Source organism: Pseudoalteromonas sp. NC201 (assembly GCF_002850255.1).
Taxonomy (GTDB): domain Bacteria; phylum Pseudomonadota; class Gammaproteobacteria; order Enterobacterales; family Alteromonadaceae; genus Pseudoalteromonas.
Map to the genome: position 1 here is coordinate 977,571 of NZ_CP022522.1, position 115,343 is coordinate 1,092,913.

96 protein-coding genes, 15 tRNA genes and 2 pseudogenes (2 of these 113 cut by a window edge) are annotated in these 115,343 nt (G+C 43.6%); 49 read left to right on the forward strand and 64 right to left on the reverse strand.

The genetic code is table 11. The features are described 5' to 3' along the window. Both PNC201_RS03895 and PNC201_RS03900 read left to right on the forward strand, forming a co-directional pair. Positions 1-118: the 3' end of a GNAT family N-acetyltransferase gene (locus PNC201_RS03895; protein ID WP_102056234.1), read on the forward strand. It extends 308 nt beyond the left edge of the window; the window shows 118 of its 426 coding nt (coding positions 309-426); its start codon lies beyond the left edge, outside the window; its stop codon occupies positions 116-118. A gap of 133 nt (positions 119-251) precedes the next feature. Then, on the forward strand, positions 252-4,592 hold the full coding sequence (locus PNC201_RS03900; RefSeq protein WP_102057842.1) for an EAL domain-containing protein: 4,341 nt from the start codon (positions 252-254) through the stop codon (positions 4,590-4,592). 15 nt (positions 4,593-4,607) lie between these two features. Here the strand turns inward: PNC201_RS03900 and PNC201_RS03905 are convergent, their stop codons facing one another. Then, entirely contained in the window at positions 4,608-5,555 is a 948-nt protein-coding gene (locus PNC201_RS03905) for an ion transporter (RefSeq protein WP_102056235.1), read from the reverse strand. Between the two features lie 32 nt (positions 5,556-5,587). Then, a complete protein-coding gene (locus PNC201_RS03910) occupies positions 5,588-8,257 on the reverse strand; it encodes a bifunctional acetate--CoA ligase family protein/GNAT family N-acetyltransferase (protein ID WP_102056236.1) in 2,670 nt (889 codons plus the stop codon). A 145-nt stretch (positions 8,258-8,402) separates the two neighbouring features. On the opposite strand from PNC201_RS03910, the gene PNC201_RS03915 reads away from it, so the two are divergent. Beyond that, complete coding sequence (locus PNC201_RS03915) at positions 8,403-9,113, forward strand: SIMPL domain-containing protein (protein ID WP_010607381.1); 711 nt, start codon at positions 8,403-8,405, stop codon at positions 9,111-9,113. Between the two features lie 500 nt (positions 9,114-9,613). Here the strand turns inward: PNC201_RS03915 and PNC201_RS03920 are convergent, their stop codons facing one another. Next, positions 9,614-11,524, reverse strand: a complete 1,911-nt coding sequence (locus PNC201_RS03920) for an aminotransferase class V-fold PLP-dependent enzyme (protein WP_010607380.1) — start codon at positions 11,522-11,524, stop codon at positions 9,614-9,616. Between the two features lie 313 nt (positions 11,525-11,837). Here PNC201_RS03920 and PNC201_RS03925 point away from each other — a divergent pair, with 313 nt between their 5' ends. Next, entirely contained in the window at positions 11,838-12,833 is a 996-nt protein-coding gene (locus PNC201_RS03925) for a YncE family protein (RefSeq protein ID WP_102056237.1), read from the forward strand. A gap of 149 nt (positions 12,834-12,982) precedes the next feature. Here PNC201_RS03925 and PNC201_RS03930 read toward each other — a convergent pair. Further along, positions 12,983-13,246, reverse strand: a pseudogene (locus PNC201_RS03930) (endonuclease III); the annotation flags it as partial. Between the two features lie 133 nt (positions 13,247-13,379). Between PNC201_RS03930 and PNC201_RS03935 the strand changes: the two are divergent. Continuing rightward, positions 13,380-15,590 (forward strand): hypothetical protein, encoded by a 2,211-nt coding sequence (locus tag PNC201_RS03935; protein WP_102056238.1) that lies wholly within the window; start codon positions 13,380-13,382, stop codon positions 15,588-15,590. Positions 15,591-15,629: 39 nt separating this feature from the next. On the opposite strand, the gene nth is transcribed toward PNC201_RS03935, so the two are convergent. From nth to PNC201_RS03995, 12 genes are all read right to left on the reverse strand, one after another. Further along, positions 15,630-16,262 (reverse strand): endonuclease III, encoded by a 633-nt coding sequence (gene nth, locus PNC201_RS03940; protein ID WP_102056239.1) that lies wholly within the window; start codon positions 16,260-16,262, stop codon positions 15,630-15,632. A gap of 96 nt (positions 16,263-16,358) precedes the next feature. Beyond that, a complete protein-coding gene (locus tag PNC201_RS03945) occupies positions 16,359-17,057 on the reverse strand; it encodes an electron transport complex subunit E (RefSeq protein ID WP_010370368.1) in 699 nt (232 codons plus the stop codon). Then, positions 17,054-17,689: an electron transport complex subunit RsxG gene (rsxG, locus tag PNC201_RS03950; protein ID WP_102056240.1), complete on the reverse strand. Its 636-nt coding sequence runs from the start codon at positions 17,687-17,689 to the stop codon at positions 17,054-17,056. Before rsxG ends, PNC201_RS03945 begins: the two co-directional genes overlap by 4 nt. After that, positions 17,686-18,747 carry an electron transport complex subunit RsxD gene (gene rsxD / locus PNC201_RS03955; RefSeq protein WP_102056241.1) on the reverse strand — a complete coding sequence of 354 codons (1,062 nt, stop codon included), beginning with the start codon at positions 18,745-18,747 and terminating at the stop codon, positions 17,686-17,688. The genes rsxG and rsxD overlap by 4 nt, the downstream gene beginning before the upstream one ends. Further along, positions 18,744-21,581, reverse strand: a complete 2,838-nt coding sequence (gene rsxC / locus PNC201_RS03960) for an electron transport complex subunit RsxC (protein WP_102056242.1) — start codon at positions 21,579-21,581, stop codon at positions 18,744-18,746. The genes rsxD and rsxC overlap by 4 nt, the downstream gene beginning before the upstream one ends. Positions 21,582-21,590: 9 nt before the next feature. After that, positions 21,591-22,145, reverse strand: coding sequence for an electron transport complex subunit RsxB (gene rsxB / locus PNC201_RS03965; RefSeq protein WP_010370380.1), 555 nt, complete (start codon positions 22,143-22,145; stop codon positions 21,591-21,593). Between the two features lie 2 nt (positions 22,146-22,147). Further along, on the reverse strand, positions 22,148-22,729 hold the full coding sequence (gene rsxA, locus PNC201_RS03970; protein WP_010370383.1) for an electron transport complex subunit RsxA: 582 nt from the start codon (positions 22,727-22,729) through the stop codon (positions 22,148-22,150). Positions 22,730-23,327: 598 nt separating this feature from the next. Beyond that, positions 23,328-25,271, reverse strand: coding sequence for an EAL domain-containing protein (locus tag PNC201_RS03975; protein ID WP_102056243.1), 1,944 nt, complete (start codon positions 25,269-25,271; stop codon positions 23,328-23,330). A gap of 187 nt (positions 25,272-25,458) precedes the next feature. Further along, positions 25,459-25,535 (reverse strand) — tRNA-Asn (locus PNC201_RS03980). Positions 25,536-25,582: 47 nt separating this feature from the next. Continuing rightward, positions 25,583-25,659, reverse strand: a tRNA-Asn gene (locus PNC201_RS03985). A gap of 34 nt (positions 25,660-25,693) precedes the next feature. Continuing rightward, positions 25,694-25,770 (reverse strand) — tRNA-Asn (locus PNC201_RS03990). Between the two features lie 19 nt (positions 25,771-25,789). Beyond that, a tRNA-Asn gene (locus PNC201_RS03995) sits at positions 25,790-25,866 on the reverse strand. Positions 25,867-27,127: 1,261 nt separating this feature from the next. On the opposite strand from PNC201_RS03995, the gene PNC201_RS04000 reads away from it, so the two are divergent. After that, the gene (locus PNC201_RS04000; RefSeq protein WP_102056244.1) at positions 27,128-28,504 is read left to right on the forward strand and encodes an MATE family efflux transporter; all 1,377 of its coding nucleotides are present in this window, start codon (positions 27,128-27,130) and stop codon (positions 28,502-28,504) included. Beyond that, on the forward strand, positions 28,504-30,507 hold the full coding sequence (gene uvrB / locus PNC201_RS04005) for an excinuclease ABC subunit UvrB (protein WP_102056245.1): 2,004 nt from the start codon (positions 28,504-28,506) through the stop codon (positions 30,505-30,507). The genes PNC201_RS04000 and uvrB overlap by 1 nt, the downstream gene beginning before the upstream one ends. A gap of 68 nt (positions 30,508-30,575) precedes the next feature. Here uvrB and PNC201_RS04010 read toward each other — a convergent pair whose 3' ends face one another. Both PNC201_RS04010 and PNC201_RS04015 read right to left on the reverse strand, forming a co-directional pair. Then, entirely contained in the window at positions 30,576-31,169 is a 594-nt protein-coding gene (locus PNC201_RS04010; protein WP_010607368.1) for a porin family protein, read from the reverse strand. A 137-nt stretch (positions 31,170-31,306) separates the two neighbouring features. Beyond that, on the reverse strand, positions 31,307-31,678 hold the full coding sequence (locus tag PNC201_RS04015) for a hypothetical protein (RefSeq protein ID WP_102056246.1): 372 nt from the start codon (positions 31,676-31,678) through the stop codon (positions 31,307-31,309). Positions 31,679-31,939: 261 nt separating this feature from the next. On the opposite strand from PNC201_RS04015, the gene PNC201_RS04020 reads away from it, so the two are divergent. Together PNC201_RS04020 and PNC201_RS04025 are read left to right on the forward strand one after the other, a co-directional pair. After that, positions 31,940-32,446, forward strand: coding sequence for a winged helix-turn-helix domain-containing protein (locus PNC201_RS04020; RefSeq protein ID WP_102056247.1), 507 nt, complete (start codon positions 31,940-31,942; stop codon positions 32,444-32,446). A gap of 32 nt (positions 32,447-32,478) precedes the next feature. Beyond that, positions 32,479-33,204 carry an SIR2 family NAD-dependent protein deacylase gene (locus PNC201_RS04025; protein ID WP_029215916.1) on the forward strand — a complete coding sequence of 242 codons (726 nt, stop codon included), beginning with the start codon at positions 32,479-32,481 and terminating at the stop codon, positions 33,202-33,204. 18 nt (positions 33,205-33,222) lie between these two features. On the opposite strand, the gene PNC201_RS04030 is transcribed toward PNC201_RS04025, so the two are convergent. After that, positions 33,223-33,882 (reverse strand): hypothetical protein, encoded by a 660-nt coding sequence (locus PNC201_RS04030; RefSeq protein ID WP_010607364.1) that lies wholly within the window; start codon positions 33,880-33,882, stop codon positions 33,223-33,225. A gap of 101 nt (positions 33,883-33,983) precedes the next feature. On the opposite strand from PNC201_RS04030, the gene PNC201_RS04035 reads away from it, so the two are divergent. After that, a complete protein-coding gene (locus tag PNC201_RS04035; protein ID WP_102056248.1) occupies positions 33,984-36,140 on the forward strand; it encodes a tetratricopeptide repeat protein in 2,157 nt (718 codons plus the stop codon). Between the two features lie 675 nt (positions 36,141-36,815). On the opposite strand, the gene lnt is transcribed toward PNC201_RS04035, so the two are convergent. The 5 genes from lnt to miaB are packed head-to-tail and all read right to left on the reverse strand — an operon-like array spanning position 36,816 to position 42,256. Then, positions 36,816-38,393: an apolipoprotein N-acyltransferase gene (gene lnt, locus PNC201_RS04040; RefSeq protein ID WP_102056249.1), complete on the reverse strand. Its 1,578-nt coding sequence runs from the start codon at positions 38,391-38,393 to the stop codon at positions 36,816-36,818. After that, on the reverse strand, positions 38,371-39,249 hold the full coding sequence (corC, locus tag PNC201_RS04045) for a CNNM family magnesium/cobalt transport protein CorC (RefSeq protein ID WP_010607361.1): 879 nt from the start codon (positions 39,247-39,249) through the stop codon (positions 38,371-38,373). Before corC ends, lnt begins: the two co-directional genes overlap by 23 nt. Before the next feature lie 22 nt (positions 39,250-39,271). After that, entirely contained in the window at positions 39,272-39,730 is a 459-nt protein-coding gene (ybeY, locus tag PNC201_RS04050; protein ID WP_102056250.1) for an rRNA maturation RNase YbeY, read from the reverse strand. A gap of 3 nt (positions 39,731-39,733) precedes the next feature. Beyond that, positions 39,734-40,768 (reverse strand): PhoH family protein, encoded by a 1,035-nt coding sequence (locus tag PNC201_RS04055; RefSeq protein WP_102056251.1) that lies wholly within the window; start codon positions 40,766-40,768, stop codon positions 39,734-39,736. Positions 40,769-40,822: 54 nt separating this feature from the next. Next, complete coding sequence (miaB, locus tag PNC201_RS04060) at positions 40,823-42,256, reverse strand: tRNA (N6-isopentenyl adenosine(37)-C2)-methylthiotransferase MiaB (protein ID WP_010607359.1); 1,434 nt, start codon at positions 42,254-42,256, stop codon at positions 40,823-40,825. A 230-nt stretch (positions 42,257-42,486) separates the two neighbouring features. Between miaB and PNC201_RS04065 the strand changes: the two genes are divergently transcribed. Then, a complete protein-coding gene (locus PNC201_RS04065) occupies positions 42,487-43,653 on the forward strand; it encodes an FAD-dependent oxidoreductase (RefSeq protein ID WP_102056252.1) in 1,167 nt (388 codons plus the stop codon). Between the two features lie 117 nt (positions 43,654-43,770). Here PNC201_RS04065 and PNC201_RS04070 read toward each other — a convergent pair whose 3' ends face one another. The 18 genes from PNC201_RS04070 to lolB all read right to left on the reverse strand — a co-directional run bounded on the left by PNC201_RS04070 (position 43,771) and on the right by lolB (position 51,233). Next, the gene (locus PNC201_RS04070; RefSeq protein WP_102056253.1) at positions 43,771-44,325 is read right to left on the reverse strand and encodes a hypothetical protein; all 555 of its coding nucleotides are present in this window, start codon (positions 44,323-44,325) and stop codon (positions 43,771-43,773) included. A gap of 86 nt (positions 44,326-44,411) precedes the next feature. Continuing rightward, positions 44,412-44,496 (reverse strand) — tRNA-Leu (locus tag PNC201_RS04075). Between the two features lie 41 nt (positions 44,497-44,537). Beyond that, a tRNA-Gln gene (locus PNC201_RS04080) sits at positions 44,538-44,612 on the reverse strand. A 131-nt stretch (positions 44,613-44,743) separates the two neighbouring features. Continuing rightward, a tRNA-Leu gene (locus PNC201_RS04085) sits at positions 44,744-44,828 on the reverse strand. 9 nt (positions 44,829-44,837) lie between these two features. Beyond that, a tRNA-Met gene (locus tag PNC201_RS04090) sits at positions 44,838-44,914 on the reverse strand. 2 nt (positions 44,915-44,916) lie between these two features. Next, positions 44,917-44,991 (reverse strand) — tRNA-Gln (locus tag PNC201_RS04095). A gap of 36 nt (positions 44,992-45,027) precedes the next feature. Then, positions 45,028-45,112: transfer RNA gene (locus tag PNC201_RS04100), tRNA-Leu, on the reverse strand. A 79-nt stretch (positions 45,113-45,191) separates the two neighbouring features. Further along, positions 45,192-45,266: transfer RNA gene (locus PNC201_RS04105), tRNA-Gln, on the reverse strand. Positions 45,267-45,305: 39 nt separating this feature from the next. Further along, positions 45,306-45,390 (reverse strand) — tRNA-Leu (locus tag PNC201_RS04110). Between the two features lie 28 nt (positions 45,391-45,418). Beyond that, positions 45,419-45,493 (reverse strand) — tRNA-Gln (locus tag PNC201_RS04115). Positions 45,494-45,529: 36 nt separating this feature from the next. Then, positions 45,530-45,614 (reverse strand) — tRNA-Leu (locus PNC201_RS04120). A gap of 200 nt (positions 45,615-45,814) precedes the next feature. Further along, positions 45,815-45,891: transfer RNA gene (locus PNC201_RS04125), tRNA-Met, on the reverse strand. A 310-nt stretch (positions 45,892-46,201) separates the two neighbouring features. Further along, a complete protein-coding gene (gene ychF / locus PNC201_RS04130; protein ID WP_102056254.1) occupies positions 46,202-47,293 on the reverse strand; it encodes a redox-regulated ATPase YchF in 1,092 nt (363 codons plus the stop codon). A 96-nt stretch (positions 47,294-47,389) separates the two neighbouring features. Next, positions 47,390-47,974, reverse strand: a complete 585-nt coding sequence (gene pth / locus PNC201_RS04135; protein ID WP_010607356.1) for an aminoacyl-tRNA hydrolase — start codon at positions 47,972-47,974, stop codon at positions 47,390-47,392. A 19-nt stretch (positions 47,975-47,993) separates the two neighbouring features. Beyond that, complete coding sequence (locus tag PNC201_RS04140; protein ID WP_102056255.1) at positions 47,994-48,602, reverse strand: 50S ribosomal protein L25/general stress protein Ctc; 609 nt, start codon at positions 48,600-48,602, stop codon at positions 47,994-47,996. A gap of 161 nt (positions 48,603-48,763) precedes the next feature. Continuing rightward, on the reverse strand, positions 48,764-49,711 hold the full coding sequence (locus PNC201_RS04145) for a ribose-phosphate pyrophosphokinase (RefSeq protein WP_010370444.1): 948 nt from the start codon (positions 49,709-49,711) through the stop codon (positions 48,764-48,766). A gap of 92 nt (positions 49,712-49,803) precedes the next feature. Further along, positions 49,804-50,652: a 4-(cytidine 5'-diphospho)-2-C-methyl-D-erythritol kinase gene (gene ispE / locus PNC201_RS04150; protein ID WP_102056256.1), complete on the reverse strand. Its 849-nt coding sequence runs from the start codon at positions 50,650-50,652 to the stop codon at positions 49,804-49,806. Next, on the reverse strand, positions 50,649-51,233 hold the full coding sequence (lolB, locus tag PNC201_RS04155; protein ID WP_158299104.1) for a lipoprotein insertase outer membrane protein LolB: 585 nt from the start codon (positions 51,231-51,233) through the stop codon (positions 50,649-50,651). Before lolB ends, ispE begins: the two co-directional genes overlap by 4 nt. Positions 51,234-51,316: 83 nt before the next feature. Between lolB and hemA the strand changes: the two genes are divergently transcribed. From hemA to rlmM, 12 genes are all read left to right on the forward strand, one after another. Next, complete coding sequence (gene hemA, locus PNC201_RS04160; protein ID WP_010370453.1) at positions 51,317-52,573, forward strand: glutamyl-tRNA reductase; 1,257 nt, start codon at positions 51,317-51,319, stop codon at positions 52,571-52,573. Positions 52,574-52,580: 7 nt separating this feature from the next. Beyond that, positions 52,581-53,669: a peptide chain release factor 1 gene (gene prfA / locus PNC201_RS04165; RefSeq protein ID WP_010607352.1), complete on the forward strand. Its 1,089-nt coding sequence runs from the start codon at positions 52,581-52,583 to the stop codon at positions 53,667-53,669. After that, a complete protein-coding gene (gene prmC, locus PNC201_RS04170) occupies positions 53,669-54,511 on the forward strand; it encodes a peptide chain release factor N(5)-glutamine methyltransferase (RefSeq protein WP_102056257.1) in 843 nt (280 codons plus the stop codon). Before prfA ends, prmC begins: the two co-directional genes overlap by 1 nt. 47 nt (positions 54,512-54,558) lie before the next feature. After that, positions 54,559-56,100: a response regulator gene (locus PNC201_RS04175; RefSeq protein WP_102056258.1), complete on the forward strand. Its 1,542-nt coding sequence runs from the start codon at positions 54,559-54,561 to the stop codon at positions 56,098-56,100. Between the two features lie 8 nt (positions 56,101-56,108). Continuing rightward, a complete protein-coding gene (locus PNC201_RS04180; RefSeq protein ID WP_029215915.1) occupies positions 56,109-56,483 on the forward strand; it encodes a SirB2 family protein in 375 nt (124 codons plus the stop codon). Positions 56,484-56,632: 149 nt separating this feature from the next. Further along, on the forward strand, positions 56,633-57,499 hold the full coding sequence (locus PNC201_RS04185) for a tetratricopeptide repeat protein (protein WP_017217935.1): 867 nt from the start codon (positions 56,633-56,635) through the stop codon (positions 57,497-57,499). A gap of 35 nt (positions 57,500-57,534) precedes the next feature. Continuing rightward, positions 57,535-58,785 (forward strand): DUF819 family protein, encoded by a 1,251-nt coding sequence (locus tag PNC201_RS04190; RefSeq protein ID WP_102056259.1) that lies wholly within the window; start codon positions 57,535-57,537, stop codon positions 58,783-58,785. Positions 58,786-58,795: 10 nt separating this feature from the next. Beyond that, the gene (gene kdsA, locus PNC201_RS04195) at positions 58,796-59,650 is read left to right on the forward strand and encodes a 3-deoxy-8-phosphooctulonate synthase (RefSeq protein WP_010370475.1); all 855 of its coding nucleotides are present in this window, start codon (positions 58,796-58,798) and stop codon (positions 59,648-59,650) included. 85 nt (positions 59,651-59,735) lie between these two features. Beyond that, positions 59,736-60,641, forward strand: a complete 906-nt coding sequence (locus tag PNC201_RS04200; RefSeq protein ID WP_088531408.1) for a transcriptional regulator GcvA — start codon at positions 59,736-59,738, stop codon at positions 60,639-60,641. Further along, the gene (locus PNC201_RS04205; protein WP_045989837.1) at positions 60,638-61,276 is read left to right on the forward strand and encodes an alpha/beta family hydrolase; all 639 of its coding nucleotides are present in this window, start codon (positions 60,638-60,640) and stop codon (positions 61,274-61,276) included. Before PNC201_RS04200 ends, PNC201_RS04205 begins: the two co-directional genes overlap by 4 nt. Further along, a complete protein-coding gene (locus tag PNC201_RS04210; protein WP_102056260.1) occupies positions 61,269-61,637 on the forward strand; it encodes a DUF423 domain-containing protein in 369 nt (122 codons plus the stop codon). The genes PNC201_RS04205 and PNC201_RS04210 overlap by 8 nt, the downstream gene beginning before the upstream one ends. A 13-nt stretch (positions 61,638-61,650) precedes the next feature. Further along, positions 61,651-62,736, forward strand: a complete 1,086-nt coding sequence (rlmM, locus tag PNC201_RS04215; RefSeq protein ID WP_102056261.1) for a 23S rRNA (cytidine(2498)-2'-O)-methyltransferase RlmM — start codon at positions 61,651-61,653, stop codon at positions 62,734-62,736. 445 nt (positions 62,737-63,181) lie between these two features. On the opposite strand, the gene pilB is transcribed toward rlmM, so the two are convergent. From pilB to nadC, 7 genes are all read right to left on the reverse strand, one after another. After that, the gene (gene pilB, locus PNC201_RS04220) at positions 63,182-64,858 is read right to left on the reverse strand and encodes a type IV-A pilus assembly ATPase PilB (protein WP_010607343.1); all 1,677 of its coding nucleotides are present in this window, start codon (positions 64,856-64,858) and stop codon (positions 63,182-63,184) included. A gap of 109 nt (positions 64,859-64,967) precedes the next feature. Beyond that, positions 64,968-65,597 carry a dephospho-CoA kinase gene (gene coaE, locus PNC201_RS04225; protein ID WP_102056262.1) on the reverse strand — a complete coding sequence of 210 codons (630 nt, stop codon included), beginning with the start codon at positions 65,595-65,597 and terminating at the stop codon, positions 64,968-64,970. A 9-nt stretch (positions 65,598-65,606) separates the two neighbouring features. After that, complete coding sequence (locus tag PNC201_RS04230; protein ID WP_102056263.1) at positions 65,607-66,485, reverse strand: prepilin peptidase; 879 nt, start codon at positions 66,483-66,485, stop codon at positions 65,607-65,609. 133 nt (positions 66,486-66,618) lie between these two features. Continuing rightward, positions 66,619-67,851, reverse strand: a complete 1,233-nt coding sequence (locus PNC201_RS04235; protein ID WP_102056264.1) for a type II secretion system F family protein — start codon at positions 67,849-67,851, stop codon at positions 66,619-66,621. Between the two features lie 3 nt (positions 67,852-67,854). Further along, the gene (locus PNC201_RS04240) at positions 67,855-68,328 is read right to left on the reverse strand and encodes a prepilin-type N-terminal cleavage/methylation domain-containing protein (RefSeq protein WP_102056265.1); all 474 of its coding nucleotides are present in this window, start codon (positions 68,326-68,328) and stop codon (positions 67,855-67,857) included. Then, the gene (locus tag PNC201_RS04245) at positions 68,315-68,734 is read right to left on the reverse strand and encodes a pilin (RefSeq protein WP_102056266.1); all 420 of its coding nucleotides are present in this window, start codon (positions 68,732-68,734) and stop codon (positions 68,315-68,317) included. The genes PNC201_RS04240 and PNC201_RS04245 overlap by 14 nt, the downstream gene beginning before the upstream one ends. Positions 68,735-69,393: 659 nt before the next feature. Next, the gene (gene nadC / locus PNC201_RS04250) at positions 69,394-70,236 is read right to left on the reverse strand and encodes a carboxylating nicotinate-nucleotide diphosphorylase (protein WP_102057843.1); all 843 of its coding nucleotides are present in this window, start codon (positions 70,234-70,236) and stop codon (positions 69,394-69,396) included. 705 nt (positions 70,237-70,941) lie between these two features. On the opposite strand from nadC, the gene ampD reads away from it, so the two are divergent. Further along, on the forward strand, positions 70,942-71,484 hold the full coding sequence (ampD, locus tag PNC201_RS04255) for a 1,6-anhydro-N-acetylmuramyl-L-alanine amidase AmpD (RefSeq protein WP_102056267.1): 543 nt from the start codon (positions 70,942-70,944) through the stop codon (positions 71,482-71,484). A 6-nt stretch (positions 71,485-71,490) separates the two neighbouring features. Further along, positions 71,491-72,342, forward strand: a complete 852-nt coding sequence (gene ampE / locus PNC201_RS04260) for a beta-lactamase regulator AmpE (RefSeq protein WP_095727228.1) — start codon at positions 71,491-71,493, stop codon at positions 72,340-72,342. Positions 72,343-72,414: 72 nt separating this feature from the next. On the opposite strand, the gene PNC201_RS04265 is transcribed toward ampE, so the two are convergent. After that, positions 72,415-74,916 carry a PilZ domain-containing protein gene (locus tag PNC201_RS04265; protein WP_102056268.1) on the reverse strand — a complete coding sequence of 834 codons (2,502 nt, stop codon included), beginning with the start codon at positions 74,914-74,916 and terminating at the stop codon, positions 72,415-72,417. Between the two features lie 128 nt (positions 74,917-75,044). Between PNC201_RS04265 and radA the strand changes: the two genes are divergently transcribed. The 6 genes from radA to PNC201_RS04295 all read left to right on the forward strand — a co-directional run bounded on the left by radA (position 75,045) and on the right by PNC201_RS04295 (position 81,792). Next, positions 75,045-76,415: a DNA repair protein RadA gene (gene radA / locus PNC201_RS04270; protein ID WP_010370516.1), complete on the forward strand. Its 1,371-nt coding sequence runs from the start codon at positions 75,045-75,047 to the stop codon at positions 76,413-76,415. A 15-nt stretch (positions 76,416-76,430) separates the two neighbouring features. Continuing rightward, positions 76,431-77,354 carry a DUF945 family protein gene (locus tag PNC201_RS04275; protein WP_102056269.1) on the forward strand — a complete coding sequence of 308 codons (924 nt, stop codon included), beginning with the start codon at positions 76,431-76,433 and terminating at the stop codon, positions 77,352-77,354. Between the two features lie 196 nt (positions 77,355-77,550). After that, the gene (locus tag PNC201_RS04280) at positions 77,551-78,114 is read left to right on the forward strand and encodes a UPF0149 family protein (RefSeq protein WP_026000986.1); all 564 of its coding nucleotides are present in this window, start codon (positions 77,551-77,553) and stop codon (positions 78,112-78,114) included. Positions 78,115-78,116: 2 nt separating this feature from the next. Then, positions 78,117-79,427, forward strand: a complete 1,311-nt coding sequence (gene pepP / locus PNC201_RS04285; protein WP_102056270.1) for a Xaa-Pro aminopeptidase — start codon at positions 78,117-78,119, stop codon at positions 79,425-79,427. A gap of 12 nt (positions 79,428-79,439) precedes the next feature. Further along, the gene (gene ubiH / locus PNC201_RS04290) at positions 79,440-80,612 is read left to right on the forward strand and encodes a 2-octaprenyl-6-methoxyphenyl hydroxylase (RefSeq protein WP_039491971.1); all 1,173 of its coding nucleotides are present in this window, start codon (positions 79,440-79,442) and stop codon (positions 80,610-80,612) included. A gap of 10 nt (positions 80,613-80,622) precedes the next feature. After that, positions 80,623-81,792: an FAD-dependent monooxygenase gene (locus PNC201_RS04295; protein ID WP_102056271.1), complete on the forward strand. Its 1,170-nt coding sequence runs from the start codon at positions 80,623-80,625 to the stop codon at positions 81,790-81,792. A 307-nt stretch (positions 81,793-82,099) separates the two neighbouring features. Here PNC201_RS04295 and PNC201_RS04300 read toward each other — a convergent pair whose 3' ends face one another. After that, positions 82,100-82,945: a LysR family transcriptional regulator gene (locus tag PNC201_RS04300; RefSeq protein ID WP_010370532.1), complete on the reverse strand. Its 846-nt coding sequence runs from the start codon at positions 82,943-82,945 to the stop codon at positions 82,100-82,102. A 129-nt stretch (positions 82,946-83,074) separates the two neighbouring features. Between PNC201_RS04300 and PNC201_RS04305 the strand changes: the two genes are divergently transcribed. The 10 genes from PNC201_RS04305 to PNC201_RS04350 all read left to right on the forward strand — a co-directional run bounded on the left by PNC201_RS04305 (position 83,075) and on the right by PNC201_RS04350 (position 97,390). Further along, positions 83,075-83,650 carry a hypothetical protein gene (locus PNC201_RS04305; RefSeq protein WP_102056272.1) on the forward strand — a complete coding sequence of 192 codons (576 nt, stop codon included), beginning with the start codon at positions 83,075-83,077 and terminating at the stop codon, positions 83,648-83,650. Positions 83,651-83,735: 85 nt separating this feature from the next. Then, positions 83,736-84,818 (forward strand): glycine cleavage system aminomethyltransferase GcvT, encoded by a 1,083-nt coding sequence (gene gcvT / locus PNC201_RS04310; RefSeq protein ID WP_102056273.1) that lies wholly within the window; start codon positions 83,736-83,738, stop codon positions 84,816-84,818. 76 nt (positions 84,819-84,894) lie between these two features. Next, positions 84,895-85,284 (forward strand): glycine cleavage system protein GcvH, encoded by a 390-nt coding sequence (gcvH, locus tag PNC201_RS04315; RefSeq protein ID WP_095727220.1) that lies wholly within the window; start codon positions 84,895-84,897, stop codon positions 85,282-85,284. A gap of 182 nt (positions 85,285-85,466) precedes the next feature. Further along, positions 85,467-88,367, forward strand: a complete 2,901-nt coding sequence (gene gcvP / locus PNC201_RS04320; RefSeq protein WP_102056274.1) for an aminomethyl-transferring glycine dehydrogenase — start codon at positions 85,467-85,469, stop codon at positions 88,365-88,367. Positions 88,368-88,966: 599 nt separating this feature from the next. Then, on the forward strand, positions 88,967-89,698 hold the full coding sequence (locus tag PNC201_RS04325; RefSeq protein ID WP_102056275.1) for a hypothetical protein: 732 nt from the start codon (positions 88,967-88,969) through the stop codon (positions 89,696-89,698). Continuing rightward, entirely contained in the window at positions 89,698-92,667 is a 2,970-nt protein-coding gene (locus PNC201_RS04330; protein WP_102056276.1) for a hypothetical protein, read from the forward strand. Before PNC201_RS04325 ends, PNC201_RS04330 begins: the two co-directional genes overlap by 1 nt. Continuing rightward, the gene (rdrB, locus tag PNC201_RS04335; RefSeq protein ID WP_102056277.1) at positions 92,654-95,194 is read left to right on the forward strand and encodes an antiviral RADAR system adenosine deaminase RdrB; all 2,541 of its coding nucleotides are present in this window, start codon (positions 92,654-92,656) and stop codon (positions 95,192-95,194) included. Before PNC201_RS04330 ends, rdrB begins: the two co-directional genes overlap by 14 nt. A 233-nt stretch (positions 95,195-95,427) precedes the next feature. Continuing rightward, on the forward strand, positions 95,428-95,700 hold the full coding sequence (locus PNC201_RS04340) for a hypothetical protein (protein ID WP_102056278.1): 273 nt from the start codon (positions 95,428-95,430) through the stop codon (positions 95,698-95,700). Next, a complete protein-coding gene (locus PNC201_RS04345; protein WP_102056279.1) occupies positions 95,700-96,680 on the forward strand; it encodes a 5'-nucleotidase in 981 nt (326 codons plus the stop codon). Before PNC201_RS04340 ends, PNC201_RS04345 begins: the two co-directional genes overlap by 1 nt. After that, entirely contained in the window at positions 96,680-97,390 is a 711-nt protein-coding gene (locus PNC201_RS04350) for an amino acid adenylation (protein ID WP_199539683.1), read from the forward strand. The genes PNC201_RS04345 and PNC201_RS04350 overlap by 1 nt, the downstream gene beginning before the upstream one ends. Positions 97,391-97,986: 596 nt before the next feature. On the opposite strand, the gene PNC201_RS04355 is transcribed toward PNC201_RS04350, so the two are convergent. Then, a complete protein-coding gene (locus PNC201_RS04355) occupies positions 97,987-98,301 on the reverse strand; it encodes a hypothetical protein (protein WP_010607301.1) in 315 nt (104 codons plus the stop codon). Positions 98,302-98,710: 409 nt separating this feature from the next. On the opposite strand from PNC201_RS04355, the gene PNC201_RS04360 reads away from it, so the two are divergent. Together PNC201_RS04360 and PNC201_RS04365 are read left to right on the forward strand one after the other, a co-directional pair. Further along, positions 98,711-99,148, forward strand: a complete 438-nt coding sequence (locus tag PNC201_RS04360) for an acyl-CoA thioesterase (protein ID WP_102056280.1) — start codon at positions 98,711-98,713, stop codon at positions 99,146-99,148. A gap of 122 nt (positions 99,149-99,270) precedes the next feature. Then, positions 99,271-100,276: pseudogene (locus tag PNC201_RS04365) on the forward strand (fatty acid desaturase). A gap of 22 nt (positions 100,277-100,298) precedes the next feature. On the opposite strand, the gene PNC201_RS04370 reads toward PNC201_RS04365, so the two are convergent. The 6 genes from PNC201_RS04370 to PNC201_RS04400 all read right to left on the reverse strand — a co-directional run bounded on the left by PNC201_RS04370 (position 100,299) and on the right by PNC201_RS04400 (position 105,196). Beyond that, on the reverse strand, positions 100,299-100,619 hold the full coding sequence (locus PNC201_RS04370) for a hypothetical protein (protein WP_158299105.1): 321 nt from the start codon (positions 100,617-100,619) through the stop codon (positions 100,299-100,301). 105 nt (positions 100,620-100,724) lie between these two features. Next, positions 100,725-101,060 carry a DUF3703 domain-containing protein gene (locus tag PNC201_RS04375; protein ID WP_102056282.1) on the reverse strand — a complete coding sequence of 112 codons (336 nt, stop codon included), beginning with the start codon at positions 101,058-101,060 and terminating at the stop codon, positions 100,725-100,727. Between the two features lie 580 nt (positions 101,061-101,640). After that, positions 101,641-103,074: a serine hydrolase domain-containing protein gene (locus tag PNC201_RS04385; RefSeq protein ID WP_102056283.1), complete on the reverse strand. Its 1,434-nt coding sequence runs from the start codon at positions 103,072-103,074 to the stop codon at positions 101,641-101,643. A gap of 146 nt (positions 103,075-103,220) precedes the next feature. Next, complete coding sequence (locus PNC201_RS04390) at positions 103,221-103,724, reverse strand: RNA methyltransferase (protein WP_102056284.1); 504 nt, start codon at positions 103,722-103,724, stop codon at positions 103,221-103,223. Positions 103,725-103,870: 146 nt separating this feature from the next. Beyond that, entirely contained in the window at positions 103,871-104,185 is a 315-nt protein-coding gene (locus tag PNC201_RS04395) for a DUF6172 family protein (protein WP_010370561.1), read from the reverse strand. A gap of 237 nt (positions 104,186-104,422) precedes the next feature. Then, positions 104,423-105,196 (reverse strand): hypothetical protein, encoded by a 774-nt coding sequence (locus PNC201_RS04400; protein WP_102056285.1) that lies wholly within the window; start codon positions 105,194-105,196, stop codon positions 104,423-104,425. A 63-nt stretch (positions 105,197-105,259) separates the two neighbouring features. Here PNC201_RS04400 and PNC201_RS23230 point away from each other — a divergent pair, with 63 nt between their 5' ends. Next, positions 105,260-105,421: a hypothetical protein gene (locus PNC201_RS23230; RefSeq protein ID WP_158299106.1), complete on the forward strand. Its 162-nt coding sequence runs from the start codon at positions 105,260-105,262 to the stop codon at positions 105,419-105,421. 62 nt (positions 105,422-105,483) lie between these two features. Here the strand turns inward: PNC201_RS23230 and PNC201_RS04405 are convergent, their stop codons facing one another. Both PNC201_RS04405 and PNC201_RS04410 read right to left on the reverse strand, forming a co-directional pair. Further along, positions 105,484-105,792, reverse strand: coding sequence for a hypothetical protein (locus PNC201_RS04405; RefSeq protein ID WP_102056286.1), 309 nt, complete (start codon positions 105,790-105,792; stop codon positions 105,484-105,486). Positions 105,793-105,920: 128 nt separating this feature from the next. Next, positions 105,921-107,393, reverse strand: coding sequence for an alpha/beta hydrolase (locus PNC201_RS04410; RefSeq protein WP_102056287.1), 1,473 nt, complete (start codon positions 107,391-107,393; stop codon positions 105,921-105,923). Between the two features lie 146 nt (positions 107,394-107,539). Here PNC201_RS04410 and PNC201_RS04415 point away from each other — a divergent pair, with 146 nt between their 5' ends. Then, entirely contained in the window at positions 107,540-109,063 is a 1,524-nt protein-coding gene (locus PNC201_RS04415; protein ID WP_102056288.1) for a LytR/AlgR family response regulator transcription factor, read from the forward strand. A 14-nt stretch (positions 109,064-109,077) separates the two neighbouring features. On the opposite strand, the gene PNC201_RS04420 is transcribed toward PNC201_RS04415, so the two are convergent. Together PNC201_RS04420 and PNC201_RS04425 are read right to left on the reverse strand one after the other, a co-directional pair. Next, on the reverse strand, positions 109,078-109,509 hold the full coding sequence (locus tag PNC201_RS04420) for a hypothetical protein (RefSeq protein ID WP_102056289.1): 432 nt from the start codon (positions 109,507-109,509) through the stop codon (positions 109,078-109,080). A gap of 105 nt (positions 109,510-109,614) precedes the next feature. Continuing rightward, a complete protein-coding gene (locus PNC201_RS04425) occupies positions 109,615-110,520 on the reverse strand; it encodes a LysR family transcriptional regulator (RefSeq protein WP_102056290.1) in 906 nt (301 codons plus the stop codon). Positions 110,521-110,678: 158 nt separating this feature from the next. On the opposite strand from PNC201_RS04425, the gene PNC201_RS04430 reads away from it, so the two are divergent. From PNC201_RS04430 to PNC201_RS04440, 3 genes are read left to right on the forward strand one after another with little or no spacing between them, the layout of a single operon-like run. Next, positions 110,679-111,371, forward strand: a complete 693-nt coding sequence (locus PNC201_RS04430; RefSeq protein WP_102056291.1) for a type 1 glutamine amidotransferase domain-containing protein — start codon at positions 110,679-110,681, stop codon at positions 111,369-111,371. A gap of 24 nt (positions 111,372-111,395) precedes the next feature. After that, positions 111,396-112,457: an NADP-dependent oxidoreductase gene (locus PNC201_RS04435; protein ID WP_102056292.1), complete on the forward strand. Its 1,062-nt coding sequence runs from the start codon at positions 111,396-111,398 to the stop codon at positions 112,455-112,457. Positions 112,458-112,480: 23 nt separating this feature from the next. Next, complete coding sequence (locus tag PNC201_RS04440) at positions 112,481-113,089, forward strand: glutathione S-transferase family protein (protein WP_102056293.1); 609 nt, start codon at positions 112,481-112,483, stop codon at positions 113,087-113,089. A gap of 68 nt (positions 113,090-113,157) precedes the next feature. Here PNC201_RS04440 and PNC201_RS04445 read toward each other — a convergent pair whose 3' ends face one another. Further along, entirely contained in the window at positions 113,158-114,342 is a 1,185-nt protein-coding gene (locus PNC201_RS04445; RefSeq protein WP_102056294.1) for an acyltransferase family protein, read from the reverse strand. Positions 114,343-114,542: 200 nt separating this feature from the next. On the opposite strand from PNC201_RS04445, the gene PNC201_RS04450 reads away from it, so the two are divergent. Beyond that, positions 114,543-115,208 (forward strand): hypothetical protein, encoded by a 666-nt coding sequence (locus PNC201_RS04450; protein ID WP_199539684.1) that lies wholly within the window; start codon positions 114,543-114,545, stop codon positions 115,206-115,208. Positions 115,209-115,275: 67 nt separating this feature from the next. Here the strand turns inward: PNC201_RS04450 and PNC201_RS04455 are convergent, their stop codons facing one another. Next, positions 115,276-115,343, reverse strand: partial view of a prolyl oligopeptidase family serine peptidase gene (locus tag PNC201_RS04455; protein ID WP_233525244.1) — the end only. The gene runs 1,972 nt beyond the window's last position; 68 of the gene's 2,040 nt are visible here — the last part of the coding sequence; its start codon lies off the right edge, out of view — the gene reads right to left on this strand; it ends in the stop codon at positions 115,276-115,278.

Here is a 115,343-nt window from a genome sequence, read left to right on the forward strand (position 1 = left end):
TTTTTATACCGCACTTGGGTTTCAAAATAACTCATGCCAATTACCGTCTGAACTCGCTTCTCGCTTATCTAGTTATCTTGGACAAAACCGTCAACTCGTGGCAATGTATTACGTCTAATTAACAATCTCGGCCTTTTATGTTTCGCCTGTGTTTTATATTTTGCATTTGCCTATTTACTGCATTGGTAAATGCCGCGCAAATTTCACGACTTTCACCTGCTGAAGGGTTATCACAAAGTTACGTCAATACACTGCTTATCGACGAGCAAGGGTATCTATGGCTTTCCACTGAAGGTGGGCTTAACCGTTACGATGGCTATCAGGTATTGGATGTAAATGGACCCGATGGCGTACTTGATAAAGTGCAGGTAAATTATATCTATCAGGACAACCTTGGTGGGATTTGGATCACGACGGGTATTGCAGGGTTACTGCGATACGATCCGATGAAAGATGAGTATAGAAAATATATAGAACCACCGTCTACAGAGGACGAGTTTTATTCTAATTTGGTTAATATTGTTTTGACCAAAGATGATGATCATATGTGGGTTGTGCGTACCAATGATGTTGCGACCCTCAATATCCACTCAGGTAAGCTCAAGAGTGAGGTGACTTTACCGTTAGATGAAGAAAGTGGTTTTATACGCGCTGTTTATCAACATCAAGACATCTTGTTTATCGCCACTTCAGAGCGCTTGTTTGCATATCATTTAACAACGAAAAAATTAAGAACCCTCGATCACCTTGCTCCCATTGAACATCCTTATCAAACAAATACTAAATCACTATTTATTTTAGACCAGGATACCTTGCTCGTGGGTGCGGTTCAGGGGATGTATGAGCTAGATATTTCTCAACTACTAAAAGATTTTGACGCAGAGGTACAGTTTAAAACGCTGCTTCCCGAACTAAACATATGGAAAATGCTCAGGCATGATGAACATACCTTGCTGCTTGGTACTGACAAAGGTCTTGTTTATTACACGATTGAAGATGGTAATGCGGTTCGAGATAGCCGTTTGTCTTCAAGCGTATTTTTGCCGTCAAATACCAGTATTATCGATATTGTTAAAGACAACTATGGTGGCCTTTGGGTCGCCACAAAAGAAGACGGTGCATTTTACTTACCAGACAGTACGCTGGCGTTTGATAATGTTAGTGATCTTACCGTTGAAGGTGAAGGTTTTTCTCACAGTAATGTCTGGGCGATGCATGAATCTAATCAATTTTTGTGGCTGGCAACGAATGACGGCCTAACACGATACAATCCAAAAACCAGAGAGACTAAACAGTTTCTAAAGGGTTACTTGGGTGACGAAATTCTCTCAGAGTTTATTATCTGGAAGATTGCGGAGTATAAAAATAAGCTTTGGCTGACGACGGTAAAAGGACTGTTTGTCTTTGACCCTATTACTCACGAAGTAACAAGGCCCAAGGCTAACAATCCAGAAGATAAAGAGATATTGACATCCTTTGTGAAAGGTGGGGAGTTGTTATCTGATGGTAAGTTTTATTTCGTCAATAGTGACGTTGGGATGTTCGTTTACGATATTAATACAGCAGAGCTGACACACCTGACGAAGTCATTTGAAAATGTCGATCCGTTTCTTACTTATGGCTTCTACCCACCACTTCCAAACGAACCGCTTAAACCCCTTTACTACTATGCTGGCGTATTGCTGCAATATGATCCGCAGTTGGAAACGCTAACTGAGATCTATAAAGCGCCGAAAGCAAATAAGCATTTAGCGGTCGATATCACTACCTACACCATAGATAAAAATAATATCTTGTGGTTGTCGCTATCATCCTTTGGTTTGATTGGTCTGACGTTAGATGGTTACGAGCCAATTTATAACATCGATTTAAAAGCCCACAAAATAGATACTTTGATGTATGAAATGCGCCAAGACAAGGAAGGTATGATTTGGATGTCATCTCACAAAGGTATTTGGCGTCTAGACCCAGATAATTTGCATTTACAACAATTCACGACCGAAGATGGCATACTTTCTAATGAGTTTAACGGTGGCGCGTCGGTGATGTTGGAAGACGGTCGCATAGCCTATGGTATGTTGAAAGGGTTTGTGGTGTTTTCTCCCGATGACAACAGACCTAAAAAGCCATTACTTGATCATGTCAATATCACCAGCGTGGATTTAATTTCTCGCCCAAATCAAAAAGCCGGATTAAAGCAATTTGATCACATCGAGCTTGAGCATGATGACATTGGACTCGAAGTGTCATTCTCTGCAATGGCATTTAGTTATCAGGATCGGATTATTTATGAGTATCAAATATCTGGTGGTCAGAAGATCCTGAGTCGTAATCAAAATCGCGTGGTATTTCCTAAACTTAATCCCGGTGAATATGCGTTAAAAGTTTGGGCTAAAGATCCGTTAACGGGAGATTATACACCGCCTGCAAAATTAACCATTAATGTAAATTACCCCGCGTGGCGCTCACCTGTTGCGATTGCCGGATATGTTTTTCTTACGCTCTTACTACTGTCTCTTTGGAGCTATCGAAAGTATCGCGTTGAGCAACTTATTCTTGCCGCTCATAAGGAAACACAAGACCGCGAAGCTAGGTTGAAAATGGCGCTAGAGGGAAGTAACTCCGGCGTATGGGAGTGGCATGCGGGTAGTACCTTAATCTATCAGCCTCGATTAGTTACGGAGCTCGATTACGAGCTTGAGAGTGTTGGCTTGGATGATTATCTGCAAAAGATACATCCCTCGGATAGAGCCATGTTTCGCTTACAGTGGCTTGAGTTCGTCACAACGAACAAAGGCTTTATCGACTGTACTTATCGATTAAAAGACAGCAAAGGTCAGTGGCGTTGGTATAAGGACTTTGGCAAGGTACTTGAGTGGGATGAAGGTAATCCAACTCAGGTGGCAGGCACCTATACCAACTTAACGCGTGAGCGTTTATTTGAAGAGCGAGCCGCATTATTTGGGGCGGCGTTTGAGCAGACCCGTGACTGGGTAATGATCTTAGACAAAAGACTGCGTATTCAGGCTTGTAATCGGGCGATGCAAAATGCCTTTAACCTTGACTCTATCCCATCATCAAGCACTGCGGTGAAGCTTGGGATGTCGAGACAAAAACGTATGATGTATCTACGCCAGACGTTGGCGCTGGCTGTGCATCAGCATTTAAGCTCTGAGGAAGTGGTGAGTTTGCCCAATGGTGATGAAAGAGACGTACTTATAAAAATTAGTGCCGTGGCGAATAGCGATGGTGAACTATACAGTTATGTGGTGGTGCTTACCGATATTAGCCAGCAAAAGCGCACAGAAAAAGAGCTATACCAGCTTGCTAACTATGATTTACAAACTAAGTTACCAAATAAAGCGTTATTGATGGATAGAGTGCAGCACGCAATCGTGCATTCGCAACATACACATTTCGCACTTTTGGTCATAAAGTTTAACCGTTTGCAGAACCTATACGATATCTATGGTGCAGACTTTGTTGCTGAGTTGCTTCCTCTGCTTGCAACAAAGCTACGCTGCTGCTTCCGTGAGTTAGATAGCTTAGCGACGGGACATGATAAGTCGTTTTATGTGTTGATGGAGCACCTCGACAACCCTGAACAGGTTCATCAGTATGTTGAGTGTTTGGTTCACTCATTTAGTACTCCAATTGAAGCCGCAGGGCATACCGTACTTATGCAACCTGCCATTGGTATTGCAATGTATCCCGACGATGCGTCAGACGCTTTTGAGTTAAACCAAGCAGCAAAGGCTGCGCTTGAGCATGTTAATGTACAGCAAATTTCCAGTTATCAGTTTTTTCGCGAAGAAATGAATGGCAAGGTTAGGCGTTCACGAGAAGTCGAGCAAGCACTTATGAGGGCCTTAAAAAATGGTGAATTTAGTAATCATTATCAGCCTATTGTCGATGTAGAAAGCGATACTCTGCTTGGCTTTGAAGCGCTATTACGCTGGCCTGAAAATAGCGAGTTTTGTGCGCAGGAGTATGCGCTTGCTGCTGAACATGCCGGTGTCGTTACCGAGCTTACCTTACAAACACTTTCTCGGGCATTAGTTGAATTGAGACACTGGCAAACCATGAAGCAAGACCTATATATATCCATTAATCTCTCGGCCATTGATTTTGAATCCTCAAGCTTAGTCGAGGATATTCAACAAGCACTGTGCCGCAGTAAAGTGTCGGGTCATTCTGTGGCCTTTGAGATAACAGAAACAGCTCTGCTTTCTAACGTTGAGAGCGCGGTGAAAGTGATGAAAGAAATAAAAGCACTGGGCTGTCGTATCTATATGGATGACTTTGGGACGGGGTATGCCTCTTTGACCTATCTGCAACAATTGCCTATTGATGTCATCAAGATAGATAAAAGCTTTGTACAGCAAATTGCTGAGGATCCTGAAAGCTATTTAATTATTCGCTCATGTGTAAATTTAGCGCATGGATTGGGATTAAAATGTGTCGCAGAAGGGGTGGAAAACGATCTACAGTATCAACGCATCAAAGCAGAGCAAGTTGATTATTATCAAGGTTACCGTTTCAGCTCGGCGATTAGTGGCGAACAAGTCGCGCAGCTACTCTCTGAAATATAGCTGTAGTCTCTTTGGCTACAGCTTTTTACCACAGTGACGACAGTACATATGATGGACGCGTTGACTACTCATTAGTTTAATTGCTTGGTTTGCTTCCAATTGACTTAAGCCAAGCTCTATACGAAGGGCTTCTAAATGGGCTTGTTCACTTTTGTCGACATCACCATCGACTAACGCATGCAATACCGCTTCATTGAATGCATCTCGACGTTTGCGCATTTGGTCCGCAAAGCTTGAGGCCAAGAGGCCGGTGGGGATCGCGACCATGCCCATACTGAGTAAAGTGATAAGGCCACCAAAAAATTGTCCAAGCGGGGTGATAGGCACAACATCGCCATAACCCACGGTGGTTAGAGTAGCCATCGCCCACCACATCGCTTTAGGAATGGAGCCAAATTTATCCGGTTGCACATCGTGTTCAATAAGATAAATTCCGCAAGAGGCCATGATTAGCACAACGCTCATGATAAAAAAGGCGGCAAGTAATGAACTCGATTCTTCTTTAAATGCTGCGAGTAGCAACTGCATGGCCCGAGAGTAGCGCGTCAGCTTAAAGATCCTGAGTAATCGAATAACACGTAAAAAACGCAGATCAAAGGTGATAAAGGCCATTAATATGGTTGGCAAAATAGCGATGAGATCAATCACCGCCAGCGGTGATATCAGATACTTTAGGCGCTTTTTCCAATTTGGTATATCCAAATGGCGGTAATCAAGCTTATCGACACAGCACCAAAATCTCAGTAAGTATTCAATGGCGAAGATGGTCACACTGACTAACTCTAAGGTGAGAAAGTAGTGATGGTACACAGTTGCTAAGTCGCGCTCAGATTCCAACACGATGGCAACGACATTGGTTAAAATCAGCGTGATGAGGAAGATATCAACTGCCCGCCCGAGTCGGCGGTATTGCCCTGTAGCCTCGAGCACCGCAGCCGTTTTTTCTCTGATGTGAAGTTGCATCAAGTTGCCAGCATCCCTTATCTTTTTTGTGTTTAGTTTAAGTGTAACACCATCTGAATGGTGCCTTCCTCAAAATCTCGAGATACGGTGAATCCGAGCTTTTTGGCAAGACCTATCATACCGCTATTTTCTGGCAGAGTGATCCCTTCTATACTTTGTACGTTTTGTTTACGACAGTGTTTTATAGCAGCTTCCATGAGTATTCGTCCAAGCCCAAGTCCTTGGCAGTCTGAGCGTACCACTACGGCAAATTCAGCCACTTGGTTATCTGGGTCCATCAATACGCGTGATACCCCAAGCGTTTGGTAGCTAGATTTATTCGGCACAGTGACGATAAACGCCATTTCTCGGTCGTAGTCAATTTGCGTCATTTTGGCGAGTTGCTCATGATTAAATTGCGGCAGCTCGCCAAAAAAGCGGCGGTATCTATCTTCTTTACTTAAAGACTGGTCAAATTCTTGGTGCGCTCTTTCATCCTCAGGACGAATAGGTCTCAAGGTTGCAGGGCGGCCATCTTTTAATGTCACGGTTTTTACCAACTCTCGGGGGTAAGGTCGGATGGCCAAGCGTTTACGGCCTGATACTGGCTCGTATCGTCTTAGCGTAATACTGGCGTCGAGCACTTGGAACTGACCCGAACAGGCCAAAATAGGGTTGAGTTCCATATCAATAATATCGGGTTGGTCGACTACCATTTGAGAGACACGAGTGAGTAGGGCGCACAGACGGTATTTATCGACCTTTTCAGGCAGTGCTCGCTCCTTGATAAAGCCTTTGTCATGGGCGGCTGCAATCAGGTACTTTGCAAGGTTCATATTCAGTGGTGGCAATGCCACCGCAGCTTGAGAGAAATTAAGCCCGGTGCCCGCTTCACCTAGTAAAATAACAGGGCCGACACCGGGCTCGGTTTTTACTGCTATCCGTAATTCTTGTCCACCAGCGCGTTTTGCCATGCGTTGCAAAGAGAAGCCTTCTATTTCAGCTTCGGGTGCCGCCTCACGGATCCGTAGTAACATCGAAAATGCGGTTTGTTCTACTTCTTCTGCATCGTTGAGGTTGAGTACAACCCCACCCACTTCCGATTTAGAAGGAATATCATGGCTTATCAGTTTAAGTGCAACGGGAAAGCCAAGCTGCTGAGCTTGCTCTTTCGCTTCTGAGGGGGTGAGTGCGATTTGTGTCTCTATACATTCTATATCGTAATTAGCCAGCACTTGAGAAGCCAAATGGGTCGCGAGTTTATTGGCACCTGAATTTAAAAAGTCATTGATTAAACGTTTGCTTTGCAGGTGTTGCAGCTGGCCTTCATCACTGTAGGATTCTGGTGTCTGTGTGAGATGTTTTTGGTTTCGGCGGTAGCTCACCAAGTGCATAAAGGCACCAACTGCACCTTCGGGTGTACGATAAGTTGGGATCTTAGCATTTGCGCATACAAGCCTTGCAGCATATGCCGCTTCTTCACCCATAAAGTTTGTCATCACATAAGGGCGTGCCATTTTTGGAATTTTGGCTAGGGTCTGTGCAATGATCTCGGCATAAGCGGTACTTGGCGCAAGCGCTGAAGGAGTATGAATTATCAATAAGTTTTTGACTTCGTCAGCTTTTAACAGAACTTCTAGTGCTTGTTGGTAACGTTTTGGCGAGGAATCACCAAAAATATCTATAGGGTTACAAGCATGATCCGTTTGTGGGATCAGGGCGCTGAGCGCTTGCTTGGTCTGCTCGCTTAGTACCGCCAGTTTGCCTGAGTTCTGTAGTAAGGTATCGACCGCCATAATGCCAGGGCCGCCACCATTGGTTAAAATGGTCAGCTGTTCTACTTGCAGCAATTTGGGGTGTAAAGCAAGGGTTTGAGTGGCAGCAAATAGCTCCCTAAGATCGTTTACCCTCAGCATACCTGCACGTTGGAACATGGCATCATAAACTGCGTCATCGGAGGTATTGCCGCCGGTGTGATTCAGCGCAGCGATTGCGCCAGCCTTGGTTTTACCGGTTTTTATGGCGATGACGGGCTTACTAAATGCAGCGGCTCGAGCTGCGGAAATAAAGCGCCTAACATCGTCGATATTATCAATATAAAGCAAAATAGCTTGGGTTTTTGGATCCCGTCCGAGGAAATCGAGTAGTTCGTCGAAATCGATATCAAGGCAATCCCCAACGGAAACAAAGTAAGAAAAGCCGATTTTTTTATGTTGTGCCCAGTCCAGTATGGTTGAACATACCGCCGCCGATTGTGAAATAAAAGCAAGCTTACCGGGTGCTGCAACCGTATGAGAAAAACTAGCATTAATACCCAAGTGAGGAATGAGTAAACCGAGGCAATTAGGACCAAGCAAGGTGACTTTGGCTATTTTGGCGGCTTCTTTTAATAGTTGTTTATGCTGATTATCGAGACCCGCCGCGATGATGATTGCATGCTGACAACCAATTTCGCCAAGCTCATTGATGATTTGCACTAGGGTTTGTTTGTTGGTACAAATAACAGCGAGATCAGGGACTTTGGGTAACTGTCTAATAGTATTGTAAGCAAGCACTCCATGCACTGCGGTATGTTTTGGGCTGACGGGCATAATGGGCCCTTTAAAGCCGCCTTGCAGCAAGTTACGCATTACAATAAAGCCGGCGCGATCTGGATTGTTAGAAGCACCAATCACCGCAATAGATTGGGGGTTAAAAAATTGGCTAATACGCTTTACGCTCATACTGTTTCCTAGTTCAGCCGCAGCTCATAAGCACCACTCTACCATTTTGCTCGCAGTTTTCGAGTGCAATTAAGGTAGACTTTGATCTATCCCTATAATAATTGTACGAAAACCATGACTGAGGCGTAACGTTGAGGACAAAGATATGTCTACTATGAGTAAATATTTAGCTCCTGCGGCTTTGCTATCACTGGCGGTGATAGTGAGTGGCTGGATGGTAAAATCGACCATTCTAGAAGTAAAAGGAATGGAGCGAACGGTAAGTGTAAAGGGGTTATCGGAAAAGGAAGTAACGGCAGATACGGTGATTTGGCCTGTATTTTATCGTGATGCAGATAACGATCTGGAAGCGTTGGTTGAGCGCACTGAAAAGAAAAACGCAGCTATCCGCGCGTTCTTAACCTTACATGGCTTTGATGCTTCCGAGCTTTCGATATCAGCGCCTTCTATTACAGATAAATACGCCCAAGAGTACGGACAAAATAATCAGGGATTTCGGTATGTGGCAAAAGCTGGTGTGACAGTGTACTCCAATAATCCAGATAAGGTATCGCAAGCGCTAGGGCAGTTAAGTGAGCTGGCCAAACAAGGTATTGCCATCACCAAAGATGATTATCAAAATCGAGTTGAATATTTGTTTACTGGCCTTAATGATATTAAGCCTGAAATGGTGCAAGAAGCCACACAAAAAGCACGAGAAGTGGCGGTCAAATTTGCTAAAGATTCCGACTCTGTACTTGGCAAAATAAAATCAGCAAGACAAGGGCAATTTAGCATTCGCGATAGAGACAGTAATACACCGCAGATCAAAATTGTACGTGTGGTCACGAGCGTAGAATACTATTTATCGGATTAGTATTAGCGCTAACTGCATTGAATTCACTCCAGATGCCAGCTATTGGTGCGTAAATTTGCCTTGCCTACAGGAAGCAGTGTTACCACTAAAACTCTCTGGCTGGACAAGGGGGAAATTAAGGTGAACTTTAAAAACAATAAGTTAGCTTATTCCTTATCCAAGACTCAGGTTGATTACTTTGTATCATCAGTGGAATATCTTAAGCTGAGCCAGAGATAGTGCTTTTCTATCAGCGTGTATTGATTAGATGGGTAGAGCTAGTCAATATAGGCTAAAGGGTAATAATACAGACTTGATGGTAACGATTTGATTTTTAAATTTTTATGTGTTCTCAGGTGGATCATATTTCTTAGTAGTAATTAGCCTGATAAACAAATTGTTTCTCAGTTAAGGCTATACTCAGTGAGCTAACAGCTCTTTATAATCTTTTATGTAATGCTGGTGCAGCAATGTCTAATGACATCGCTGCTCAGTGAGTCAACTAACGATAGTGGCTCGCTTTATTTTTCCTCTTGCTCCTTAAGCACGTAGATCTCACCATCGAAACTACCTTGAATGGTCAATCCTTGGCCTGCCAGTTCCTTGAGATATTCAATATGCTCTTGGGTAATATGTTGACCCGGCACCAAAAGCGGAATACCCGGAGGATACGGGGTGACTAAACCTGCACAAATACGGTTGTTGCTCTTGCTAATAGGCACAGATTCACGTTCACCGTAGAAGGCATCACTAGGAATACAAGCAAGGTCAATAGCGGGTAAATTCTCAGGTAAGCGTGAGCGTCGCGTTGACTTCGATAGTTTTACCTTGCCGCCATCGAGCTTCTTTAAGGCATTGTATAAACGAATGATCTTTGAGCGTGTACCACCCAAGGTTAGTAAGACTAAGATGGTACTGTGGGTGTATTTCTCAATCTCCAGCCCAATTTCGTCTAGCAGAAACTTATGAATATCCTTTAATGAGTATGGCAGTTCACTAATATCGATGAGGATTTTAAGCGGATCATGACCCATATTATCGCCACTAAAATGTGGGAATATGTTCATAAAATCTTGCTTATCAAGCACTTTTATATGTTTGAGCGAGGCCATCTGCTGTTTGAACTCTGCAACATGGTTCAGCAGCGCATTGAGTAATTTATAGCCTTCCATCTCTAACTGCTTTTGGCACACATCCAAAGACGCAATCAGTTGGTATTTTGGCGAGGTGCTGGCGTAGATACTGTAAATCTCACGGAAGAAATCAGCATCAAAATCAGGGTCGTTAATATGGATATAAGACGCCTGCGAAAATGCTGATACGACTTTATGCGCCGAATGGGTGACATAATCGGCACCTGCATGAATGGCGGAGTAATGGCGCAAGCTAGGGTGAAATAGCGAGTAAGCAAACCAAGCTTCATCAATAAAGACTTTGATGCCATGCTGATGGGCAAATTCTACGACTTGTTTTAGGTCGCTCAGCAAACCATCATAGGTACAGCCTGTGAGTACCAGTAGTTTTGCATCGGTATTCTGTTCAATCGCCTGCTTGATGTCAGCCAGTGAAGGCGGTGCGAATATGCCATATTTGGGATTTAAAATGCTCGATAAATAGATAGGGAAACTGGCCGATTGCAAAATGCCATAGTGCACAGACTTATGACAGTTGCGGTCGATGATCACCTTATCGCCCTTGCGAAGTAGGGTTTGCAAAATGATTTTATTCGAGGTGGACGAGCCATTGGTCACGAAGTAAGTGCGTTTAACCTCAAACGTTGCTGCAGCGGACTCCTGAGCGCGGCCAATGGTATTGGTACTGTCTGACAGTGAACCTAACGAATCAACCGATACCGACAAGTCTCCGACAAATACATTACGGCCATAAAACTGATAAAAATCTTTGATATAAGGAGAGTTTCTAAAGCTTGAACCGCCGCTGTGACCTGGAGTATGCCAAGAGTCGTTCGCTTCGCCGACATAACTGCGATACGCCGTCCAAAATGGCGTCTCGGCTCTGTCATCAAAGTCGTTGATCATATACCCTAAAATGGCTTCAGGATCTGAGATAACTTCATCTTTAAAGAAGAAAGACTCGATTTCCTCGGATTCGTTGACTATCTCAAGCCCTTTAGTGTCATCACCAATAACATAAACCGGTAATTCTAGACGAATACTTTTTAATTGCTCGATAAAGCGACTATAGGTTTGTTCGCCACTTTTCTGTTGCACATCCCAACTCAGCACGACAGCTTGAATATCACCATCTTCAGTGACATGCTCCAAGGCTTTTGAAAGTTCGAGACATTCAATAATATCGATTTGAACATCCTCTCGCTCAAAATTAGGGATCGTTTTTGACAGATTGCTTGAGAGCGCTTGCAATACAGCTGGCTCTTGTTCTATTAACAAGATACGAAGGACAGGTAGCATAATGATATTGGCATTAAAATTTAAAGACTTTCATTAGCATAAAGAAAGCGTAGTGATTTGTGAAATCAATACTTTGAAAATGTTCTAGAAATTGTAAAACGGATGTAGGCGAGGAAGTTGTTGCGAGTGATGGAAAGTGTGCTATTCAACATAGGAAACAGGAAGGTTTCGAGTATCAGGCGTGTCTGAGTTAAATTTGGGATAGGGTGTTTTTGAAGGCTGTATTACGATTGCTTTTCAATGATAAATACAGTAGTGATAAAAACAACAGGCCCTAGTAATCATTCAGGCTAACAGATCAATAGGAGTCAAAATGAGATTGGTTAATTATGTTGTGTATGTGTTCTTATTTGGGTGTTTAATTAGCTTCCCTTCATGGGCTGATACAAATAACTTGTCGGGAACATTGGTTGTTGTAAATAAAAAGGGGGACTCGGTTGATTTCATCGATCTTAGCAGCCGAAAAATTAAGCTGACGCTCGCAACCGGCAGAGGACCACATGAATTAGCAATGAGTGCCGACGGGCATACGGCTGTTGTCACTAATTATGCACGTGGCAATAGTCTAAGTGTTTTTGACGTTCGGCAAGCAAAAAAAGTAAAAACCATTGATTTGTCTCGTTATCCAAGGCCACATGGCGTGTTGTTTTTAAAAGACCAAAAACGCGTTGCAGTATCGTCTGAAGGCTCCGACAGTGTGGTAATCGTTGATATAGAGTCGGGGAAAATTGATAAAGTAATAGCAACAGAGCAAAGAGGCTCTCATATGGTGGCGCTGCCGGCGTCTAGCGAGCGTGTTTACACCACAAATATGCGCGCAGATTCAGTGTCTGAATTAGATGTAAAGTCAGGTGCCTTACTTCGCAAAATTTCAATGCCAAAAGTACCAGAGGCTATCACCATAAATAAAAGTGGCTCAGAGCTCTGGGTTGGTAGCAACGATGATGGCTTAGTTACCGTGTTTGATGTAGCAAATGAGCGTATAATTAAACAATGGAAAGGCTATAGCTTTCCATACCGTGTGTTACTTACCCGCGATGAGCAGTTTGCTGTGATCCCAGACTATAGGAATCACACCCTTGATGTGATCGATGCAATGCACAAAGAAAAGCTGCGTCAAATAAAGTTTGAGCCAGGAACAGGACCAAAAGGCGTGATCCTCCATCCAGACGATCGCACTTTATTTTTATCCGCTTACCAAAAAAATAAGGTCCTTGTTATAGATATTGTATCTGGCAAAACCTTATTTGAACTCCCTACTGGTAACGGACCAGATGGAATAGGGTATTCAGCAGTGGTATTGCCTTAGGCTAACCATCACGTCGATACGAATGTGGCTTGAAGTAGGAGCTGCTTTACGCAGCGATCTGTGCTTTCATATCGCTTGAACAATTTTACGAAACAACAAATTCACGGTAACCACCGCAAGTAAAAGTTGTTCTTATGTTAAAATAAAGATTAGCTATCAGTCTTCTCTTTAAACTCACACAAGTCTTCAATAATACAGCTGCCGCATTTAGGTTTACGCGCGGTGCACACATAGCGGCCATGGAGAATAAGCCAGTGGTGGACATCTACCTTAAACTCTTTTGGTACAACCTTTTCCAGCTTTTGCTCGACTGCCACTACATCTTTACCCATAGCAAATTTGGTGCGGTTGGAGACGCGGAATATATGGGTGTCTACAGCAATAGTCGGCCTGCCGAAGTATAAGGAAAGTAGATAACTAAGTTCGTAATCACCTGCTTTAACTGTATGAATATTGTCAATTTTTTAATAAAAATATACACTAAGCCGCCTTGAAGATATCAACCGGATTTGCACACTATTTACTTACTGTAATGGACTCTTAGATATGAAACTTTTCAAATATATTATATTAATCACCACATTCCTTTTAGTAGCTTGTGGAGGTAGCTCGTCTTCGGATGAACCTAAACTTACAACTAAAATAGAAAAAATTAGCTTAAACTCTGAACTGATCAGAGGCCAAAGTACCAGCGCAATAATAGAGTGTGTTGATTGTTTGAAAGATAAAGCCATTTATCGCTGGGAAATTGATAATGTTGTAGTGAGTCAATCTAGTTCATTTACTCCTGATTTTGAGCATTTGGATAAGGCGGTTGTGATCACGGTTCAAGTACCAAGTATTGATCAGGTGATGAGTGATGAAGTCTCCTATCAGGCTGAGGTTATTTCACGTAAAACTAAAATAGAAAAAATCAGCTTAAACTCTGAACTGATAAGGGGCCAAAGTACCAGCGCAATAATTGAGTGTGTTGATTGTTTGAAAGATAAAGCCATTTATCGCTGGGAAGTTGATAATGTTATTGTGAGTCAATCGAGTTCATTAACTCCTGATTTTGAGCATTTGGATAAGACGGTTGTGATCACGGTTCAAGTACCAAGTATTGATCAGGTGATGAGTGATGAAATTTCCTATCAGGCTGAGATTATTTCACGCAAAACCAAAGTCGAATCGCTAGAACTTACAGGGAAGCATACTCCAAACACGACAACCCTTGCGGATTTTACCTGTGATAATTGCCTGTCAGAAACAATATCAATGCAATGGTTTATAGGCGAGAAGTTAGTTGCAACTGGAGCGTCGTTTACACCAGACTTAAATAACTTTGATAAGCCAATCACTATAAAAGCAAAGGTGACTAGTATTGATAACATTGTTAGTGAAACGACTTCATTTGACTTTATCAAGCCGACTCCAATCAGTGGAAATATATACCTATCAGATAAATACATTTTGATGTCTAACGGCGAGCTAATTTTTGATAGTAGCCATGGAATACAGCCGGAAGATGGCAAGAGTGACTTCGTTAATGCTTATTATGGAAAACATGTATGGGGGACGGTTTTAGCTCAAGATACTAAAGGGAAATTTTTTAAATATGGTGACGGCAGAGAATTTTATTCTCATGAAAAAGAAAGTAGCTTTGAAGATATAAAAGAAAAAATAAATAACGTGAAAAGTTACTGGCTAGATTTCTACGGTGAGCACGTTTTAACAAGTGATGGAAAAGTTATTACTTGGGATAACACTCTCGATGATTCAGGTAATTTTGAATACAGTAAAGCCCAATTATCCCAAACAGAGCTTAACGATGTAAAACAAGTTTTGCATTCACTTTATGACTGTAGCAGCTCTGCAAATACTTCAGCAGTGCTTTACAACTCTGGACTTCTTGTTATCGACGGATTTTGGTGGGATAAAAAAGGCTCGCACCAACATAGTTATAAGCGAGTAGAAAAAACGGGTGTAAGTAAGATTCAAGCTGTTAGCTATGCTGGCGGTGGTGGGTACGATGCTGTCGCAATATTTGATGAACAAGATAATGTAGAAATTTGGACATGTAGTAATGAGCCGTTTTTATCTACACTAGAAAATGGAGAATATGCTACAGGTTTTGGAGATTTACAAAATGTAGCCCGTATTATCAGTCCGTTAGGTTCAAAAGCTATTCTTGCGATAAAAAAAGATGGTAGCTTTTCAATCAGAGGTTCTGGTTTAACCTACCATGTTTCGAGTCTAAACACTGAGATTAAGGTAAAAGACTTACTTAAAATTAGTTGGATGTATGTTCTGTTGGATGTTGAAGGTAATATTCATTATTTAGATAGCTATTGGAGCGAATACTTACCTGAACAGTTCCCAGAGTTTTCTTTTGATAACATAGCGTATAGTGTTCCTTCTGATCATTCTAATGGCGTAGTTGTTAAAGAGGACGGTTCGGCTTTACTTATTACACAAAATAATCCACAGACATTACCTTCTGTTAAAGATGTAAACCTCGTAGACAATTTTATGCTAATTACGGATAAAGAAGATAAGCTCATTACCTATTATGAACGTGATAGCGAAAGAGAGTTAGATGCGGATTACTTTTCAAATGGCATTAATCAAATAGAGGGCGTTTCAGAGGTTATAAATTTAGGAAATGGTTATATTATAAAAACAAAGTTAGGTGAGTTTATTTTAGTTCAAACGGGGGGGAGGTCTCTTAGTCACTTTCATGAGAAAATTAATCGGCCAATTGAAGCGGTAGATTAATTATTTTTTTAAAAATTAACGTCCCATAAAAAGAGAAGGCTAATCAGTCTTCTCTTTAAACTCACACAAGTCTTCAATAATACAGCTGCCGCATTTGGGCTTTCTTGCTGTACACACATAGCGGCCATGGAGAATAAGCCAGTGGTGGACGTCCACTTTAAACTCTGTTGGTACAACCTTTTCCAGCTTTTGCTCGACAGCCACTACATCTTTACCCATGGCAAACTTAGTGCGGTTAGAAACGCGGAAAATATGCGTGTCTACAGCAATGGTCGGCCAGCCAAAAGCGCAGTTTAAAACTACGTTTGCGGTTTTACGACCAACGCCTGGTAGCGCTTCTAGTGCTTCACGGTTTTCAGGAACTTCGGAGCCGTGTTTGTCAACGAGGATCTGACACATTTTATAGACGTTATTGGCTTTTGAATTAAATAAACCAATGGTTTTGATATAGTCTCTTAAGCCCTCAAGGCCAAGCTCCAGAATTTTCTCAGGTGTGTTGGCAACAGGGAAGAGTTTGCGTGTCGCTTTGTTTACCCCAACATCAGTGGCTTGTGCTGAGAGGGTAACGGCAACTAAAAGCTCGAATGGTGACGAGTATTCTAGCTCAGTTTCAGGGTGCGGATTTTCGTCCCTGAGTCGCGTGAGTATTTCTATACGTTTTTGTTTATTCATAAGATTTACTTGCTAAATTCAATGACGGTAGCATGCAGTTGTTTTCATTAAGCAGCGATAGTGACGGTATCGCTGCAAATTGGCATTATTACCGCATTAGTTTAAGTTAGTGACCCGTGCTCTTGGGCCTTTTACTTCTTCGGCTGTTGGCGCTGCTTTGGCTTTGAGTTGGGCGTCGATAATGTTTTTAGCAGCAATCAAAAAGCCAAGCCCTAAAAAGGCGCCAGGTGGCAGGATTGCAACTAAAAATTGATGATCGAATGAGAAGATCTCAATACGCAATACACTTGCCCAGTTGCCAAGGAGTAGCTCGGCACCATCAAATAGTGTTCCTTGACCAATGAGTTCGCGCATTGCACCCAGTACAAATAGCACCAGTGCAAAACCTAGTCCCATCATTAAACCATCCCAAACCGATAACAGCGGACTATTCTTCGAAGCGAATGCCTCGGCACGACCAATAATGGCGCAGTTGGTCACGATCAACGGAATAAATATACCAAGGGATTGATACAGACCAAAGGTATAAGCGTTCATGAGCAGTTGAATAACCGTAACAAAGGCAGCGATGATCATCACAAACACGGGAATACGAATGTCTTTTGGCACCCAGTTTCTCACCACCGATACGGTAAAGTTAGAACCAACCAGTACCAGTAGTGTGGCGATACCAAGCCCTAACGCATTGGTTACCGTTGAAGTCACCGCAAGGAGCGGACATAGCCCTAAAAGCTGTACCAGTGCAGGGTTATTTTGCCATGTACCTTCTTGAAAGAGCGATTTTAACTGACTCATTGTGACACCTCGCAAGTATTAGGCGCGTTAAATAGCGCATCAAAATGAGTTTTGGCAAACCATGCGGCCTGATTTACCGAGGTTACCACGGCACGTGGGGTAATGGTTGCGCCAGTAAATGAATCAAATTGACCGCCGTCTTTTTTCACATTCATTTTAGGATCTGCTTCACCTTCAACTTGAACACCGTTGAAAGTCGTTACCCAAGCCGATTTTGCCAGCTCGACCTTATCACCAAGGCCTGGGGTTTCTTCATGGCGCGTTACACGCACACCTGAGATCAGACCTTGTCTATCGATAGCGGTTAAGACATCAATATTGCCACTGTAGCCTTTGGGGGTGATGTGTCTCACTAAAAGAGCTGAGGGTTCGCCATTGAGTCTGGCTCTGTAAATTGTGTGCGGGCCACCAGGGCCGAGTTCTAAGGCGTTGCTGGTGGTGCAATCCAAATACAAAGTATTGTCGTACTTATCTGCTGCAATAACCTGAGAAAGTAGTTGCATCAGGTGCTGCTGCTCTTGGCTGGCAATTTTATCTTTAGTGAGGTCATTAATCAGTGCGACCGCTCCTGTTGTTGCCAGTGCAAATGCCGCGAGGATGATGCCATTTTTCTGCATCGATTGAATTATCATGATTTAGCTCCATGACCATAAGTACGAGGCTGAGTGTAATGATCGATAAGTGGTACTGCCATATTCATGATCACAACTGCAAATGCAACGGCGTCTGGGTAGCCACCAAATTGACGAATAACATAGACAGTAAAGCCGATTGCCGCGCCGTAAATCAGACGACCTAAGTTAGTGGTGGAGGCCGACACCGGATCGGTGGCAATAAAGAAGGCACCAAGCATAGCGCCACCACTTAACAAGTGGAATAGGGTGCCGGGCTCTGATTCAGGGGCAATGATATAGCCAATCGCACTAGCAAGGCCAAGACTGGCAATAAAGGCTACAGGAATATGCCAGTTGATCACTTTGGCTTTTAGCAGATAAAGACCACCTAGCAAAAAGGCCAGGTTAACATATTGCCAACCAAGTCCCGCAAGTGCTCCAAAACCCTGCTTACTCATCGCCTCATTCACGGTTAAGCCTTGCGAGACTGCGGTTTTTACCGAGTCTAATGGCGTGGCACCAGTCGCACCGTCAATCACCCCTGCACGCCATACGTCAAGTGAGACACCTTGGCTGGTGGACTCGGTAAAGATCATCGCGAGTTGGTCGACAAAGCTTAGCGACTCTAGCGTGAGCGCTTGAATAGGTGACCATGAAGTCATTTGTACAGGGAAGGAGATCAGCAATAATACATAGGCCGCCATGGCCGGGTTGAAAAGGTTAAAGCCTAGGCCACCGTATAGCTGTTTTACAATTGCGATGGCAAAAAATGCGCCAATGACAGTTATCCACCAAGGGGCTAGCGGCGGAATACTGATGGCCAGCAGCACAGCAGTGAGCCAAGCACTACCGTCGCTGAGGCTGGGCCATATCGCTCGACCTCTTAGCTTTAGCACTAGCGCTTCAGCAAGGCTTGCGGTAATAAGGGCCAAAGCCAACTGGATCAATACACCAAAACCAAAATAGTAGGTTTGGACTAAGATCCCGGGAATACAGGCTGCCATGACGGTCATCATGATTTTGTTGACCGACTTATGGCTATGATTGTGCGGGGATGAGGCCATGGTTAGTTTCATGACGGTTCATTTCCTTCTTGTTCTTTCGCTTGCTTCTTCGCTTTTGCTCTTGCAATTGCGGCTTTAACGGCGGCTTTTTTACGTGCTTCAGGGCTAAGTGCTTGTTGCTGCTCAGATGTGCCCTCAGCATCTTGCTCTGTACCGCTGGAGTCTGTTTCTGATCCCGCCGTTGGCTCATTTGCTTCTTTGTCTTGCTCACTCACGCTTTCGCCAGCTTCTTGTGCCTCTTTAGCGGCTTTTTTGGCCTTAGCTCTGGCAATTGCGGCGGCCACGGCGGCTTTGCGTGGATCTTCCTCGGCGCTTGCCGTTGGAGCGGCTTCTGCTTGTTCGCTCACGCTTGCGCCAGCTTCTTCCGCCTCTTTAGCGGCTTTTTTGGCCTTAGCTCTGGCAATTGCGGCAGCAACGGCGGCTTTACGTGGATCTTCCTCGGCGCTTTGTGTTGGAGCGGCTTCTGCTTGCTCGACTGTGCTCTCGCCAGCTTCTTGTGCCTCTTTAGCAGCTTTCTTGGCCTTAGCTCTGGCAATTGCGGCGGCAACGGCGGCTTTGCGTGGATCTTCCTCGGGGCTTTCCGTTGGAGCGGCTTCTGCTTGTTCGCTCACGCTTGCGCCAGCTTCTTCAGCCTCTTTAGCTGCTTTCTTGGCCTTAGCTCTGGCAATTGCGGCAGCAACGGCGGCTTTACGTGGATCTTCGTCAGCGTTATCGGTTTGAGCGCTTTGAGCAGCGTCTGCTTGCTCGCTTATGTTCTCGCCAGCTTCTTGTACCTCTTTAGCAGCTTTCTTGGCTTTAGCCCTGGCGATTGCGGCAGCAACGGCGGCTTTACGTGGATCTTCCTCGGCGCTTTCTGTTGGGGCGGCTTCTGCTTGTTCGCTCACGCTTGCGCCAGCTTCTTCCGCCTCTTTAGCAGCTTTCTTGGCCTTAGCTCTGGCAATTGCGGCAGCAACGGCAGCCTTTTTATCGCTTGGCGCTGCATTGGCTTCAGGTTCAGCTGTGTCTTCTGCGGCTGCTTTTTTGGCTTTAGCCCGGGCGATTGCAGCAGCTACGGCTGCCTTTTTATCATCTGCTGCGGCTGGCTCAGATTCAGGCGCAGTTTGGGCCGCGGCTTTTTTCGCCTTAGCGCGAGCAATGGCGGCGGCTACTGCATCTTTTTTATCTGTGCTTTCAGGCTGGTCAGTTTTTTCTTCTTTATATTTACGCGCCTGCGCTTTGCGTTTTGCACGCTCTTCAGCAATGGCGCTGTTATCCGGCTCTAACTCGCCGTTCTCACCTCGTTTGGCTTTGGCGCGTGCAATCGCAGCTTGGACCGCGGATTTATCTGACTGCTTATCTTTAACGCGTGAGAGTGCTTCTTGCACTTTTTCTTTATCTGCGGCTTTTGGTGCAGCGCCCGCCGAACGGCGTTTATGTTTATTTTGGCGTTCTTCTTGTTCGCGCTCTAAGCGCTCTTTTCTTGCCTCAAAACGCTCTTTAGCACGCTCTGCTTTGACTTGTTCGAGCTTTTGTTCGCGAATATCGGCTTTGGCTACACGATAGTATTGCACCAAGGGAATTTCGCTCGGGCAAACATAAGAGCACGCACCACATTCGATACAGTCAAAGAGGTTGTATTCCTCTAACTTTTGGTACTCTTTGCCTTTAGCAAACCATTGTAACTGCTGTGGTAATAAGCTTTGAGGGCAGGCATCTGCACAGGCACTACAGCGAATACATGCCTTTTCATCACCCGGGATCGCAAGTTCTTGGTTGTCTGGCGCGAGTATACAGTTGGTGGTTTTGACCACAGGGATCCTAACCGATGGTAAAGTAAAGCCCATCATTGGACCACCCATGACGACGCGCTGCGCCTCTACTGGCGAAAAGCCTTGTGAGTCTAGCAGGTGCTTTATTTCAGTGCCGAGTAAAGCCCACACGTTGCTTGGCTGAGTAATGGTATTACCAGTTACGGTAACTACGCGCTCAATAAGTGGTTTACCCTCAAAAATGGCTTGCCAAATTGCGAACAGTGTTCCAACGTTCTGCACCAGTACGCCGATATCCGCTGGTATTCCAGCACTTGGTACTTCTTTGGAAGTTAATAGCTTGACCAGTTGCTTTTCACCACCAGAAGGGTATTTGGTTGGCACACTACGGACTAAGATATTCTGATTATGCTGAGCCGCCACGGTGATAGCTGCAATAGCCTCAGGTTTATTATCTTCTATGCCAAACAGCACTTTTTGTGGCTTCAATATACCTTGTAGCACTTCGACGCCTGCGATGATTTCTTTGGCGTGCTCACGCATCAAACGATCATCGGCTGTAATATATGGTTCGCACTCAATGCCATTGACGACTAAAAACTCAATGGGCTTTGGGCTGTCTGCTTTAACATAGGTTGGGAATCCCGCACCGCCCATACCGGCAATACCAGCTTGGTGGATAATATCGATAAGCTGTTTGTTATCAAGCGTGCTAATGTCGCTAATAGGATTCAGTGGTGTCCACTTATCTTCACCGTCTGGGTGCAAAATAATACTGAGCTCAGGTAGCGCGGATGGATGCGCCGACGGCATCGGTTTTATCGCTTCAATGGTGCCAGATGTGGGGGCGTGAATGGGCAGCGACCAGTTCGTGCCTGGAGCCGTCAATGCTTGACCCTTAAGGACGTGATCGCCAGAGTTAACTAACAGGCTACCATTGGCACCAATGTGCTGCTTTAGTGGCAGGATTAGTTTATCAGGCAAAGGTAAACGAGCAATCGGTTGCTGGTTGGATAATGTCTTTTGCTCTGGTGGATGGATGCCACCTGGGAACTGCCACAGTTTTCCGCTTTCTATTTGTTCAAGTAATGTTTCCACTTAAACCTCTTAATCAATCTGTGTCACAGGAATGGCGTCTAGCTGCCACTTCCACGTTTGCTTGGTCTGTGCAACCGGGATCATATCAATACAATCGACCGGGCAGGGCTCGACACACAGATCGCAGCCTGTGCACTCGTCGATGAGCACGGTGTGCATTTGTCTGGTTGCACCAACGATAGCATCCACGGGGCAAGCTTGAATGCATTTGGTACAGCCAATACATTCGTCTTCACGAATGTAAGCCACTTTCTTGACCGGCTCTGCGTCTTCTCCGCCAGCCAGTGGCTTTGCTTCTACGCCCATTAAGTCCGCCAGTTTTTTCACTGTAGCTTCACCGCCGGGAGGGCATTTATTTACGTCATCGCCATTCGCAATCGCTTCAGCGTAAGGTCGACAGCCGGGATAGCCACACTGGCCGCATTGAGTTTGTGGCAGAATAGCGTCTATTTGTTCAACAATTGGGTTGCTTTCAACTCGGTATTTCACTGCTGCATAGCCAAGCACAATACCAAAAATAAGCGCCAGCGCACCCAGTGCAAGTAATGCGTAAAGTAATGTCATATCTAAAACTTAACCAATCCAGAAAAGCCCATAAACGCAAGCGACATAAGTCCTGCGGTGATCATCGCTATCGATGCGCCTTTAAAGGGTGTCGGCACGTCAGCGACAGCCAAACGCTCACGCAAAGCGGCGAATAGCACCAAAACCATAGAAAAGCCAACCGCGGCGCCAAAACCATAGACTGCAGACTCTAAAAAGGTGTGGTCTTTTTTGATATTAAGTAGTGCGACGCCTAGTACAGCGCAGTTGGTGGTGATCAAAGGTAAGAAAATTCCCAGTAATCGATACAAGGTTGGACTGGTTTTACGTACCACCATCTCTGTAAATTGCACAACCACAGCGATAACCAAAATAAAGCTCATCGTTCTTAAAAAAGTGAGATCGAGCGGCAATAAAATATACTGATTGACCAAATAGCTGGTGACTGAGGCTAGCGTAAGAACAAAGGTGGTCGCTAACGACATTCCCACTGCGGTATCCAATTTTCCAGATACCCCCATAAATGGACATAAGCCCAAAAATTGGACTAAAACGAAGTTATTCACCAGCACGGTGCCAATGAGCAACAAAATGTATTCGGTCATTCCTGCCTCTATAACTTATTCACTTTATGCGGGTTTTCCCGTCAAATCGAGGTGATAGTTAACTGTATTAAAGAACTTACTAGGTGCAAGTTTTGACTGGATTTAATTCTGCTAAAAATACTTTTTAGTAGAATTAAACCGATAGCACCGTTCCGCTTTGAATTTTTTAAGTGAAAACATGTGCTTTGCTATCATTTAAGCTAGCGTCTCACATTTTATGAGGCTGTAGCTTGTCATGTAATGCTGACAGTTTTCATTCAGTTATTAGCAAGTAATCCTAATTCAGAGTTTGCTTATCAGGCTAAATATATGATTTTTTAGCAATAAAATCATGGTGATAGAGTGATTTTATTGCTAGATATTGGATTACCGCTAGCGCCGAAATAATCTTCAAGCTTATCTTTGTGAACTTCTTAAGATCCCATGGACAAACTTGAATGATAATTCCTGCCAATAGTAACACAGATTGTAACAGGTGTGGCAAATGATAGTGTGCGAAAGTCAGCGTAATGGCAGCGGGAAAGTGAGGGGTAAAGAAGCTGCCCTTAGAGCTTTTTGCGAGCTTGGATAATAGGTGAATTATCCAAGCTCTGGTTACTTAGATTTCTTTCGGCTTTTCGATGTAATAGCCTTGTACACCGTCCAAACAAAGCGTTTCGACTATATGTTTCTCTTCTTGGCTCTCGATACCTTCGGCAAATACGTTGACACCGATACGGTGCGCAAGGTCAACCATTAAACGCATAAAGTATTGATTATTCTTGTCTTCTTCAAGACCACGAGTATAGCTCGCATCCATTTTGATATAGTCAGGTTTTAAGTCTCTAAAAAACTTAAACGACGTTAAACCCACACCAAAACGCTCAACGGTGATACGAGCGCCGGCACGATGCACCATGTCAATAAAGCGCTTACTGGCTTTAATATTTTGCTGTAAGCCAAACTCGCTAACTTCAAATACCAGTTTAGAGGCGAGATTGGTTTCTTTTAACAAACGACGCTCTAACCAGATCACAAATTGATCGTTATGAGCGCTCGATGCGGTGACATTGATCCCAAAATACTTTTCATTAAAGTTACGCGTTTTGATAAGTTCTAGCGAGGTGTCGATGATCAGCTGATCAATCTCGATGGCCATTTCCAGCTTTTCCGCCATGGCAAGGAAAGAAGCCGTTGGTAGCATCTGTCCTTCTTCAGTTTTGAAGCGAGACTGGATCTCAGCATAGGCCTTAGAATTTTTACCAATTGGCATGATATTTTGCATCATCAAGCTAACACGTTTGCTGTTGATCACATCGCGGATCACGCGACGCCAGTTTTGGTTGCCAAATCCAGCACTAACGTTATTCACTAGGTCAGATTCACGCTGAATATGCCAAGCATTGGCTTGCTTGCTTTGTGCCATACTCATGGCATTATCAACAACCGAGAGTAGCTCTCCAAGTGGTTTACCGTTCTCGTAAGGTACAATCCCAGTGTTTGCAACCGATGATAGTTCTTGGTTTTGCTGGAACTGAGTAAAACGCGCTTGCAGTGTTTCACCAAACTCTTCCGCTTCTTTACTTGGCACATTGGGTAAGATCACTGCAAAATCGGAACTATTTAAACGGAACACCTGGCTGCCGGCATAAGTACCGGTGACGTGTTTGATGATATCCGATACCGACTTAATGTATTCATCACCTTTTTGATAACCACGAGTTTGGTTAATGACCTGCAATTCAGAACAGCGGATCATCGCCAACGAGCCAAATGCCTTTTTAGCTGATGACTCGATATACTGCTCGTAATGTTCAACGAACATATTGCGGTTGCCAAGATCGGTGACTACATCTTTATACGCTTCTTGCTTGATAGTGTGAGCGGCATTTTTAATGTCTTCTTGCTTTGACTTTAAAAAGCTAGCTAATCGTTTAAAAGAGGGGACTAAATCATGCCCGAGTTCCGCCACTTTGCCATCATTAAAATCAAACTCAATATTGTCGGTAACTTGGTTTTGTGTGATGTATGAATCTACCGCACTGGCCACGGTCATACTGACGTTGCGATTGAGCTTCTTATAGACGCCTTGCATAAAGAAAACAGGAATAAAGGCAACTAACGCTGAAATAACGATAAGTAGCAGTAGGGCTTGTTGTAGTAATTGCGCCTGACTTTGTGCATTGATCAAGAATTCAATTTTGATGTCTTTGGTATCGTTAACAGCAAATTGGGGGCGAATAGCATTGATATTTGATTCTATGAGTTCGGCGATAAAGGGGAGGTTGCTTGGTGTGTTGACTTGCAAAACAGTTTGGCCGTCAAAGTCTCGTACGATAAAAGTTGAGAAAACATCCCCGCTATTTAAGGCCTGACGGATATGTTCAGGAGTAACTTCAGTGAGTTTCTTATCCTTTATATACTCTGTCACCATGGTATGGGCACTTTGTTGTGCTTTGTTGATTGCAGAGTCAAAACTTGTTGCGAAAAAAAAGCTACCAATCAAGGAGAATAATAGCCAAGAGGTGACTTGGAGTACGATAAGTTTTTTAAAACCAGCCATAGTACGCTTCTTAAAGAGAGTTATTCCATAGTATCGGGTGCATTGCCAATTTCTTTATCAAATTCATCGGTTTGATTTTTGTCTGGTCGATAAATTGCAGAGAAGGTTGTTATTCGGGCAAATGCAGTGAGAATATTGCTTGTAGAGTAGTGTAAATGCTGGAAAAAGTCTAATGCTTTCGTGGAATTGGCTCCCCCTCCCCGACTCGAACGGGGGACCTGCGGATTAACAGTCCGTCGCTCTAACCAACTGAGCTAAGGGGGAACAATTTGGAACTTTAGGAATGCTCTTTTGAGCACTATCTTATTGATTGGCTCCCCCTCCCCGACTCGAACGGGGGACCTGCGGATTAACAGTCCGTCGCTCTAACCAACTGAGCTAAGGGGGAACTACAATAAAATGTTGACTTTCCGGTGAAGGAGTGGCTCCCCCTCCCCGACTCGAACGGGGGACCTGCGGATTAACAGTCCGTCGCTCTAACCAACTGAGCTAAGGGGGAATAGTCAAGTGTGAGAATTTGGCTCCCCCTCCCCGACTCGAACGGGGGACCTGCGGATTAACAGTCCGTCGCTCTAACCAACTGAGCTAAGGGGGAAGCGTATCTCTCAACGGGGCGAAATATTAATGACGACATTGCAAGGTGTCAACCACTAAAATCACAGAAACGTAAAAAACTCTACTAAGCGATGAATTAATGCGCTATTTGTTGGCTTTTTAGCTTGTTTAGTATTATTGATATAGGTCCTGTTGACCTTTGCGGTTTGATTTTTGTTCCCCTGAGTGGGTTTTGAGCGCGGCGCTCGACTTGCCGCCTAGTAATCTAAGCAAAAGTTGAGTGATAGGTAATTTATCATCGTTAATATAATGACTCTTAGCGAGTTTCGGTTTCAAAAACCTCATATCATGAAGAGCTGCAAAATATGAAATAGAAGCTGTTGTATAAAATTCCTAAATCATCATGTAGGGGGATGTCGAATAAAATTAACATATACAGTGTTTACTGTTTATCTATACAGTGATATATTCTGTTTAATGTATTTTTTGAACGTTTTGTTTGAATTATATCCCTAACTGCTCATTTTATGATGTTTTCTTGAGATCTTTAAATCATTGCAATTGTCACGTGAATGAGATCAATGAGGGTGAATAGTGTGATATTGATAATCTCTATTTAAACGCGGTGTAGCAAACAGTAAGTAGTTACTATCGTCAAAGTGAGAATCAATAAATTAATAAAAAGTTCAATTAAAACAGTTGTATATGTGATCCTCGTTATTTTTAGTAGCTAGATGCTTTTTACTTCCAGAAGCAAGGTTAGTCTAGAGATCTAAATTGATCCAGTTGTTGTTTTAAGAATGATCACACTAAACTCGCCGTTGATCAAAATTACTCCAAGCTGAAAACCTTTATTCTATTGGCTTGGAGCGACTTATCCACGGAATCTGTGGATAACATTGTTTATTATTATTTGAGAAGTATTGCAAGACTATGAAATTAGGGCGCTGCAGCCGTTTCAAGTAAAATTCGATAAATATTTAATTTCAACAATATCAATAGCTTATATTTGATTGGTTATTTTTGTTTATTTGTTGCTCAGTGTGAAGCTTTTATGAACTTTTTACCTTTTTGGTTGTGCAAAAAACATGCTACTTTGCAAGCGAGGTTGTAACTTTTTTGTCAAAACTTACTGAATCGTTATTTTCAACACTAAACCTTAATCCTGTGACGTAACACAAGCTTTTTATAGGTAACTGTTGCTAATTTAGACTTTATAACGACTCTTAACGTTTCCCGCATAGCGTCAACATCTTGAATAGCATACAATGAGCCGCTTAAAGTATCAGAAATAGGTTGTTATGACTCAAGCTAAGTCAAATTCCAATGGCAACGATATCCTTTTTGGTGATATTGGGGCGACTTTAAAGCGAATGACGATCCCCATGATATTCGGGATGATCACGCTGATGATGTTTAATCTCGTTGATACTTTCTTTATTAGTATGCTTGGCACCGAGCCGCTCGCAGCAATCAGCTTCACCTTTCCAGTTACCTTTACTGTAATTAGCTTAGCCATCGGGCTAGGTATTGGCACATCCGCCGTTATCGCGAAGGCTTTGGGTAGCAATTTGCTCGACGAAGCTAAGTTTGATGCCGCAGTGGCTATTATTATCTCTGCCATTTTTGTTTCGCTGCTTTCTATTCTTGGTTTTATTTTTGTCGATGAGATCTTTATTCTCCTCGGGGCAGGTGAAGCGGTTATGCCATTTATACACGACTATATGTCCGTGTGGTTCATTGGCTCGATTTTATTGATAACGCCGATGATTGGTAATTCAGTGCTGCGTGCCAGTGGTGATACCAAAACGCCAAGTTTAGTCATGGGACTCGGGGGATTAGTAAATGCGGTGCTGGACCCGATATTAATCTTCGGATTTGGGCCAATTGATGCAATGGGTGTAAAAGGGGCTGCAGTGGCCAGTGTGTTATCTTGGAGTCTTGGGGTAACTATTATTTTATATTTGCTGATAGTTAAAAAACGTCTTATCTCACTGTCTGCAAAATACACCAGCTTCACAAATGCGGCAAAAAAAATTCTCACCATCGGCCTGCCTGCAGCTGGCGCAAATATGCTGACGCCGTTGGCAATGGCGGTAATGACCGCACTTATTGCCAGTTATGGACCAGAAGCTGTGGCCGCATTTGGCGTTGGGAGTCGTATCGAGTCTATCGCAAGTCTCGTGGTTTTGGCGCTTTCTATGACTTTGCCTCCTTTTGTAAGTCAGAACTTTGGTGCAAAACAATACCAGCGTGTGTCTGATGCCTATACCCAAACACTTAAATTTGTGCTTGCTTTTCAATTTGCGGTCTATCTATTACTGGTATTGAGCGCTTACTACATCAGTCATACTTTTGGTAATGAACCTGCTGTCGTTGAAACCATACAGTTATTTATTTATATCATGCCGCTAGGATACGGCCTTCAAGGCGTGATTATATTAACCAATTCGTCATTTAATGCGTTGCATAAACCGATGAATGCGCTCATTCTAAGTGTGATCCGGTTGTTCATATTTTATGTACCTATTGCTTATATAGGCTCACAGTTGGCAGGATTAGCAGGGCTATTTGCAGGCGCTGCTTTGGGGAATTTATTTACCGCAGCCATAGCCTACAATTGGTTTAAGAAAGTAATTAATGAAATTGCAGCAAGCGAGGTTCAAAAGGAGGCGTAATGGAAGATAAGTTTCAGCTAGTTTCTGAGTTTCAGCCAAACGGAGATCAACCAACTGCGATTGCTCAGCTGTGTGATGGTTTAGAATCGGGCCTTGCACATCAAACCTTGCTGGGGGCTACGGGGACAGGTAAAACCTTTACCATGGCCAACATCATTAATAATCTTAACCGTCCTACAATCATTATGGCGCATAACAAAACACTAGCGGCGCAATTGTACGGCGAAATGAAAGAGTTTTTCCCTCATAATGCGGTTGAGTATTTCGTCTCTTATTATGACTATTATCAACCCGAAGCCTATGTCGTTGCCAGCGACACTTTCATTGAGAAAGACGCGTCTATCAATGATCACATTGAGCAAATGCGTTTATCTGCGACCAAAGCTTTGCTTGAGCGCAGAGACACTATCATCGTCGCCTCCGTTTCAGCGATTTACGGCCTTGGCGATCCCGACTCTTATATGAAAATGATGCTGTTGCTGAAAGTCGGTGAAACTATCGATCAGCGCGACATGTTAAGGCGTTTGGCAGAACTACAATACACGCGTAATGACATGGATTTTAGCCGTGGTACCTATCGAGTTCGCGGTGAAGTTATCGATATTTTTCCTGCGGAATCGGAAACCATTGCGGTACGGGTTGAGATGTTTGACGATGAAATAGAGCGGATCAGTTTATTTGATCCCTTGACTGGTGCCGTTGAAAAACACCTCGTTCGCGCGACTATTTATCCAAAAACTCACTATGTAACGCCAAGAGAAAAGATCCTTGATGCCATTGAGCGCATTAAGGTGGAACTTAAAGACCGCCGTACTCAATTATTGGATAAAAATCGCCTAGTCGAAGAGCAGCGCATTGCTCAACGTACACAGTACGACATTGAAATGATGACCGAGCTTGGCTATTGCTCTGGTATTGAAAATTACAGTCGATATTTATCGGGACGTGCACCAGGTGAGCCACCACCAACTTTGTTAGATTACTTGCCGGATGACGCGCTTATGATCATCGACGAGTCTCACGTTACTGTTTCGCAGGTTGGTGCGATGTACAAAGGCGATCGCAGTCGTAAAGAAAACTTGGTTGAATATGGTTTTAGATTGCCGTCTGCGCTAGATAATAGGCCACTAAAGTTTGAAGAGTTCGAAGCGATTTCGCCGCAAACTATTTATGTTTCGGCGACTCCTGGTGATTATGAATTGAACAAATCTGCGGGTGATGTTGCCGAGCAAGTGATCCGTCCAACAGGGCTATTAGATCCAGAAGTAGAAGTGCGTCCAGTTGCAACTCAAGTTGACGATTTGCTCTCTGAGATCTACAAACGGGTGGAAGTGAATGAGCGTGTACTGGTTACTACGCTAACCAAACGCATGTCAGAAGATCTGACCGATTATCTTAACGATCATAACGTTAAGGTGCGTTACTTACACTCTGACATCGATACCGTTGAGCGTATGGAGATCATTCGAGACCTACGCAAAGGCGTTTTTGATGTATTAGTCGGCATCAACTTGTTACGAGAGGGCTTGGATATGCCTGAGGTTTCATTGGTTGCCATACTTGATGCAGATAAAGAAGGCTTTTTACGCTCGACGCGCTCTCTTATTCAGACAATTGGCCGCGCGGCACGTCACTTACATGGTAAAGCGATTTTATATGGTGATAGGGTGACGAACTCAATGCGCCAAGCTATAGATGAAACGCAAAGACGTAGAGAAAAGCAAGAGGCGTACAATGAGACCAATGGCATTACCCCAACGGCACTCAATAAGAAGATCACGGATGTGATGGATCTCGGTGAGGAAGTGGCTGATGACAAAGTGGTTGATATCGATGCCAAATTTAAACCAGGTATGCCTGCAATGGATGCGAAAGAGATCGCTAAAGAAATAGACCGACTCGAAGCACAAATGATGAAGTTTGCTAAAGAGCTTGAGTTTGAAAAAGCAGCTCAAGCGCGCGATCAAGTTCAAATCTTACAAAAGCGTTTGATTAAAGCCTAGGGCTAAAACGTCGGCTTTAAAGAATAAAAAAGCATGTGAGACTCACATGCTTTTTTATTGGTTGGGTATTAGAAGCGGTAGCTGACACCTAGAGATAGGCTCGATGTATCCAAGTCACCCATATCAAGGTACTTATAGCCAAGGTTAACTGCCATGCCGTTATCCCAGTCATATTGCCAACCCGCTTCAGCGACAAAACCGATGCCATCGTCGGTAACTAATTTAGTGCGGCCACGAGTGATTTCGTAATCGTAGTAGTTCGCACCTAATTTGCCGTAAAAATAGCTGTTGTCAGAAATTTGATAGTAGCCTTTTGCGGCAACAACAAAGTTATCAAATTCTAAATTGTTAGCGCCAAGGCCAAACAAAGTTTTGTTGTTTTGCGTACAGGTAAACTTGCGATCATTTTCGTCCTCACACTTCCAATCATCTAAGTCTTCACCGCTGTTATAACCTAATTCAAGCGCCAAAATTGGCGTAAAGTGATAGTTGTAATACAGGTATGCTTGGCCTACACCATCACCATCTTTGCTTGAGCTTTTATAAGAAGCGCCGCCGCCAGAGATGTCTAAACCAACGCGATGCGTCTCGTTATTTTGTTCTGCAAAAGACGATAAACTTGTTGTGAGTAATGCAAGAGATAAAAGCGCTTTAATTTTCATAATCAATGTCCGTTGTGGTTAACTTGAGGACAGTATAAATAGGGTAGGTGTCAAGGTCTGTTGGGGGGCTGTCATAAAGTGTAAGAAGGCGTCTAGTTTGGTTCTCTTTATTTTACAAATATAAATAGTTGCACTTGTTAAGTGCTTTTAGTTGCCTTAGATTTTGCAATGAACGTTTGATATTTTAGTAAGGTCGTCAATGTCAAAATCGCAGCAATAAGTCCGCTCCATATATGATGCATGATCAAGTGACTTGCAATGAACATAGGTACGTCTTGCCAGCCATCAATAAACAAAAGTTTACCCAATAACAACAAGTAACCGAGCAGGTGCGAGAAGGTCACAAACTTAAAGGATTTAATAAATTCGCTTTTTGCATTGGTTGAGAGGGTGGGTATATTGAGATGTAGCGCGAGAATAAAGACTGTTGAGAGCACAATACTGACAAGTCCCAGCCCGAGTAATGAGGTTTTTATCAACACGATGGAGTAGATAAAAGCAAGTAACATGAGTCAGCCTAACAATTACAGAAAATGTAGTTTATATATGCTTAGGTTTTGAGTCTATTCGAATTATTCTAAGGATTAGGTAGTGATTTTCTGAGTGATCGCTCTATACTAAAGCCGATTTTATCAATAGTTTGTAAACCGATGTAACATTGCCCTATATTTTCGCGGCATGTTTCGTTATAAATGCAATGTTAAGTTGTAGTAAATTCGAATAAAACAATAACTATTACAGTAATTAAGACCAAGTTGGGAACTAGGGAAATGAAATTCGCTTTTAAGGATTTTTTGTTTGATAGCAAAGAACTGAAGCTTTATAAAGACGACAGAAAGCTCAATTTAAAACAAAAACCTGCTCAGATATTGGAGCTATTTTTATCTGCTCCTCAAACCATCCACAGTAAAGAAGACATCTTAGAGAAGGTATGGCCAGATAGAAAAGTAACCGATCAGGTCGTATTTCAAAATATTGGCCATTTACGTGCTTTGTTTGGTGATGATGCCATCAAAACCTTTTCACGAAAAGGGTATCAATGGCAGATCCCTTGTACGGCCTTTGAAGGGACTGCGGAAGCTCAGGCTTCACCTCAGACTACTCCCCATGAGTCGACTAAACCGGATGTAAAAACGGTGGAAGAAGAAACAGTAGTGACTGAATCACCTTCTGAAGTGTTCGAAAGACCAGAATCTATTGGTAGCAAACTGCCTATGTTTGGGCTTGCGGGTGCACTTGTGTTGCTAGCCTTGGGTATCTACTTTACGTTATCGTGAGTCAAATTTACTTGAGTTGAGGTTGTGTCATGTTGCAAACGTTGTATATCACAGGTGCTGGGGTGAGTGCCGAAAGTGGTATTCCGACTTTTCGAGGAGATGATGGTTTTTGGACGATAGGTTCGGCTAATTACACTCCTCAAGAAATGGCAACGCGAGCAATGTATAAATCGCAACCGGCGGAATTCTTAAAATGGTACTACCATCGTTTTGTGGCTTACCGTAATCACGGCCCCAATCAGGTTCATCAATGGCTTAGTGATAAAAATGTGATCACGCAAAATATCGACGGTTTAGATGGTAAAGCGGGAAATAATCATTTTATTGCGATCCATGGACGCGTTGATCAGGTGACTCCCTTTCATACCCAAGGTGAGCCCACAGCGTGTTTTACTGCCCCTTGGGATGAGGTAGACGAAAGTCGATTGGCCGAGTCGTTGTTAGCACTTTTCAAGATCGCGCGACAAGGCCCAGAAAAAGGCGTGTCACTTAAACCCTATGTATTGTTATTCGACGAATACTACACCGATCTGTATCGTATTAGCGAAGCACAGTCACGAATGTATGCTGCGGATAGAATCATTTTTATGGGCACTTCCTTTAGTGTCAATATCACTCAAATGGCCTTGGAAATAGCAAGGCACAAAGCAATTCCAATTGAAGTGGTTGACCCAAACCCTGCGCACTTACTTTACAAACAAGTCACCTATCACCGCATGACAGCAAGTGAATACATCGCCAGTTTGCCTGCCTCTTAATTTAAAGCCTGAGGAAAGTTAGCCTGCATTGCTTTGATAGTAAGTGGCTAGCAGAAATTGTTTATATTCACTGAGCCGGTGTTGTTGTTGGAGGTGTGATTCAATCACTTTAGCGTTGTGGGGTTCCACTGCGCTTATATGTCGCCTTTCGATTTCCATCAAGCCAAGTAACGCACTTAATTCTTGAATGCTCAGTGGCGCAGTATGGCTATTAAAAGCTAAGTAGCATTCTAGAGGTGTTAACTTTTTTGCATTTCTTTGACTCAGCGCATTTTGAAGTAGCTCTTTGCTTTCAAAGTGCAATAAGGTTCTAAGGTAATTTAGACCGTTATCTTTCGCGGACATTTGCGATAAAAGGATATGTAGTATGTTATTTCCTTGCGGGTTAAGGTTATTGATTTGCTCAGCTTGGATCAATGGTGTTGAAAAAAAGGCAAACTTCTCCAAGGAGTTAATCGCAGCTATCATCGCCTCTGGAAAGCGTGCTGCTTGTAAGCAAACACTCGCTATATCTTGATAGTGGCCATAGAGTACAGTGTTACTCTGCGCACTTTGAAAAAGAAACTTGAGGACCTCAATCTGCTCGTCTTTGGTCACCTGTGCATACACGGCTTTTATTTTTTCTATATCCGCGCTTTTTAACGCTAACAAAAACTGAGTTAGACAATTATTCGACATACATAGAACCACAATTTATTATTTAATGCTCACGCAATATGATAGCCTATTCGCCTGCTGTTTTGCTCAATTTATAATGATAATAAAAAAGAGACGATAACGTGTTGCACTTTAAGATAATCCTGCTTACTTGTTGCCTACTACTAAGCCCACTAGTTCACGCTAATGAGCGTTTATATGATGCTTTTATAAAAGAAATTCAGCAACAAGAAACACGTGATAGCGCGCTTCAAAAAGTCGACCAAGTATTAGAGTCAGGCTTAACGCCTGAGGAAATCGCTGACGTTCACCATAAGACCACAGTTGCATTAAAAAACGGTTTCCAGCTCGAAGAGGCACATAAATGGGTGGAGCGTTTTAAACAGGTATTACTCTCACATCACTTACCCGAATATGAAGCTAAATACTCGTTAACGTATGGTGACCTCATGCTTAAAGAGGGAAAGTTTAGCGATGCGATTAGTTATTTAAACCTAGCCGTGTCTCAGCTATCGGCGCTTGATATGCATCGATTGTTAAGCCACGCTTATCGCTTTCGGGCTGCTGCTTACAAAAGCAATGGCAGTTATAAAGACTCGATAGAGAGTTACGAACTCTCAATTGAAGTGGCAAAGAAGTATGAACTCCCAGATTTGCAAGTGTCTGCGATCACTCAGTTAGCAGATGTTTACTCGGATCTTTCATTACCGGACAAAGCACTTGAATTACTGCAGCAATCGATAGCGGTACTAAAAAGCCAAAAACAGGAAAATACGGTTTTACTTGGACAAGTTTACTATAACCTAGGTGGTGCGCATCAAGTGATTGGCGACCATGCAAAGTCGCTTGAAGCTTATCAAACCGCATATGACTATGACATTAAAGCGGGCAATGTCGTTTATTCAGCTTACACGTTGATCCGCATTGGTCGTGAACAAATGAAACTCAGCCAATATGATAATGCACAAGCGTCATTTGAAAAAGCATTTACGATTTTCGAGGAGAATGACCACACCAGAAATCAGGGCTGGGCCCTGAGCAATTTGGCTGAAGTTAAATTAAAAGCAAATGAAAAAGCTAAGGCTCAAGAGTATGTTGAACAGGCGCTAGAGTTAATTGATCCGGTACAAAGTAAAGTGCTTTATCAAGAGACGATGACTACCTATGCGCAAATTGTTTTACCTGAACGAGCTGATTTTTTTATTCAAAGTATGGAGCAAATTATTGCTCAAGATGAGGTTTATCTTGGCCTCAAGGAAACCGCATTACGAGTGTTAAAGGACGCCTACAGCGCGAAAGGTGATTTTGAGTCTGCGCTTAATTATCACTTACAATATGCGGAATCTAAGGTTTCTCAGCTTGAAAAAGAAGCCAGTCAAAAAGCCTTGGCCTATCAGATGGATACCGAGTACCAGAAAAATCAATATGAGCTACAAAGTCTAAAAACACAGCGTGATGTAGAGCTGGCCGAACAGCGCGTAGAACAAATAGTAACGGCAGCAGTGGTGGGAGTTTTGGTCGTTCTACTGAGCGCATTTTTACTACTTGCGAGAAACAAACGTCGCTCACTGGAACTCGAGAAGCAGCTTCTCAACAAAACCTTGGACTTAAAGCAGCAACTACTTGCAGATATTTCTCATGAATTAAGAACACCACTTACCGTACTTAAGCTACATATTGAATCTCTTGAACATAATTTGGTGGAAAATCCCCAGCAGAGCTACAAAGTGCTTAACCGCCGTCTTGATACTCTTAACACATTAATTAAAGATATCTACGAACTCGCGCAGGCAGATACCGGCAGCCTTAACTTGGCGTTAGAGCGCGTCAATGCCAAACAAGCCTTTATTGGTCTTGTTGAAGATATTGATGACTTTGTGACGGATGAAGGGCTTGAGTTTAATGCCCATATTGAACTACCTGATGAACTGGAAATCGACATTGACGTAACTCGGTTCGCTCAGGTATTCAATAACTTGGCTCGTAATAGTGTGAATTATACCGACAAGCCGGGAGAAGTCTGTGTGGATATTAGCTATCAAAGCCAGCAAATCCAATGTGTTATTGAAGATTCAAGCCCAGGCGTGGGCGATGAAGCTTTGGGGAGATTGTTTGAACGTTTGTTCCGCTGTGATAAGTCCCGTAGCCGAGATCTTGGTGGCTCCGGCTTAGGTTTATCTATTTGTCAAAAACTGGTTGAATTGCACGGTGGTAGCATTGCCGTTGTGCACAGCGAATTAGGTGGGTTGAAAGTGAGTGTTATCATACCTTGTGAATAAAAACGCAAATCTGCTTTTACATCGCGATATGGCATTAGATATCGCCGCGTAAAGCGGCTCCTACCAAAGGTTATTTATTGCATGTAGGAGCGATTTCACATCGCGATATGGCATTAGATATCGCCGCGTAAAGCGGCTCCTACGAGACGTTATATATTATGTGTAGGAGTGATTTCACATCGCGATATGGCATTAGATATCGCCGCGTAAAGCGGCTCCTACGAGACGTTATATATTACGTGTAGGAGCGATTTCACATCGCGATATGGCATTAGATATCGCCGCGTAAAGCGGCTCCCACCAGAGGTTATATATTACGTGTAGGAGCGATTTCACATCGCGATATGGCACAAAAGCTCGCCGCGTAAAGCGGCTCCTACGAGACGTTATATATTATGTGTAGGAGTGATTTCACATCGCGATATGGCATTAGATATCGCCGCGTAAAGCGGCTCCTACGAGACGTTATATATTACGTGTAGGAGCGATTTCACATCGCGATATGGCACAAAAGCTCGCCGCGTAAAGCGGCTCCTACCAGAGTTATATATTGTGTGTAGGAGTGATTTCACATCGCGATATGGCATTAGATATCGCCGCGTAAAGCGGCTCCCACCAGAGGTTATATATTACGTGTAGGAGCGATTTTACATCGCGACAGGTACAACACCGCAACTACAAAAAGTTGCGTTCAAATCGCTTAAGCACTATGGACTTTGCCTTTGCGGCGGTGAGTATCAGCAAAATAAAAGCGACAATAAACCAGATGGGGCGATTACCATGCTCTGCATACCAGCTCACTCCACTAATTAGTTTTACATCACTTTTCAGTATATTGGCTTCGAATTGTGGAATGGCATGCTGAACTTTGCTAAGTGGATCGTAAACACCAGTGATACCATTATTCGTTACTCGAATTAATGGGCGCTGTAATTCTAAGGCACGCATGCGAGCGATCTGCATATGCTGATGCGGGCCGTGGGAATCTCCAAACCAAGCGTCGTTGCTCACAGTAAAAAGAATATCTGACTCAGATGTAAAGTTACCTCTGACAAGCTCGCTAAACGCGATTTCGTAGCAAATAGCGGGTAACACATGCAAACCGTTTGCAAGTAGGTTTGGTTGTACCGCATCACCTCGAGTAAATGACGACATCGCTAAGTTAAAAAGAGGGGCTATAGGACGCAATAGGTCTTCGAACGGTACAAACTCACCAATAGGTAACAATTGGTGCTTCTGGTAGCGGTTTTTGTGCAGGTAGTGATATTGCCCTTCGCTGTCTTCTTTTTCCTTTTTACCAAGGGTGATCAGCGTGTTGTACGCAGTTCTGGTATCAAACTGATAATCGGGAATGCCCGTTATCAGCGCCGTGCCATTAAACGCGGCGGCTTTGTCCAGCCCTTCTAAAAATGGGTAGGCGATATCTTCAAATTCAGGAATAGCCGCTTCTGGCCACACCACTAAATCAACGCCTTGCCAGTTAGGTCTAGTCATATCTCGATATTTAGACATGGTAGGCCAAAATTGCTCAGGCTCCCAGCGCAGGCTCTGCTTGATATTACCTTGTACAAGTAAGGTGGTGATTTCATCTCCCGAGTATTTTAGTGGGCCTTGAATGATTGGCACACTGTATAAACCGGCAATGCCAGCAAAGCAGACTATGGTGAGATAAATCGCACGTTGTTTAAGTAGATAGTAAAGGCTTGTTGTCGCTAGAATAACTAGCAATGTTAAGCCAAATTCACCGATCCAAGGGGCTAAACTGCTCAGAGGCGAGTCAGTTAATGTGTAACCGAAGCTAAGCCAAGGGAAGCCCGTGAGCATATGGCCTCGTAGCCACTCGGTAATGGCAAACCCCGCAACAAGTGCCAGCACCCGTTGCCAAGGTGTGCGAGTAAAGTAGCTGGCAAAAGCAAATGCCAATGTCGGGTAGATGGCAAGATAAGCACATAGTAATGCCATCAACAGCACTGAGACAGGTAAGGGTAAACCACCAAATTCAGCGATAGAGACATGCACCCAGCTTATGCCAAGGGCAAACCAGCCAAAGCCAAATAAAAAGCCATATTTAGCCGCGAGCTTTGGACTGGGTTTATCGGTAAGCCAAGTCGCTATAATCAAGCTGACAAACGCGATGGGCCAAAAACCAAAAGGGGAATAAGCAAAAGTAAGTGCACAGCCAGAAATGAGTGTCAGCCATGCAAACTTATCTTTTGCGAGGTTACTCAGGTTAGATACTAGAGTCTTCAACATGTTCAGATTTAGGTACACTTACTTGAATTTGTAAGATCCTCCGGTTATCGGAGTTAGTTACCTTAAACTGAAGGGGATCTATGTCTATGGTTTCACCACGGCTTGGCATATGGCCAAATGCATGAAGAATAATACCGCCAATGGTATCGGCTTCTTGGGTGTCGTAGTTGGTTTTGAAAAATTCGTTAAATTCATCCAAGGGCGTGAGTGCTTGCACGGTATAAACATGTTTAGACAGCTGACGAATATCTTGTTGTTCTTCGTCGTCATCATGTTCATCTTCGATTTCACCAACAATGGTTTCGAGAATATCTTCGATAGTAACCAGTCCAGATACACCGCCGTATTCATCAATCACGATAGCCATATGGTAACGTTTTTGACGGAATTCGTTGAGCAGGGTATCGACACGCTTACTTTCAGGCACGACCACAGCGGGACGAAGATATTCGCGGATACTTGGCAAATCGCGCTCTTCGCGCAAAATCAAAGGTAAGAGATCTTTGGCAAGTAAGATGCCTTCTACGTGGTCTTTGTCTTCACAAATCACAGGAAAACGCGAGTGTGAAGATTCTACCATCATAGGGAGTTGAGCACTGAGCGGCTCATCTACATCAAGTGTAATCATTTGCGAACGTGGGATCATGATGTCACGTACTTTCAGCTCTGAAACGCTGAGTACACCTTCCATCATGTCTTTGGTTTCTGGGTCAATCAGCTGGCGCTCTTGCGCATCAGCGATGACTTCAGCCAATTCTTCTTTATTTTGGGGTTCCCCTTGCAGCATCTGTGTGATGCGTCCCAGCCAGGTCTTGCTAGAAGAACCCTGACTACTTTGCGAGTTATCGTCGCTCATTAGTTGTGTCTGCTCCGTTAATTTAACAATCGTCTCTGTAAGGATCTGCGATATTCAAAGAAGCGAGAATTTGCTTCTCTATTGTTTCCATTTCTACCGCGTCTTGTTCATTTATATGGTCAAATCCAAGTAAATGCAAGCAACCATGGATAACCATATGGGCGAAGTGGTCATGAAAGGTCTTTTCTTGCTCTATGGATTCTTGGTATACCACTTGGGGACAGATAATTAAATCACCAATAAGTGGTAACTCAATTCCCGGTGGCGCATCAAATGGGAAAGACAACACGTTGGTTGGCTTGTCTTTGCCCCTGTACTGGCTATTGAGCTCTTGGCTTTCGTGCTCGTCAGCGATGCGAATCGTTAATTCCGCTTCTTCGCGAAATTGCGTTAATGCATGTTCTGCCCATAATTGAAATTGTGCTTCGGATGGTAAGTTTTCAAACTCACAAACCAATTGCAAATCTAGCATTAAGTCCATGGTTTATTCCTCAGAAGGTTGCTGTTTCGCTTGATGCTTTTCAGCTTTAGCGAGACGCTCTTGTTCTTCTTTCTTCTCGTATGCTTCGACGATACGAGCAACCACAGGGTGTCTAACTACATCGTGAGATTTAAAGAAGTTAAATGAAATCTCTTCTACATCATTGAGCACTTCTATCGCATGACGAAGTCCAGAGCGCACACCACGAGGTAAATCGATTTGGGTGATATCACCGGTGATCACCGCTTTTGAATTAAAGCCAATCCGGGTAAGAAACATCTTCATTTGTTCAGTCGTGGTATTTTGGCTCTCGTCCAAGATAATAAACGCGTCATTGAGTGTTCGACCACGCATATACGCCAAAGGTGCAACTTCGATGACATTTTTTTCGATTAAGCGCTCAACTTTTTCAAAACCAAGCATCTCGAATAGGGCGTCATAAAGAGGGCGAAGGTAAGGGTCGATTTTTTGTGTTAAATCACCCGGTAAGAAGCCCAGCTTTTCACCAGCTTCAACTGCTGGACGAGTGAGGAGGATGCGACGTATTTCTTGACGTTCTAGCGCGTCAACCGCTGCCGCAACAGCAAGATAGGTTTTACCAGTACCTGCAGGACCAACACCAAAGGTAATATCGTGAGTTAAGATATTAGCGACATATTGGCTCTGATTTGGGTTACGAGGCTTAACCACACCGCGACGAGTCTTAATATAGACTTCTTTGTCCCATACGGTTGGGGCGTCTTGTTCGAGTACGTTCGCTTCTGTGATGGCCAGATGAACCTGATCCGGTTCGATTTCTGTCATTTTTCCTTTCACAGGCTGAGTATCAACATATAGAGACTTTAGAATATCCACAGCTGCTTTTGCCGTTACCGCTTGTCCGGTCACTTTAAACCAATTGTCACGGTGTGCGATTTCAACTCCAAGGCGACGTTCTATTTGTTTTAGATTTTCGTCGAACGGACCACAAAGTGAAGAAAGGCGGTGATTATCTGCGGGTTCTAAGTAAATTTCTATATTCTTTATCTGATTACTCAAAATGTCTTCCTATAAAAATGACGCTAGCCGAAGCTAGCGCACAATTTAAAAATGCTAGGGGGTAAAAGTACCAACACCTAATTCATTAATTTCAGGTTCTTGTGGTGCTTTATTTAGGATATCCGACGGTTTTACGTCACGACGTAAATCCATTTCTGCTTCAGTACGGATAAGCTCACCACGTAACGAGTTCGGTAACGCCTCAGTAATACGTACATCGACGAATTGGCCGATCACTGAGTGTGGACCTTCGAAGTTTACTACGCGGTTATTTTCGGTTCTACCACGCAGTTCCATTGGGTTTTTCTTCGATGGGCCTTCAACCAAAATACGCTGCTCGGTATCGTGCATCTTGCGGCTGATATCCTGCGCCATTTGGTTGATACGGTTCTGTAGAAGATACAGACGTTCTTTCTTTTCTGATTCTGCAACATCGTCAGGTAAGTCGGCTGCTGGTGTGCCAGGTCGCGCCGAGTAGATGAAACTAAAGCTCATATCAAAGCCGATATCATTAATCAGGTTCATCGTCGCTTCAAAGTCTGCGTTTGATTCGCCTGGGAAACCAATGATGAAATCTGAAGACATGCTTAGGTTCGGACGGATCTTACGTAGCTTGCGGATCGTTGACTTGTACTCAAGCGCAGTATGACCGCGTTTCATGAGGTTTAGAATACGGTCTGAACCACTTTGTACCGGTAGGTGTAAATGGTCAACAAGCTCTGGCACATCTGCATAGGCTTCAATGATATCTGGTGTAAATTCAACCGGGTGAGATGTTGTATAACGAATACGGTCAATACCGTCAATTGCTGCAACGTAGCGAATTAAGTCAGAGAAGTAACAAATTTCACCATCGTGCATTTCACCACGGTAAGCATTTACGTTCTGACCGAGTAAGTTCACTTCACGCACACCTTGCTCAGCAAGCTGAGCAACTTCAAGGATCACATCATCTAAAGGACGGCTTACTTCTTCGCCACGCGTGTATGGTACAACACAGAACGTACAGTACTTAGAGCAACCTTCCATAATTGAAACAAATGCACTCGGGCCTTCAGCCTTTGGCTCAGGGAGGCGGTCAAATTTTTCAATTTCAGGGAATGAAATATCAACGACAGCACCTTCTTTGCTTTGCACCTGCTTGATCATCTCTGGTAGGCGGTGCAATGTTTGTGGGCCAAACACGATATCAACAAATGGAGCGCGCTGACGAATGGTGTCGCCTTCTTGTGATGCTACGCAGCCACCAACACCGATAACAAGATCAGGGTTTGTGTCTTTTAGTAGTTTCCAACGACCAAGTTGGTGGAATACTTTTTCCTGTGCCTTCTCACGAATCGAGCAAGTATTGAGTAGGATCACATCAGCTTGCTCAGCTTCTTCTGTAAGCTGATAGCCATTTGTTGAATCCAAAAGATCCGCCATTTTCTGGGAGTCATACTCGTTCATCTGACAACCCCAGGTTTTAATATGCAGTTTTTTACTCATTTAAATATTGCCTCGTTTACAACTCGGTGTTTAGCACTACGCGTTTCTCGTGCAGGCGATGCTGAATTGATATCATTATGCCTAAAGGACGCGTATTTTATATGACCTATCTTGTCTAGCCAAGTATAGATTTTAACTTTCAAAATGTGGATCAATACAGAGTGTTTTAAGCAAACATCTGTTTTTATATGCGTTACAATGCGCAAAGACTCAATTAAGTGGAATATGGCATGAAAAACAAGGCTCTGATAGTCGGTGGTGGCATGGTTGGTGCAGCGTGTGCTGTTAAGCTAGCGAAGCAAGGTGTTGACGTAACCATTATTGAACATTCTCCCATCTCACCTGATGCAATACTCGCAAGTGATAAGGTAGATATTCGCGTTTCTGCTATCAATCGCTTTTCCGAGCAGTTACTAGATGAGCTTGGTGCTATGCCTGTGTTAAGAAGCACCAGAGCCGCGGTTTACAAGCAGCTAGAAGCCTATGAGGATAAGCCAGGGCAATTGATATTTGATTGTGAAGCGCTAAACGCCTCGCACTTAGGCCACTTAATTGAGAATAACCTCATTCAAGCAGCATTGTGGCAACAGTTTGAGGAATTTGATATCAAAGTGGTTTCACCAGAGGGGATCCCAAAGCGCATTGTTCATAATGAGGATTCCGTGACGATTGAGTATCAAGCAGCATCCTTTACCACCGATTTGTTAATTGCAGCTGATGGTGGCCGTTCTATCGTCAGACAAATGAGTGGCATAGGCGTGACGGGGTGGCAATATGAGCAACATTGTATGGGGCTGCTGATTAAACTCGACGCGCCGCAGCAAGAAAAAACATGGCAGCAATTTAAGCCATCAGGTCCCATTGCCTTTTTACCTATGCAGTATCCGTATGCCAATCTGATTTGGTATGACAACGGCAATAAACTCAATTTACTTAAGCAACTAGATAAGCAGGCGCTAAAACAAGAAGTAAAAGCTGCATTTTTTGAGCTACCCGGTGACTTTGAGATTGAAGAAGTGGCGGTTTTTCCTTTAGCAAGGCAACATGCTAACCAATACGTGAGCGAACGAGTGGTATTAGTAGGAGATGCAGCTCATACCATTAATCCGTTAGCAGGGCAGGGAGTAAATCTTGGCTTTAAAGACGTAGCGGCACTTGCCGAAGCGATTGAGGCAAAAGAAGATATTGGTGACAGCAGTGCACTACATCATTACGAGTCAAAGCGTAGGAAAGACAACCTTTTGATGATGAGTATGATGGATGCGTGTTATTTTGGCTTTTCGAATCAAGTAACACCGTTAAAGTATTTGAGAAATTTGGCGCTGAATGTGGCGAATAAAGCAGGGCCGCTGAAAACAGAAGTGCTTAAGCACGCCATGGGAGGAGTTGGTTTTTAATCTTTGTTCTCTACACTGAGCGTGTTACACCAATTTACTTAATTAAGTGATCTTTTTGAAGGGGCAAGTATTAAGATAAATTGGTATTACTGCACGCTTCATTATTTAGTGCCGAGATCATCTCAGCAGTGTTAGCTTATCGACGACATACATCAAGGTATTAATATCAAATTTGCCATCTAGCCTTAATAACCAATCACTGTTGGGCTGCAAAATGTAAGCAGTTTGAACCCCTGAAGGTCTGATAGAAGAAAAAATATGTTTTGCTCCGTGAGTAGCGGTAAATACATTTGCTTCGTCTATAACGCCAAGCTCAGCACTGACTTTCTGCATGTCTTCACTCTGTATATCAAACGTACCATTGAAAGCTCGTGTCATAAACTCAAGAGGTGTTAAATCGTACTTGTTAGGTAGACCAGCAAGCGCGGTAGCGCCAGTTATCCAGCTTAACGTTAGTTCAGAAGAGTTGTCGCGAATCACAACTGAGTAGGTATCGTTAATAAAAGTTTTAAATGAAACTTTATTTGCCTGCTCCGAGGGCTGACAGTAGCTAAAATGCTTGAGTGCTATTTCTATGTGTGATGGAGAGCAAATTGAGCTAGCCCTTGCTTCTACAAAGCTAGGTATACTGAAAATGATTAATGAGAATAAAAGAAATAAAGACTTTAGCACTTTCTTTCCTAACACGGAGAAAGTATAAAAGTAACATTAGTAAAATGAGCTTGGAATGAATAAAGAGAAAAGAAATTGTTACTAAATGGTGCGGAAAGAGAGACTTGAACTCTCACATCCGAAGATACTGGAACCTAAATCCAGCGCGTCTACCAATTCCGCCACTTCCGCACAGTAGAAATTTTATTTTTAGCTAACATCCCAAAAAGAGATGGCTGGAGTACCAGGATTTGAACCTGGGAATGGCGGGATCAAAACCCGCTGCCTTACCGCTTGGCGATACTCCAGCAATAGAGGTAAGTTCAAATCTTATTTAGCCCAGATTTGAGTTAGGCTACCTTACCGCTTCCACTTCGTGTCGAGGCAATACCCAGCAGTAGAGGTAAGTTCAAGCGTTTGAGTTCTACTTGAAAGAACATGGTGCGGAAAGAGAGACTTGAACTCTCACATCCGAAGATACTGGAACCTAAATCCAGCGCGTCTACCAATTCCGCCACTTCCGCATTTGTAAATGGTGGCTATGCCCTGATTTGAACAGGGGACCCCATCATTATGAGTGATGTGCTCTAACCAGCTGAGCTACATAGCCATTGGCTGGAGTACCAGGATTTGAACCTGGGAATGGCGGGATCAAAACCCGCTGCCTTACCGCTTGGCGATACTCCAACGAAAATTCGATTGTTTTAGTTCCAATCGAGAACATGGTGCGGAAAGAGAGACTTGAACTCTCACATCCGAAGATACTGGAACCTAAATCCAGCGCGTCTACCAATTCCGCCACTTCCGCATTTATTATCTAGAGTATATTGGAACCTAAATCCAGCGTCTATTTCAAGACATCTGCCAATTCCAAAACTTTAGAAATGTGGCTGGAGTACCAGGATTTGAACCTGGGAATGGCGGGATCAAAACCCGCTGCCTTACCGCTTGGCGATACTCCAACGAAGTAAAATCTTTTTGAGTTCTGATTTAAAAGAACATGGTGCGGAAAGAGAGACTTGAACTCTCACATCCGAAGATACTGGAACCTAAATCCAGCGCGTCTACCAATTCCGCCACTTCCGCACAGTGTAGCTAACATCTCAAAAAGAGATGGCTGGAGTACCAGGATTTGAACCTGGGAATGGCGGGATCAAAACCCGCTGCCTTACCGCTTGGCGATACTCCAACGAAAATTTGATTGTTTTAGTTCCAATCGAGAACATGGTGCGGAAAGAGAGACTTGAACTCTCACATCCGAAGATACTGGAACCTAAATCCAGCGCGTCTACCAATTCCGCCACTTCCGCACATCTTTTGGCATTAGTTATTGGAACCTAAATCCAGCGTCTATATTAAGACAACTGCTAATTCCGCCACTTCCGCACATCTTTTAGCGTTAGTTATTGGAACCTAAATCCAGCGTCTATATTAAGACAACTGCCAATTCCATTACTTACGCATATTTTTTGCGACAACAAATCGATGAGTTTTGGTAGTAGTTAAAGCATGGTGGCTATGCCCTGATTTGAACAGGGGACCCCATCATTATGAGTGATGTGCTCTAACCAGCTGAGCTACATAGCCATCTCTTTAACTTCTCATCATCGCTGATGCGGGGCGTATTATGCGTATATGCCCCCAAGCCGTCAACACCTTTTTTGCAAAAAATCTGCTAACACAGTTTGTTTGCAGATAAATTAAGCGAAACGGCTTGTTTTTATATCAAATCATGCGGGGCAATTGCAAATTTTTAACAAAACCTGTGAATTTTTATTCCTTTGAAGTCTATAACTTACTCTGAAGAACAAGGTACTTATTTGATTGAAAAGCAGAGTTGATAAAACTAAAAAGGAGCCGAAGCTCCTTTTATTGAAATAGCGTGTAGTAACTATAGTTACACATTAAATAAGAAGTTCATCACATCGCCATCTTTTACGATGTATTCTTTACCTTCTTGACGCATTTTACCTGCGTCTTTCGCACCAGATTCACCACGGAACTCGATATAATCATCAAAGCCGATAGTCTGTGCACGAATAAAACCACGCTCAAAGTCTGTGTGGATTTTACCAGCAGCTTGAGGTGCTGTCGCGCCAACAGGGATAGTCCATGCACGCACTTCTTTTACGCCAGCTGTAAAGTAAGTTTGCAGTTTCAACAACTCATAACCACCACGGATCACGCGGTTTAGGCCTGGCTCTTCTAAGCCTAAGTCATCCATAAACTCTTTCTTCTCTTCTTCTTCAAGTTCAGAAAGTTCAGCCTCAATTGCTGCACATACAGGGATCACAACCGCGTCTTCTGCTGCTGCAATTTCACGTACTTTGTCTAGGAATGGGTTATTTTCAAAGCCATCTTCGTTAACATTGGCGATGTACATAGTTGGCTTGATCGTTAAAAAGTTTAGGTAGCTTATTGCTGTCGATTCTTCTTTATTTAGCTCAAGTGAGCGAAGCGTTAAGCCTTCGTCCAAGTGCGCTTTCACTTTTTCAAGTACAACCAGTTCAAATTTCGCGTCTTTATCGCCGCCTTTCGCTTTCTTCGCGTTACGTAAAACTGCGCGATCTGCAGTATCCATGTCTGCAAGTACCAGCTCAGTGTTGATTACATCAATGTCTTCAGCAGGATCGATTTGACCAGCAACGTGCACGATATTTTCATTTTCAAAACAGCGAACTACGTGACCGATAGCATCCGTTTCACGGATGTTTGCTAAAAATTGGTTACCTAAACCTTCGCCTTTTGATGCGCCTTTTACCAAACCGGCAATATCCACAAACTCCATTGAAGTTGGGATAGTACGCTGAGGGTTTACAATTTCAGCTAGCTGGTCAAGACGAGCATCTGGTACTGGTACTACACCGGTATTCGGTTCGATAGTACAGAAAGGAAAGTTTGCGGCCTCAATGCCCGCTTTAGTCAACGCATTAAATAAAGTAGATTTACCTACGTTAGGTAAACCAACAATGCCACATTTAAAACCCATAGTGTTTATTCCTAAATTTCTACCGTATTATCTCAAGCACGCATCATGGCGAACGAGAAGCTTAGGTATTACTCAATCAATCGCAGCAGTGAACTGTTACGGTTTAAATGAATGTAGTCGATTTTGCGCTTTTAACACACCGTCTTTTGCGAGTATTTCCATACATCGGACTGCTTCATCCACAGCGGCATCAATTTTCTCTTGATCAGCTTGTGGTGCTTTGCCTAAAACCCACCCCGTGACTTTGTCTCTGTGTCCTGGGTGACCAATACCAACGCGCAATCGCATAAATTCTTTGTTATTTGCCATTTTAGCGATTATGTCTTTTAAGCCATTGTGACCGCCGTGACCACCACCTTTTTTGAGTTTGGCGATACCGGGTTCTAAATCCATTTCATCGTGAGCAACAAGAATGCTCTCGACGGGGATCTTATAAAAATTGGCAAGACTCGCAACCGCTTTACCACTTAAGTTCATATAAGTCGTAGGGATCAGCAATTTAAACTCTTGATTATTGATGAGCACTTTGCCGGTGAGGCCGTGATGTTTAGCGTCTGGTTTTAGGAGGCAGTTGTATCTTCTGGCTAGTTCTTCGATAAACCAAGCGCCAGCGTTATGACGGGTGTTTGCGTATTCGGGGCCTGGATTTGCCAGGCCCACAAGCATTTGAATATTATTCAAGGTGTTAACACCTGAACAATTACTCAGCTGCGTCTTCAGTAGACTCTTCAGCAGGAGCTGCTTTAGGAGCGTTTACTGAAACAACCGCTTGGTCGTGATCTGCACCTTTAGCAAGTTCAACTGAAACAACGCCAGCTGGAAGCTTGATATCAGATAGGTGTAGAGTTTCGCCAACAGCTAGAGTCGCTACGTCAACTTCGATGAACTCAGGAAGTCTTGCTGGAAGACAAGTGATTTCAATTTCAGTTAGTTGGTGAACGATAGTGTTGCCACCTTTAGTTGCTTTCTCTTCGTTGATGAAGTGAACAGGAACTTTAGTGTGAAGCTTTTGAGAAGCATCAACGCGTTGGAAGTCTAAGTGAGTGATCTTAGGCTTGTACGGGTGACGTTGCATATCTTTAAGAATTGCTTCAACAGACTCACCGCCAATGTTTAGCGTTAGGATGTGAGTGTAGAAACCTTCGTCTTCTTGCGCTTTCAATACTTTGTTGTGATCAAAAGTTAGTGAAACTGCATCTTTACCAGCACCGTATAGGATTGCAGGAACTTTGTCAGCGCGACGTAGGCGGCGGCTCGCACCAGTACCTAGGTCAGAACGTACTTCAGCGTCTAATTTGTATACAGACATGGATGTCTCCAAAATAATTTAAGTTAATGTGTCAGAGAGCTCGCGACCAAGCTCCCTGCCTAAAAAAGGCGCGCCAATATACCACTAACGCACTTGCAATGAAACCTATAAAACAAAAAAAGCACCAGAGGTGCTTTTTGGCTAATCAGTTTTGGTGCCGATTAGTGTTGAAACATCGCAGAGATTGACTCTTCGTTGCTGATACGGCGGATAGTTTCGGCCATCATATCTGCAAGTGTTAGTACTTTGATGTTATCAAGCGCTTTCAATTCATCAGAAAGTGGAATTGAATCAGTCACGATAACTTCATCGATAACTGAGTTGCGTAGATTTTCCGCAGCATTGCCCGAAAGTACTGGGTGGGTTGCGTAAGCGAATACGCGTTTTGCACCATGCTCTTTAAGTGCTGCTGCTGCTTTACATAAAGTACCGCCTGTATCTATCATGTCATCAACAATGATACAGTCACGACCAGCAACATCACCAATGATGTGCATAACTTGAGAAACGTTAGCCTGTGGACGACGCTTATCAATGATCGCTAGGTCTTTATCATCTAACAGTTTTGCAATCGCACGAGCACGAACCACACCACCGATATCAGGTGAAACTACTACTACATCTTCGAACTTACGCTCTTTCATGTCTTCGATTAGCACTGGGCTACCGAATACATTGTCAACAGGTACGTCGAAGAAGCCTTGGATTTGTTCTGCGTGTAGGTCAACGGTAAGAACACGGTCAACACCTACGCTTGAAAGGAAGTCTGCAACAACTTTAGCAGTAATTGGAACACGAGCAGAGCGCACGCGGCGGTCTTGACGTGCGTAACCGAAATAAGGAATAACGGCTGTGATACGACCAGCAGATGCACGACGTAGCGCATCAACCATGACGATTAACTCCATTAAATTATCATTTGTAGGAGCACATGTTGATTGGATGATGAATACATCTGAACCACGAACGTTTTCGTTGATTTGAACGCTAATTTCACCGTCGCTAAAACGGCCAACAACGGCATCACCTAACTCAATAAACAAACGTTTTGCAACTTTTTGAGCTAGCTCAGGTGTTGCGTTACCAGCGAAGAGCTTCATGTCGGGCACGGTAGGGTTCCTCAGGCACTGAATTTTTTGGACTAACATGCAATGACCATGAAATAAAAAAGTCAAAACAAGCTAACTTAAACAATTTACTTCTAGTTTTGCCAAGCGCGCAATTGTCGATGACAAATTGACTCACTTGTATTTTGGGCAATAAAGCCCTGCCAAGATGAAGGTAGAGTTTCGAGCACACGCAGCGCTGCCTCACGATTTTCAAACTCCGCGAAACAACAAGCTCCAGTACCAGTCATTTTGGTTGGTGCATATTTTAGCAACCACGCGAGGGTCTTTTCAACCTCGGGGTAAAGCTTTTTGACAAGAGTTTGACAGTCGTTGCCCGTATCCGAGAGTTTCCAACCACTTTTTAGCTTAGGCGTATTGCGCGGTAAGTCTGGGTGGGTAAAGACTAACGCGGTGCTGACATGAACGGGGGGGGCAACCACCAAATACCATTTTTTTTCGATGTCAATTGGCTCAAGTTGCTCGCCAACGCCGTGGGCTACAGCTGTTTTACCTTCAACAAAAACAGGCACATCGGCGCCTAGTTGGAGACCGAGTTTTGCAAGTTCTGGGATAGTAAGCTGACATTGCCACAGCATATTGAGTGCCAATAAAGTTGTCGCGGCATCGGACGAGCCACCACCAACACCTCCACCCATGGGAAGCCGTTTATTTAACTGAATATCGACACCAGCCGCAATTTTTTTATAGGGCTCAAGAATTTTGGCGGCTTTATAAATGAGGTTATCTTCAAGTGGAATACCTGCGGTGTTACCACAAATGACGATTTCCTGCTGGTTACTGGTTAGCGTAAATGCTAATTCATCACCAAAATCTAAGAAAGTAAATAAAGTTTCTAGTTCATGGTAGCCGTCTTCTCGACGGCCATTGATATGCAAAAAAAGATTTAATTTTGCCGGTGCGCTTAGCGTCAATGTCTTCATTTAAACTGCCATGAAGTGATTAATACTTTGACCTCAATATTGGTCGACGAGAGTTTCATGCGGCTAGGCAGCCACATTCCGTCTTGCATTTTATATTGTTGATAGGTGATTTGCCACACTCGGCCAGATGGGCTTTGCCACTGTGCATTGCTTATTCTGCCAAGATCATCAAGTTCACTGGCAGGCGCTTCAACTAAGCCCGTTAGCCATTGAGGGGCTTGATTGACCGGAAGAGAGAGACCACTTAAACGCTTAACTAAATCGCTACTGTCCATGCCTTTATGGACATTGTCTTCAAAGGTCAGCTCCGAATGTGTGTCTAATTCTTCTAGCTCGAATATGCGGGTGCCCACAAAACTGGTTAAAATCAGATTTTGTTTCTCTTCTTTTAAATACCAATTAAAGTTAGCTGATTGACGATTGTCTGGGGCAATAAATGCAAGTTTACCTCTCGCTTGCCAATTTTTTTGTTGTTTTAGCCTAGATTGCCAGTCTTGTGCTACGTTTTGCTGAGGTAATTGTTGCGCACAACCGGTTAAAATTAATAAAAATATGAGTAAAATCAAATGAAGTTGTCTCAAAGGCCTTTCCTTACTTTCCATATTCGATTGATTTTTGGTAAAATTGCCGGCTTTAAAGCAGGGCTCGAGCAATACTGGCATCTATGACCATCATCGCACTTGGTATCAATCACAAAACCGCGTCTGTAGAATTACGTGAAAAAGTGGCGTTTTCTCCAGAACAGCTTACAGAAGCATTGCACCAACTCCAACATTCTTCGCAGTTTAAAGAATCTGTGATTGTGTCGACCTGCAATCGAACCGAGATCTATTGTAGCCTTGAGTCTGCTGATCCCCAAGCACTACTCGGTTGGTTGTCAGATTTTCATAACATAGAGCAACGAGACTTAACAGAAAATGTCTATGTGCATATGAATCAGGATGCGGTGAACCATTTAATGCGAGTTGCCTGCGGTCTTGATTCATTGGTGTTAGGTGAGCCACAAATTCTTGGCCAAATTAAACAAGCTTTTAGTACGGCCAAACAACACCATGCAATTCAGCCAACATTTGAGCGTTTATTCCAAAAAACTTTTTCGGTGGCGAAGCAAGTGCGCACCGAAACCGATATTGGTGCAAGTGCTGTCTCAGTGGCGTATGCCGCTGTTAATTTAGCAAAGCATATTTATGGTCAATTGGATAAAACTCAGGTCTTGTTAATTGGTGCCGGTGAAACAATAGAGTTAGTTGCTAAACACTTATCGCAGCATAATCCAAAGTCAATCACAGTCGCGAACCGCACAATTGAGCGCGCACAAAACCTAGCAAAAGAAGTTGGCGGCAGTGTTATTTCACTGGCACAGTTACCAGATGCGCTACCAAGTGCAGACATTGTTATTAGTTCAACTGCGAGCACCTTACCAATTATCGGTAAAGGAGTGGTCGAGCAAGCGCTTAAAAAACGTCGCCATAAACCAATGTTATTTATTGATATCGCGGTGCCTCGCGATATCGAAAGCCAAGTGTCAGAGTTGGATGCTGCTTATCTTTATTCAGTTGATGACCTGCAGGCGATAGTCAATGAAAACTTGGCCAGTCGTGAACAGGCGGCTATTGAAGCGCAGCAGATCATCGATGTACGCACGCAAGAGTTTTCCGAGTGGCAACGTTCGCTGCATTCAGTGGATGTGATTAGACAGTATCGCCAAAGCGCGCAAGAAATTAAAAATGAGCTCGTGGACAAAGCACTAAATCAGCTACAATCGGGCAAAGAAGCAGATAAAATTATTATTGAATTAGCAAATAAGCTGAGTAATCGACTAACACACGCACCAACGCGCGCCATTCAAGAGGCTGCGAAAGAAGGCGATATAGATAAGTTAGCGCAACTCAAGCAAACATTAGGTATTGAGCAGGAATAACGTGTAAATGAAAGAGTCTGTATATCGTAAGTTAGAAACCTTAGTAGAGCGCTATGAAGAAGTTCAAGCGATGCTAAGCTCGCCTGAGGTGATTAGCGATCAGAACCGCTTTCGCGCCTTGTCAAAAGAGTTTTCAGAATTGGAAGATGTAGTTAAAGCGTTTACAGCCTACCAACAGGCTCAGGAAGACGTCGCAACTGCTGAAGAAATGCTAAAAGACTCAGATCCAGACATGCGTGAAATGGCACAGGAAGAGTATAAAGAAGCAAAAGCTGCCATTGCTGCGCTTGAAGATGACCTTCAAGTATTGATGTTACCCAAAGATCCAAAAGACAATAACAACGTATTCTTGGAAGTGCGTGCGGGAACCGGTGGTGATGAAGCCGCGATTTTCGCTGGCGATTTATTCCGTATGTATAGCCGCTATGCAGAAACGCAAAAGTGGCGCGTTGAAATCGTGAGCGCTAACGAAGGCGAGCACGGTGGCTATAAAGAAGTTATCGCTAACATTAGTGGCGACGGTGTTTATGGCAAACTTAAGTTTGAATCTGGTGCTCACCGTGTACAACGTGTGCCTGAAACGGAATCTCAAGGCCGTGTTCACACCTCTGCATGTACGGTTGCCGTGATGGCAGAGATCCCAGAGGCAGAAGCAATTGAAATTAATCCATCTGACCTAAAAGTGGATACTTTCCGTGCTTCGGGCGCAGGTGGTCAGCACGTAAACAAAACCGATTCTGCTATTCGTATCACTCACTTGCCGACAGGCGTTGTGGTTGAATGTCAGGACGAACGTTCACAACATAAAAATAGAGCGAAAGCGCTGTCTGTACTAAGTGCGCGCTTACAGCAAGCAGAAGATGAAAAACGTGCAGCGGCAGAAGCTTCTGAACGTCGTAATCTAGTAGGTAGCGGTGACCGCTCTGAGCGTATTCGTACTTACAACTTCCCACAGGGCCGTATTACCGATCACCGTATCAACTTGACGCTATATCGCCTTAATGAAGTGATCTCCGGTGAGTTGGGTGCTGTTATCGATCCGCTGGTTATTGAATATCAGGCTGATCTATTAGCAGCAATGAGCGAAAGCGATTAATGCCAACACTTAACATTGCCCAAGCCGTTGCTTGGGCAACCTCTGAGTTGTTACCACACTCCGAGTCAGCAAAGCTCGATAGCGAAGTGTTATTACTCCATGTGATCGATAAAAACCGCACTTATCTCTTTACTTGGCCCGAAGCTGAGCTTTCTGCACTAGAGCAGCAGCAATTCGAAGAATGTATTGCACGCCGTGTTACGGGAGAGCCTGTCGCACACATCACAGGTCAAAGAGAATTCTGGAGCCTGCCTTTAAAAGTGAACAACAGCACGCTTATTCCAAGGCCTGATACTGAGACTCTGGTTGAGCATGTTTTAACTCTCAGCATGCCAAATGACGCTCAGGTGCTAGACTTAGGCACAGGTACTGGCGCGATTGCACTGGCGTTGGCGAGTGAATATCCGGCTTGGCAAATCACCGCAGTAGATGCTTCAGCAGACGCCGTGGCGCTTGCAAAGTCTAATCAATCTCAGTTGGGCTTTAGAAACGTGTCGATTTTGCAAAGTGATTGGTTTAGTGCAGTTGCAGAGCAACAGTTTGATTTGATTGTGAGTAATCCGCCTTATATTGATGAAGCTGATCATCACTTATCACAAGGGGATGTGAGATTTGAGCCGCTCAGTGCGCTGGTCGCGGATGACCATGGCTATGCGGATATTTTTCATATCATCAGGACGGCTAAGCAACATCTGAACTCGGGGGGATATTTGCTGCTTGAACATGGCTTTGAGCAAGCAGATAAGATCCAACAGTTTTTTGCAGAAATGGCGTATATTAATATACTTACAATAAAAGATATGGCAGGGTGTGATAGAGTGACGTTGGCAATGTTGCCGTAAAGTCACGAACTCACACGAAAGTTAGGCGCTTCAATAGGATCCGCAATATGGATGATTTTTTGTTTTCAGACGAACCCGCTGACGTAGTTGAACCTGAAAAAGTAGGCACTTGGAAGGTTATTATTGTCGATGATGAGCCCGAAGTGCATGCAGTGACAAAATTAGCACTGAGTGACTTTGAGTTTCAAAAAAAGCGTCTGGAATTTATTAGCGCTTATTCGGGTGAAGAAGCAAAGAAAATCGTCGATGCCAATCCCGATGCTGCGGTGGTATTGCTGGATGTTGTCATGGAAACCGACGATGCTGGTTTGCAGGTCGCAAAATACATTCGTGAAACCGCCAAAAACAATCATATCCGTATCATTTTAAGAACTGGTCAGCCGGGCCAAGCGCCTGAGCGCCAAGTTATCGTGAACTACGATATCAACGACTATAAGTCAAAAACAGAACTCACCGCGCAAAAGCTCTTTACTGTCGTCATGTCGAGTTTACGTTCATATCGTGACATTCTCGCCATCGATCAATCAAGACAAGGGCTTGAGAAAATCATTAAAGCCTCCCGTGATATTTTTGCTACTCATTCAATTGAGAGTTTTATTGAGGGCGTGCTACAGCAACTTACGTCGCTGATAGGTACGGTCGACCAAGCTATGTATGCAACGTCACTTGCAGCGGGTAAAGAAGCTGGCCAAACGAACGATCAGCTGGTTGTATTTGCAGGGCGTGGAGAGTTTGAAAGTAGTGAAGGTAAGCCGATTTCTGAAGTGCTTAGCAGCGATCAAATGGATGCCTGCTTAAAAGCACTACAAGATAAAGATATTGTATATAAAGACAATTACCTATTTGCCTATTGCTCCAGTGACTATAACCACGCCTCAATGCTATTTGTGTCTGGTATTCCTGAGTTCTTAACCGAAACTCAGCGTCATTTAATCGATATTTTTGCCCAGAATATGCAATTGGCGTACGAAAATGTACAGCTACAAGCCGAGATTGAAGATACCCAGCAAGAACTGGTGATCCGTTTAAGTGAAGCGCTTGAGCTTCATTCCACCAATACCGGCAATCATGTTAAGCGCGTTGCATATCTTTGTCATACGCTTGCCAAAGAAATGGGTCTTTCTGATAAAGAAGCTGAGCTGGTGAAAATGGCGTCACCACTGCACGACGTGGGTAAAGTTGGTATTCCTGACGCGATTTTAAATAAGCCTAGCAAGCTGGATGACGAAGAGTGGAAAGTCATGCAAACCCATACAGACAAAGGCTTTGACTTGTTAAAAGACTCTCGCCGTGAGATTGTCAGTGCGGGCGCACTAATCGCTCGTGACCACCATGAAAAATGGGATGGCAGCGGTTATCCGAAAGGAAAAAAAGGCGATGAAATACACCTTTATGGTCGCATCGTAGCACTAGCTGATGTGTATGATGCGTTACGCCATAAACGTTGCTACAAAGAGGCATGGAGCCAAGAAGATGCACAAAAAGAGATTACTGCGCAAAAGGGAAAACACTTTGACCCCAAACTCGTGGATGTATTCAACCGTTGTATTAATGAGTTAGAATTGATCCTACAACGTTTCCCTGATTAGAGAATAATATGGATTACATGGCGTTAAAACATACGCACTTACTATTTGTGGTATTGAGCATAGTGCTTTTTTACACTCGCGCGTTTTCGCGTTTGGGTTCAGGTAAATTAGCAACAAACAAAGGCGTGTTTATTACCAGCCACAGCGTAGACACTTTGTTGTTAGTTACAGCGGTCATTTTGGCGGTAACGGCGGGGCTCAATCCTGCACAACAACCTTGGCTACTACAAAAAATCGTATTGGTGTTTGGTTATATCGCATTGGGCTTTGTAATTGCAAAAGCAAGTGTTAAAAAGACCAAATATTTGGCGCTAGGCGCTGCAACATTGGTACTAATGGCCATCGCGCACCTTGCCGTGAGCAAACAAGGCTTCTTTGCTTAACCATTTCAATTGGCGCTTGGTTTATCACCGAGCGCTTCAATATCTCCATAATAAGTAAACATTTTTACTATTTCAGCGAACGATAGATTGGTATTACTAAATTTCCCCCCTTGGGAATATGACAAAAAGTGGTAAACTAGTCGTTCTAAATGAAAGCAATTCAAGAGAAACCGAATTCTATGAAGAATGATATCTGGTTAGATGAGAATGACTTATCTCTCGATGACAATTCAGATGCATTTTCCTATCCGCCGTTGATCCGCTGTATCAAGGCTGAGCAAAGTTGGGATGCACAAGCTGACACCAATGAAACTTTGTGTCAGTTAGCAGAGCTTGAATTTGCCGTGGATGAAATTCGCCATAAGCATACAAACAATCATAAATGTTTGGATGAAATCTTAGACGCTTTTTATACCTTGTGGCTATTCAGTGGTAGCAGTCAAAAGGTGCCTGAATATAAGCTCAATAGCGTTTGTTACGCACTTTCTATGCGCAGTGGTACCAATACCGCACTGGGTCTTGTTTTAGTGCATCTGCTTGAACGAGCGAAATTAGAGGCCAGTCTTGCCCTAAGCCAAGGAGAGATTGTCGTACACGTCGCTTTTAGCGAAGAAGAAGGTTACGTCATTGAGCCAAGCTCAGGCCATCAGAGCTGGTACATAATTCCAGAAAACGAAAACAACCAAGACAAAGAGCAAGAAAAAGACCAAGAGCCGATGGAGCTTATTTTTAACGAAGAGTCGTTAAAGCTTTATTTGTCTCAGCAAAAGTGGGCGTTTATTGCGGCAGAAAAGTTTGGTCACGCGCTAAGTTGCGTCGAGCAATTGATGGATATCTTAGGCGATGATCCTTATGAACGTCGTGATAGAGGCTATCTACTCAACCAATTAAATTGTCCGAAGATGGCAAAAGACGACTTACAATTTTTTGTTGATGAATGTCCGGACGACCCAACCATTGAAGTGATCCAGCATCAGATCAAAGAGTTGGCCGATCATAATAATATTTTGCATTAAAAATAGTATATAAAAAATAATAACAGCGAGGATTTATGGAGCAAAGCGCTGCGCTCGTTACCAATAACGCGGTAATTATGGGCCTGTTGGCCGTTATTCTGGGGTTTGTTTTTTACACATCGAGTCAAAAAAGCGGAGTTTGGGCAAAGTTTTACAAGTACGTGCCAGCGCTGTTGATGTGTTATTTCTTACCATCTCTGTTAAATACCTTTGGTATCGTTGATGGCAACAATAACGATGTTTACACGGTAGCAAAGTATTATCTGTTACCCGCTTGTTTGGTGCTATTGACACTGAGTATTGACCTAAAATCGATAGCGGCTTTGGGTAAAAAGGCGATTATCATGTTCCTAACGGGAACGGTGGGTGTGGTGATTGGTGGCCCAATTGCGCTTTTACTTACTGCTACCTTTATGCCTGAGCTACTAGGTGTAACTGGCCCAGAAGCCGTATGGCGTGGTATGGCCGCGCTGGCAGGAAGCTGGATTGGTGGCGGTGCCAATATGGTGGCGATGAAAGAGATTTACGGCGCGGGCGGAGAAATCTTCACCATCATGGTAACGGTTGATATTGTTGTCGCAAACTTGTGGATGGCGTGCTTGCTCTATATGGCGGCGCGCAATAAAGAAATTGATGCGCGAACAGGGGCGGATACTTCTTCAATCAACCGCCTAATTGACAAAGTACAAGCATTTGAAGCTGAGCACGCAAGAAAGCCCGAACTTAAAGATTTGATGATCCTAGTTGGTTTTGCTTTTGGTGCAACGGGGTTTGCGCATTTTGCTGCAGACTTACTGGTGCCATTTTTTAGTAGTAATTACCCAGAGCTGAAGAAGTTTTCTCTTCATAGCAAACTATTTTGGATCATTGTTCTCGTTACGACCATAGGTCTGGCACTCTCGTTTACCAAAGCACGTCAATATGAAGCGGTTGGCGCGTCAAAAATTGGCTCAAGCTTTTTATATATTTTAGTAGCAACCATTGGTCTACACATGGATATCACCAAAATTGTTGAGGCGCCTAAATACGTCGTTATTGGTGTTATTTGGATGGCCGTACATGTTGGTTTGTTATTTATTGTTGCTAAATTAATTAAAGCACCTGTGTTTTATGTTGCCGTTGGCAGTAAAGCAAACATTGGTGGTGCGGCATCTGCGCCGGTGGTGGCCTCGGCATTCCACCCTGCGCTTGCTCCGGTCGGTGTGTTACTGGCGGTGCTTGGTTATGCCCTTGGTACTTATATGGCTTGGTTATGCGGACAATTGCTTCGTGTAATAGGCAGCTAAAGGATAAAAAATGAATACAGATATTATTAACGTTGCGGGACGAGAAGTCGCAAACGATAAGCCGTTTGTACTGTTCGGTGGAATGAATGTGCTTGAGTCTCGTGACTTAGCAATGCAAATCGCAGAGCATTACGTTGAGGTCACAAGTAAACTTGGGATCCCATACGTATTTAAAGCGTCATTTGATAAGGCTAATCGCTCGTCAATTAACTCTTACCGTGGCCCTGGCATGGAAGAAGGCTTAAAGATTTTTGAAGAAATCAAAAAGACCTTTAATGTACCGGTTATCACTGATGTACATGAGCCATTCCAAGCAAAACCCGTTGCGGAAGTTGCTGATGTGATCCAGTTACCTGCGTTTCTTGCCCGTCAAACTGACTTAGTTGTCGCTATGGCAGAAACTGGCGCGGTGATCAACGTGAAAAAACCACAGTTTTTAGCGCCACATGAAATGCGTCATATCATTAAGAAAATTAATGAAGCGGGCAATGACAAAGTTATCCTCTGTGAACGCGGCAGCAGCTTTGGTTATAACAACTTGATCGTAGATATGCTGGGCATGGATGACATGAAGCGTATGGCTCCTGTTATTTTTGATGCGACACATGCGCTACAGCGTCCAGGTGGTCGTAGCGACTCTGCCGATGGCCGCCGTGCTCAGGCTGCTGAGCTTGCTCGGAGCGGTATGGCACTTGGGTTAGCTGGACTCTTTATTGAAGCGCATCCGAATCCAAATGAAGCTAAGTGTGATGGTCCTTGTGCATTGCCATTGGCTAAACTTGAAGGCTACCTACAGCAGATGAAAGCGGTAGATGAACTAGTTAAGAGTTTTGCGCCACTGGACACCAGCGCAGCTGATTTATAATCTATACCCAAGCGACCTCATTATTAGATGTTGTTTGGGGATTTTACTTGCCCGCGGTTAGCGGGTTTTTTATAGGCATGAATGAATGTCACGACGAGTTCCACCATTAAATGCATTAAAAGCCTTTGAGGCGGCGGCACGACACCTGAGCTTTACCAAAGCAGCAGAGGAGTTGTACGTCACTCAAGCTGCGGTTAGTCATCAAATTAAAATCTTAGAAGAACATCTAGGTTTAAAACTGTTTTTGCGAAAAAATCGCTCCTTACTGTTAACTGAGGAAGGGCAGGGCTATTACCTCGATATTAAAGATATTTTTTCACAATTAATCGATGCGACTGAAAAGCTCCTAGCACGAGGCGCAAAAGGGTCGCTAACGGTGAGTTTGACGCCAAGCTTTGCAATTCAATGGTTGGTACCAAGGCTGAGTAACTTTAATGAGTTGCATCCTGAAATCGACGTACGGATCAAAGCCCAAGATCACGACGACAACTCGTTAACGGATGACGTTGATGTCGCGATTTACTATGGCCGTGGTAATTGGAATGGGGTGCAAACCCATAAGCTACATACTGAGTATTTAGTGCCGTTATGTAGTCCATTTTTATTAACCGGCCCAAAACCGTTAAATCAGCCAAGCGACCTAGCGCAACATACTTTACTCCATGACACCACGCGTCGCGCTTGGAAGGCATGGATGAAAACCGCTGGGGTCAGAAATGTGGCGGTCAATACCGGGCCTATCTTCAGTCACTCTTCTATGGTGTTACAGGCAGCAATTCACGGCCAAGGTGTGGCGCTGGGAAATAGCGTACTGGCAAGACCGGATATAGATGCAGGGCGACTGGTTATTCCGTTTAGTCACCACCTCGAAAGTAAAAATGCCTATTATTTGGTATTTAGAGAGTCGCAGTCAGAGCTGGGTAAAATAGTTTCATTCAAAGAATGGATGCTCGGTATGGTAGAACACGAACAAGAGTTAAATAGTTTATGAGCGCAGTAAATATTGAATGGCACTATGCTGAAAACCCAGTTGCACAGTTTATTTTTGCCCATGGTGCAGGCGCAGGAAGCGATAGCGATTTTATGCAAGAAATGGCTAAATTGCTTGCTTCTAAGGGCGTTCAAGTTGGGCTCTTTGATTTTGAATATATGCAGCAAGCCAAACAAGAAGGGAAAAAACGCCCACCAGAGCGTGCCCCTAAGCTACTCGCGTATTTTCAACAAGTACTGGCCGCAGTAGAACCAAGTCTACCGCTCTTTATTGGTGGTAAGTCAATGGGCGGGCGTATGGCATCTATGCTGGCCTGTGAAACCACTGTAAAGGTGGAAGGAGTACTTGCGTTTGGCTACCCATTCCACCCGCCTGGTAAGCCGGAAAAGCTCAGAGTGGACCATTTTCCTGAGCTGAAATGCCCGCTGCTCATTTTACAAGGCGAACGTGATACCTTTGGCAACCGCACAGAGGTTGATGCCATGTGCTTTCCAGAGCAAGTCATGGTGAAATGGCTCAAAGATGGCGACCATTCACTCAAGCCACGTAAGGTGAGTGGTGTAAGCGAGTCAGAGAGCCGCGCGAATGCTGCCGTGATTGCGGCGAATTTTATTAAGGAGCGCTGTCATGGCTAAGCTCTACTTGATTATTGGCAGCGTGTTTTGTTTATTGTCTGTGGCTCTAGGCGCGTTTGCCGCTCACGGTCTCAAAGGACGTTTGAGCGACTATGCCATTGGTATTTTTAATACGGCGGCGCAATACCAAATGACTCACGGCCTTGCCATTATTGCCACCGCGTTTTTAATCAAATGGGGCCTCAAGGTACAAGTTGCTGGTGGCCTGTTTATTGCTGGTGTACTGCTATTTAGTGGTAGTTTGTACTTACTTGCCTTAACGGGTATGAAATGGCTAGGGCCTATCACTCCAATTGGTGGTACCTGTTTTTTAATTGCTTGGATTTTATTGATAGTTCAAGCTGCTAAATCTTCCTTTTAATCTAGAGAATCTAATGTCGAGTATCGTTATCTATTGTCGCGGTGGTTTTGAAAGTGACGCCGCAGCCGAAATTAATCATTATGCTGCAAAGCATGGAATTGCTGGCTACGTAAAAGCTAAGCCGAATACTGCTTTTGTAACATTTGAGTGTTTTTCGCCAAATGATGCTGAGACCTTAGCGAAAAAAATCGACTTTAAGAAACTGGTGTTTGCAAGGCAGTGGTTTGTTGGCTCTTTACATACCCATATGCCGATTGAAGACAGAGTGAGCGTGATAAAAGCGGCTGTGGAAGATTTTCCTTTGTGTGGTGAGCTGCGCGTTGAAACGCCAGATACTAACGAAGGAAAGGAACTTTCTAAATTCTGCAAAAAGTTTTCAACGCCTTTGTCTAAGGCGCTCGAGAAGCAAAACAAGCTGACTCGTGAGGTAAAACCTGCCAAGCCTGTATTACATGTATTGTTCCTTGCCAATAACACCGCTTATGTTGGTTATTCGTTTAGTGATAACAATTCACCATTTTTTATGGGGATCCCACGTCTGAGAATGCCATCGGACGCACCAAGCCGCTCGACGCTAAAATTAGACGAGGCATTCCATGTCTTTGTGCCTAAAGATCAGCAAGAGATACGTGTGCGTGCGGGGATGCGAGCCGTTGATTTAGGTGCTTGTCCTGGTGGTTGGACATACCAACTCGTACGCCGTGGCATGTTTGTCGCCTCAATCGATAATGGCCCGATGAATGATGACCTGATGGAAACGGGACAAGTGAAGCACTACCGTGAAGATGGATTCAAATATCGCCCAGAAAAGCGCAATATTGATTGGCTGGTGTGTGATATGGTCGAAAAGCCAACGCGTGTTGCAGATTTAATGGTGGACTGGGTGGTGAATGCGTTCGCTCGAGAACTGATCTTTAACTTAAAGCTACCGATGAAAAAACGCTTCGATAGCGTGTATGAATGTCTTACGCTTATCCATGAAGAGCTGCAAAAGTACAATGTGGATTACGAGATCCAAGCAAAACACCTATATCATGACCGTGAGGAAGTCACAGTACATATTAATGTGCTTAAAGTACCGCAAAATTTGTATAGCTGATTTGTGGGAGCGATTTTACATCGCGATATTTTTCATCAAGCTCGCCGCATAAAGCGGCTCCCACACGGGTGTTAGCTTATTTGTAGGAGCGATTTCACATCGCGATCTTTTTCATCACGCTAGCCGCATACAGCAGCTCTCACACAGGTGTTACCTAATTTGTGGGAGCGATTTTACATCGCGAACTTTTTTATCAAGCTCGCCGCGTAAAGCGGCTCCCACACCTATGTTACCTTATTTGTAGGAGCGATTTCACATCGCGATATTTTTCATCAGGCTCGCCACGTAAAGCGGCTCCCACACCTATGTTACCTTATTTGTAGGAGCGATTTTACATCGCGATATTTTTCATAAAGCTCGCCGCGTAAAGCGGCTCCCACACGGGTGTTACCTTATTTGTAGGAGCGATTTTACATCGCGAGCTTTTTGTCTTAATCAATCAGTCTTAATAACTCGTTACGCGGTTGATTTCTGTAAGCGATGTCACCCCTGCGGCGGCTTTTTTCAGGCCAGATTTACGTAAGTTATCAAAACCTAACTGCTCTGCTTTTTCGGCAATCTCAAGAGAATTGCCCCCTTCCATGATCAGGTGCGAAAGCTCTGGCGTGATTTTTACCACCTCATAAATACCCACACGGCCTTTGTAACCGTCGGTACAGTTTTCACAGCCTTTAGGCGCGAAAAGGGTAATCTCTTTAATTTGCTCGGCAGTAAAGCCTTGCCCTAACAAGGCTTCTTCCGGCAGCGTTTCAGGTGTTTTACACTTAGGACAAAGGCGTCTTGCGAGACGCTGGGCAATAATCAAACTCACCGAGCTTGCTACGTTGTATGCTGGCACGCCCATGTTTAATAGGCGAGTGAGTGTTTCAGGCGCAGAGTTAGTGTGCAGCGTACTCAATACTAAGTGACCGGTTTGGGCGGCTTTTATCGAGATCTCAGCGGTTTCAAGGTCACGGATCTCACCAACCATCACCACATCCGGATCCTGACGCAAAAATGCTCTCAAGGCATTGGCGAAAGTCATATCTGCTTTGGTATTGATTTGTACTTGGTTAATACCCTCAAGGTTTATTTCGACAGGGTCTTCCGCCGTGCTGATATTGCGCTCTGGCTGATTAAGAATATTCAAGCCAGTGTAAAGTGACACGGTTTTACCGGAACCCGTTGGGCCGGTTACCAAAATCATGCCCTGAGGCTGCTCTAGTGCGTCGAGATAAAGCTGCTTTTGCTCTGGTTCATAACCTAGCACGTCAATGCCGAGCATGGCGCTGGACGAATCTAGAATACGCATTACGATTTTCTCGCCCCACATGGTAGGCAGTGTACTCACACGAAAATCGATACTTTTGCGCTCGGAGATCTTTAATTTAATGCGGCCATCTTGCGGTTTACGTTTTTCCGCTATGTCTAAGTGCGCCATCACTTTGATACGGGCGGCGAGGCGAGTAGCCAGTGTGTTTGGTGGACTTGCCATCTCATGCAGCAGGCCATCGATACGAAAACGCACGCGGTATTTTTTTTCGTAGGGCTCAAAGTGCAGATCCGACGCGCCTTTCTTTATCGCGTCCATTAAGATTTTATTGATATAAACGATAATTGGCGCATCGTCTTTATCTTCGTTGGTGTTTTGCTGTTTAGGCTCGTCATCAACTTCTAAGTCGGCAAATTCTTTAAATTCTTCTTCAGAGATCGAGAGACCGCCCGTTGCATCAAACAGCTGATCAATCTTTGCTTCGAGCTTTTTGTAGTCGGCGACTAAGACTTCACACTGTAATCCAGTACTAAACTCAAAGTTCTCAAATGCGCCAAAATCAGTAGGATCGGAAGCCGCTACATAGAGTTTTCTACCTTTTTGTACCAGCGGTAAAATATGGTGCTTACGGATCAGCTTTTCTTTGACTAGCGCCGGTGGAATTTCACTAACGTTAAAGTGATCAAGATTAAAAAAGGGCACCTTGAATAAGTCTAGGCATTCTTCAGCTAGCTCTTTGGAGCTCATTCCTGAACTTAGGCAAATCAACTCGGCGGTGGTGTTTGCTTCTGACTGGCGAGACTTTATTTGCTCAGCAGTAACTCGCCCTAAGGTAATAAATTTACGCAGTAGCGGGGAATGATGTTCCATAGTACCTCTTTGCCTTCACATTGAATGCATATTCAATATTTATCATTAAGTTGGAAAAATGCCAAGTTATCACTGTGAGTGTAGATTAAGTTTTACAGCCAAGTCTAGCCTAATTATTTAGTCTTACTTTCACTTTTGCTAGATTGATAAACTCACTGTGTAATCTATCTGCCTCTTGCAGGCTTTCAAGTAGCGGTCGGTCGTTGTCTAGTATGTAGTCCGCTTTTGCTTGTTTATCTGAGCGCGGTAACTGCGACTCGATAATACGGTTTACTTGCGCTGCATCTACCGAATCACGGCTGGTTGTTCTTGCGATTTGCGTATCAACCGCGACATCAACAAGTAAAGTGGCGTCGCAGTAGCGCTCTAAGCCATTTTCGAACAGCAGGGGCGCCGCTAAAACCACGTAATCGCTTTGCGCTGCGTTTAACTGCGTGAGTATTTCATTACGGATAAGTGGGTGAAGTAGCTCATTAAGCCACTGTTTTTTGTCGGCATCAGCAAAAATAATGGCTCTTAACTTGGCCCTGTCTAAGTTGCCGTCAGGCTGTAAAATGGCACTGCCAAACTCATCAGCAATTGCTTGCAGGCCAGCGCTGCCAAGCGCGACTACTTCTCGTGCGACGATATCGGCGTCAACAATCTCTATCCCTTTTTGCTGCAAGTGGTTAGTGATGGCCGTTTTACCCGCACCAATACCGCCCGTCACCCCTAAAATCCAATTATTCGTTTTTAGCATTGTCTTACTTTACATTATTAAGTTTACGTACCACAGCTGCAGCTGCTCGCCGTACATTAAGGTGATCCAGCCTGCGATGGCTAAGTAAGGGCCAAATGGGATTGGGGTGGCTTTATCTCTGCCTTGAACACTTAATTGGATGCTACCAATAATTGCCCCGACCAGGCTTGAAAGTAGCACTATGGTTAGAATTGCTTGCCAGCCCATCAATGCCCCAAAGATGGCTAGCAGTTTAAAGTCGCCATAGCCCATGCCTTCTTTACCTGTAAGTAATTTAAAGAGCCAATACACACTCCATAAACTCAAATAACCTATGGCCGCACCAATGATGGCATCATTGGGCTCGATGCCAACACCAAAACAACTGGCAACCAGTACTAACCATAAGGTTGGTAGTGTTAACTGATCGGGCAGCAACATTTCGTCGATATCGATAACCGTAAGTGCGACTAACACCCAAGTAATTAAAATGTACAGAGTAGCTTCTAAAGTGGCACCAAAATGCCACGCAACCCATGTGGAGAGTAGGGCGGTTGTTAGCTCCACCAAAGGATAGCGGACAGAGATTGACGCGTCGCAGTGGTTGCATTTGCCTTTTAATAATAGCCAGCTGATCAGTGGAATGTTTTGCCACGCTTTAATCGGCGTTTTACAGCTCGGGCATTGAGAATTTGGTTTAATTAAATTAAATACGGGTGCTTCAGTGGTTTGTTTGGGTAGCTCATCGGCGAGCAACACGCGACATTCTGATTGCCAGCTCTGCTTCATCATTTTAGGTAAGCGAAGAATAACCACATTGAGAAAGCTACCGATGCAAAGACTAACGAGTCCGACAGTGAGTAACCAATACCATAACTGGGTTTGCATCAAGTTGATAATATCTTGCATAAGTTGGGCGCTTGCTTATATTTTTTGTTTAAATTACCGAGGCATGCTCGGTATAGGTTTTTTCAGTTTACCACACAGCACTATTGAGAGGCACAGCACGGTACCTCTAAATGGTGTAATTTTGTGAACAAAATTAAATAACAGAGCCTAGTTGGAATATCGGTAAGTACATGGCAATGATAAGGCCACCGATCAGTACGCCGAGGACCACCATAATTAATGGTTCTAATAGGCTAGAAAGGCCATCCACCGCATCATCGACTTCTTGCTCATAAATGTTGGCAACCTTTGCCAGCATACCATCTAGCGAGCCCGATTCTTCACCGATAGACACCATTTGCACCACCATATCAGGGAAGACCTTGGTGTTATGCATTGCCCAGTGCATTTGGTTACCCGAGTTAACCTCTGCTTTAATTTCTTTAATTGCGTTTTTATAAATAATATTGCCCGATGCACCTGCGGCAGAATCGAGCGCATCACCAAGGGGAACACCCGCAGCAAAGGTAGTAGAAAGTGTGCGAGCATAACGCGCTACGGCTGCCTTTTTAAGGATCTCGCCAATCACTGGGATACGTAACATCATACGGTCATTAAAATGCTTTACCGCAGGGCTGCGAATAAGCATTTCTTTATAGGTGTAACCAAAAAGGCCAATACCAAGTACAAATACCCACCAATATTCCTGCATAAATTCGGAAATCGCGATAACCATTAGCGTAAAAGCTGGGAGTTCGGCACCAAAACCGTTAAATATATCCTGAAACTGAGGTACAACGAAAATAAGCAAAATACCAGTAACAATTAGGGCTACAGCAATAACAGCGACTGGATAAAATAATGCTTTTTTAATTTTGGACTTTAGTGCTTCTGATTTTTCTTTATATAGAGCTACTCGATCAAAAATAGTATCTAGTGCTCCCGATTGTTCGCCTGAGTGGACAAGATCGCAATAAAGTTCATCGAAATATCTTGGATGAGCACGCAGTGATCTAGCAAGAGGTTGTCCTGCTTTAACTTCATCGCAAATGTGGCCAATTAACTTTGATAGGCTTTTATTTTTTATTCCTTTTGAGAGCATTTCTAAGGTCTGTACCAAAGAAACACCAGCCATCAACATGGTGGCAATTTGTCTGGTGGTAGTCGCAATATCTGCGGCGGTTATTTTCTTTGCGCCACCAAAACCAAATAAGGGTTTGGGTTTTCGCTTTACTTTTGACGGAATAACGCCTTGCTTGCGAAGTTGAGCTTTCACCAAAGCGACACTCTGACCTGTCATTTCACCTTGAAGCTTTTTTCCTCGGTTATTGACACCGGACCATATAAAAGTGTCTAAGTTATTAGCATTATTCTTATCTGATTTCATGGCTTAGCAGGTGCCTTCTGCGATGCAAGTACTAGATGAATTAAGAGACCAAATGATAGTGTTGTTGCTTTCAGAACCTTCAAGAATGTAGTTGTCATTTGTACCATTTGAAGCGCTCGGGTTAGCAATACCCGTAATTTTTATTGTTGAGTCAAAGCTTATTTGAACAGAGCTTACGTGTAATGGAGAACTTATTGATGATAAAGATAGACCAAGTTTTTGAAATGTATTGCAGTTTTCTAACTGATAAGCTCCTCTAGTTACGTAGCAAGTTTCAACTCCTTTCTTTACAGCTTCTACTGCAATTATCACTTCAACAAATCTTGCTTTTTTAAATTTGTTGTCAAAAAGGGGTATGGCTATACTTGCTAGAATGGAGATAATAGCTATTACAACCATAACTTCCAACAAAGAATATCCAAGGCTAACAGAATAGCCTTGGTATTTGTATGAATTTGCCCTACTAGCAAAGACCATCGGCTATACAGTCACCAGTTTGGGCCCATGTTAATGTTCCATTGGTTGCTGTCGGGGTAAGTACAAATGTACTGCTGTCAACTGATGCGGCACCCGTTGCTGTAATTACGGCAGTTGTTTCTGTAACTGCAACTGAGGCTACGTGCGTTCCAGCTGCTGCACCATCAGCATCCAGACCGATTTCGGCAGCAGTATCACAATTAGCTAAAACACCAGCGCCACGAGTTTGGAAGCAAATATCGACCAGTTGTTTTACCGATTCGGCCGCCAACACTACTTCTGTAAAGCGCGCTTTTTTCGTATAGTTTTGGTAAGCAGGCAGAGCTACTGCTGCAAGAATACCGATGATTGCGATAACAATCATTAGTTCGATTAGGGTAAAACCACCCTGTTGTTTTTGAGTCATGATGTGTCTCCTAAATTTTAAGTGTCTTAACCATAATAGGTTTAAGTTAAGCGTTTATTAAAACCTTTGCAATAATTACCAATCCATCGAATCAACAAACTGGTGTGCTCAAATTGACTTAACGGCGACCAAGAAGATGCAACAAGTTCATCATTCAAAAATCTTAAAAGCTAAACCCGTTAAGTTTGTGACCGTTCCCTAATCAACTAGAAGTGTAGCACCGATTTAGTTTCAGCGATCACAATTAACATTTACTTTAATAGTAAACGCTGAGCTCAGCAATTGAATTTTAATAATAAATTATTGATTCTCTTGCGGTAGCTCAAGCTTTCCTAATATCGGTTCAAAAAACGAACGGAATTAATCGTTACTGAACATTAAGATCTTGTTACACTCTAGTTCTTTTGTCGTATTTAACGGGTTTTAAGTAGGTTTGTCAACGAAATAGAAAACTTTCTCTATTACGGAGGGTTACAGAGTGAGTGCAACATTATTTGCTGGTACAAAGTGGTATTCTTTTTAAAAATGAAAAATCCGATATCTTAAGGAGCGGAAAAATCAACTGAGGTGAGTGATTTACTGGTTACTTGATAGCACTATAAAAAAGAAAGGGCCCGGCAATGAGCCCTATCAGAGCGCTTTTTTAAATTTAGCGAAAGTTATTCGAAGCGCATCGACAGGTCGATGCTTTGTACATGTTTGGTCAGTGCGCCGCTTGAAATAAAATCAACACCGGCTTGTGCGTAAGTCGTCAAAATTTCAATGGTCATATTACCAGAGACTTCTAGCTTAGCTTTGCCTTGCGTGATTTCAACCGCTTGTTGAATTTCACTTACGCTGAAGTTGTCCAGCATAATAATATCGCTGCCCGCATCTAAGGCTTGTTGTAATTCGCCTAGGTTTTCTACTTCAACTTCCACCGGCTTGTCTGGGTGGTTATTACGTGCAGTCGCAACGGCTTTGGCGATACTGCCACGGGCGGCAATGTGGTTTTCTTTAATAAGATACGCGTCGAAGAGGCCAATTCTGTGATTTTTACCACCGCCACATTTAACGGCGTATTTTTGTAGCGCTCTTAATCCTGGGATGGTTTTACGTGTATCTAGCAGTTTGGTTTGCGTACCACTTAACACCTCAACATATTTTGCTGTGGTGGTTGCCGTGCCCGATAGCGTTTGTACAAAATTAAGCGCCGTGCGCTCTGCGGTTAGAATCGCTCTCGCTGAGCCGCTTGCGGTAAACAAGCGAGTGTTGGCGGCGACAAAATCGCCGTCGTTCACAAGTACGTTGACGCTAACACTTGGGTCAACTTGTTGAAAAACTTCTTCGATTAACGCCTTGCCAACGAACACACAATCTTCCCTTGTGATCACATAGGCATTTGCTTGCTGCGTTTCTGGGATAAGGGCTGCGGTAATATCACCTTCGTTTGGTGTTTGATAATTAAGGTCTTCGTCTAGCGCCTGCTTTACCAATTGGCTGATAAGGTTTTGGTCAATCATAGGTTGTCTTTTCATTTTTTCTGCAATGGCCGAATTTTACGCGCGTTTGCCTAGGAGTACAATTGATGGAGAAGAAATCACGAAATTTGGCGGGGTGGATTTTATTTCGCGGGGTAAACCCGCTGCTACGGTTAGGTGTTGTTTGCTGTGATTTGATGTTGAACCCTTGTGTGTTTTGTAGCAGCGACTTTATGTCGCGACAGAGTATTTGAAATACAAAGCCGTGTTTGTAAAGAATGAGTTGATGGCCAAAACGGAGGTCGCGGGGTAAACCCGCTGCTACGATTATGTATTGCTTGCTGTGACTTTATGTCGCGACAGAGTATTTGAAATACAAAGCCGTGTTTGTAAAGAATGAGTTGACGGGTAAAACGGAGGTCGCGGGGTAAACCCGCTGCTACGTGTATGTATTGCTTGCTGTGACTTCCGTCGAAACCAATATGTATTTTCGTAGCAGCGACTTTATGTCGCGACGGTGTGTTTGAAATGCAAAGGCTTGTTTGTAGAGAATGAGTTGATGGCTAAAACGGAGGTTGCGGGGGAAACCCGCTGTTACGGTTATTGTTTGCCAGCTGCAATTTGATATCAAACTATTATGTCTTTTATGTCGCGGTACTATTGTTACATTACACATAAACCCATCCCTACCTTTTGTCTTATTTTGTCTTTATAATCGAATGCAAACCAAGGCTTGGAACTAATACTTTGAATTGGCTACCTTTTGCTAAACACAAGCAATCCCCGCATTACGATGAAAGACCACAAGCGTGTGAGATAGATTTACTGGTGATCCACAATATCTCGCTGCCTGCAGGGTGCTTTGGCACGCCTTATGTGGAAGACTTATTTATGGGCACGCTGGACTGCGGCGCACATCCAACTTTTTCTGACTTAGAGGGAGTAAGGGTGTCGGCGCACTGCGTTATACGTCGTGACGGTAGCATCACCCAATACGTTCCCTTCATTGAACGGGCTTGGCATGCTGGAGTGTCGCAGTGGCAAGGTCGAACGCGTTGTAATGACTTTGCAATTGGTATTGAAATGGAGGGCACAGACACCACGCCATATACCGAAGCACAATATGCGAGTTTAGTAAAAACAACGCGTTGGCTGCAGCAGCACTATCCAAAGCTGACGAATGATCGTATTGTAGGGCACAATGATATTGCTCCTGGAAGAAAGACAGATCCGGGGGCTGCATTTGATTGGCAGCATTATTTTACCTTGTTAAATAACCAAGAGAGCTAGGCAAGCATGATCTTAATTTCTATCATCATCGCGCTTATTATTGAACGACTTGGCGCGCGGGCGAATTACTGGCAAGTCGATTATTACCTGCAAAGTTACTATGCGAAAACCAAATCTTGGACCCAGCCAAATGCCATGTTGGGCTCGCATTTCGGTGTGATGCTTTGGTTAGTTATTCCTGCATTGGTCGTTGCTTTTATTTACAGTCTAAGTGACTTTGTATTTTGGCAGTTTGCAATCAATATCTGTGTGCTCCTAGTCTGTTTTGGTTGTGCAAAATATCGCAAGCTTTATAAAGGCTATTTAAATGCGCTGACCAGAGGTGATAACGAAGCGGCTACGCTTTATGCGTTACAAATGGGGCAAGACAAATTAGAAGATGAGCCGGGCGGCGAGACGTTTGGTCAGACGCTTTCGTGGATCAACTTTCAACATTACTGCGGAGTTATTTTTTGGTTTGTGGCGTTGGGCGCACCGGGTGCTGTGCTATATGCGATGGTAAGGCAAATTGTGCATTGGCATCATGAGCAAGAAAACCCGCCGCTACAGCATGTGTTTGAGCAGTTTTGCCGGTTATTTTATTGGCTAAATTGGCTTCCGGCACGGATCGCAAGCTTTGGTTTTTTGATCATTGGTAACTTTAGTAAAGGTACATCAAGTTGGTTGAAGTATGTACTAGATTTTAAAACCACAAATCGTCAAATCGTCACAAGCACTGCACTTGCGGCTGAGCAAATTGAACAGCAGTTTTTAGGTTGTACCTTTGAAGCAAGCTGTATGATGCGCCTCGTGAAGCGCAATATTTTGTTTTATCTCGTGATTATTGCTGTATTAACCTTATTTGGTTGGGTGGAGTAGCCCTAGCTGCAAATCACACCTACCTTTATAACAATGCTCCATATACCGTAAGCGTATAGGGAGCATTTGAAATCAGTGTTTAAAGTTGGTCTCTAACCAGCGTTTTTTCTGCTCTTCCATTTTGGTAACAAGCGGCGCATCAAAGCCCATATTTCGAATCACATAATCCGTAACGTCTATCAAATCACACACCCCAGTTACTGACCAAAGCGCTTCTTCTAGGTCTTTTGCTTTGTGGATTGCATAGTGGCTTACATAGCGCAGCTCATTCGCAAGATAATCCATATCTGGGCGGCCGGTTTTTGATACATAGAGCTGATAGACGAAGAGTAAGTCGTTGCGCAGTGCTTTTTTAGCATACAAGTACAAACTGTCAATAGACTCATCATGAGCGATAACTTGCGCACCGACCGCCTCATGTTGATTGGTTTGGTTTGGATTGAACTTAATAAACACCAAGTATTTAAGCGGTTTATCTTGTCGCGATTTCGCCTTTAGAATTTCTGTTAGCTTTTCTTCGACGAAGCGCTCGGGGAAAATCGCTTTGGCGTCCAAAGTGTTATCGTCATTATCACTAAACGAATGCAATAAGTGGTGAAGGGATGTCGGGTAAAGCCCCTGTCCAATTGCTCCCACCGCATTATGTGAGGTCTCTTTGTGTAAATAAAGTGGAAACTGACAAACGGATTTAGTCACCATGTTACGCAGTGCAAGTGATAGTCCCGGTACCTTTGGTGCTTCATCACAAGCAACTAGCTTGTCTTTATTACTCTCAATAAGGGCTTTAAAGAACCCCATGGCAGAATGGTCGAGTTGACCTATTTTCTGCACTTTCAAGTTAATGATAGTTTTAGTTTTATTGACCATCATCACTTCATAGCGCAAATTCGTTAAATTATGCTGCTTCGTCAATTTTTGTAAATCAACTAAGTCCAAATGTATCGAGTCACCTTTATTAAGCGGCATTTCTTGGCCGCACTCTATTTGTAAACCCATGACAGAAAAATCACGGGTAATGCAGTTGAAAGTGCCTTGACCATCAATATGAACGACGACATTGGTTTTATAAAGATAGCGCCTGTGTGCACGCAAGTTAACGTATTCTAACGCAACCACCTCAAGTGGAGGGGGGGTGGCTGACTTGCCGTGACCGAACTTCTTTAACTGATTAACTAAGCTTTGTTCATAACTCAGACGTTGGAATCGCTCAGTGATTGACGGGTTACCGATATCAGTCAGTAACATGAGATATTTTACGTCTTGGATAAAGCCTTGCACCCTCGGGGTGGGGCGTTTATTTAGCTTTTCGACATTTTTGCCTGCACTTGCGGGAAGCGAAAGCGGGATAAACGCATCCTCATGATGGCTTGGCATTAGTTGTACTTTAAACGTGCGCCAGCTGTCTTTTTGGCTGCCAAAGGCAAAAAACAGATCGTTTAGCTGCTGCATTTCTTCCAGCTCAAAGTCAAAGGCTGAGTAAAAGTACATTTTACCTTGACTAGAGTGAGTAAACACATGGCATACCGCTTCTTTTACCGCGCCACAAAGCGTTAGCAGTCGCTGCATTCGTTTTTGGTTGAAGACGGAATATAGGCTTGATTGCTTTCTTTCGTCTTCAAAGTAGTAATTGATGTAAGCGTTATTTTCGTTGGTAAGCACCATGCTTGGATAAAGTTGTTTTTGTTTCTCACTGATGAAAACAAACAAAGAGCAGACCCGTGGTAGATAGTATTGCTCATAGCCCTTACAAACAACGGCGTCCAGAGTGTTGTCGAGATTTATTTTATAACGGCGCTTATTACCGTGAATAAAGCTATTTAAAAAGTCATCAAACCCTTGGTTTTTCTCGATAAATGTACGTTTTAAGCGAACTTGATTATATTCAATCGTACCCGGTTCTACGGCGACGACTTCATACTGAATACCTTCTTTCAAGCCAAGTTCAAAGTCTTGCTCGAGACCCACCAAGCGGATCGAAATGATTTGTCCGGGATCTACTTGCTGATTGGTCGGTAATTTTATTTTAGCGCCGCTGAGGGAAATATCGGAGGTAGTAGCGGAAACCTTAGGACGATTTTTTGCCAGTTCCACTGTGATCTTAATGGAGTAATTCATGCGCTCTTCAGAGCGACTTTCGTATGACGCGAAACGAACGAGTTTAGTGTAGTTATGATTGACCGCGTCCTTTTCTACCTCTTCTTCGCGTGCTTGGGCCTGCTTTTGCATGACCTTATAATTATTGTCGGTACTCATTACGGATTCGTAAACTGCAAGGGTATAACCCCCGTGTTTAGCGACTTCTCGCTCGAATACCTCAATGGCCAAGTCATCCATAAAATGCTGTTTGCCTTCATATTCATAAGGCTTAACTTGACCTGCGACTTGTCCTCTGAGGTCAATAAATCGTGCCACGGGCTGAGATAGCCGCGACATTTCCATTTTTAGTAGAAATTGGTCCGGCTTGGACAGGTCCGCAGTACGTTGCTTAAATATGCGATCAAAAGCCGGATCGCCAAGATCCAGTTTTAAATCCTCAATTAAGCTTTGATATTTTTGTAATCTATCTTCAGGCATAAACAGTTTTACACGCGCTCATTTTATGTGACCAGTTGGGTCACCGCCAATATTATGTCAACATTGGCGCTTTATTAGTTTATTCTTAACCTATTATTGTGTTTAAGCAAGATATATACCTGTAATTTATGGCAAAAAAGAAAACAGCATTTGTATGTAGCGATTGTGGTGCCGAATTCGCGCGTTGGCAAGGCCAATGCTCGGAGTGTAAGGCATGGAATACCGTAACGGAGTTTCGCGTTCCGTCAGCAAAATCGGTCCCTCAAGGCGGTTCAACGTCAGGCTATGCCGGCCTTGTTGAAGCTAAAGTACAAACCTTAGATGAAGTTAACCTAGAGCAGTTACCGCGATTCTCAACTGGCTTTAAAGAGTTTGACCGTGTCCTTGGTGGTGGAGTTGTACCGGGAAGTGCAATATTAATCGGTGGTAGCCCCGGCGCTGGTAAGAGTACGGTGCTGCTGCAAACCATGTGTCGCCTTGCCGAAACCATGAACACTTTGTATGTCACCGGTGAAGAGTCGCTGCAACAAGTTGCCATGCGTGCGACACGATTGGGGCTGCCTACAAATAAGTTAAAAACACTCGCAGAAACCAATGTTGAGACGATTTGCCAGCTCGCACTTCGTGAAAAACCAAGCATTATGGTCATCGATTCGATTCAAGTAATGCATATGAGTGATATTCAATCTGCACCGGGGTCGGTTTCTCAAGTACGTGAAAGCGCGGCCTATTTGACGCGTTTTGCCAAAACCAATCAGGTCGCCATTATCATGGTGGGACACGTAACTAAAGACGGCACACTTGCCGGCCCTAAGGTGCTGGAGCATTGTATTGACTGCTCTATTTTACTGGAAGGCAGTGCCGACAGCCGCTTTAGAACATTGCGTGGCAATAAAAACCGTTTTGGTGCTGTAAACGAGTTGGGTGTGTTTGCGATGACAAGCCAAGGTCTAAAGGAAGTAAACAATCCTTCGGCCATTTTCTTAAATCGTGGTGAAGCGCAAACACCAGGCTCATTAGTTATGGTTATTTGGGAAGGCACGCGGCCACTCCTTGTGGAAGTTCAAGCGCTAGTCGACTATTCACAGCTCGCCAACCCGCGTCGCGTCACTGTTGGTTTGGAACAAAATCGTTTAGCCATGTTACTTGCGGTATTGCATCGTCACGGCGGTTTGCAGGTGTCGGATCAAGATGTGTTTGTAAACGTCGTAGGCGGTGTCAAAGTGACCGAAACCAGTGCTGATTTAGCCTTGATAGCTGCACTGGTTTCAAGCTTTAAAAATCAAACGTTAGACAGGCAGCTGGTGGTATTTGGTGAGGTGGGTCTTGGTGGTGAGATCCGCCCAGTGCCAAGTGGGCAAGAGCGATTGCGTGAAGCGTCCAAGCATGGATTTACAAGAGCAATTGTACCAAAAGCAAATAAACCAAAAGAAAATATTGAAGGGATGGAAATTGTTGCCGTCTCTAGCCTCAGCGAAGCGCTTGAGGCACTTTTTTAAATAATGGAGTGAAATATGAATAAGTCCACATTAGCAGTTGCCGTTGTGGTACTAGCGGGCGCAGGGTATGTTGGCGCCAACTATTATGTAAATGAGCAAGTGAAGCAAGAAATCACCAAGCAAATAGAAAACTTCGAACAAGACAGTGGCCTTACGGTGAGTTTTGCAAACAGCTCTGTTGATTTGTTTACCCGTGGTGTAGAAATTACCGACCTAACAATTTCACAAGTCGATGAAAATATTCCCATATTTACCATTGAGAAGTTAAATATTGTGGGTTACGAGCAAGACAAAATCAGCCCCTATACCGAGCTTGACCTAGTCGGTTTAAAATTAGCAAAAGAAGCTGAAGAGTTTACCCAAGGGATGTCGCCGGAGCTGGTGAATGCAACGTACCATTTGAATACAAGTCTCGCTTATGATGAAGCATCTGGCGCCAGCGAGTTTACATTCGCATCTTCTGCAGAAGGCATTGCAAAGAGCTCTTTTAATGCTGCGCTTGGAAACAGTAAGGCCCTTATGGATGCTTCATTAGCGGCATCAAAAATTCAAAGTGATACACCAAACCTTGAACAAGAGCTTCAAGTGCAGTCGCAAATGATGGCGGCAATGCAATCGCTCGAATTAAAATCGCTGGCTGTTAATATTGACAATGCAGGCAGCTTACCTCAGTTACTTGAGTCTGAAATTGCTCAGCAGGGTATGAGCAAGGCTGACTTTCAGGCGATTGTTGCCCAGCAACTACAAATGATGATGCTACCTGCTGAAATTCAAACGGCTGTGAATGACTTTGCCAATGGAATGGAGTCACTTTCTATATCTGTTTCGATACCACAAAGTCAAAGTATGATGGCTCTGGGGCAGCAATTATCTATGGCTATGGCGCAAAATCCAGAAACACTGTCGGAACTTATCGAGATCAACGCGAGCGGTAAGTAAAGCTAATCCAGCATGGTTAAAGGGATTTTGGGCTTGCTCCTAAATCCCTTCATCTCTCATAAGCCCACTCATTCGCAATATTAGTTTTACCAAATTGGTGAAATCTAAAGCAGCCTTGAGGTTGATCATACAATTCGTTGGAGTTGCAAAGGCTGCGGTGGTAGCATTGGAGTATCAATTGCTTGGGAATGTATTTATGAGCGAATTCAAAGACTACCAGCAAGCTCAATTGCTATTAGAAAAACACGAATTATTTATTGCCCCCGCCGAAGTTCACGGCACCATTTCTGGGCTATTGGCCTGTGGTCTGAATATCGAAGATTCAGAGTATTTAGGGCTATTGAGCGACGTATTCAACGACGGTCAAAAATTTTCAGCGCCAATTAGAGAATTTTGCATCGATTTATATAAGCAAGTTGCCGAGCACTTCAACGACGGCGAGTTCCAGTTTGAACTATATTTACCGCCAGAAGATGAGTCGTTACATGACCAAGCTAATGCACTGATTGCTTGGGTATCAGGCTTTTTACTGGGCTTTGGTTTAAAGCAAAAAGATTACGGTAAGTTATCTGCTGATGTTAAAGAAGTGATTAACGATTTTAGCGAAATAACTAAGCTTGATACTGGTTTTGAAGACAGCAACGACGATAAAGAAGCACTGCTCGAAGTGGTAGAATATGTGCGTGTTTCTACACTACTATGCTTTGCCGAGATGGGTAAAGAACCCCAGTCCGTTAGCACATCAAAGACGATACATTAATTATGATAAAAAACAGCGAGTTTGTAGCACGCCGTGCGCGTCTTATTGCGGCATTAGATAACAACGCCGTAGCGATTATTCCTGCGGCCGTAGAGTTAACCCGTAGCCGCGACACTGAATTTCCATTTCGCCAAGATAGCGACTTTTTTTACCTGACTGGATTTAAAGAGCCGGATGCGGTTTTGGTGCTTACGAAAGACAGAGACGGCAATGCGCAGTCTACGCTGTTTTGTCGTAATAAAGATAAGGTTGCTGAGATTTGGCATGGTCGCCGTATGGGCTATGAGCAAGCTAAATCGCAACTTGAACTTGACCAAACCTTTGCGCTGAGTGACTTAGACGACGAGCTATTAAATCTTGTGAATGGTCGCAAGGTATTATTCTACGGGCAAGGCACATATAGCGCCTTTGATGATAAGGTTTGGCAGTTACTAAGCACATTGCGTGGTGCACCGAAAAAGGGCTATCGCGCCCCTGAGATCATCAAAGATATTCGTCCACTCGTCCATGAAATGCGCTTATTTAAGTCGGCTGCTGAAATCGCCATCATGCGCGAAGCGGGCAGGATCAGTGCTGAGGCGCACAAACGCGCCATGCAGTTTGCCAAGCCGGGCGCAACGGAATACCAGCTTGAAGCTGAAATTCATCATCATTACGCAATGAATGGTGCGCGTCACCCAGCCTATGGCACCATTGTTGGCAGCGGTATCAATGCGACGATTTTACACTATACCGACAACTGTGATGCGCTACAAGATGGCGACTTAGTACTGATTGATTCGGGTTGTGAGCTTGAAGGCTATGCCGCTGATATAACTCGTACTTTCCCAGTAAACGGCCAGTTTACTGATGCGCAGCGCAAGATTTATGAGTTGGTATTGGCCGCGCAAAATGCCGCCTTTGGTGAAGTAAAACCGGGTGGTACATTAGTCAAAGCCAATCAAGTGGCGATGACCGTATTGACTCAAGGGCTAGTAGATTTAGGCATTCTTGCGGGCGACGTTAATGAACTCGTAGAAGCACAGGCATGCAAAGCTTTTTACATGCATGGTTTAGGTCATTGGCTAGGTCTTGATGTTCACGATGTCGGTGAATACAAGTTAGATGAAGCGGATCGTCCATTTGAACCTGGCATGGTACTCACCATTGAGCCGGGCCTGTATTTTGACGAAGATGCGCAAGTTCCTGATGAGTATAAAGGAATTGGCATTCGTATCGAAGATGATTTGTTGGTCACTGAGTCAGGCTATGAAAACTTAACCGTACTGGTGCCAAAAACCATCGCAGAAATAGAAGCATTAATGAATAACTAGTGGACACTTTGCGTGCAACAGTTTGATGTCGTCGTGGTTGGTGGTGGTATGGCAGGAGCCAGCGCCGCCATCGCCATAAAAAAAGTCTCTCCGCAGGCAAAGATTGCGGTTATTGAAGCCTTTGCGCCCAAAGGTAAGCAGCATCCAAGTTTTGACGACCGTAGTATTGCGCTTGCTGCGCAATCGGTCGCATTTTTGGGCGAGCTAAATCTATTTAATCCCGAGTGGCAGTACGTTGAGCCAATCACACAAGTGAATGTTTCAGACAGAGGTCACTTCGGTAAAGCGTGGATAAACCCTGAAGACTACAACCAAAAAGCGTTAGGCTATGTAGTTGAAGTCAATCCCTATGGCAGCTTTTTACACGAGCAGTTGAGCAATCTTGATATTGCACTGTTTTGCCCAAACCAAGTGGCGCATATACATCAACAACCAGAACAGGTTGAACTGACCCTCGATAATGGTGAGCAATTACAAAGCCGATTATTGGTTGTTGCGGATGGCGCGCAATCTCCCACGCGGGCTAAGCTCAATATCGGCTTTGATAGCATAGGCTACGAGCAAGGCGCATTGATTGCCAATGTGCAAATCGACACTGCTCATGGTGGTCAGGCGTTCGAGCGTTTTACCGAACATGGCCCGATGGCGCTGCTGCCAATGAGTGATAATCGTTATTCGCTGGTGTGGTGTATGCCAAATGAACACCTTAGCGAGTTTGAAGCGATGACAGCACACGAGTTTTTAGCTGCATTGCAGCAAGCCTTTGGTTATCGCGCCGGGCGCTTTGTGCAAGTGGGTATGAGAGCAAGCTATCCGCTAGTGCTTGGGCGAGTAGAGCAACTCACTCATCATCGCGTGGTGGTGATTGGCAATGCGGCGCATGCCATTCATCCCATTGCAGGACAGGGCTTTAATTTAGGTCTACGAGATATTCAAGTCCTAACCTCACAATGTCAGGCAAATACGCTTGAAGAGTGGGGAAGTTTTCAATTTACGCGTGCTTATCAACTGGCGCGAGCGCAAGATATTAATACGGTGATGACATTAACCGATGCGCTCGTTCGACTATTTTCAAACTCATCAAGAACCTTAGCCTTAGGCCGTAGTTTAGGTCTACTCACCATGGCGCTGTCCAAAACAGCAAGGGCGCCGCTGGCCAAGCAATTGATGGGATATAAAGGATAAAGGAGTTGGCATGCAACAAGTTCAAGTTTGTATTGTTGGTGGTGGATGTGTTGGTTTAACGCTGGCGCTAGGGCTTGCGCTGCAAAATATCTCGGTATTAGTGCTAGACAGTGGTGAAAAGCCAACACCATTGGCACAAGAATACAGCGCACGCGTGAGCGCGATAAGCGCTGCAAGTCAGGCTTTATTTGAGCGCTTGGGCGTGTGGTCTGATATTAAAGCGCAGCGCGCCGCAGCATATACTCGTATGGATGTACGCGATAAAGACAGCTTTGGTAAAATTGCCTTTGATAATGTCTCGTTAGACTTACCTGAGCTTGGTCACATCATTGAAAACGACGCCATTCGCTATGCCTTGTTAACAGCACTCGAAGCACAGCAATCGGCCAAACTGATGTGGAACACAAAATACCAAAGCTTGCACCAAACAGACACCGATGTGTTGCTAACGTTGGCTACTGGTGAACCTGTGATGGCGAAGCTAGTGGTGGCGGCTGATGGCGCACGTTCTGCTATTCGCCAGCAGTTTAATATGCCAATCACGTATTGGGATTATGACCACCATGCGCTGGTTGCAACGATAAAAACCGCAGCGCCACATGATGCAACGGCAAGACAAGTGTTCCTCCCTGATGGACCGCTGGCCTTTTTGCCGCTTGATGATCCACATACTCATTCAATTGTATGGTCTACCGCACCGGATAAAGCAAAGCAGCTACAAGCCATGCCGATAGAGGCGTTTAATAAAGCGTTGAGTGCTGCAATTGATATGCAGTGCGGTGTGTGTGAATTGATTAGCGAAAGACATGTTTTTCCATTGACCATGCGTTATGCAAAACAATGGGTGCAAGGGCGGATCGTTTTAATGGGCGACGCGGCACATACCATTCACCCGCTTGCAGGTCTTGGCATGAATTTAGGGCTAAAAGACGCTGCCTATTTGATCACCTTGTTATCAGCACCGCAAGAGCAATTTGCCAGCACACGGATACTGCGCCAATATGAGCGCAGCAGAAAAGCAGATGCTCAAAAGCATATTGCCATGATGCAAGGACTTAAAGAGCTGTTTGAAGGCAATCACCCGTTGAAAAAGCTAGTACGTGGCGTAGGCCTGAGTTTGGTCGACAACCTCGGCCCAATCAAACACCTGTTCGCCAAAGAAGCGATAGGCGGTAAATAAAAAGATTGCCGCGTAAAGCGGATCCCACAGAGGTTTTATATTGCTGGTAGGAGCGATTTTACATCGCGATCTTTTCAACAATCTCGTCGCGTAAAGCGTCTCCCACAGAGGTTTTATGTTGTTGGTCGGAGCGATTTTACATCGCGATCATTTCAACAATCTCGCCGCGTAAAGCGTCTCCCACAGAGGTTTTATGCTGCTGGTGGGAGCGATTTTACATCGCGATCATTTCAACAATCTCGCCGCGTAAAGCGGCTCCCACAGAGGTTTTGTGTTGTTGGTAGGAGCGGGCTTACCCCGCGATATTTTAACCTAACCTCAATGCGATAAACTCAGCGAGTTTATCTACGGCGTGGGCGGATTCTTGGGTGTTTTTGACAAGGCTGATACCGATTTGACCGAGTTCGGGTAATATTTGGGTTTGGGTCTGATAAGGCAGCTCTGCTGGCACGGTGCTTTTGGCTAGCACAGTGATCCCGAGTCCCTCTTTTAAAGCGGCGGTAAGGCCAGTTAAGTCGGCGTTGCTATATACGATACGGTATTGTAATCCAGCTTGCTGCAGCGCCTCGATAGCGCGGCGGCGATAAATACAGCCCTCCGGGGCGGTGACTAAAGTGACAACCGAATGCTGCGCAAGCGATAAATCGCCAACCCAGACCAGTTGGTCTTGCATAAACACCGGGTACTTGGATGAGCTAAGCTCTTCATTAAGCGCTAGCACCAAATCAAACTGGTCTTGCCTTACTACAGAAAGTAAGTGTTTACTTAATCTTGATTTAACTTCCAGCGCCACATCAGGATATAAAGAAACGAAATCGCCAATAATCGAGGGTAAGATCCTCGCTGCAAATTCGCTGGGAATGCCCAAACGCACTCGGCCTGTCACACTCTCAGAGGTAAATTGTTGAATAATTGCATCGTTCTGCTGCAACATTTGTTTGGCTAGGGGCAAAAGTAGCTCACCATATTGATTCAATACCTGTCTTTGGCCCTGCTTTTTAAACAGCTTGCAACCTAGCATGTCTTCTAAACGTTTGATTTGTAAGCTAACAGCTGGCTGAGATAAGCCAAGCAACTCACCGGCCTTGGCAAAGCCACCGACATCAACCACAGTGACCAGCGTTCTTAATCCATCAATTGATAAGTTTTTCATATAAGGAAATGCAATTTATAAAACCCAAGTACATTAATATTATTTATCAATTGATAAGTAAATACAATTTGTTGTTGAGTTTGCGCATCCTTATACTTTTGCTTATCGAAATTTCACTAAGGTAGTGCCATGAGCGTCACGCCAATTATCTTTGCAAAGCACCGTCAGGGCAGTGTTCCGGCGCAAAACCATTACATGCCAACTGATGCTGTTGTTGTACTCGATTTCAGCGGCTTTGAGACCACGCCTTTCTTAAGCCAAATTCTTGCACTTAACTTGAATAAGTTAATGGCACCGGGCTTAGGTTTTCAAGGCAAACTAGACAGTGGCGAAAATTTCGCCGTGTACTATTTTAGTGAAACGGCTTACCGTTTTGTTGTAAGTGAAAGCGCAGCTGCTGAGCTGGCAACACTGATTGATAGCCATGCTGACGAGTTTGATATTGAACTGGTTCGCCGTCATGATTTAGTTGCTGCTACCATAAGTGGTGAGCTTGCGTTTGAGCGTTTAGTCAGTGACTTTACGTTAACGCCAGGCCTTAGGATCTCAGATAAAAATGCCTGCTATGGCAAGCAAAGCGGTGAAGTATTTATTACGACCTTGCTGGTGGACGAACAGCAACAGTATCAGTTGATTGCGCTAGCTGCTGTGTTAGATAAGTGGCAAACGACGCTCACTGACGCTGGTTTTAAACTCGTTTCATAAATTCCGTGCAGTTATCGTAAGCGCGATAACAATAACCCCCTCAGCGCCAACCGATGGCGGCTGAGTAAAAAAGTGAAGGATAAGTATGACTTCTAAAACAGTACTACACGCGAAGCACCTAGAAGCTGGCGCGAAAATGGTAGACTTCCACGGTTGGGAAATGCCAATCAATTATGGCTCACAAATTGACGAGCACCACGCGGTGCGTACTGACGCGGGCATGTTTGACGTTTCACACATGACGATTGTTGATATCGAAGGTGTAGACGCAAAGGCATTTTTACAAAAGCTTGTTGCAAACGATGTAGCTAAGCTTACTGTGGCTGGTAAGGCGCTATACACAGGCATGCTAAACGAGCAGGGCGGTGTAATTGATGACCTTATCATTTACTTCTTCACTGAAACGCAATATCGCCTAGTAGTTAACTCTGCAACACGCGAAAAAGACCTTGCACATATCGGTGCGGTAGCAGCAGATTTTGAAGTGACAGTTACTGAGCGTCCTGAGTACGCGATGATTGCGGTACAAGGTCCAAACGCAAAAGCAAAAACAGCAACTATCCTAGACGAACAACAACAAGCGGCTGTTGAAGGCATGAAGCCATTCTTTGGTGTGCAAGCTGGCGACCTATTTATCGCAACAACGGGCTACACTGGTGAAGAGGGTTATGAGATCGTAGTACACAACGATGGTGCGGCGGACTTATGGCAAAAATTATTAGACGCAGGTGTGCGTCCAGCTGGCCTAGGTGCACGTGATACGCTACGTTTAGAAGCGGGCATGAACCTTTACGGCTCAGACATGGACGAGACGGTGTCTCCACTTGCAGCGAACATGGCATGGACAATTGCATGGGAGCCAGAGGAGCGTGACTTTATCGGTCGTGCAGCTATCACTAAACAACGTGCTGAGCAAAGCACTGATAAGCTGGTAGGTTTAGTCCTAGAAAGCAAAGGCGTATTACGTGGTGGTTCTAAAGTTATCGTAGAAGGTGGCGAAGGTGTTATTACTTCTGGTACATTCTCACCAACTTTAGGCTTCAGTGTAGCGCTTGCGCGTGTACCTCGTTCAATTGGCGAGACTGCACAAGTTGAAATGCGTAAGAAGCTAGTTGATGTTAAAGTAGTTAAGCCAAGCTTCGTTCGTAACGGCAAGTCAATTATCTAGTTTTTATAGATAATAAATAGAATAACATTGATGTCGCTCACGGGGTGACATCGCAACCGACCAAAGGAACAAAAAAATGAGCAACATTCCTAGCGAGTTAAAGTACGCTACTTCACACGAGTGGGTTCGCGCTGAAGGCAATGGCGAGTACACAGTAGGTATCACTGAGCACGCACAAGAACTTCTAGGCGACATGGTATTCGTTGAATTACCAGAAGTAGACGATGAAGTTGACGCGGGTGAAGACTGTGCAGTTGCTGAGTCTGTAAAAGCAGCATCAGACATCTACGCACCAATCGGCGGTACTATCATTGCGGTAAACGAAGACCTAGAAGATGCGCCTGAAACTGTAAACAACGATGCTTACGGCGACGGTTGGTTGTTCCGTATTAAAGCGTCTGATGAGTCTGAGCTAGATAACCTACTAGACGCTGAAGGCTACGCAAATTCAATCGACGAAGACTAATTTGTTGATAGTAATAAAAGCCCCTTTTTAGGGGCTTTTATTGTTGCTTTTTGGGCAAGGGTGCTTGCTCAAGGTATGACGAGCTCATGCCAACGTTTTTAGAATACTGCCGTTACCAAGGTATCTCATTTAGATAAAAACAGTATTCACCTTTTTCATTTGGATCATAGGAACCTGGACTAATGTCAAACGCCAAATCTCTTGAACAGTTAGAGCAAAAGCAAGATTTTATCCGCCGCCATATCGGGCCAAGCCCAGCACAGGTGAGCGAGATGCTAAGCGCTCTTGGAGTATCTAGTGTTGAAGAGCTGATCGGTCAAACTGTACCTGCTTCAATTCGTTTAGAAGAGGGCTTACAGATCGGTGAAAGCCGCACAGAAGTGGAAACCCTAAGTTACCTGAAATCAGTAGCAAGCAAAAACAAGGTTTTCAAATCTTATATCGGTCAAGGCTACCACCCAACTCACGTACCTCACGTTATCCTACGTAACGTACTTGAGAATCCGGGTTGGTACACTGCTTACACCCCTTATCAGCCAGAGATTGCGCAAGGTCGCTTGGAATCACTACTTAACTTCCAAACGCTGACTATGGACATTACCGGCCTAGACTTAGCCAGTGCATCACTACTTGACGAATCCACCGCAGCGGCAGAAGCAATGGCGCTTGCAAAACGTGTATCTAAAGCGAAAAAAGCAAACATCTTCTTTATTGCCGACGACGTACACGTACAAACTATCGACGTAGTATCTACGCGTGCTGAGCAGTTTGGTTTTGAAGTAGTAGTAGGTCCTGCTAGCGACGCTGCTAACCACGAGATTTTTGGTGCGCTATTCCAGTATCCAACAACATCAGGTGAAGTGGTTGACGTTACTGACCTAATCGCACAAGTACAAGACAAAAAAGCGATTGCCTGTGTTGCCGCAGATATCATGAGCTTAATGCTACTTAAAGCACCAGGAAAGCTAGGTGCAGACGTAGTGCTTGGTTCTGCACAGCGTTTTGGTGTACCAATGGGTTACGGCGGTCCACACGCGGCATTCTTTGCCACGCGTGATGCTTACAAGCGTTCACTACCAGGCCGTATTATTGGTGTGTCTAAAGACCGTTTAGGTAACGACGCGCTACGTATGGCGATGCAAACTCGTGAACAGCACATCCGCCGTGAAAAAGCCAACTCAAACATTTGTACTGCACAGGTGCTACTTGCGAACATGGCTGCGTTTTACGCGGTTTATCATGGTCCTCAAGGTCTTAAGATCATTGCTGAGCGCATTAATCGCCTTGCAAGCATTCTCGCAACGGGTCTTAAAGCAAAAGGCGTGGCACTGAAGCACGATACGTGGTTTGACACTATTACCGTTAAAGCGGACGACGCTGACAAACAAGCGGTTGTGGCGCGTGCAGTAGCAAAAGGCGTGAACTTTGCCCTTAACCACAACGGCGAATACTCAATTGCAGTAAACGAAACCACAACGCGTGCGGACGTAGCTGAGCTATTCGACATCATTTTAGGCGACGACCACGGCCTAAATGTAGATGCGCTAGACGCACAAGTATCAGGCGAGAACATCACAGGTATTCCTGCAAGCCTAGTGCGCGACGACGAAATTTTAACGCACGCAAACTTCAACAGCTATCACAGCGAAACCGAGATGCTGCGTTATATCAAGCGTCTTGAAAACAAAGATTTAGCACTAAACCACTCAATGATCTCATTGGGCTCGTGTACCATGAAGCTAAACGCAACCGCTGAAATGATCCCAGTAACTTGGCCTGAGTTTGCAGAGCTACACCCGTTCTGCCCAATCGACCAAGCACAAGGTTACAAGATCATGATGACTGAGCTGCACGACTGGCTTGTGAACATCACAGGTTACGACGCAGTATCACTACAGCCTAACTCAGGTGCACAAGGTGAATACGCAGGTCTTATCGCGATCCGTAAGTACCATGAGTCTCGCGGTGAAGGTCACCGTAATATCTGTTTGATCCCAAGTTCAGCGCACGGTACAAACCCAGCGTCTGCACAAATGGCAAGCATGAAAGTGGTTGTGGTTGACTGTGATAAAAACGGTAACATCGATATGGAAGACCTACGCGCGAAAGCCGCAGACGTAGCTGAAAACCTATCGTGCATCATGGTCACTTACCCGTCTACACACGGTGTATACGAAGAATCTATCCGTGAAGTATGCGACATCGTGCACCAGCACGGCGGCCAAGTATACATGGACGGCGCAAATATGAACGCGCAGGTTGGGGTAACTAGCCCAGGTTCAATCGGCTCTGACGTATCACACTTAAACCTACACAAAACATTCTGTATTCCACACGGTGGCGGTGGCCCAGGTGTTGGTCCTATCGGTGTTAAATCGCACCTAGCGCCATTTATGCCTAACCACAGCGTGATCAACGTGGAAGGCACAAACGTAGGTAACGGCGCGGTTTCTGCGGCACCTTACGGCTCTGCTGCTATTCTACCTATCTCGTGGGCATACATCGCGATGATGGGCAGCGAAGGCCTAAAACAAGCAACAGAAATGGCAATTGTAAACGCTAACTACCTAACGGCTAAGTTGAGCGAGCACTTCCCAATTCTATACCGTGGCCGTAACGACCGCGTTGCCCACGAATGTATTGTTGACCTTCGCCCACTGAAAGAAGCCACAGGCATTACCGAAATGGACGTTGCTAAGCGTCTACAAGACTACGGCTTCCACTCACCAACAATGTCGTTCCCAGTAGCGGGCACACTTATGGTTGAGCCAACGGAATCTGAGTCTAAGGTAGAAATCGACCGCTTTATCGAAGCCATGGTTTCTATCAAAGGTGAAATCGACAAGATTGCATCAGGCGAATGGTCTATTGAAGACAACCCATTAGTATTTGCACCACACACGCAAGCAGACGTACTAAGCAACGACTGGAACCGTGCATATGACCGCCTCGCAGCGGCATTCCCAGTACCAAGCGTAGCAAAAGACAAATTCTGGCCAACAGTAACCCGTATCGACGACGTATACGGCGACCGTAACCTAATTTGTTCTTGCCCAGCGGTTGATACTTACCGCGATGCGTAAGGGTTTGTAAATCGCGCTTTAGCGCGACTTAGCAAATATTGAAAAGCCGCCCTTTGTAAAAAAGGGCGGTTTTTTTGTGGGTGTGAATATGGTGAAGACTCATGTTTGACTCTTTTCTTGGTTTGTGGGAACGGCTTCACGCCGTGATCTTCTTTGTTACTGTCATGATTGACAGCAACTCCCTTCAACCGTAACTCGGGCTAAATAACTTGCTCGTTATGATGAGCTAGTTTCAGCATTCGCCTAATTGTTACGAATGAATAAGCAAATTTACCTGTGTCGCCCCAATATCAGGCTTTATCTTCAAATAGCGCATCCATGCGCTGGCATTACTCATCAATCGTTTGTTTTCAGGCATGATAAAAGAGGGAGGAGATCGCCTGCGAGCTTTGTGTTTTGGGTATTCAATCACGTGTTGCATTGCATCATAAACCTGCTCGTCATAATGAACTTGTTTCGGAGTCTCGGTTGACCCTTCAGAAGTTTCTAAGTGCTGTTAGTCGAGAATGTGTTGCTTGATGAATACAACCTGTATATCTTGGTAACTTAAAACTTTATTAACATTAAAGGGACTCTGCAAAAAAGAGTAATAATCGAGGATGACAAACAAAGGACGATTGCCAACTCTAGGCACTGATGACCCTGTTATCAGTGAAATAGCTTGGTTTATCAACACAATTTACCAACCCGCACAAGCTAAATATTCTAGGTTAAGCAAGTTAACTAGAACATTAAGTGCAGTCTCTATTCTGCTAGCTCTAGTATTTCTAAGCTACTTTGCTTTAAGTGTTTTGTTTCCAGAGCTGAAGCTATTCGCCACCTCCTTGATCTATGATGGTTATGAATATAACTTGGCTATTTTCCCCTCACTGATGCTTTTTCTTGCTGCAATTATTCTGAGTTTACGGATTCAGATTGTAGAAAAAAGCTGGCGAAAAACTGTTTTAAATAGCATGCCGTTGGTACAAGCTAGCGCATTCCTTTTGCTTTTGATGTTTTGCTTTAACCAAGCCGTAGTGGCTGCAGCAGGGCTACTCAACTTAGTTTCCTTTCTGGTTACTTACATGGTGAATCGGCTTTTTGGTTATACCTCGGCCGCTACGAGAAACCAAACTATGATTTATAACCTTAAGCGGTTGAAAAGAGAGTATGAAATAGCGAGTGTTGGCTGTGATGGATATGAGTTAGAAATTTTGCAAGAGGCAACATTCAAAGCTTTATTTCAACTAGAAAAAGATAACGTAAAGCGCTTAGATAAAGAAATTATGGGTGATCACTATACAGTTCACGACAGCGCGTTTAATGCATTAAAAGGATTAAGGAAGCCGTAATGAGTGATAGCGATGAGTATATTTTTGATTTAACTAGGGCTGAATATGATGACAGTTTCGGCGCTTCGAACAATTCACAAGAGCTCTGGCAAAAGTACGCTAAAGGTCAATTAGTTAACAATTTAAGGGCTATTTTAAAAGACGCAATAAGTTATGGCAATCAGCGAAATCAAAACAAGTCGGAAACTTGGTTATCCCATAACGCGATTTTAGTCACCAGCCCGAGAGGCTCAGGCAAAACCGTCTTTTTACGGAATTGCCAATCGATGTGGCAAAGCCGTGAGGGCAGCAAAGCGGACGAGTTTTCAGATGGCGACCTGTTATTTCTTGATGTTATCGACCCTACCATGCTGATGGCGCAAGATTCCTTTGCCAATGTTATCGTGGCGCAAATTTATCAGGTCGTGAGTAAAAAGCTTGATGAGTCAAATTGTTGTAATGACGAGGGAAGAGAGCAGCGCGATAAGTTTCACCGACGACTAAGGAAACTCGCGGATGCCATGGGTAAAACTAGTGAATTTAATGGTGCCAGTGGCATAGATAAAATTCTTAAATACAGCTCAGGTATACAGCTTGAAAACTATTTCCACTTATTTGTTGAATCCGCCATAAGCATACTTGGGTGCAAAGCGATTGCCGTTTCCATAGATGACGTTGATATGGCGATGGAGCGAGCATTCGAAGTCGTTGATGATGTTAGGCGGTTTTTAGGGTGCCCGTATTTAATTCCAATCGTCAGTGGTGAACTTAAGTTGTATGAGCATATGACCCAAAAGCATTTTGACGATAAAGCCTATGAGAATTTATGTCGGGATTCCGAATTGAAAAGAGAGGGGAAAAATATAAGTAAGGAATTAACAAAAGCCTACTTAACCAAGGTTTTCCCTTCACCAATGCGGATCACGCTTTTCTCAATTGAGCGTCTTCTAAATCGTATGCAGCTTAAATATGGTGATAAAAAGCAAGTCTCTTATTTAGATTATCAAGAGCATGTACTTAATCAGTTCTACTTTTTATGTCATAACCGAGATGCAAGAAGAAATTGGACACCGCCAAAGTCGGCTCGCGAACTGACTCAGCTGGTTCGAGCAATTCCACCACAGTATTTAACAGGGCTAGAAAGTGTAAGCAACATATCAAGTTACAGTGGCGAGAAAGAGGATGATGGTTATAAAGAACAGTTAATCCAAAAATATAGTAACTATAAAAACTGGGCATTACAGCAAGAAAATGGTGAAGCTCTATCCTTAGCCGAATCAGCAATCACTTTACTGCATGATAATGGTGGTTTATTCGATATTCGCAAGCTACTAGCATTTGACTTACTGGGTCAAACAGATGCTAATCTTTACCCTTGGGCAGAGTATAATGTTTTAGCCGAACAATTAGAGCGGTTGAATGAGTTACATAAACAAGGTGGTGATAAGATCAATAATAAAAAACTACTGGAAGATGTACTGAACCATACTGAAAGAAATAATAGAAATTGTTTAAAGTCAATGCCTCCACTAGAACCTCTCATTGATAAACTTTATATAACCCAGGGAGTGGCAAAGTATTATATAAAAAGATTGAAGACTAAAGAGGTAGATGAAAAAGAGTTACTTAAATCCGCCAATAAAATGGGCTGGAAAGTAGATTGGAAAGTAGAGGAAGAAGAAAAAATACCTATAAAGTATTATAATCCTGGTGAGGTGGTGCTTGACTTATATACAGAGTCAAGTGTTTATTCTACATTGAATAATAACTTCAAATTTGCTTTTTTCAGCCGTGCTTTTGAAATTTTAGCATACTCTCTTTTAATTGATAACGAAGAGAAGTCATTGTTAATAGATGTTTACTATATTTTACAGAGAAAGCCGTTTTATAGTTTACTTAGTTTAGCGGAAACTAAAATTGCCTTAGAGGGCGAGTCTGACGAGGACTCAAGGGAAGAGCTTGACCTTACAGTCCAGACCAGTGCCTTGGTATTGAGTGTAAAAATAAAAGAATGGCGACAAGAATACCGTGAGCTATTTGAAAAGCTTAGACCCGAAAAGCTTTTGCCTCTTTTGTCTTATTGTTTTAATGGTGCGTTTACCGCCTTGCACGTTATTAAAGGAAACTGCAGTAATGAAAAGGGAGGCAGTCGTCAGAAAAATAAAAATTTTACAGATGAACATCTTTCTGACACAGTTTTGCGCTTTAAATATAATGTTTTGAATGCAATTTATCGTAGTGGAATCAGAGGTGAAGCTGTTTATGCAAATGTACTGGTAGGTGCAAAGTCTAAAACCGTTAGAGATAAAGAGCAATTAAAGAAATATGAAAGAACCTACTCCAGAAATAAAAAAATAATTGAAGAGGAGCTAGAAATAACTCGAGCTGAAAGCTGCAAGGGAAATGATCCTTATGATACGGGAGAAAAGAGTGTAAATGTAGAAATGGTGCGAGCTAAAAAGTCATGTGAAAAATTAAACTTGATAAGAAAACTCCACGATGCTGTAGCTAAACACCCCATATTTACAATATTTCCTGAAGATGAAAAGTTATTTATTCTAGGGGAAATTAATAATCCCATAGTGAACGAAACAATTGTAGTTAATAAGCTTGGTGCTATTGTAAAAGAGGTTAATAGCAATAGCGCTATTTATACAATGCTTGAGAAAGTCGGAAATATATTGCCAAATGACAACCTTAATAAGGAGAGAGTTAAAACACTGGCGACTATATTAAGTAAGCATATTTCGGGCAATACAAGCAAACAAGCGACATTTTTAAGTTCAATTAAAAAATTGTTAGAGGAAGGCTCGCCGCTCACAGCAGCGGAAATTGAACGCTTACGCACGTCCCTTTTAAAGGTTCAAAGAGAACTAGAGGCAATGGGTGAAAGCTTTTTAAATTCAAAAGAGTTTGAAAAGCTAGACGAGAAACTTCAAAACCTAATTAAAGCAATTCTTAATTTGGATCTGGGTAATGATAAAGGTTAGTGATAAAGCGGCTGTATTCGCCGCGTTTTTATCATCCGATAGGTTTGTTGTGCCAGACGTCCAACAAAGATTCGATGACAAGGGTTGTAAGGTGCTAACCAAAGCGATTTTAGATTATCAACCCTACATTCATCGCAAGCTTCGCACGGATGATGTAGAAGCAATGATACAGCTGTATCAGTTGTCTGACGCTAGCTGTAATTTTCGTCCTCTATTGTCCTCACTAGCAGAGGAGTTTCTGGAGTGGCAGGGCAATTGTTTTGTGGTGAAACCTGAACGATTAAACGATTGGTTAGCACTATTGTCATTAGTGGACGGCAGCTGGGTTATCGCCATGGCCTATGCCAATTTACATCTGAGTTTTGGGTTTTCATCCCATGAACTTTCGCATTGTATAGAATCATTTCAATGCCCTTTTTCGCTACCAAGACAGGCCACCAAAGCGTTTGCGGATAACCATGTGCATCTAGGTGGACATGGTTATTTAGGTCCAAGTATGCTGAACTTTTGCTTATATGGTGCCAAAATTAATTCGGAAAGTTTTAAATGGCCAATACGCCCAGAATATACTGTGTTTGAAAGTGGCTTTATGGAAAAAGCAGACATTGCTGCTTATTGTGGATATCTTGGCGATGAGTTGGCTTATAGGGCTTTCTCCACTAAAGAGCAGAAAAGTTGCTTTGAACTGTTGCCAATCGGAGCATTCGAGTATAAAACCCTTGACGCTCTTACTTGTCAGAAACTTACCTCTGAAGCGCAAAGATTTATCTCCAAGGCAAATTGCGAGGTTATCCCATCTGCTAAGCGCTGGTTATTATATTTAACGGGATTACTAGTTGAACCTAGTATTGATGCTAAATCAATGCTGAGGTTAGTACGCTTTAGTAATATTTTGCGCAACTATATGGTGGTCTCTGGAGTTGGTCTTACGCAGTTTGTTAAAACCTTTGGTTTCAAGAGCAGAAAACAACGTGGTGATTACTTCACCTTACCAGATGGAGTAATAAATGAATCTTTAGCTGCTGATATCGATAGCGGTATTTACAGAGAGTTTCGCTCATCACCAGATACGCTAATTAGTGAGGAAGAGAGTTACCACTTAAATGTAGATAGTTTTTCAAAGTCGCTAAAGCAATTATATTTTAAAGCTTTAGCTGAAAACGCCCATTTTGTCTTACACTTTACACGGTCGGGTGATCGCTTTGACAAACTACAAGAAAGTACTCGCCAAGTATTACGTCAAAAAGTAGAGCTACTGCAGGACTTTTCCCATTCAATTAGTTTCTCTGAGCACGAGTTAAAAACGCTTCCGCAACTAAAACACGCAACCAGTTTTGATTTACGTAAAGCGATCCGGGGCTATGATGTTGCTGGCAATGAGAATGAACTACCTGTCGAGGTGTTTGCGCCAGCACTAAGAGTTCTTAGAGATGGTAAATTCCCAGCTGCGGGCCTAAAGTTTAATCGCTTACCCAAACCTTTTATCACACTTCATGCTGGAGAAGACTTTAGTCATTTGCTATCTGGGCTTCGCGCTATTGATGAAGCTGTAGTTTTTTGTGACTACCGCTCTGGAGATAGAATAGGTCATGCGCTAGCCCTTGGAGTGTGTCCTGTAATTTGGGCGCATAGGCAACAGACGGCTTACTTAACCGTGGGAGACCACTTAGATAATCTTGTTTGGTGTCACCAAAAGGCGTTGTCGGTTATCCAGTCTGTGCCTGATATGGTTGGAGTGCTGCCGTTGCTACAAGAAAAAATCCATTTTTGGAGCGAGTACCTGTATTTAGAAGCGCAACCACCAAAGCGTTTATATGATGCGTGGCTGTTAAGAAGAAATTGCCCAATTATTTTACAATCAGATTCTCATAAACCACTAAAGCTGCCCATTGTTGGACAGAACGATCCTAGGTTAAGTGGCTGGGTTATTGACTTTTCAGATGATTCAAGCGGGCCAAATCGAGAGAAGCATATTGAGCTTTGGGAAAAGTATATATTTGCGGGACAAGAGCCTGATTTTAATGCTCGACGAGATAAAGTGTTGAGTATAGATTGCACGGGACAAAGCAGTAGTGAGACTTTCGGTTTCAAACATGGTCGCTATTTCGACTCCGTTTCTGCTGCAGAATTAAACTTGTATCAGGCCATTCAAGATTGGCAAATGGAACATTATGCTAAAAAAGGTGTGGTATTAGAGGCGTGTCCAACTTCAAATATATTTATTGGACGCTTTGAGCACTACCATGAACATCCAATTTTCCGTTGGGATCCGGTAAATAAAGCTTGGTTAGAGCCAGGTGACAAATACAATTTGTTTGGGTTACGAAAGGGGGCCATTCCTACCTGCATTAATACTGACGATGCAGCATTGATGCCAACCACTATTGATAATGAACACAGAGTGTTGAAGCAGGCTGCTAGTTCGTATTTTGATGTAGGTGAGACGGTTGCTGAGGATTGGATTGAACGAATAAGGCAAAGAGGCCTTGAAACGTTTAGAAAAAACCATCTTGACTGGAGTAATTAAAGTGATTTGATGACGTTAAAAAACAACGAAGTCAAATTTTACGTTGCAAACTTAAAAAGGAGGTCCCTTTTTTCTGATAATATTTACCTCATTACGCTTTGCGCTTCATTTTGTACTTTGTAATATCAGCAGTAGTCATTTTGATAAAGATATTCAGCCGCTGGTCGAATTTCGCGTCGCCTTTGCTTCTCACCATCACTTAAATCAATGAGGCTGGTTGGCCGTTGGTAATTATGAAGTGTGGTAAAGGTGTTGCTGGTGCACCATGTGGATTTCTAACTTCTGGGCTTTGGCAATTAAAGACGCTGATAGCCAACCCTATACGTTTTGAAACATTGGCTAAAGAGCGGGGGAAAGTCAACAATAATAAGTCCCTGTATGCTATGTTGTTTATGTTCTATTACACCAGCTGCATAGAGCTGGGGTTGCCTAAAAAGAGTAACCCAGATAGTCGAAATCGTTCACAGGTTTTAGGCCAATATAAAGAGAGTAATAAGGGGCGGTAATGGCACTTGATTTACGTAATACCTTAGTGGTGGGTATTTCAGCAACGGCACTTTTTGATATGAGTGCATCAGATAAAATATTTCGCGAAACCTATGCTGAAGACCCAAATACAGCGATTGAAGCGTATCGGGATTATATGCTGAAGCATGAAGACGAACCGCTAAAACCGGGTACGGGTTATTACTTAATTAAAGCCTTGCTTGCTCTAAATAAATACCAAGACGCAGATGATAGATCGCCGCTTGTTGAAGTGGTGGTTATGTCGCGCAATAGCCCTGATACTGGTTTACAGGTACTTAATACTATTCGCCACGATAAACTCAATATTACGCGCTCAGCGTTTACCGCAGGTGAGTCAGTTGCAGACTATCTTGACGCCTTCGACGTAGATTTGTTTCTTACCACTAATATTGATGATGCGCAGCGAGTTATTGATTCAACCCAGTGCGCCGCGGCTGTTTTAAAAAATCCGCCAATAAATGCTCCTAAAATACCTGAAGGTCAGGTAAGAATTGCTTTTGATGGTGATGCAGTATTATTTTCTGACGAAAGTGAGCTGGTGTATAAAACTCAAGGTATGGCAGCTTTTCATGCTCAAGAAGATGAAAAACAAGATATTCCCATGCAAGACGGGCCGTATGCCAATTTATTAAGAAAATTGTCAAAACTGCAAGACAGACTTCCGATAAGAGTTGAGTATTCGCCTATTCGGATCGCTATTGTTACTGCCAGAAATAGCCCATCAGAAATGCGCGTAATCAAAACGCTGCGGGAATGGGGTGTTTATGTTGATGAAGCGTTCTTTTTAGGTGGGGTAAGTAAAGATAAAGTATTAAAAGCCTTTAACCCTCACATATTTTTTGATGATCAAGACGTGCACTTGGAGGCGGCTGCCAATATAGTGCCTTCAGGTAAGGTTCCTTACCTCAGTAGTTCGGAAATGGCGGTAAAACAGCCTAAACCGGAAAAGAAAGTCTGATGAAGTTACTACTCTCTGCCAGCAATGTATTAAATAAATGGCTTAAAACCGATCTGCCGAGATTACCAACGCGTGAAGGTAAACAAGCGGGGGTTAATACACTGAAATCAGATAGCACAGCTATGTGCTGGCAAGCTCATGTGATTGATAATCGATACAAGTCATATGAAAAAACCATTATTGTTTGTGAAGCTAATAGTCGCTTTGTCTTCTTTATACCAGTTACTGCACGACTAACTGTTGATGAGTTAACTAAGTTACTCACTATGGAGTGGCAGGCAATGTTGGCGGAAACATTGGAAAGCTATCAAAGCGCTGATGGAAGAATGCCTAGAAGTGAAATAGCCTTGTTGTTGAGTGAGTTATCAGACATAACATTTAACGTTGAGTGGGTTAAAAATACTGATTTAAGTATAAATGGGCATATTAGCGATGCAGGGATTTGGGTTGAACAAATTTTAAGAGAGCAAGGTGCATCCCAGTTATCAGCCCAGCAAGCGACTGAATTAGCTATTTACCTAAACACGTCCGTAAAACGAATAACAAACAAAGAAACTAAGCGTAAAGAGAAGGTTATTCCGATAAAGGAGTTACTGGCCTATTGCCAAGCTTTGGTTAAAAGTGAGTGCCTTGGGGATGTGAACGAAGTTGCGTCACATGATGCTTGTGACTTATCCAACGTAGTGTATTTAAAGCATTATAGAAAGTAGAGTTGCTTATCAAAAGGTAAAATTGCAGGTTGGATTTGAACAACATATCGCGACATAAAGTCGCTGCTACGAATTGTTCGTAGTCGCTGGCAAGCATCTAAAGATCGCGGCGTGAAGCCGCTCCTACACGGCTTAGTTAAAATAGAAGAGCCAAGGGGTTGTTGGTCGCGCTTTAGCGCGACTTAGCAAATTTTGAAAAGCCGCCCTTTGTAATAAGGGCGGCTTTTTTGTGGGCATGGATTTGGTGGAAGCTCGTGTTTGGCTCTTTTCTTGGTTTGTGGGAGCGGCTTTACGCCGCGCTCCCTTATAGCAACGCATAACTGCGACTTCACACCAAATCTCTGCGTAGGTCGCGATTTATGGCGACAAATAATATACCACTCTGGTTTTGCCTTGCCGGCGAAGCGATATCAGGTAAAGTTGAAGGCTGGATTCAAAAACAAGTCGCAACATAAAGTCGCTGCTACAAATTGTTCGTAGTCGCTGGCAAGCTCCTGAAGATCGCGGCGTGAAGCCGCTCCTACTCGGTTTGGCTCAACGCGATGTAGAATTGCTTAATACTTTAGTTGCAGGCCTTGTAGTGTGCATTTACCGCCTTAATGGACGGTAATAGGGAGGTCGTTTACTACTAACGATTGGCCATTTTGCTGAGCTCGAAGAAAACTGGATACCAAAACGTCGTTGGATAGGGTGCTGATGTCGTTAACGGTTTCGACCATGCAAAACGTAATAGACTCCCAACCTAAATCTTTAATAAAGGCCTCAAGTTTATTGATGTTATCTTCATAGTTTTCGTCTGTGGTTAGCAGGCCGATGGAGTGTTTGTTACCGGGTTTGTATTTCCCTTGCTGAGTGATGGCGCATTTAGCGTAACCGCTCAACACATAAACTGTATTTGTGCTTTTGTTCATATTGGTGACATGCTTAAGTTTAATTCTGATTTTGATTTCAGATGCATTTTTTAAACCAAGCTTATAAATATTGCTCTGCTGTTTGCTTATATATTGAAAGTATTGAGAAAAATCATTGGTGATTTATCTTAGGTGTTGATCCTATAAAAGGCGTCAATTTTTTGTGAGATGGAATGATAGGGATTGCGCTTGAATTGTGTTTGTATCTAAAGCTACGCTGAAAACGAAGGGAGCTGAGGCATTATTTTTCGCCATAAATGGCGACCTACGGGGGCGTAAGGTTGTACTGCGAAATGCTGGCTTTGCTTTCTTTGTTTTGACAAGTTGCCTTAAACTATCTCGTTAACCTTGTTGCTGGTACGATGAGTTGTTACTCTCGAGTTCAATAAACAAAATTAAAGGCAACATCATGCAGGAATTTTTAGAAAAGTTTGCAATCACCACCAAAGTGAATGTGGTGTGGGGAGAAATGGATGCGTTGGGGCATGTGAATAACGTGTCGTATTTTCGCTATTTTGAAACCGCGCGAATCGATTTTTTGACTCAAACGGGCTTACTTTCTGTATTATCAGAACCTACCCATAGTCCGGTTTTACGTGATACATACGCGCAATATAAACGACCAGTTACGTTTCCAGATACCTTGTATATTGGCTCATATATTACCGATATCAAAGAAGATCGCTTTACCATGCGCTATGAGGCGTTTAGTGAATCGCAACAAGCAGTATGCACAACGGGGTATGCGAATGTGGTGATGTTTAATATGAAAACAGGGAAAAAATCGCCAATTCCAGAGAGCATGTTGGCCATTTTGAAGCAATACGAGATGGACGATAGTCAATAGAAGCGCGGAGTTTGGGTGTTTCGTTGCGTTGCTGTTTTAAAACTGTCGCGGCGTAAAGCCGCTGCTACGGTAGTAGGAGTTTTCGTTATGATCTTGATATCAAAAGGTGAATTAAGTTATCTATGCCAACATTAACGGCGAGGCAGAATATCAAAGCGATAGTGACTGCTATCCAAGCTGAAGAGCAGTCGCTTCGAACGCGTTATCCTATTTTAAATCAGCAAAACGGTATTGCTATGGTGATTTTGCTGTTGTCGTTAAGTGCGCTAATTGGTGTTGCCTCGCTTTACTATTTTGCCGTTATTCCTGCATGGCTGTGTATTATCTTGGCGGCTTTTATTACCTCTATTTCTCATGAACTTGAGCACGATTTGATCCACAAGCAGTATTTTAGTGACCGCCCATTTGTATATCATTTTATGATGTTGACGGTGTGGCTTATGCGGTCAAATACGGTGAACCCTTGGTATCGCAGGCAAATTCATTTACATCACCATAAAGTGTCTGGTACTGAACAAGACTTAGAGGAGCGCTTGGTGGGTAATGGTATCCAATCTCCTTGGTTGCGAGCTGTGGTGGTTACAGATGGATTGCTAGGTTTATTATTGAATGCCAAGCGGTTTAGTCGAGAAATCAAGGGTTTTAAGTTTTTGCAGGTCTTTAATGCTGGTTTTCCGCTTGCCACGGCTTATTTTGCGACTTTATATGGTGTGATTACTTATTACGTACTGCAATTTATACAACCGTGAATTACCTAGGTGGGGAGCAGAGTTACTAGCGGTTGCTGAGTTCTTAATGGTGGTGCTGATTGTGCCTAATATGATCCGCTCAGCATCTTTAAACCTTGTCACATCTTCAATGCATTATTATGGCGGCGTGAGTAATGTGTTAGAGCAGACCCATGTGATCACCAGTCGCTGGTTTTTACCGCTTCAGTTATTTTGTTTTGATTTTGGTCGTACGCACACGATCCATCACTTTGTGCCTAATCAACCATTTTATATTAGACAATTGATAAGTAAAAAAGTACGCCCGGTTATGGCCCTGTATGGCGTGCGCTTTAATGATTTACAGAGTTTAAGGCATGCAAATCATTATCCTGTCGAAAAGCCTGCCGCTAAAAGTTAGACAATGACTATTACTACATGCTTTAGGGTAGTGAGCGCATACTTTTGTCAGCACTATCATCAACATGCGAAAAAGGTTGCGCTTTTAATAACGTTATAAGCTGCTCTCCTAACCGGCTGGTGGGCTCAACTAACACTATCCATCCTTTTTGTACTTTCAGACAGTGGCTTTGTTTTGAAGCAACAATGGTCAAGCCATGTAAAGTGTTGCCATTTAACTCGTGCGTGTGTCCATGTTGCGGCCAGATGACTTGCAGCGCAACATGTTGGTGATAATCCGCGTCTATGTGCGAGCCATAAATAAGCCCAACGCCCACATCTATCCATACTGTAGGTATTATCACTGCATTTGACCCTTGGGTCGTATTTTGAGTTACATAGTAATGTGCAGTGAGGCTCTTTACAACTTGCCTCAGGGTGTTATTGTTTGTACGCTCATCTAGAGGCGGTTATTTCAGGTGCTGTGCTAAATCGTCGGGGATTGCCATTGGTTTGAATGGACTCACATTGGTGCCACCAGTATTCCCTTTGGGGATCCAGATTTTAGAAAATAACATCGCAGCAATAATTCGGGCTATTTGTCCTATTATTTCTTTTTTATTCTTTGTTTTGTAACCAAGCTTAAGCATCCACCAATGGGATTGGGTGTGTGCAATCACAAAGGATTGCCCCAGAATATGTGCTCTTTCTAAGTGATAAAAACAGTCGCTATATTGAGCATGTTGATAGTGCTTGTTGGCTGCGGCCATTTCCGCTTGAAATGCTAACTTTAATGCAGGCTTCATGGAAGGTGTCCTCTTCGCTTATTCGGTTGCTGTGGATTTTTTATCAGCAAGTTTCAGTGTTTTTGCTTAACTTAATGTTACGCGCAAACTGCTCAGGTTAATTGAATAAACTGGCTATATATTTGTGCTTGTTTGCCACACAAATTAGGTTTATTCATCAATCTACACATTGTCGACAGCAAGAAGTGTGTAATTATACCAATTTGACTTAATATTTGCTCAATTTGAAGGAGTAAATCTGACGCTAACAGCGTTAAAATTTCTTGTTTAGAACAACTAAATAGCAAAATTTTTGCCTGGTTATCGACAAGATTTTCTCGCCTCAAAATAGACCACTTAGTTAAGAAAATTGGTATTAAATATTGCGTTTCACAGCAAATTCAACCACGCATTTTATTAGATATGTTTGGGGCCTGTTGGTCTTTAGTGTTTGATTTTTGTTCCCCCACAAGGGGGGAGGTAAGGTGACTTTGCAGAAGCACATAGTCGTTGTCGCCTGACTCACATAGAGTAACTATGCTACGTAGGCTCTGCCTTGTATAAGTACCAATCAAACTGCTGCAAAAACAAACTTGAAAGATCATCCGGCCTTAATTAAGCGATGTCTTTGTGCCCATATAATAGCGGTAACTTTACCTTTTTTATCAGTTTCAACTTGGACTTTTACGCCGGTATTTATTGCCACTAAACTGTCTTGTGCTTCGGCAATGAATTTGAACTTTCCTCCCTCTACGAGATTGTGTATTTCAAATGCGCCTTCTTTTCGCACGATGTGCATTTTAAATGTCTTGTCATGTTCCCAAACATATTCACCAATCAGATCATTACGTAGGGTGTCGCTCATATTAAAAGGCGTAACAAGCATAGGAGAAGAGAGATCCCAAGCGAAGTGATCGTTGATGGCGTTTTGTAACTCTGCTACCACTGGACGTGCTGAATCGCCATTGGTCATTACTATCATGCCATCTGCTTTGTCTGCGTATGCGTTAAAGCGGTTGCTGTAGCCAAAGTTTTTTCCTGAATGTGCAAATATCAGTCCCTGTTTGCTTTTTCTAAGCTGAGGCCCTAACCCCATATCTTTGTGGTGCATAGTAAGCATGTCTTTTACTAGGCTTGGGGTGATAATACCTGTTGTTGTGCCTTGTTTGGCTTTTTGTACGGCAATAACATATTTAGCGAGATCAGTTGGCGTTGTCCAAAGCCCTGCTGCGGCTTGTTCTGGTTGGTTAAACCAATCGCCTTGGTATTGCTTACCCTCGAAATTAAAAGCTGCACTTGCCTCATGCCACCGTGATTTGGGAAGCGGTTGAGCAAATGTACTTTGTGTCATACCCAAAGAAGTCAACACGGTCTTATCTACATATTCAGCAAATGATTTACCCGTCACATCTTGCAATAACACTTCCAAAACCATATAGCCGCCACCAGAGTATTGAAATTGTTGCCCAGCAGGTAGAGTGGCCGTCACAGCAGTGCTATTGCCTTTACCATTGAGTATATCAACATCCGTAGGAAGTGCTTCCCCACGAGCATAACCTCGAAATGACGCAGTAGTCAGGCCAGATGTATGACTTAATAGGTGACGCAGCGTAATGATGCCAAATTCGCTTTTTGGAACTTTCCATGACCTTAGGTACGTGTTTACGTCTGTGTCTAAATCAACTTTACCTAGTTGTGCCAAATGCAATATCGCAAGTGCAGCAATAGGTTTGCTGATTGAGGCTGCTTGGAATAAAGTATTGGTTGTAACGGGAGTATTGGTTTCTTTGTTAGCAATACCGTACCCCTTTGCCCATACAATCTGGCCATTTTTGATCACCGCTACACTTAAACCTGGTAGCTTATGTTTAGTCATTGAGGTCATTATGCTATGAGGTTGGTATTGCTCTGTAATGATGCGAACATGCGGGTAGAGGTTAGAGGCGATATGTTCAATTTTATGGCTATTGGCTTGGCTTTGCTGCGGCAAAAGCCAAGCCGCCAACATTGCTAAAATTGAGAGCTGATATTTCATTATTCTTCCTTAATTTATTATTGTTTTTGAAATATACACGTTTTCTCTGTAGTTGTAATTAGGGGAGCTATTTAGAGTGGGTGACTGTGTGGATGGCGAAGACGACAAAGAGCGGCCTATTCCATGTAGGCCGCTCTGAGTAAAAGTTAAGTCACAATCAAGCGATTATTTATGTCTCTACTGGTGAGTATCTGACTAGCATCAAATCCCGTTGAGCGTTTTGCCAAACGGTCGTATAACAACACGTTAACTGTCGCGGCTAAGTTCATGCAGCCTGTGGTTGGTACATACACCACGGCATCAGCGGCATCCACGATTTCTTGTGGCAGGCTGCCATCTTCAGGACCAAAAATGTATAACGCGTTGTCGGGGTGAGCAAACTGTGGCAGTGGGGTTGCGCCCTCTACCAGCTCAACGCAGACAAGTGCACGGCCTGCTACTTTTAAACTGATGAAATCATCAACTTGTTTGATGGGAATGTTGTCGGCAACGTTTTTTGTATCCGTATGATATTTTGCAGCTCTTGCGTAACGATTGCCGCTAAAGTAGATGGCTTGCGCATCATAACAACCTGCGGCCCGTAATACGCCACCCACATTGGTTGGTGATTTAGGGTTTACTAATCCGATTGCTACAAATGACTCGCTCATACTTTTTAATTCTCACTATACCGGCAGTAGCGCCACCAAAAATTCGACGAGCGATTGTATCATGCGCGTGATTTTGTGCCAGTTGGTATTGTTGGGGCAGAGCAGGTGATGTTGTCGAGCTAAAGCTCGACCTACAGGAGTTGGGCTTAGTAGTCTTCTAACTCATCGTCAGATAAATCGTTTGATTTTCTATAGCCTGGCTTTGCTAAAATCTCAACATAAAAGGAAGTGAGGTTTTCAGTTTGCGTTTTATCAATCAACTTGTTTAGTTGTGATAGGTGCACCGGCTCGGCTTCTGCTTCTGTGTTACCAAACTTACAATCAAAATCCCAATAATCAGCGCCCGCTGGTAAAGTTTTGTTGCGCTCGCGCTTTAGGTATTTTTTAAGCTCATGCTTAACCGCGTCAACGCGTCTTTCAAGTTTGATTTTAGGGTGAATTAGTTCAAATGTCTTTTTCATAGTTGCCTTCAAGCAAGAAATACTCAATCGGCAAAACAGTATGCCTGAGTAGATAATGTGTATTGATTTAAGCGTAAAGCTTACGCGCGAATAAATACAGGAATGTAATAGGATATTTTACGTTATATTTTGTGAACTGGCGAGGGACTTTGTGAATGCCGAAGAGAATAAAAGCTGAGTTGGTTGCGCGAGTTCGCTACCAACTCATATTGCTAATGTACCATTGATAATGGCGGATTAATTCGCTTTTGGTTGCGTTTGAGTTGTGGGGGCTGGTGCCAATTTACGCTCCAAACGCTCTAATTTTTCTGCCAGTGCGGTTTGTGTCATCTCTATTTGGGTAAGGCTTGCGCCGATCTCTATCTGTTTAGAGTCTCTGCTTTGCGCTTGAGACTTTAACTGATCAACATCGCCATTAATGGCTGCAATTTGATTTTTTAGCACACTAGCGGCTTGCTGTTGTTCTTCTAATAGCGATAGTTTTAGAGCAAGCTCTGTTTGACTCTGCGATAGTGTTTCTACTTTGGTAGTCGTACTGGTCTGGTTTTTAGCGTTATTACTTGCTTGCTCTTCGAGCTTTTTGATGTCTGATTGGTTTCTTCGCCACGCTGACGCCCATAGTTTATCCATCTGTGACCAAAGCTCGTCTGTGCGCTCGGTTAGTGTGTTCAATTTTGCTTGCATTGCACCCGCGGACAAGTCCATCTCTTCATCTGTGGCGGTGAGGGTATGTTCAAGCTCGGCAATGCGATTTGTTGATTCGAGTAATTGTGCCTGGGTTGTTAAGTTTTGTTGGTAGAGCGCAAACGCCGCAGCAGCCAACGCAATAATCGAGATTGCACCCAACCAATTCATCATCCCCATACCTTTGGCGGGCTGGCTTGTTTGTTTGGTACTTTCTTTTGGTGCTGAGGTTTTACGGCTCGCTTGGGTGGTGGAGTTTTTATAGGCTTCAACCTGATCTAAATCTGGCGTAATACTGGGAAGCTCAGGTTCAATTCTCTTATCCAACGTACTTTCCTCTTTTTTGAGATTTATAAGGAGCTTTAGCAGCTTACTTGAAAATAACGCAATATGGAATTTGCAATCGATAAGAACCTTTGGAGCTGGAGGATTGCAGTCAATAAGCTGAAAAAATCCAATCCAAATGCAAAAGCATTTTTTGCTTTAAAGCAAGAACTCATTCCCAATCATCGTTTTAGCAATCAATTGTGGCGTCAACACTATGGCGAATGAGAGCTGTTAATATCGACTAGCCGAATAGCGTTCAGTTGTCCGGCTAGATTTTATCGCCCGTTTTAATCCTCGGGACCAAGCAAAGTAAAGGTTAAATGTTTACGCATATCTTTTAAAATCACCCCTTTTTTCAGCATGGCAGCGCTTAAACGCTTTTGCCATTTAAGGAGATCTGGCTTTGCGGCTTCTAATGCTTGTTCATTCTCAAATTGGAAAAAGAGTATTAATGAGCCGGGGAACAAGTGATATTCCACATCAAACCAACATTGCACCATGCCGGGAATTTCTGCTCGAGCTTGTTCCTCGAGTTTGTCTGCAATGGTCAGTACCAAGGCTTGTTGTTTTTCTTGTACTTTTGAGAGCTTTTTCATAATGCTATGGATGTAAGAGGCCAAAAGCCTAATTATACTCAAGCTTGTGGGCTATCAACAACTTTGTTGATGATAGCCCACTCTAAGTGAATTGCTTTTTCAATTCACTTAGAGTCGTTTTTTTCGAATTACGGTGCTGACAGCGCAAGTTTTGGTAGCGGTAGTTGGATTGCTTCTGCACTGACGGGTTGTCCGCTTAAGAATGTTTGCATTCTGGCGAGCACCAAGGGTGAGCTTGTATAAAGGTTGTGGCCCGCATTGTTCACCATAATCTGGGTCAAATTTGTAAGTCCTCTCACAGCTTCAAGTTGTTCTTCCGGATACGTTCTACCGTCTAGACTACCTGTAAACAATAAAGTTGGGATGTTGGATAGGGGAGCGGTTCTAAAATCATCACCTAAATCTAGTTTTTTATCTATCAAGTGAAGTGTTGGCATTGGAAAGTTAAGCTTGTCGCCAAGCAAGGCTGTTGGCGATTGGTTTGTCATTTTTGCAAGGCGTTTAGCGGTGATCCCTGAAGCTACATCCATCGCCAGTGGCATCAATTTGAATGTAATGGGCTCATCGGTAAACATTCCACGCTGCAAAACATGCTTTAACAGCTCGGTATTGCCGTTATCTAAACCTAAATAAACATGAATTAGCATGGCAAGATATTGGTTAGGATCGGCAATCATCATGCTAGCTAACGACTGAATATGATGCTTTTGAAATAACATGGGTGTTTTTGAGCCGTCTTTTTGTGTAATTTGAAGTGCAATAGGCTGTTGCTCAAGTTTACTGTGCACTCGGCGCATCAAAGCGGGTAGATCCGAAACTTGTTGTTTAAGTGCTTGCTGATTGATAATTCCTTGAACTCTTTCAAAGTATTGATCGGTTTGGTGAGGTAGTTTAACGGTCTGATTGAGCCCTTCAGCACTGGCGATAATTACTTTGTCAAGATGCGCTGGCATCGCTTTTATGGCACTGAGTGCCAGATGGCTGCCGTAAGAGATCCCCCAAAGTGATACTTTGTCAGCTTTTAGGTGTTTTCGTAAGTCGTTTATATCTAGCGCGTTTTGCTCGGTATTATAACCATATATATCAATGTCTTGAGACTTCCATTGAGTAAAGCATTCTAATGCAGCTTTGCGGTAACGGTCTGCAATTTGCGCTTCAGTGGTAACGGAATTAAGCGCAATGTGTTCACTAGACACGCAAGGAGTAGCTTGCTCTGACTGGCCCGTACCTCTTTGGTCTAGCGCAATAACATCACCAAACTCTCTTAGTGCTTGAAATAACGGAAATCTTCGCCACTTGGCAGTCGCGATCCCTGAACCGCCTGGGCCACCAGATAAATACACGATAGGGGAACCTTTATTGTTACCGGTTGCAGGAAAGCGCACATAGTTAATTCTAATTTTTTTGCCTTTGGGGTTATTCCTGTTTTCAGGCATCCAGAGGTGCCCAGCTATGGCATCCGTTGTTTCTCCGCTGTTGGCTTGAAACTCGATTGGTTGCTCATTGCTGTACAGCACTTGCTTATCGCTGCCTTTCTCAGCACTTACGCTTAAGCAAGTGAATAAGCTTAACGCGGCTATTAATGTGTGTGTTGATCGCATAGTATTACTCCTTAATAGTTTGTTTTTATTCAATACCATGGCAACTTTATGGGGTAGCGAACTTCTATGAGAGGCAGATATTTATTGGCTTGTAGGCTCAGCGGTAGTAAAAGGCCGACGAACGGTTAAAGGAAAAGCGGCAGAGTGTGAATATTAATCTTGTACTTTATTTAGTGATGGCTGTGTGTTGCTCGGGCGCTCTAGGTAAGGCTTATGCCAGCCAACCTTTGTTGCCATTTTCTTATGATCAAGCCGTAACGGTTTGCCCATGGTCAGTCTTGCCAAAAGAAATTCCACAGTTTACTGAGCCGCAATGTCACCGAGCGAAGTTATCTGAGGTTGATCCGCAAAATCAGGCTGTTTGGGTGTTAATCGAATTTGAGCGAGCGAAATTAGCCTCAATACCAAGGCCCGTAGGGTTGTATTTATTCGCTAAATCATCAAGCGAAGTCTTTTTAAATGGTAGTAAGGTGGGGAGCAGCGGTTTTCCTGCCGTAGATAAAGCTGAGCAAATAGGCAAAATGGACAGCGTATTTTATTTGCCAGACTCACTTATAGAGAAAAGCAATCAACTGGTGTTTGGTCTGTCCGCGCAGCATAGCCTTATTTCATTAGGATACCCCATTCATTTTATTGGGCTAGGGCAATTTGGCGATCCTAAGCAGTATATTCAATCATTTAGTGGCTTGGGCCTGATTTTGGTTGGTGCTTTTTTATTGGGCGCGTTGTACTTTATAAGTCTGAGCTTTGGTCGTTATGGCAATACAAGCGTTCGGATATTTGCCGCACTGTGCCTGCTTGCGGCAATGCAGCTCAGTGCTGAAATATCGCGAGGATTAATTGACTATAGCTATGTATGGCATGATATTCGACTGTTGACCGTGACGGGCTTATCGTTTTTATTTGGCACTTTGTTGCTTGTGTATAGTTCCTTAAAAGTTGCAGAAAAGCACGCTCTTCACTGGATTTATATCGGTACATTCGTCACGCTTATTGTTGTTATTTTTGCCCCAGGCTTTGATGCTAAAACTACTGCCGGAGTCTTTGTGCCATTACTCGTTAGCTTAGTTCAACTAGGCTATTGTTGGCGATGCGCCAAAAACAATAATTTGGCGGCTTGGTTTGTGGTGCAGTCATTGGTGGCAGCAACCGTGCTCTTTGTTACATCAAGCTTTCATGAAATTATTCACTTTGTGATCATTGCCGTCTTGCTAGCTTACCTTTTCATTCGTCAAGCTAAAGAGTTTCGTGCTCAGCAAGTACAGCTGAGTAGTGAGCAAGCTCATATTGCCAAGCTTGAGTTTAAACTCGCGCAGAACAAACAACTTCAGTCTCCTTCTAAGCTGGAAGTCAGTATTGCAGGTAAAACTGACTATGTTGTGCTCACGGATATTGCGTTTTGTAAAGCCACAGGGGACTACGTTGAGCTGCACATGAAGGACACCACGCAGAAGCTGTTTACAGGTTCGCTAAAACAACTCGAACTTACTTTGCCCTCTATTTTTACAAAAACACATCGTTCTTATTTAACTAATCTAAACGAAGTGGTGTCATTAGAAAGTGATAATAATCAAAGCAACTTGAAATTAACCAATGGAGCAAGTGTTCCCGTCAGTCGTCGGCTTGTCTCGTCGGTTAGAGCGACGCTTAAAGCGTCTACTAAACCTTAAACGCTGCAGGTCTTTTAAATTGGGTTTTGCAGAGCTGAAATTAAATACATCGCTCCGTTTGGCTCTATATGGCCGTCGCAGTTGCCGCTTTCTATTTGAGCGGTGCTCAATGCGGCTTGACCATCGGTTGGTAAATAAAGTGCCTTTGATACACGCCTGCAGCTCTTTGATTGGATAGTTTGCTGTTCGACGATAAGAATATGTGCACCACCTATCACGTAAGCGTTGGGAATGTTGGTTTGGGCTAGATAGGCGACTTTGCAGGCTTTATCGTTATTGAAACCGTTTGTTATTATCTCCTTCGAAGCAGGGGTTGAAACGGTAATAGCACATTTTTCACCAATGGATACAGCGTATTGTCCCAGTTGCCACTTTGCTGCTACTTCGTCTTGTGCAGCCGCTAAATTACTTATGCCTAGCGTTGCTATAAGTGCCAAATATTTCATGAAAGCCTCCTTGCATATCCTCATTAATCCTTTGATGGTCACTCAACATTAGTATCTCACCCAGCAGCTGAAAGCTACTAGGTTAGATATGCAATTGGTTGAGGCTTACGCTTCAACCAATTGGCGCTGAAAATACCCTTTTAGAAAATCGAGCAGTAGTCGCACTTTTTTAGAGTTAGCATTGCCTTCTGGGAAAACGCCATAAACATGTATGTCTGGCAGCGTGTAATCTTCTAATACGGGAACCAAGGTACCGGCCTGTATTTTTGGTAATGCATCGTAAGTTGGAATTCGTCCAAGACCATGACCTCCCTCAACAAAAGCAGTGCGTGCGGCGGCATTGTTGGTGCTTATATCGCCTTTCATCGTGATGCTATAAGCCCGAGCCCCTTTACTCAATGTGAGTGTCCCCGATGTCAGCTTGTAAATCACCCATTGATGCTGGTAGAGATCGGTAGGGTGTTTGGGGACGCCGTACTTTTGCAAATAGTCGGGCGATGCGCACAGGCAGGTTTTTAGCACTGAAAGTTTACTGGCTTGCAAACCTGAATCGGGAAGTGGGGCGCCTCGAATGGCCAGATCAATCCCTTCTTTGATGATATTGACGACTTCATCTGTAAGCATGATATCGAGCTGAATTTTTGGATACATAGCTCTAAATTCATTGAGTGCAGGCACTATGGTTTGCAGGCCAACATTCACAGGGCAGGTAAGCTTTATTAGACCGATTGGCTCTTTCTTTAAATTCTCAATTTGCTGGTTTGCAGCAAAGGCTTGCTCTGCAATCACACGGCAACGCTGATAATATTCGCGGCCTGCCTCTGTAAGTGAAATGGTGCGGGTCGAGCGATTGAGCAATTTTATGCCTAACTGTGACTCCAGTTTTTTGACATGATAACTCACCACTGCACGAGACAAGTTTAAATGCTTAGCGGCGCCGCTTAAGGTGCCTTGCTCAATAACTTGGGCAAAAACGACCATGCTTTTAAGTTGCTCAAACGAAATATCCACGCATTACTCCACAGGCTGAGATGAATTGATTGTATCAATTGTTTGAACAAAGAGTTAGCTTTTGTCTGCATTGTTTAACTTGTCTTAAGTTCATACTTTTATATTTATCCGCAGGTTAAATAGCCTGAAGTTTTAAGAAAGAATGAGAGGTAACTTTGATGACAACAAAGAAAATTTTAATGGTGCTAACGTCACATGCAGAACTTGGCAACACAGGTGAGAAAACAGGGTTTTGGATTGAAGAGTTTGCCGCACCTTACTATGCCTTTGTAGATGCAGGGGTAGAAGTAACGCTTGCTTCACCAAAAGGTGGTCAGCCGCCAATTGACCCAAAAAGTGAACAGCCTGATTTCCAAACCGACAGTACTAAACGCTATTTTGATGATCAAAAAACGCAGGAACTGGTGGCAAATACGCTACCACTAGCTGAGGTGAGCGCGGCAGATTTTGACGCTGTGTTCTATCCTGGTGGTCACGGACCATTATGGGATTTAGCAACAGATACCAATTCAATCCAATTGATAAGCGCCTTTTTAGCAGCAGATAAACCAGTTGGTACGGTATGCCATGCAACCGCTGTGCTGATGGATGTAAAAACCACGTCGGGTGAGTATCTGGTAAAAGGCAAAGTGGTGTCTGGTTTTACGAATAGTGAAGAGGCGGCCGTTGGGCTGACTGATGTTGTGCCATTTTTATTAGAAGATGAGCTGGTTAAACGAGGTGCTGATTTCCAGAAAGTCGATGATTGGAATGTGTTTGCTGTTAGAGATGGCTTAATTTTTACAGGGCAGAATCCAGCGAGCTCTGAACTTGTCGCTGAGAAAATGCTGACGTACCTAAACCAGCTGTAACCTGCTTATTAAAAGGAATAAATCATGAGTAACGCAATAAACCAAGCTCAAAACGCACAAACGAATCGTCGCATTACCTTGGCGTCACGCCCACATGGTGCACCAACGCAAGAAAATTTCAATTATGAAGAAGTACAGATCCCAACGCCAAAAGAGGGCGAGGTGCTCCTTCGTACCGTCTTTTTGTCGTTAGATCCATACATGCGTGGCCGTATGAGCGATGCAAAATCTTATGCTGAGCCGGTTGCTATTGGTGAAGCGATGGTAGGTGGCACAGTATGCCGAGTTGAAGCGTCAAATAACCCTAAATTTACCAAAGGTGACTGGGTACTCGCGATGAGTGGCTGGCAAGACTATAGCGTCTCGGATGGCACTGGCTTACTTAAGTTAGACAACAATCTACCTAACCCATCATATAGCTTGGGCGTGTTAGGGATGCCAGGCCTTACCGCTTACATGGGACTGATGGATATCGGTCAGCCAAAAGCTGGAGAAACGGTAGTCGTTGCCGCAGCAACCGGTGCTGTAGGTAGCCTTGTTGGACAAATAGCAAAACTGCAAGGCTGTAGAGTAATAGGCATAGCTGGTGGCGCCGAAAAATGCAGTTACGCTACCGAGACACTTGGCTTTGATGCCTGTCTTGATCACCGCAAGGATGATCTCGCTGAGCAGTTAGCGCAGGCATGCTCATCGGGAATTGACGTCTATTTTGAAAATGTGGGTGGCAAGGTGTTCGATGCAGTTATGCCATTGCTTAACTCAAGTGCCCGGGTTCCACTTTGTGGGTTGATCTCTCAATATAATGCCACTGAGTTGCCATCGGGACCTGATCGTATGTCGATGCTGATGGCGACACTGCTGATTAAGCGAGTGAAAATGCAAGGCTTTATTGTATTCGACGACTATGGGCATAGATACAACGAGTTCAGCGAAGCGATGCTGCCATGGTTAAACGCGGGCAAGATTAAGTACAAAGAGCACTTAGTCGAGGGGATGGATAATACAGTCGAGGCATTTATTGGCTTATTGGAAGGTAAAAACTTCGGCAAACTTGTCGTGCGCTTAGGTCCAGACGAACTCGTATAATTAGATTTATCAGGAAAAATTAGATGTTAACTGTTCACCACTTAAACGAATCACGCTCGACAAGAGTACTTTGGCTTTTACATGAACTCGACATGCCTTATGACCTTGTGGAGCACGAGCGAAACTCTGAAACGCGTCTTGCACCCGAAAGCCTAAAACAGGTGCATCCGCTTGGAAAAGCCCCCGTGTTGGTCGATGACAGCCTAGTCTTATGTGAGTCTGGAGCCATCATGGAATATCTGCTAGATAAGGCAGAAGACAGTAGTTTGCGACCAAGTGCGGGGACTCCTGAGTACTATCAATATCAAGAATGGTTGCACTTTGCTGAGGGATCATTGGCACTGCCGGTGATCGCATCTTTGATGATGAAGATGGAGCAGCGTACAGGCGATAAACCAATGGATGGTTACATTGCTAAAGAAGTCAATGTCGACTTTTCTTATATAGATACCACACTCGCCAAGCAAAGCTATTTCGCAGGCAACGACTTTACCGCCGCCGATATTATGATGACGGTGATGCTAGAAATCGCAGACAAAGTCGGTTTGCTCACAGCGCATGGCAATATCAAGGCTTATCTTGAAAAAGTGCAAGCTCGCGCCGCATATCAAGCTGCACGCAGCTACGGTTAGGCTGTTTAAAAGCCAGAGGTTTGCTCTGGCTTTTGCGAAAGTAACTTTCGCACGCCGACTTCCTCTACCTAAGATCGCGCCGTCAACATGCCTGCTTTTTCATTTTTTTGCTTGGCTTTTCGGCCGTTTAATAAGATACCAATCACCGTATTTCTAACCAAATAATGGTAGCTAATAATGCCTATCGTCACCGTCAGAGATAGAGCAATAATAAACTTGACGAAGACAGGTACTTCAAGGTTCGTAAGAGGAAGTTGAATATACATAAGTACGGGAATATGGATGAGATAAATCCAATAGGATGCGTCTGAAATATAGCGACTTTGTTTGTTAAATTGATTTAACCATTTGAACCCAGCTAAATAAGCGACAGCAGTCCAACTGAGAATGGCGATGGTTTGAACTACAACGCTGATCAAATTGATTTTTTCAGGCGTTGCGTCGCCTGTTTTGACCGCGATGATGACTTTTTCAAGCGACGGTGATGGCGGCAAAAAGTAAAAGTATGCAACCAATGAAGTGCAGGCAGTAATTAATAACCAATTGAATTGTTTTGAGTAGCGAGTTACCACTTCATGATGATGAAATAGTCCTGCTCCCAACAAAAATAAAGAGCCATAAAACCCGTAAGCCCACCAATGAGGTTGCAGTTTATCAGGAGCTGGAAATGGCACCATCAAATTGGACATAGATGCCGTGATGATAACCGGCAATATAACGCATAAAAAGACTGGTTTAACAACGATAGCGAGAGTGTGTTGATAAAACTTTGGAAACTTGTGTAACAGCCAAAATAACACACAGAACTGGCTTAAATACCATAAGAACCATAAATGCATGCTTGTCACCTGTGGCTCTTTTATCTGCTGCATAACACCAAATAACGGTGGTGGGGTGCTGGCAACGCTGCTGCCCCAATGCATCGCATGTAATAACACCAGTAAGGTGAGCGGTAGGAAAATAATAAAGGGAATGAGTAGTCGTTTTAACCTGTTTTGAATATAAGCTTTACCACCACGTTTTTGAATAAGCAGGGCGGCACAAAAGCCGGCGATGATAAAAAATAGTGGCATCCTGAATAGGTGCGTCCACATGGCGAGGTAGTTAAAAAAGACATTTTTGTCTGGATCGACACTGATCCAAAGGTTATGAAAATAAGGGCCGTATGCTAAGGCCGCATGAAAAACAACACCAAGCAATAGTGCCAAGCCTCGCATATTATCAATATAATGAAACCGCGCGTTATTGTGCATTCTGTTATCCCTACATTGGATGCTTTATCAGGTGGTTATACTATATTTTCTGCCTACTAAAATATTGAAGAAAAGCGACTCTTCAGGCTGAATCGTTGTTACGAGAACATTTAATAACAAATAAAGTGGCTGACCGACTTTATTTTTATCCTGTCTTGGACTCAAAATAGAGACTTTATCTTGCTGGAAACGGAGCCAGAATGAAAGCAAAATTGATATTTGCAAGCGCAGCATTAGCAGTAGGGTTAGTGGGGTGTAATAGCGACAGTAGTGGTCCTGATGATGGTCAATGTGGTGGTGTTGGTAACTCAAGGTTTGATATAACCGGCTTTAACCTCGGTGAGTTTAGCGCTGATCAGGTAGATGAGTGGGTGAACACTGAATATGATGGCGTTGAACCTATTTCGTATCAAACGCTCGTATTTCAGCTTAAAGCTGACACGCAGTCTGTAGCGCAGTTAAGTGCACCGAGTTTTAAGTTTTCTTTAATTAGCACCGCTTATGCCTGCTCACCTGTTCCCCCGTATACCAATGAAAAAATCACGGATATAAATATTACCTCTAGCGCTGCGTTTAGTGACGAGTTACCTGCAGGTTCAAGCTTAAATGAGGTGTTCGACATCGTGTATATCGGTTCCGATTACTCTAATCAGGTTGATTATCGTAGGCTGGATAATGGTGAAAATGACTACTTTTCAATATCCGAGTTTTTAGATATGGAAGATAAAAATGCGAGCGAATTTATCCAGTTTGCACTGAACAGTGAACCTACTTACAAACAGAACCATGTATTTTATATTGAAATTTCACTGGATACCGGCGAGCAATTTTCGCTTGAATCTCAGGAGCTTAGTTTTGCCGAGTAGGTGAAATGAGAAAAGCGCTCAATATGAAGTTGAGCGCTTTTAACGTACTAGATAGTAAAATTTAAAGCTATTTGAGTCTGTCCATGAGGTAAACAAACTCAAGGCTATTTACCATCGCTCGCTGTTCATTGTTTG

Bases quoted from the DNA above. Each gene is read 5' to 3' on its own strand.
- PNC201_RS03905 (WP_102056235.1), bottom strand. From the start codon at position 5,555: ATGCAACTTCACATCAGAGAAAAAACGGCTGCGGTGCTCGAGGCTACA.
- PNC201_RS03910 (WP_102056236.1), bottom strand. From the start codon at position 8,257: ATGAGCGTAAAGCGTATTAGCCAATTTTTTAACCCCCAATCTATTGCG.
- PNC201_RS03915 (WP_010607381.1), top strand. From the start codon at position 8,403: ATGTCTACTATGAGTAAATATTTAGCTCCTGCGGCTTTGCTATCACTG.
- PNC201_RS03920 (WP_010607380.1), bottom strand. From the start codon at position 11,524: ATGCTACCTGTCCTTCGTATCTTGTTAATAGAACAAGAGCCAGCTGTA.
- PNC201_RS03925 (WP_102056237.1), top strand. From the start codon at position 11,838: ATGAGATTGGTTAATTATGTTGTGTATGTGTTCTTATTTGGGTGTTTA.
- PNC201_RS03935 (WP_102056238.1), top strand. From the start codon at position 13,380: ATGAAACTTTTCAAATATATTATATTAATCACCACATTCCTTTTAGTA.
- nth (WP_102056239.1), bottom strand. From the start codon at position 16,262: ATGAATAAACAAAAACGTATAGAAATACTCACGCGACTCAGGGACGAA.
- PNC201_RS03945 (WP_010370368.1), bottom strand. From the start codon at position 17,057: ATGAGTCAGTTAAAATCGCTCTTTCAAGAAGGTACATGGCAAAATAAC.
- rsxG (WP_102056240.1), bottom strand. From the start codon at position 17,689: ATGATAATTCAATCGATGCAGAAAAATGGCATCATCCTCGCGGCATTT.
- rsxD (WP_102056241.1), bottom strand. From the start codon at position 18,747: ATGAAACTAACCATGGCCTCATCCCCGCACAATCATAGCCATAAGTCG.
- rsxB (WP_010370380.1), bottom strand. From the start codon at position 22,145: ATGACATTACTTTACGCATTACTTGCACTGGGTGCGCTGGCGCTTATT.
- rsxA (WP_010370383.1), bottom strand. From the start codon at position 22,729: ATGACCGAATACATTTTGTTGCTCATTGGCACCGTGCTGGTGAATAAC.
- PNC201_RS03975 (WP_102056243.1), bottom strand. From the start codon at position 25,271: ATGGCTGGTTTTAAAAAACTTATCGTACTCCAAGTCACCTCTTGGCTA.
- PNC201_RS04000 (WP_102056244.1), top strand. From the start codon at position 27,128: ATGACTCAAGCTAAGTCAAATTCCAATGGCAACGATATCCTTTTTGGT.
- uvrB (WP_102056245.1), top strand. From the start codon at position 28,504: ATGGAAGATAAGTTTCAGCTAGTTTCTGAGTTTCAGCCAAACGGAGAT.
- PNC201_RS04010 (WP_010607368.1), bottom strand. From the start codon at position 31,169: ATGAAAATTAAAGCGCTTTTATCTCTTGCATTACTCACAACAAGTTTA.
- PNC201_RS04015 (WP_102056246.1), bottom strand. From the start codon at position 31,678: ATGTTACTTGCTTTTATCTACTCCATCGTGTTGATAAAAACCTCATTA.
- PNC201_RS04020 (WP_102056247.1), top strand. From the start codon at position 31,940: ATGAAATTCGCTTTTAAGGATTTTTTGTTTGATAGCAAAGAACTGAAG.
- PNC201_RS04030 (WP_010607364.1), bottom strand. From the start codon at position 33,882: ATGTCGAATAATTGTCTAACTCAGTTTTTGTTAGCGTTAAAAAGCGCG.
- lnt (WP_102056249.1), bottom strand. From the start codon at position 38,393: ATGTTGAAGACTCTAGTATCTAACCTGAGTAACCTCGCAAAAGATAAG.
- corC (WP_010607361.1), bottom strand. From the start codon at position 39,249: ATGAGCGACGATAACTCGCAAAGTAGTCAGGGTTCTTCTAGCAAGACC.
- ybeY (WP_102056250.1), bottom strand. From the start codon at position 39,730: ATGGACTTAATGCTAGATTTGCAATTGGTTTGTGAGTTTGAAAACTTA.
- miaB (WP_010607359.1), bottom strand. From the start codon at position 42,256: ATGAGTAAAAAACTGCATATTAAAACCTGGGGTTGTCAGATGAACGAG.
- PNC201_RS04065 (WP_102056252.1), top strand. From the start codon at position 42,487: ATGAAAAACAAGGCTCTGATAGTCGGTGGTGGCATGGTTGGTGCAGCG.
- ychF (WP_102056254.1), bottom strand. From the start codon at position 47,293: ATGGGTTTTAAATGTGGCATTGTTGGTTTACCTAACGTAGGTAAATCT.
- PNC201_RS04140 (WP_102056255.1), bottom strand. From the start codon at position 48,602: ATGTCTGTATACAAATTAGACGCTGAAGTACGTTCTGACCTAGGTACT.
- ispE (WP_102056256.1), bottom strand. From the start codon at position 50,652: ATGAAGACATTGACGCTAAGCGCACCGGCAAAATTAAATCTTTTTTTG.
- hemA (WP_010370453.1), top strand. From the start codon at position 51,317: ATGACCATCATCGCACTTGGTATCAATCACAAAACCGCGTCTGTAGAA.
- prfA (WP_010607352.1), top strand. From the start codon at position 52,581: ATGAAAGAGTCTGTATATCGTAAGTTAGAAACCTTAGTAGAGCGCTAT.
- prmC (WP_102056257.1), top strand. From the start codon at position 53,669: ATGCCAACACTTAACATTGCCCAAGCCGTTGCTTGGGCAACCTCTGAG.
- PNC201_RS04175 (WP_102056258.1), top strand. From the start codon at position 54,559: ATGGATGATTTTTTGTTTTCAGACGAACCCGCTGACGTAGTTGAACCT.
- PNC201_RS04180 (WP_029215915.1), top strand. From the start codon at position 56,109: ATGGATTACATGGCGTTAAAACATACGCACTTACTATTTGTGGTATTG.
- PNC201_RS04185 (WP_017217935.1), top strand. From the start codon at position 56,633: ATGAAAGCAATTCAAGAGAAACCGAATTCTATGAAGAATGATATCTGG.
- PNC201_RS04190 (WP_102056259.1), top strand. From the start codon at position 57,535: ATGGAGCAAAGCGCTGCGCTCGTTACCAATAACGCGGTAATTATGGGC.
- kdsA (WP_010370475.1), top strand. From the start codon at position 58,796: ATGAATACAGATATTATTAACGTTGCGGGACGAGAAGTCGCAAACGAT.
- PNC201_RS04200 (WP_088531408.1), top strand. From the start codon at position 59,736: ATGTCACGACGAGTTCCACCATTAAATGCATTAAAAGCCTTTGAGGCG.
- PNC201_RS04205 (WP_045989837.1), top strand. From the start codon at position 60,638: ATGAGCGCAGTAAATATTGAATGGCACTATGCTGAAAACCCAGTTGCA.
- PNC201_RS04210 (WP_102056260.1), top strand. From the start codon at position 61,269: ATGGCTAAGCTCTACTTGATTATTGGCAGCGTGTTTTGTTTATTGTCT.
- rlmM (WP_102056261.1), top strand. From the start codon at position 61,651: ATGTCGAGTATCGTTATCTATTGTCGCGGTGGTTTTGAAAGTGACGCC.
- pilB (WP_010607343.1), bottom strand. From the start codon at position 64,858: ATGGAACATCATTCCCCGCTACTGCGTAAATTTATTACCTTAGGGCGA.
- coaE (WP_102056262.1), bottom strand. From the start codon at position 65,597: ATGCTAAAAACGAATAATTGGATTTTAGGGGTGACGGGCGGTATTGGT.
- PNC201_RS04230 (WP_102056263.1), bottom strand. From the start codon at position 66,485: ATGCAAGATATTATCAACTTGATGCAAACCCAGTTATGGTATTGGTTA.
- PNC201_RS04235 (WP_102056264.1), bottom strand. From the start codon at position 67,851: ATGAAATCAGATAAGAATAATGCTAATAACTTAGACACTTTTATATGG.
- PNC201_RS04240 (WP_102056265.1), bottom strand. From the start codon at position 68,328: ATGGTCTTTGCTAGTAGGGCAAATTCATACAAATACCAAGGCTATTCT.
- PNC201_RS04245 (WP_102056266.1), bottom strand. From the start codon at position 68,734: ATGACTCAAAAACAACAGGGTGGTTTTACCCTAATCGAACTAATGATT.
- nadC (WP_102057843.1), bottom strand. From the start codon at position 70,236: ATGATTGACCAAAACCTTATCAGCCAATTGGTAAAGCAGGCGCTAGAC.
- ampE (WP_095727228.1), top strand. From the start codon at position 71,491: ATGATCTTAATTTCTATCATCATCGCGCTTATTATTGAACGACTTGGC.
- PNC201_RS04265 (WP_102056268.1), bottom strand. From the start codon at position 74,916: ATGCCTGAAGATAGATTACAAAAATATCAAAGCTTAATTGAGGATTTA.
- radA (WP_010370516.1), top strand. From the start codon at position 75,045: ATGGCAAAAAAGAAAACAGCATTTGTATGTAGCGATTGTGGTGCCGAA.
- PNC201_RS04275 (WP_102056269.1), top strand. From the start codon at position 76,431: ATGAATAAGTCCACATTAGCAGTTGCCGTTGTGGTACTAGCGGGCGCA.
- PNC201_RS04280 (WP_026000986.1), top strand. From the start codon at position 77,551: ATGAGCGAATTCAAAGACTACCAGCAAGCTCAATTGCTATTAGAAAAA.
- pepP (WP_102056270.1), top strand. From the start codon at position 78,117: ATGATAAAAAACAGCGAGTTTGTAGCACGCCGTGCGCGTCTTATTGCG.
- PNC201_RS04295 (WP_102056271.1), top strand. From the start codon at position 80,623: ATGCAACAAGTTCAAGTTTGTATTGTTGGTGGTGGATGTGTTGGTTTA.
- PNC201_RS04300 (WP_010370532.1), bottom strand. From the start codon at position 82,945: ATGAAAAACTTATCAATTGATGGATTAAGAACGCTGGTCACTGTGGTT.
- PNC201_RS04305 (WP_102056272.1), top strand. From the start codon at position 83,075: ATGAGCGTCACGCCAATTATCTTTGCAAAGCACCGTCAGGGCAGTGTT.
- gcvT (WP_102056273.1), top strand. From the start codon at position 83,736: ATGACTTCTAAAACAGTACTACACGCGAAGCACCTAGAAGCTGGCGCG.
- gcvH (WP_095727220.1), top strand. From the start codon at position 84,895: ATGAGCAACATTCCTAGCGAGTTAAAGTACGCTACTTCACACGAGTGG.
- gcvP (WP_102056274.1), top strand. From the start codon at position 85,467: ATGTCAAACGCCAAATCTCTTGAACAGTTAGAGCAAAAGCAAGATTTT.
- PNC201_RS04325 (WP_102056275.1), top strand. From the start codon at position 88,967: ATGACAAACAAAGGACGATTGCCAACTCTAGGCACTGATGACCCTGTT.
- PNC201_RS04330 (WP_102056276.1), top strand. From the start codon at position 89,698: ATGAGTGATAGCGATGAGTATATTTTTGATTTAACTAGGGCTGAATAT.
- rdrB (WP_102056277.1), top strand. From the start codon at position 92,654: ATGATAAAGGTTAGTGATAAAGCGGCTGTATTCGCCGCGTTTTTATCA.
- PNC201_RS04340 (WP_102056278.1), top strand. From the start codon at position 95,428: ATGAAGTGTGGTAAAGGTGTTGCTGGTGCACCATGTGGATTTCTAACT.
- PNC201_RS04345 (WP_102056279.1), top strand. From the start codon at position 95,700: ATGGCACTTGATTTACGTAATACCTTAGTGGTGGGTATTTCAGCAACG.
- PNC201_RS04350 (WP_199539683.1), top strand. From the start codon at position 96,680: ATGAAGTTACTACTCTCTGCCAGCAATGTATTAAATAAATGGCTTAAA.
- PNC201_RS04355 (WP_010607301.1), bottom strand. From the start codon at position 98,301: ATGAACAAAAGCACAAATACAGTTTATGTGTTGAGCGGTTACGCTAAA.
- PNC201_RS04360 (WP_102056280.1), top strand. From the start codon at position 98,711: ATGCAGGAATTTTTAGAAAAGTTTGCAATCACCACCAAAGTGAATGTG.
- PNC201_RS04375 (WP_102056282.1), bottom strand. From the start codon at position 101,060: ATGAAGCCTGCATTAAAGTTAGCATTTCAAGCGGAAATGGCCGCAGCC.
- PNC201_RS04385 (WP_102056283.1), bottom strand. From the start codon at position 103,074: ATGAAATATCAGCTCTCAATTTTAGCAATGTTGGCGGCTTGGCTTTTG.
- PNC201_RS04390 (WP_102056284.1), bottom strand. From the start codon at position 103,724: ATGAGCGAGTCATTTGTAGCAATCGGATTAGTAAACCCTAAATCACCA.
- PNC201_RS04395 (WP_010370561.1), bottom strand. From the start codon at position 104,185: ATGAAAAAGACATTTGAACTAATTCACCCTAAAATCAAACTTGAAAGA.
- PNC201_RS23230 (WP_158299106.1), top strand. From the start codon at position 105,260: ATGGAATTTGCAATCGATAAGAACCTTTGGAGCTGGAGGATTGCAGTC.
- PNC201_RS04405 (WP_102056286.1), bottom strand. From the start codon at position 105,792: ATGAAAAAGCTCTCAAAAGTACAAGAAAAACAACAAGCCTTGGTACTG.
- PNC201_RS04410 (WP_102056287.1), bottom strand. From the start codon at position 107,393: ATGCGATCAACACACACATTAATAGCCGCGTTAAGCTTATTCACTTGC.
- PNC201_RS04420 (WP_102056289.1), bottom strand. From the start codon at position 109,509: ATGAAATATTTGGCACTTATAGCAACGCTAGGCATAAGTAATTTAGCG.
- PNC201_RS04430 (WP_102056291.1), top strand. From the start codon at position 110,679: ATGACAACAAAGAAAATTTTAATGGTGCTAACGTCACATGCAGAACTT.
- PNC201_RS04435 (WP_102056292.1), top strand. From the start codon at position 111,396: ATGAGTAACGCAATAAACCAAGCTCAAAACGCACAAACGAATCGTCGC.
- PNC201_RS04440 (WP_102056293.1), top strand. From the start codon at position 112,481: ATGTTAACTGTTCACCACTTAAACGAATCACGCTCGACAAGAGTACTT.
- PNC201_RS04445 (WP_102056294.1), bottom strand. From the start codon at position 114,342: ATGCACAATAACGCGCGGTTTCATTATATTGATAATATGCGAGGCTTG.
- PNC201_RS04450 (WP_199539684.1), top strand. From the start codon at position 114,543: ATGAAAGCAAAATTGATATTTGCAAGCGCAGCATTAGCAGTAGGGTTA.